The sequence below is a fragment of the Nonomuraea sp. NPDC001636 genome, assembly GCF_040298265.1.
In the GTDB taxonomy this organism is placed as follows: domain Bacteria; phylum Actinomycetota; class Actinomycetes; order Streptosporangiales; family Streptosporangiaceae; genus Nonomuraea.
In genome coordinates this window covers 1-112,402 of sequence record NZ_JBEOZT010000015.1, presented here as the reverse complement: position 1 = coordinate 112,402, position 112,402 = coordinate 1, and the positions used below count along the sequence as shown (strand labels likewise).

General features: G+C 71.2%; 103 protein-coding genes and 1 tRNA gene (1 of these 104 cut by a window edge). 44 read left to right on the top strand and 60 right to left on the bottom strand.

The features are described 5' to 3' along the window. A protein-coding gene (locus ABT158_RS26715; protein ID WP_352357812.1) for a S41 family peptidase crosses the window boundary here: on the top strand, positions 1-1,368 show its 3' end. Its footprint begins 1,779 nt before the window's first position; the window shows 1,368 of its 3,147 coding nt (coding positions 1,780-3,147); its start codon lies off the left edge, out of view; it ends in the stop codon at positions 1,366-1,368. 107 nt (positions 1,369-1,475) lie between these two features. Here ABT158_RS26715 and ABT158_RS26710 read toward each other — a convergent pair whose 3' ends face one another. Beyond that, positions 1,476-2,594 (bottom strand): MalY/PatB family protein, encoded by a 1,119-nt coding sequence (locus ABT158_RS26710; protein WP_352357810.1) that lies wholly within the window; start codon positions 2,592-2,594, stop codon positions 1,476-1,478. Positions 2,595-3,021: 427 nt separating this feature from the next. Further along, positions 3,022-3,729: a transcriptional repressor LexA gene (lexA, locus tag ABT158_RS26705; protein ID WP_352357808.1), complete on the bottom strand. Its 708-nt coding sequence runs from the start codon at positions 3,727-3,729 to the stop codon at positions 3,022-3,024. Positions 3,730-5,013: 1,284 nt separating this feature from the next. Here lexA and ABT158_RS26700 point away from each other — a divergent pair. The 4 genes from ABT158_RS26700 (at position 5,014) to ABT158_RS26685 (ending at position 9,647) form a co-directional block, all read left to right on the top strand. Beyond that, entirely contained in the window at positions 5,014-5,262 is a 249-nt protein-coding gene (locus ABT158_RS26700; protein ID WP_352357806.1) for a hypothetical protein, read from the top strand. A 241-nt stretch (positions 5,263-5,503) separates the two neighbouring features. Beyond that, a complete protein-coding gene (locus tag ABT158_RS26695; RefSeq protein WP_352357804.1) occupies positions 5,504-5,734 on the top strand; it encodes a hypothetical protein in 231 nt (76 codons plus the stop codon). Positions 5,735-6,375: 641 nt separating this feature from the next. Beyond that, a complete protein-coding gene (nrdR, locus tag ABT158_RS26690; RefSeq protein ID WP_103955744.1) occupies positions 6,376-6,831 on the top strand; it encodes a transcriptional regulator NrdR in 456 nt (151 codons plus the stop codon). After that, positions 6,828-9,647, top strand: coding sequence for a vitamin B12-dependent ribonucleotide reductase (locus ABT158_RS26685; protein WP_352325989.1), 2,820 nt, complete (start codon positions 6,828-6,830; stop codon positions 9,645-9,647). The genes nrdR and ABT158_RS26685 overlap by 4 nt, the downstream gene beginning before the upstream one ends. A gap of 113 nt (positions 9,648-9,760) precedes the next feature. On the opposite strand, the gene ABT158_RS26680 is transcribed toward ABT158_RS26685, so the two are convergent. Together ABT158_RS26680 and ABT158_RS26675 are read right to left on the bottom strand one after the other, a co-directional pair. After that, positions 9,761-10,588: a glycerophosphodiester phosphodiesterase gene (locus ABT158_RS26680; RefSeq protein ID WP_352357801.1), complete on the bottom strand. Its 828-nt coding sequence runs from the start codon at positions 10,586-10,588 to the stop codon at positions 9,761-9,763. Between the two features lie 171 nt (positions 10,589-10,759). Beyond that, entirely contained in the window at positions 10,760-13,321 is a 2,562-nt protein-coding gene (locus ABT158_RS26675; RefSeq protein WP_352357799.1) for a glycosyl hydrolase family 18 protein, read from the bottom strand. 99 nt (positions 13,322-13,420) lie between these two features. On the opposite strand from ABT158_RS26675, the gene ABT158_RS26670 reads away from it, so the two are divergent. Beyond that, positions 13,421-14,824 (top strand): MFS transporter, encoded by a 1,404-nt coding sequence (locus ABT158_RS26670; protein ID WP_352357797.1) that lies wholly within the window; start codon positions 13,421-13,423, stop codon positions 14,822-14,824. On the opposite strand, the gene ABT158_RS26665 is transcribed toward ABT158_RS26670, so the two are convergent. The 3 genes from ABT158_RS26665 to ABT158_RS26655 are packed head-to-tail and all read right to left on the bottom strand — an operon-like array spanning position 14,772 to position 16,179. Beyond that, complete coding sequence (locus ABT158_RS26665) at positions 14,772-15,257, bottom strand: pyridoxamine 5'-phosphate oxidase family protein (protein ID WP_352357795.1); 486 nt, start codon at positions 15,255-15,257, stop codon at positions 14,772-14,774. The two genes, ABT158_RS26670 and ABT158_RS26665, sit on opposite strands and share 53 nt — an antisense overlap. Before the next feature lie 29 nt (positions 15,258-15,286). Further along, the gene (locus tag ABT158_RS26660) at positions 15,287-15,685 is read right to left on the bottom strand and encodes an ester cyclase (RefSeq protein WP_352357793.1); all 399 of its coding nucleotides are present in this window, start codon (positions 15,683-15,685) and stop codon (positions 15,287-15,289) included. Positions 15,686-15,714: 29 nt separating this feature from the next. After that, positions 15,715-16,179: a hypothetical protein gene (locus tag ABT158_RS26655; RefSeq protein WP_352357791.1), complete on the bottom strand. Its 465-nt coding sequence runs from the start codon at positions 16,177-16,179 to the stop codon at positions 15,715-15,717. A 117-nt stretch (positions 16,180-16,296) separates the two neighbouring features. On the opposite strand from ABT158_RS26655, the gene ABT158_RS26650 reads away from it, so the two are divergent. Continuing rightward, positions 16,297-17,502 carry an amidohydrolase gene (locus ABT158_RS26650; protein WP_352357789.1) on the top strand — a complete coding sequence of 402 codons (1,206 nt, stop codon included), beginning with the start codon at positions 16,297-16,299 and terminating at the stop codon, positions 17,500-17,502. Positions 17,503-17,578: 76 nt separating this feature from the next. Then, the gene (locus tag ABT158_RS26645; protein ID WP_352357787.1) at positions 17,579-18,664 is read left to right on the top strand and encodes a PrsW family intramembrane metalloprotease; all 1,086 of its coding nucleotides are present in this window, start codon (positions 17,579-17,581) and stop codon (positions 18,662-18,664) included. A gap of 59 nt (positions 18,665-18,723) precedes the next feature. On the opposite strand, the gene ABT158_RS26640 is transcribed toward ABT158_RS26645, so the two are convergent. After that, positions 18,724-20,067 carry an MFS transporter gene (locus ABT158_RS26640; RefSeq protein ID WP_352357785.1) on the bottom strand — a complete coding sequence of 448 codons (1,344 nt, stop codon included), beginning with the start codon at positions 20,065-20,067 and terminating at the stop codon, positions 18,724-18,726. A 46-nt stretch (positions 20,068-20,113) separates the two neighbouring features. Here ABT158_RS26640 and ABT158_RS26635 point away from each other — a divergent pair, with 46 nt between their 5' ends. Together ABT158_RS26635 and ABT158_RS26630 are read left to right on the top strand one after the other, a co-directional pair. Further along, on the top strand, positions 20,114-20,632 hold the full coding sequence (locus tag ABT158_RS26635) for a winged helix-turn-helix transcriptional regulator (protein WP_352357783.1): 519 nt from the start codon (positions 20,114-20,116) through the stop codon (positions 20,630-20,632). A gap of 34 nt (positions 20,633-20,666) precedes the next feature. Beyond that, positions 20,667-21,287: a pyridoxamine 5'-phosphate oxidase family protein gene (locus ABT158_RS26630; RefSeq protein ID WP_352357781.1), complete on the top strand. Its 621-nt coding sequence runs from the start codon at positions 20,667-20,669 to the stop codon at positions 21,285-21,287. A gap of 86 nt (positions 21,288-21,373) precedes the next feature. Here the strand turns inward: ABT158_RS26630 and ABT158_RS26625 are convergent, their stop codons facing one another. From ABT158_RS26625 to ABT158_RS26615, 3 genes are all read right to left on the bottom strand, one after another. Next, positions 21,374-21,547, bottom strand: a complete 174-nt coding sequence (locus ABT158_RS26625; protein ID WP_352357779.1) for a hypothetical protein — start codon at positions 21,545-21,547, stop codon at positions 21,374-21,376. 310 nt (positions 21,548-21,857) lie between these two features. Next, the gene (locus ABT158_RS26620) at positions 21,858-22,304 is read right to left on the bottom strand and encodes a carboxymuconolactone decarboxylase family protein (protein ID WP_352357777.1); all 447 of its coding nucleotides are present in this window, start codon (positions 22,302-22,304) and stop codon (positions 21,858-21,860) included. 90 nt (positions 22,305-22,394) lie between these two features. Then, a complete protein-coding gene (locus ABT158_RS26615; RefSeq protein WP_352357775.1) occupies positions 22,395-22,844 on the bottom strand; it encodes a hypothetical protein in 450 nt (149 codons plus the stop codon). A gap of 79 nt (positions 22,845-22,923) precedes the next feature. On the opposite strand from ABT158_RS26615, the gene ABT158_RS26610 reads away from it, so the two are divergent. Both ABT158_RS26610 and ABT158_RS26605 read left to right on the top strand, forming a co-directional pair. Next, positions 22,924-24,030: an MFS transporter gene (locus ABT158_RS26610; RefSeq protein WP_352357773.1), complete on the top strand. Its 1,107-nt coding sequence runs from the start codon at positions 22,924-22,926 to the stop codon at positions 24,028-24,030. 79 nt (positions 24,031-24,109) lie between these two features. Continuing rightward, on the top strand, positions 24,110-24,361 hold the full coding sequence (locus tag ABT158_RS26605) for a metallothionein (protein ID WP_352326656.1): 252 nt from the start codon (positions 24,110-24,112) through the stop codon (positions 24,359-24,361). Between the two features lie 10 nt (positions 24,362-24,371). Here the strand turns inward: ABT158_RS26605 and ABT158_RS26600 are convergent, their stop codons facing one another. Beyond that, positions 24,372-25,469, bottom strand: coding sequence for a winged helix DNA-binding domain-containing protein (locus tag ABT158_RS26600; RefSeq protein WP_352357771.1), 1,098 nt, complete (start codon positions 25,467-25,469; stop codon positions 24,372-24,374). Between the two features lie 71 nt (positions 25,470-25,540). Between ABT158_RS26600 and ABT158_RS26595 the strand changes: the two genes are divergently transcribed. Next, a complete protein-coding gene (locus ABT158_RS26595; RefSeq protein WP_352357769.1) occupies positions 25,541-26,173 on the top strand; it encodes a LysE family translocator in 633 nt (210 codons plus the stop codon). Positions 26,174-26,180: 7 nt separating this feature from the next. On the opposite strand, the gene ABT158_RS26590 is transcribed toward ABT158_RS26595, so the two are convergent. The 7 genes from ABT158_RS26590 to ABT158_RS26560 all read right to left on the bottom strand — a co-directional run bounded on the left by ABT158_RS26590 (position 26,181) and on the right by ABT158_RS26560 (position 36,955). Further along, on the bottom strand, positions 26,181-27,875 hold the full coding sequence (locus ABT158_RS26590; protein WP_352357767.1) for an ABC transporter family substrate-binding protein: 1,695 nt from the start codon (positions 27,873-27,875) through the stop codon (positions 26,181-26,183). Between the two features lie 19 nt (positions 27,876-27,894). Next, positions 27,895-29,928 (bottom strand): dipeptide ABC transporter ATP-binding protein, encoded by a 2,034-nt coding sequence (locus ABT158_RS26585; RefSeq protein WP_352357765.1) that lies wholly within the window; start codon positions 29,926-29,928, stop codon positions 27,895-27,897. Further along, a complete protein-coding gene (locus ABT158_RS26580; RefSeq protein WP_352357763.1) occupies positions 29,925-30,824 on the bottom strand; it encodes an ABC transporter permease in 900 nt (299 codons plus the stop codon). Before ABT158_RS26580 ends, ABT158_RS26585 begins: the two co-directional genes overlap by 4 nt. After that, positions 30,824-31,807 carry an ABC transporter permease gene (locus tag ABT158_RS26575; protein ID WP_352357761.1) on the bottom strand — a complete coding sequence of 328 codons (984 nt, stop codon included), beginning with the start codon at positions 31,805-31,807 and terminating at the stop codon, positions 30,824-30,826. Before ABT158_RS26575 ends, ABT158_RS26580 begins: the two co-directional genes overlap by 1 nt. An 83-nt stretch (positions 31,808-31,890) precedes the next feature. Continuing rightward, positions 31,891-34,239: an AAA family ATPase gene (locus ABT158_RS26570; protein WP_352357759.1), complete on the bottom strand. Its 2,349-nt coding sequence runs from the start codon at positions 34,237-34,239 to the stop codon at positions 31,891-31,893. A 64-nt stretch (positions 34,240-34,303) separates the two neighbouring features. Beyond that, entirely contained in the window at positions 34,304-35,200 is an 897-nt protein-coding gene (locus tag ABT158_RS26565) for a haloalkane dehalogenase (protein WP_352357757.1), read from the bottom strand. Positions 35,201-35,215: 15 nt separating this feature from the next. Next, positions 35,216-36,955, bottom strand: coding sequence for a tetratricopeptide repeat protein (locus ABT158_RS26560; RefSeq protein ID WP_502911569.1), 1,740 nt, complete (start codon positions 36,953-36,955; stop codon positions 35,216-35,218). A 245-nt stretch (positions 36,956-37,200) separates the two neighbouring features. Here ABT158_RS26560 and ABT158_RS26555 point away from each other — a divergent pair, with 245 nt between their 5' ends. Together ABT158_RS26555 and ABT158_RS26550 are read left to right on the top strand one after the other, a co-directional pair. Next, a complete protein-coding gene (locus ABT158_RS26555; RefSeq protein ID WP_352357753.1) occupies positions 37,201-38,730 on the top strand; it encodes an MFS transporter in 1,530 nt (509 codons plus the stop codon). Positions 38,731-38,765: 35 nt separating this feature from the next. Beyond that, positions 38,766-39,509: a DoxX family protein gene (locus ABT158_RS26550; RefSeq protein WP_352357751.1), complete on the top strand. Its 744-nt coding sequence runs from the start codon at positions 38,766-38,768 to the stop codon at positions 39,507-39,509. Here ABT158_RS26550 and ABT158_RS26545 read toward each other — a convergent pair. Both ABT158_RS26545 and sthA read right to left on the bottom strand, forming a co-directional pair. Beyond that, positions 39,495-40,433: a DMT family transporter gene (locus tag ABT158_RS26545; protein WP_352357749.1), complete on the bottom strand. Its 939-nt coding sequence runs from the start codon at positions 40,431-40,433 to the stop codon at positions 39,495-39,497. The genes ABT158_RS26550 and ABT158_RS26545 overlap by 15 nt on opposite strands. 38 nt (positions 40,434-40,471) lie before the next feature. Continuing rightward, a complete protein-coding gene (gene sthA / locus ABT158_RS26540; protein ID WP_352357747.1) occupies positions 40,472-41,875 on the bottom strand; it encodes a Si-specific NAD(P)(+) transhydrogenase in 1,404 nt (467 codons plus the stop codon). A 59-nt stretch (positions 41,876-41,934) separates the two neighbouring features. Between sthA and ABT158_RS26535 the strand changes: the two genes are divergently transcribed. Further along, positions 41,935-42,750 (top strand): PhzF family phenazine biosynthesis protein, encoded by an 816-nt coding sequence (locus tag ABT158_RS26535; protein WP_352357745.1) that lies wholly within the window; start codon positions 41,935-41,937, stop codon positions 42,748-42,750. On the opposite strand, the gene ABT158_RS26530 is transcribed toward ABT158_RS26535, so the two are convergent. The 6 genes from ABT158_RS26530 to ABT158_RS26505 all read right to left on the bottom strand — a co-directional run bounded on the left by ABT158_RS26530 (position 42,728) and on the right by ABT158_RS26505 (position 47,585). After that, the gene (locus ABT158_RS26530) at positions 42,728-43,561 is read right to left on the bottom strand and encodes a 5-oxoprolinase subunit C family protein (protein WP_352357743.1); all 834 of its coding nucleotides are present in this window, start codon (positions 43,559-43,561) and stop codon (positions 42,728-42,730) included. The genes ABT158_RS26535 and ABT158_RS26530 overlap by 23 nt on opposite strands. Next, entirely contained in the window at positions 43,558-44,175 is a 618-nt protein-coding gene (locus ABT158_RS26525; protein WP_352357741.1) for a 5-oxoprolinase subunit B family protein, read from the bottom strand. Before ABT158_RS26525 ends, ABT158_RS26530 begins: the two co-directional genes overlap by 4 nt. Next, positions 44,172-44,927, bottom strand: a complete 756-nt coding sequence (locus tag ABT158_RS26520) for a LamB/YcsF family protein (protein ID WP_352357739.1) — start codon at positions 44,925-44,927, stop codon at positions 44,172-44,174. The genes ABT158_RS26525 and ABT158_RS26520 overlap by 4 nt, the downstream gene beginning before the upstream one ends. A gap of 20 nt (positions 44,928-44,947) precedes the next feature. Then, complete coding sequence (locus ABT158_RS26515; protein ID WP_352357737.1) at positions 44,948-45,718, bottom strand: thioesterase family protein; 771 nt, start codon at positions 45,716-45,718, stop codon at positions 44,948-44,950. A 10-nt stretch (positions 45,719-45,728) separates the two neighbouring features. Then, entirely contained in the window at positions 45,729-47,219 is a 1,491-nt protein-coding gene (locus ABT158_RS26510) for a hypothetical protein (RefSeq protein WP_352358036.1), read from the bottom strand. A 141-nt stretch (positions 47,220-47,360) separates the two neighbouring features. Then, positions 47,361-47,585 (bottom strand): hypothetical protein, encoded by a 225-nt coding sequence (locus ABT158_RS26505; protein WP_352357735.1) that lies wholly within the window; start codon positions 47,583-47,585, stop codon positions 47,361-47,363. Between the two features lie 141 nt (positions 47,586-47,726). Between ABT158_RS26505 and ABT158_RS26500 the strand changes: the two genes are divergently transcribed. The 3 genes from ABT158_RS26500 (at position 47,727) to ABT158_RS26490 (ending at position 52,500) form a co-directional block, all read left to right on the top strand. Then, complete coding sequence (locus ABT158_RS26500; protein WP_352329753.1) at positions 47,727-48,296, top strand: HhH-GPD-type base excision DNA repair protein; 570 nt, start codon at positions 47,727-47,729, stop codon at positions 48,294-48,296. Positions 48,297-48,502: 206 nt separating this feature from the next. After that, complete coding sequence (locus ABT158_RS26495; protein ID WP_352329755.1) at positions 48,503-50,593, top strand: SpoIIE family protein phosphatase; 2,091 nt, start codon at positions 48,503-48,505, stop codon at positions 50,591-50,593. Positions 50,594-50,835: 242 nt separating this feature from the next. Then, complete coding sequence (locus ABT158_RS26490) at positions 50,836-52,500, top strand: RNA polymerase sigma factor (protein WP_352357732.1); 1,665 nt, start codon at positions 50,836-50,838, stop codon at positions 52,498-52,500. A gap of 66 nt (positions 52,501-52,566) precedes the next feature. On the opposite strand, the gene ABT158_RS26485 is transcribed toward ABT158_RS26490, so the two are convergent. Next, positions 52,567-53,313: a YaaA family protein gene (locus ABT158_RS26485; RefSeq protein ID WP_352357730.1), complete on the bottom strand. Its 747-nt coding sequence runs from the start codon at positions 53,311-53,313 to the stop codon at positions 52,567-52,569. Positions 53,314-53,373: 60 nt separating this feature from the next. Here ABT158_RS26485 and ABT158_RS26480 point away from each other — a divergent pair, with 60 nt between their 5' ends. Continuing rightward, a complete protein-coding gene (locus tag ABT158_RS26480) occupies positions 53,374-54,078 on the top strand; it encodes a GNAT family N-acetyltransferase (RefSeq protein ID WP_352357728.1) in 705 nt (234 codons plus the stop codon). Between the two features lie 647 nt (positions 54,079-54,725). On the opposite strand, the gene ABT158_RS26475 is transcribed toward ABT158_RS26480, so the two are convergent. Continuing rightward, positions 54,726-54,956, bottom strand: coding sequence for a DUF7455 domain-containing protein (locus ABT158_RS26475; RefSeq protein WP_125639804.1), 231 nt, complete (start codon positions 54,954-54,956; stop codon positions 54,726-54,728). A 247-nt stretch (positions 54,957-55,203) separates the two neighbouring features. Between ABT158_RS26475 and ABT158_RS26470 the strand changes: the two genes are divergently transcribed. From ABT158_RS26470 to ABT158_RS26460, 3 genes are all read left to right on the top strand, one after another. Next, a complete protein-coding gene (locus ABT158_RS26470; RefSeq protein ID WP_352357726.1) occupies positions 55,204-57,270 on the top strand; it encodes a DNA gyrase/topoisomerase IV subunit B in 2,067 nt (688 codons plus the stop codon). Positions 57,271-58,540: 1,270 nt separating this feature from the next. Further along, positions 58,541-59,896: a cytochrome ubiquinol oxidase subunit I gene (locus ABT158_RS26465; RefSeq protein ID WP_352357724.1), complete on the top strand. Its 1,356-nt coding sequence runs from the start codon at positions 58,541-58,543 to the stop codon at positions 59,894-59,896. Positions 59,897-59,898: 2 nt separating this feature from the next. Beyond that, on the top strand, positions 59,899-60,915 hold the full coding sequence (locus tag ABT158_RS26460) for a cytochrome d ubiquinol oxidase subunit II (protein WP_352357722.1): 1,017 nt from the start codon (positions 59,899-59,901) through the stop codon (positions 60,913-60,915). Here ABT158_RS26460 and ABT158_RS26455 read toward each other — a convergent pair. After that, positions 60,896-61,390: a beta-class carbonic anhydrase gene (locus tag ABT158_RS26455; RefSeq protein WP_352357720.1), complete on the bottom strand. Its 495-nt coding sequence runs from the start codon at positions 61,388-61,390 to the stop codon at positions 60,896-60,898. The two genes, ABT158_RS26460 and ABT158_RS26455, sit on opposite strands and share 20 nt — an antisense overlap. Positions 61,391-61,529: 139 nt before the next feature. On the opposite strand from ABT158_RS26455, the gene ABT158_RS26450 reads away from it, so the two are divergent. Then, on the top strand, positions 61,530-61,850 hold the full coding sequence (locus ABT158_RS26450; RefSeq protein WP_352357718.1) for a hypothetical protein: 321 nt from the start codon (positions 61,530-61,532) through the stop codon (positions 61,848-61,850). Positions 61,851-61,889: 39 nt separating this feature from the next. On the opposite strand, the gene ABT158_RS26445 is transcribed toward ABT158_RS26450, so the two are convergent. Further along, positions 61,890-62,468 (bottom strand): thioredoxin family protein, encoded by a 579-nt coding sequence (locus ABT158_RS26445; RefSeq protein ID WP_352357716.1) that lies wholly within the window; start codon positions 62,466-62,468, stop codon positions 61,890-61,892. Positions 62,469-62,519: 51 nt separating this feature from the next. Between ABT158_RS26445 and ABT158_RS26440 the strand changes: the two genes are divergently transcribed. Continuing rightward, complete coding sequence (locus tag ABT158_RS26440; RefSeq protein ID WP_352357714.1) at positions 62,520-62,894, top strand: VOC family protein; 375 nt, start codon at positions 62,520-62,522, stop codon at positions 62,892-62,894. Between the two features lie 57 nt (positions 62,895-62,951). On the opposite strand, the gene ABT158_RS26435 is transcribed toward ABT158_RS26440, so the two are convergent. Beyond that, complete coding sequence (locus ABT158_RS26435; RefSeq protein ID WP_352357712.1) at positions 62,952-65,453, bottom strand: DNA gyrase/topoisomerase IV subunit A; 2,502 nt, start codon at positions 65,451-65,453, stop codon at positions 62,952-62,954. Between the two features lie 123 nt (positions 65,454-65,576). Here ABT158_RS26435 and ABT158_RS26430 point away from each other — a divergent pair, with 123 nt between their 5' ends. Together ABT158_RS26430 and ABT158_RS26425 are read left to right on the top strand one after the other, a co-directional pair. After that, positions 65,577-66,413 carry a TauD/TfdA dioxygenase family protein gene (locus ABT158_RS26430; RefSeq protein WP_352357710.1) on the top strand — a complete coding sequence of 279 codons (837 nt, stop codon included), beginning with the start codon at positions 65,577-65,579 and terminating at the stop codon, positions 66,411-66,413. 89 nt (positions 66,414-66,502) lie between these two features. Then, on the top strand, positions 66,503-68,590 hold the full coding sequence (locus ABT158_RS26425; RefSeq protein WP_352357708.1) for a RecQ family ATP-dependent DNA helicase: 2,088 nt from the start codon (positions 66,503-66,505) through the stop codon (positions 68,588-68,590). A gap of 51 nt (positions 68,591-68,641) precedes the next feature. Here the strand turns inward: ABT158_RS26425 and ABT158_RS26420 are convergent, their stop codons facing one another. Continuing rightward, on the bottom strand, positions 68,642-69,535 hold the full coding sequence (locus ABT158_RS26420) for a carbohydrate kinase family protein (RefSeq protein ID WP_352323632.1): 894 nt from the start codon (positions 69,533-69,535) through the stop codon (positions 68,642-68,644). Positions 69,536-69,702: 167 nt separating this feature from the next. Here ABT158_RS26420 and ABT158_RS26415 point away from each other — a divergent pair, with 167 nt between their 5' ends. The 4 genes from ABT158_RS26415 to ABT158_RS26400 all read left to right on the top strand — a co-directional run bounded on the left by ABT158_RS26415 (position 69,703) and on the right by ABT158_RS26400 (position 75,073). After that, the gene (locus ABT158_RS26415) at positions 69,703-72,372 is read left to right on the top strand and encodes a bifunctional acetate--CoA ligase family protein/GNAT family N-acetyltransferase (RefSeq protein ID WP_352357706.1); all 2,670 of its coding nucleotides are present in this window, start codon (positions 69,703-69,705) and stop codon (positions 72,370-72,372) included. A gap of 96 nt (positions 72,373-72,468) precedes the next feature. Continuing rightward, entirely contained in the window at positions 72,469-73,059 is a 591-nt protein-coding gene (locus tag ABT158_RS26410) for a DUF5998 family protein (protein ID WP_352323634.1), read from the top strand. 92 nt (positions 73,060-73,151) lie between these two features. Then, positions 73,152-74,264, top strand: coding sequence for an alkaline phosphatase family protein (locus tag ABT158_RS26405; RefSeq protein ID WP_352357703.1), 1,113 nt, complete (start codon positions 73,152-73,154; stop codon positions 74,262-74,264). Then, complete coding sequence (locus ABT158_RS26400) at positions 74,261-75,073, top strand: sulfurtransferase (protein ID WP_352357701.1); 813 nt, start codon at positions 74,261-74,263, stop codon at positions 75,071-75,073. Before ABT158_RS26405 ends, ABT158_RS26400 begins: the two co-directional genes overlap by 4 nt. 13 nt (positions 75,074-75,086) lie before the next feature. Here the strand turns inward: ABT158_RS26400 and ABT158_RS26395 are convergent, their stop codons facing one another. The 4 genes from ABT158_RS26395 to ABT158_RS26380 all read right to left on the bottom strand — a co-directional run bounded on the left by ABT158_RS26395 (position 75,087) and on the right by ABT158_RS26380 (position 79,810). Further along, the gene (locus tag ABT158_RS26395) at positions 75,087-77,639 is read right to left on the bottom strand and encodes a CHAT domain-containing protein (RefSeq protein WP_352357699.1); all 2,553 of its coding nucleotides are present in this window, start codon (positions 77,637-77,639) and stop codon (positions 75,087-75,089) included. 66 nt (positions 77,640-77,705) lie between these two features. Further along, the gene (locus tag ABT158_RS26390) at positions 77,706-78,167 is read right to left on the bottom strand and encodes a hypothetical protein (RefSeq protein ID WP_352323638.1); all 462 of its coding nucleotides are present in this window, start codon (positions 78,165-78,167) and stop codon (positions 77,706-77,708) included. After that, positions 78,164-78,724: an RNA polymerase sigma factor gene (locus ABT158_RS26385; protein ID WP_352357697.1), complete on the bottom strand. Its 561-nt coding sequence runs from the start codon at positions 78,722-78,724 to the stop codon at positions 78,164-78,166. Before ABT158_RS26385 ends, ABT158_RS26390 begins: the two co-directional genes overlap by 4 nt. 72 nt (positions 78,725-78,796) lie before the next feature. Beyond that, positions 78,797-79,810, bottom strand: a complete 1,014-nt coding sequence (locus ABT158_RS26380; RefSeq protein ID WP_352357695.1) for a S8 family peptidase — start codon at positions 79,808-79,810, stop codon at positions 78,797-78,799. Between the two features lie 175 nt (positions 79,811-79,985). Here ABT158_RS26380 and ABT158_RS26375 point away from each other — a divergent pair, with 175 nt between their 5' ends. Further along, positions 79,986-80,480: a DUF3145 domain-containing protein gene (locus ABT158_RS26375; RefSeq protein WP_352323642.1), complete on the top strand. Its 495-nt coding sequence runs from the start codon at positions 79,986-79,988 to the stop codon at positions 80,478-80,480. A 139-nt stretch (positions 80,481-80,619) separates the two neighbouring features. On the opposite strand, the gene ABT158_RS26370 is transcribed toward ABT158_RS26375, so the two are convergent. From ABT158_RS26370 to ABT158_RS26330, 9 genes are all read right to left on the bottom strand, one after another. Next, positions 80,620-82,044, bottom strand: coding sequence for an acyl-CoA carboxylase subunit beta (locus tag ABT158_RS26370; RefSeq protein ID WP_352357692.1), 1,425 nt, complete (start codon positions 82,042-82,044; stop codon positions 80,620-80,622). Continuing rightward, a complete protein-coding gene (fabF, locus tag ABT158_RS26365) occupies positions 82,044-83,276 on the bottom strand; it encodes a beta-ketoacyl-ACP synthase II (protein WP_352357690.1) in 1,233 nt (410 codons plus the stop codon). The genes ABT158_RS26370 and fabF overlap by 1 nt, the downstream gene beginning before the upstream one ends. A gap of 36 nt (positions 83,277-83,312) precedes the next feature. After that, positions 83,313-83,552: an acyl carrier protein gene (locus ABT158_RS26360; protein ID WP_125639869.1), complete on the bottom strand. Its 240-nt coding sequence runs from the start codon at positions 83,550-83,552 to the stop codon at positions 83,313-83,315. Positions 83,553-83,633: 81 nt separating this feature from the next. Further along, positions 83,634-84,587: a beta-ketoacyl-ACP synthase III gene (locus tag ABT158_RS26355; protein ID WP_352357688.1), complete on the bottom strand. Its 954-nt coding sequence runs from the start codon at positions 84,585-84,587 to the stop codon at positions 83,634-83,636. Continuing rightward, a complete protein-coding gene (locus ABT158_RS26350; protein WP_352357686.1) occupies positions 84,584-85,480 on the bottom strand; it encodes an ACP S-malonyltransferase in 897 nt (298 codons plus the stop codon). The genes ABT158_RS26355 and ABT158_RS26350 overlap by 4 nt, the downstream gene beginning before the upstream one ends. A 103-nt stretch (positions 85,481-85,583) precedes the next feature. Continuing rightward, positions 85,584-86,708, bottom strand: coding sequence for a PucR family transcriptional regulator (locus ABT158_RS26345; protein ID WP_352358034.1), 1,125 nt, complete (start codon positions 86,706-86,708; stop codon positions 85,584-85,586). Positions 86,709-86,803: 95 nt separating this feature from the next. Beyond that, complete coding sequence (locus ABT158_RS26340; RefSeq protein WP_352323647.1) at positions 86,804-87,235, bottom strand: DUF350 domain-containing protein; 432 nt, start codon at positions 87,233-87,235, stop codon at positions 86,804-86,806. A 24-nt stretch (positions 87,236-87,259) separates the two neighbouring features. Then, a complete protein-coding gene (locus ABT158_RS26335; RefSeq protein WP_352357684.1) occupies positions 87,260-88,405 on the bottom strand; it encodes a glutathionylspermidine synthase family protein in 1,146 nt (381 codons plus the stop codon). Position 88,406: 1 nt separating this feature from the next. Continuing rightward, positions 88,407-88,808 carry a hypothetical protein gene (locus tag ABT158_RS26330; RefSeq protein WP_352357682.1) on the bottom strand — a complete coding sequence of 134 codons (402 nt, stop codon included), beginning with the start codon at positions 88,806-88,808 and terminating at the stop codon, positions 88,407-88,409. Between the two features lie 90 nt (positions 88,809-88,898). On the opposite strand from ABT158_RS26330, the gene ABT158_RS26325 reads away from it, so the two are divergent. From ABT158_RS26325 to ABT158_RS26315, 3 genes are all read left to right on the top strand, one after another. Next, complete coding sequence (locus ABT158_RS26325; RefSeq protein WP_352357680.1) at positions 88,899-89,921, top strand: PHP domain-containing protein; 1,023 nt, start codon at positions 88,899-88,901, stop codon at positions 89,919-89,921. 86 nt (positions 89,922-90,007) lie between these two features. After that, positions 90,008-90,736: a helix-turn-helix transcriptional regulator gene (locus ABT158_RS26320; RefSeq protein WP_352357678.1), complete on the top strand. Its 729-nt coding sequence runs from the start codon at positions 90,008-90,010 to the stop codon at positions 90,734-90,736. Between the two features lie 73 nt (positions 90,737-90,809). Then, the gene (locus tag ABT158_RS26315) at positions 90,810-91,172 is read left to right on the top strand and encodes a VOC family protein (protein ID WP_352357676.1); all 363 of its coding nucleotides are present in this window, start codon (positions 90,810-90,812) and stop codon (positions 91,170-91,172) included. A gap of 205 nt (positions 91,173-91,377) precedes the next feature. Here the strand turns inward: ABT158_RS26315 and ABT158_RS26310 are convergent, their stop codons facing one another. The 3 genes from ABT158_RS26310 to aceE form a co-directional block, all read right to left on the bottom strand. Then, positions 91,378-92,124 carry a maleylpyruvate isomerase family mycothiol-dependent enzyme gene (locus tag ABT158_RS26310; RefSeq protein WP_352357674.1) on the bottom strand — a complete coding sequence of 249 codons (747 nt, stop codon included), beginning with the start codon at positions 92,122-92,124 and terminating at the stop codon, positions 91,378-91,380. A gap of 10 nt (positions 92,125-92,134) precedes the next feature. After that, the gene (locus ABT158_RS26305; protein ID WP_352357672.1) at positions 92,135-93,634 is read right to left on the bottom strand and encodes an alpha/beta hydrolase; all 1,500 of its coding nucleotides are present in this window, start codon (positions 93,632-93,634) and stop codon (positions 92,135-92,137) included. 185 nt (positions 93,635-93,819) lie between these two features. Further along, the gene (aceE, locus tag ABT158_RS26300; protein WP_352357670.1) at positions 93,820-96,618 is read right to left on the bottom strand and encodes a pyruvate dehydrogenase (acetyl-transferring), homodimeric type; all 2,799 of its coding nucleotides are present in this window, start codon (positions 96,616-96,618) and stop codon (positions 93,820-93,822) included. Positions 96,619-97,568: 950 nt separating this feature from the next. On the opposite strand from aceE, the gene ABT158_RS26295 reads away from it, so the two are divergent. The 7 genes from ABT158_RS26295 (at position 97,569) to ABT158_RS26265 (ending at position 100,745) form a co-directional block, all read left to right on the top strand. Beyond that, positions 97,569-97,751: a DUF1918 domain-containing protein gene (locus ABT158_RS26295; RefSeq protein WP_352358032.1), complete on the top strand. Its 183-nt coding sequence runs from the start codon at positions 97,569-97,571 to the stop codon at positions 97,749-97,751. A 9-nt stretch (positions 97,752-97,760) separates the two neighbouring features. Further along, positions 97,761-98,168 carry a secondary thiamine-phosphate synthase enzyme YjbQ gene (locus tag ABT158_RS26290; RefSeq protein WP_352321050.1) on the top strand — a complete coding sequence of 136 codons (408 nt, stop codon included), beginning with the start codon at positions 97,761-97,763 and terminating at the stop codon, positions 98,166-98,168. A gap of 118 nt (positions 98,169-98,286) precedes the next feature. Then, on the top strand, positions 98,287-98,715 hold the full coding sequence (locus ABT158_RS26285) for a DUF3052 domain-containing protein (protein ID WP_352321051.1): 429 nt from the start codon (positions 98,287-98,289) through the stop codon (positions 98,713-98,715). A gap of 39 nt (positions 98,716-98,754) precedes the next feature. Continuing rightward, positions 98,755-99,207: a peroxiredoxin gene (locus tag ABT158_RS26280; RefSeq protein WP_352357667.1), complete on the top strand. Its 453-nt coding sequence runs from the start codon at positions 98,755-98,757 to the stop codon at positions 99,205-99,207. Positions 99,208-99,221: 14 nt separating this feature from the next. Beyond that, positions 99,222-99,551: a hypothetical protein gene (locus tag ABT158_RS26275; RefSeq protein ID WP_352357665.1), complete on the top strand. Its 330-nt coding sequence runs from the start codon at positions 99,222-99,224 to the stop codon at positions 99,549-99,551. 163 nt (positions 99,552-99,714) lie between these two features. Continuing rightward, a complete protein-coding gene (locus ABT158_RS26270; RefSeq protein ID WP_352358030.1) occupies positions 99,715-100,656 on the top strand; it encodes an ROK family protein in 942 nt (313 codons plus the stop codon). 17 nt (positions 100,657-100,673) lie between these two features. Beyond that, positions 100,674-100,745 (top strand) — tRNA-Val (locus tag ABT158_RS26265). A 60-nt stretch (positions 100,746-100,805) separates the two neighbouring features. Here ABT158_RS26265 and ABT158_RS26260 read toward each other — a convergent pair. From ABT158_RS26260 to ABT158_RS26230, 7 genes are all read right to left on the bottom strand, one after another. Continuing rightward, on the bottom strand, positions 100,806-101,930 hold the full coding sequence (locus ABT158_RS26260; RefSeq protein ID WP_352357663.1) for a tyrosine-type recombinase/integrase: 1,125 nt from the start codon (positions 101,928-101,930) through the stop codon (positions 100,806-100,808). Next, complete coding sequence (locus ABT158_RS26255; protein WP_352357661.1) at positions 101,930-103,540, bottom strand: replication initiator; 1,611 nt, start codon at positions 103,538-103,540, stop codon at positions 101,930-101,932. Before ABT158_RS26255 ends, ABT158_RS26260 begins: the two co-directional genes overlap by 1 nt. Then, positions 103,537-103,692 carry a hypothetical protein gene (locus ABT158_RS26250; protein WP_352357659.1) on the bottom strand — a complete coding sequence of 52 codons (156 nt, stop codon included), beginning with the start codon at positions 103,690-103,692 and terminating at the stop codon, positions 103,537-103,539. Before ABT158_RS26250 ends, ABT158_RS26255 begins: the two co-directional genes overlap by 4 nt. Beyond that, positions 103,689-105,107, bottom strand: a complete 1,419-nt coding sequence (locus ABT158_RS26245; protein WP_352357657.1) for an FtsK/SpoIIIE domain-containing protein — start codon at positions 105,105-105,107, stop codon at positions 103,689-103,691. The genes ABT158_RS26250 and ABT158_RS26245 overlap by 4 nt, the downstream gene beginning before the upstream one ends. A gap of 84 nt (positions 105,108-105,191) precedes the next feature. Next, positions 105,192-105,515 carry a hypothetical protein gene (locus ABT158_RS26240; RefSeq protein WP_352357655.1) on the bottom strand — a complete coding sequence of 108 codons (324 nt, stop codon included), beginning with the start codon at positions 105,513-105,515 and terminating at the stop codon, positions 105,192-105,194. Then, a complete protein-coding gene (locus tag ABT158_RS26235; RefSeq protein WP_352357653.1) occupies positions 105,512-105,778 on the bottom strand; it encodes a hypothetical protein in 267 nt (88 codons plus the stop codon). The genes ABT158_RS26240 and ABT158_RS26235 overlap by 4 nt, the downstream gene beginning before the upstream one ends. Beyond that, positions 105,778-106,203 carry a plasmid replication, integration and excision activator gene (locus ABT158_RS26230; protein WP_352357651.1) on the bottom strand — a complete coding sequence of 142 codons (426 nt, stop codon included), beginning with the start codon at positions 106,201-106,203 and terminating at the stop codon, positions 105,778-105,780. The genes ABT158_RS26235 and ABT158_RS26230 overlap by 1 nt, the downstream gene beginning before the upstream one ends. Before the next feature lie 164 nt (positions 106,204-106,367). On the opposite strand from ABT158_RS26230, the gene ABT158_RS26225 reads away from it, so the two are divergent. Beyond that, positions 106,368-106,757 carry a hypothetical protein gene (locus tag ABT158_RS26225; protein ID WP_352357649.1) on the top strand — a complete coding sequence of 130 codons (390 nt, stop codon included), beginning with the start codon at positions 106,368-106,370 and terminating at the stop codon, positions 106,755-106,757. On the opposite strand, the gene ABT158_RS26220 is transcribed toward ABT158_RS26225, so the two are convergent. Further along, on the bottom strand, positions 106,754-107,446 hold the full coding sequence (locus tag ABT158_RS26220) for a GntR family transcriptional regulator (RefSeq protein WP_352357647.1): 693 nt from the start codon (positions 107,444-107,446) through the stop codon (positions 106,754-106,756). The two genes, ABT158_RS26225 and ABT158_RS26220, sit on opposite strands and share 4 nt — an antisense overlap. Before the next feature lie 288 nt (positions 107,447-107,734). Then, entirely contained in the window at positions 107,735-108,019 is a 285-nt protein-coding gene (locus ABT158_RS26215) for a hypothetical protein (protein ID WP_352357645.1), read from the bottom strand. Between the two features lie 345 nt (positions 108,020-108,364). Here ABT158_RS26215 and ABT158_RS26210 point away from each other — a divergent pair, with 345 nt between their 5' ends. After that, a complete protein-coding gene (locus ABT158_RS26210; protein ID WP_352357643.1) occupies positions 108,365-109,654 on the top strand; it encodes an NsdA family TPR-like regulatory protein in 1,290 nt (429 codons plus the stop codon). A gap of 16 nt (positions 109,655-109,670) precedes the next feature. Here the strand turns inward: ABT158_RS26210 and ABT158_RS26205 are convergent, their stop codons facing one another. Both ABT158_RS26205 and ABT158_RS26200 read right to left on the bottom strand, forming a co-directional pair. After that, positions 109,671-111,125: a hypothetical protein gene (locus ABT158_RS26205; RefSeq protein ID WP_352357641.1), complete on the bottom strand. Its 1,455-nt coding sequence runs from the start codon at positions 111,123-111,125 to the stop codon at positions 109,671-109,673. An 876-nt stretch (positions 111,126-112,001) separates the two neighbouring features. Further along, positions 112,002-112,187: a hypothetical protein gene (locus ABT158_RS26200; RefSeq protein WP_352357639.1), complete on the bottom strand. Its 186-nt coding sequence runs from the start codon at positions 112,185-112,187 to the stop codon at positions 112,002-112,004. Positions 112,188-112,402 lie beyond the last annotated feature (215 nt).

Genomic DNA, 112,402 nt, shown 5'->3' with positions numbered 1-112,402 from the left:
TACGACCTCAAGAAGCGCGCCAAGGCCGAGCTGGGCAAGGAGGTGCGGGCCTTCGAGGTCAGCGGCGACGGCACCAGGCTCGTCACCAACGGCAAGAACGGCCTGCAGACGCGGGCGGCCGCCGAGGGCGACGAGGTCGTCACGATCGACCTCGACCGCATCACCGTCCAGATCGACCCGGTCGCCGAATGGCTCCAGGGCTACCGCGAGGCCGGCCGGCTCATGCGCGACCACTTCTGGCGCGAGGACATGGGCGGCCACGACTGGCAGGCCACGCTCGACCGGTACGAGCCGCTGGTCGGCCGCCTCGGCTGCCACTCCGAGCTGATCGACCTGCTGTGGGAGGTGCAGGGCGAGCTGGGCACCTCGCACGCCTACGCCAGGGGCCACGACGGCGTCAGCGACCCGCGCCGCCGCCAGGGCCTGCTCGGCGCCGACCTGGCCAAGGACGAGGACGGGACCTGGCGGGTCGAGCGCATCCTGCCGGGCGAGACCTCCGACCACGCGGCCCGCTCGCCGCTGCTCGCGCCCGGCGTCGCGATCCGTCCCGGCGACGCGATCGTGGCGGTGGGCGGACGTCCGGTCGATCCGGTACGCGGCCCGCTCGCGCTGCTGGCCGGCACCGCCGACCAGCCCGTGGAGCTGACCGTGCGGCCCGCGTCCGGCGGCTCGACGCGCCGGGTCGTCGTCACCCCGCTCGCCGACGACAGCCAGCTGCGTTACCACGACTGGGTGGAGAGTCGGCGGGCCTTCGTCCGCGAGTCGTCCGGTGGGCGGCTCGGTTACCTGCACGTCCCGGACATGGTGGCCTCGGGATGGGCGCAGTTCCACCGCGACCTGCGTACCGAGATGGCCTTCGACGGGCTGGTCGTGGACGTGCGCGAGAACGGCGGCGGGCACCTGTCCGAGCTTGTGCTGGAGAAGTTGTCGCGCCGGGTCACCGGCTGGGCGCTGGCCCGCGGCTACGAGCCGATGCGCTACCCCGAGGACTCGCCCCGCGGGCCCATCGTGGCCGTCGCCGACGAGTTCGCCGGGTCCGACGGCGACATCGTCAGCGCCGGGATCAAGAACCGCGGCCTCGGCCCGCTGGTCGGCACCAGGACCTGGGGCGGCGTCATCGGCATCGACTCGCGCTACTCCCTGGTGGACGGGACCGTGGTGACCCAGCCGCGGTACTCGTTCTGGCTGGAGGGGCCGGGCTGGGGCGTGGAGAACTACGGCGTCGATCCCGACGTCGAGGTCGTGATCACGCCGCAGGACCGGGTTGCGGGCCGCGACCCGCAGCTGGCGAAGGCGGTCGAGCTGGCGCTCGCCGCGCTGGAGGAGCGTCCGGCCGCCACCCCGCCGGAGCTGCCGCCGCTGAGCTGACCGTCCTGAGGGGCGGCCCGTCGGCGCCGCCCCTCCGCCTGGCGGAGATCTGCGACGTGGCCGGCTCCCGCGCCCGCGGCCCAGCGGCGGCTCGGCCGTCTGCCGGCTCAGCCTGGTTGTCCCGAAGAGCGCCGGGCCCCTCCTCGGTTCAGCCTGGTGAGGATCTCCGAGAGCACCGGTTCGGTCGTCGCGAAGTTCAGCCGTACGTAGTCCGCGCCGCCCGGCCCGAACGACGCGCCGTCGTTGAGCCGCACCTGGGCCTCCCGCTCGATGACCTCGGCCAGGCCGGGCCGCCCGGTGTGCAGCCAGGCCAGGTAGGTGGCCTGGGGCATCCGGTACCCGAACCGGTCCGGCAGCCGCTCGGCGATCAGCCGGCGGTTGCGGTCGAGCAGCGCCCGGGTCCGGTCCAGCCAGGCGTCGCCGTGCCGCCAGGCCGCGACCGTGGCCTCCACTCCGAACAGGTGCGTCGCCCCGAAGAGGAACGGCGGCTGCGCCGCCAGGGCCGCGCGCACCCCGGCGTGCCCGATGTGGGCGACCGAGCAGCGGATGCCGCCCAGGTTGAACGCCTTCGTGGCCGAGGTGAGGGTGACCGTGCGCTCGGGGAGGATCGTCGCGAAGGGGATGTGCCGGTGGGGCGCGTAGGTGAGGTCGGCGTGGATCTCGTCGGCCAGCACCAGCAGGTCGTGGCGTTCGACGTGCTCGGCCAGCCCTTCCAGCTCGGCGCGGGTGAACACGCGGCCCGTCGGGTTGTGCGGGTTGACCAGCAGCAGCACCCGGCAGCCGGACAGGTCGGGCACCTCGAACCGCCACGCGTCGCCGTCCGGTTCGAGCTGGATGGGGACGAGCGGACGTTCCATGACATCGAGGGTCGTCAGGAACGGGTGGTAGGCGGGGGTGTGCAGCGCGACGCCGTCCCCTGGCCCGGTCCAGAGGTGCAGCAGCACCTGGAGGGCCTGGTTGATGTCGCTGAACGTGTGGACGTGCGAGGGGTCGGCCGTCCAGCCGTGGCGGGCGGCCATGCGCTCGGCGAACGCCTCGGCCAGGGGGCCGGCCTGCGGCTCGTCCAGCCAGGTCGGGTAGCCGAGGTCGCCGGCGGCGCGGCGGGTCAGGGCCTCGATCACCTCGGGGGCGGTGGACAGGTCCATGTCGGCGATCCAGGCGGGGATGACACCGGGGGTGGTGATTGCCCATTTGAGACCGTCATGTGTCTCTTTGAGGTCCTTCATCTCTTTGGAGGCGGGGGTCTCTTTTGGGGCATTCGTGTCGGTCACGGGCACAGTCTAGGAGTTTGCGGTGTGGCGGTTTGGGGGGACTGATGCCGGTGCCTGGAGGTGGTGGGCGTTGTGGGGCGTCCGTCGCTCTCGCGGCTTCCGGGGCTCGGATGTCCGGGGCGGGGTGGTGTGCGGAGCCGGGCGCGTTGGGTTCCGGGGCCCGAAGGAACGTCCCGGGAGAAAGGCGGGCGGCGATGCGACGCCGCCCCCCACGCGAGGCCGGGATGGAAGGGCCTCGACGTTGGAGGGCGGCGTTCGGTGCGTGCGACTTGCGAGGAATCGCCATCTGGCGCCGACGACCACAGCCCCCGTGCGAGGGAGGCCGGATCGCGAGAAACCGAACGGCGGCCGCAGCCTAGAAGGCGGCCGACCGGCGGAAGGACTAGAGGCGGCGGAGGACGGCCACCACCTTGCCCAGCACGCTGGCCTCGTCGCCGGGGATGGGCTCGTAGTTCGAGTTGTGAGGCACCAGCCACACGTGCCCGTCCTTGCGCTTGAACGTCTTGACCGTGGCCTCGCCCTCGATCATGGCGGCCACGATGTCACCGCTCTCGGCGACCGGCTGCTGGCGGACGACCACCCAGTCGCCGTCGGCGATGGCGGCCTCGATCATCGAGTCACCGGCCACCTGGAGCAGGAAGAGCGTGCCCTCGCCGACGAGCTGCTTGGGAAGGGCGAAGACGTCCTCCACGCTCTCCTCGGCCAGGATCGGGCCACCGGCGGCGATGCGGCCCACGAGCGGGACGTAGGCGGCGGTCGGCCGGCTCACCGGAGCCTCGTCGTCGGTGGCGTCGGGGTCGACCCACAGGACGGGCTCGCCGGGCAGGCGCACCTCCAGGGCGCGCGGCCGGTGCGGGTCGCGGCGCAGGTATCCCTTGCGCTGCAGGGCGGTCAACTGGTGCGACACGCTGGACGTGCTCGTCAGCTGCACGGCCTCGCCGATCTCGCGCATCGAGGGCGGGTAGCCGCGCTGCTGCACCGAATCGCGGATCACTTCGAGGATCTTGCGCTGCCTGGGCGTCAGGCCCAGGGAGTCGCGTCGGCGCACCGCGAGGTCTGTGACCCCGTTAGCGTCTTCCCGCTCGCTCATGCTCTTCCTCCTCGCCTGGCGGCGGCCCGCCTCACCGGCGAACCTCCCGGTCCGTGGTCTTGATGTCGCACACAGCGACCGTATCGCTGTTGAAGATCATCTTCAAACAATTGTTCGAGTCTTCCTCGAAATTGTCGCCAGCGTGGTGTACAACATCGTACGGGAGTTCGATCGACACCGTGTTCGATTTGCTGATCTTATTTTGGCCGTTTCCTCGGGCCAGACGGCGGGAGGTCAATCGTGCGAACGACCCCGAGCACCGACCCGACCAGCGAAGACGCCAACCGGCTCACCCTCATCGCCGACGCCACCCGGGGCGCGGGCCGAGGGGGAGTCGACCCGCATACCGGCTCCGGCCGCCACGAAAATCCGGGAAAACGACCGGCTCCCGATTCGAACACCCGGCGGCGTCGCGCCGGCGGCTCAGGGGGAGCCGTCCACGGCTCGGGCCGCCCCCGGCTGTGGCTGGTCCCCTCCCCGCGTCCCGACACAGACACGGACACGGACGCCGACCGGACGTTGCCTCAGGAGAGCGGTGGGCAGCCCCTCGCCGCCGACACGCTGACTGGCCGCCGTCCGGAAGACAAGCAGGGCGCGCCCGGCACGGACGTGACAAAGCCCCGCGCCCGCCCGCCCGAGCCCGGCACCCGGCGCCGACGGCCACCCGAAGCGAGCGGACGACGTCCGGAAGGCGAGACGGAGGCCCGAGCGGACCGCCCCTGGGAACGGCGTCGCCCAGGGGAGGGCTCGGCCCGGCCTGAGCTTCGCAGGCGGCGCTCCGGCGAGCCCACGGCCCGGCCCGAGACGCGGAGGCGACGCTCCGGCGACCCGACCGAGCAGCCCGAAGCAGAGGGGCGGCGCCGGAAGAGGGCCGAACGGTCGGGCGAGCAGGGGCGAGGCCGGGAGGAGGCCGCCGAGCAGTCGAGCAAGCAGGGGCGGCGCTCGGGACGGCTCGTGCAGGGGCTTGGCGCGCAAGGACGGCGCTCAGAGCAGTCGGCTGAGCGGCCGGACAGGCGGGGGCGACGGTCGGGACGGGCGGCGGAGCGGTTCTCGGCGCGGGGGCGGCGTTTCGGGGAGGCCATGGGCCGGGATCGGGGGCAGGTGGTGAGCGGGCCGGGGGGCTCGCGGCGCCGGGGGGCGCGGAGGAACGGGGGTTCTGGTGACGGTGAGGCTCGCGGGGGGCGGGAGATGTTGGGACGTGCTGTGGGGGCGGGAAGTGCTCCGGCCGGTGACGGTGCGGGGCTTGTGCGGGAACGTCGTACGTTGCGGCGGCGGGGGCGGGGGGTGGTGGTGATTCCTGCGGGGGCCGGCGTCAAGGCTCCGGCTCCTCCGGTGCGGCTGACCCGCAGGGGGCGGATCGTGCTGCTGGTGGTGGTGATGGTGTTGCTGTCCCTGGGCGGGTTCTGGCTCGGGACGCGGGCGGCCGGGCATGCCGCTGTGGGCGCCGCCGGGGTGCCCGGCGCTGCCGCTGTGGGTGTCGGGGCGCCTGGTCGCGCGGCCGTGAGTGCCGGGCTGCCCGGCCGGGCGGGGTAGCCGGGGGCGGAGGTCGGCTGAGGGACCACTCTTGCGGGGGTCGCGGACGCTGGGCGCAGGGGGTACGGCTGCAGGGGGCTGGCCCCAAGGGTGTCAGGGGACGGGCCCAGGCTGATGGGCCCTGATCCCAGCAAGCGGGCACAAATGGGAGCCCAAGGTAAGGGGCGCAGGCTGGCCTGGCCTCAAGAAGGCGGAAGGCGGGCAGGTGGCCTGGCCTCAAGCCAACGGGGGCGAGGAGTCCTTGACCGCGGGCGTCCCTGCGGAGGCATCCGTCCAGACCAGCGCCCAGACCTCCCTCATCGTCGCCACCACGGCCGCCGCGGCGGCCGGCTCGGCGTACAAGGGCTGCAAGCGGGGGGACGCCTTCACCTACCGCCTCCAGGGCCAGGTCAGCTACTACGCGGGAAGCAAGTACGTCGTCCAAAACGGCTGGAGCCCCACGATGCGCGCCGTCCGCCACCCCGTGGGGTGACCATCCAGGACACGGCCACCGCGTGATCATTCGGAGGTCTTCAAGGAGCTGGCTTCCATCGTTGCCGCGCGCATGGCTCAGGGACGAGGAAAGCGGAGCCGACGGGGGCCGGGGCTCCGGGGGTGGCACGCGGAAGGAAGTGGGCGACCAAGGGGGTCCGGCGAGTCGGCCAGGTCGCGGGGAGAGACGGGAAGGCGAACGAAGGGCGGGAGGTAAACGAAGGGGCCGGGTGGGGGTTCCGGAGGTTTTGTGGGGGTAGAGGAGGGGGCTTCGGGGGTGGTGGGAGGTGGGGGGAGGCTGTGGGCTCCGGTACCTTTGTGGGGCCTGTTTGGGCTGGTCGCCGTCGGGTGCGAGGGGTCCGGTCGGGTGAGGCGCGCGAGGGGCCGGCCAGGGCGACACGCCCGGGGCTCGTGTGACGCGGGGGCTGATCAGCGACTTCGGCTCCACGGTGTTGCTCAACTTGCGTTCATGGTCGCGCGCTTCTACGGTTGGACCACAACATCTAGTAGTTACACCGATGTCGGTTCACCACACCTTGTGTTTCCGTGACCGCACCATGGCGAGCCGTGGGGCGTGCGCGAGCGTACCGCGGCGAGGGTTTTACGCGTGTGGTGGGCCGGGCGGGTCGAGGAGGCGAAGCCGTGCACTGTCCGTTCTGTCGCCACCCTGACACCAGGGTCATCGACAGCCGGTCCACGGACGACGGCGCGGCCATCAGGCGCCGGCGCACCTGTCCCGAGTGCGGGCGCAGGTTCACCACGCAGGAGACCGTCCTGCTGATGGTGAGCAAGCGTAGCGGGGTGACGGAGCCGTTCTCGCGGGACAAGGTCGTCGCGGGCGTGCGGCGGGCCTGTCAGGGCAGGCCGGTCAGTGAGGACTCGCTGGCGCAGCTCGGGCAGCGGGTAGAGGAGGCCATCCGGGCCAAGGGCGCGGCCGAGCTGCCGTCGAACGAGGTGGGCCTGGCGATCCTCGGCCCGCTCCGGGAGCTCGACGAGGTGGCCTACCTGCGATTCGCATCGGTTTATCGCGGTTTCGAGAGCCTGGCGGACTTCGAGGCCGAGATCTCACAGTTGAAGGCGGAGAAGGGGGAGTCATGACGGACACGGCCAGCGGTTCAGTGGCGCGCGGGGGTAAGCGGCCGCGTAAGGGGCTGAGGATGAAGCGGATCTTCACGAAGCCCGGCGTGCACCCGTATGACGAGGTCCAGTGGGAGCGCCGTGACGTCGTGATGACGAACTGGCGCGACGGCTCGATCAACTTCGAGCAGCGGGGTGTCGAGTTCCCCGAGTTCTGGTCGGTGAACGCGGCCAACATCGTGACGACCAAGTACTTCCGCGGCGCCGTCGGCACGCCGCAGCGCGAGTGGAGCCTGAAGCAGCTCGTCGACCGGGTGGTCGGCGTCTACACCCGCACGGGCGTCGAGCACGGCTACTTCGCCAGCGACGAGGACGCCGAGATCTTCGACCACGAGCTCAAGCACGCGCTGGTCCACCAGGTCTTCGCGTTCAACTCGCCGGTCTGGTTCAACGTGGGCACCGCCTCGCCGCAGCAGGTCAGCGCCTGTTTCATCCTCTCCGTGGACGACCAGATGGAGTCGATCCTGGAGTGGTACAAGGAAGAGGGCGTGATCTTCAAGGGCGGTTCGGGGTCGGGCGTCAACCTGTCCCGCATCCGTTCGTCCAAGGAACTGCTCTCCAGCGGCGGCACGGCCAGCGGGCCGGTCAGCTTCATGCGCGGCGCGGACGCCTCCGCGGGCACGATCAAGTCGGGCGGCGCGACGCGCCGGGCGGCCAAGATGGTCGTGCTCGACGTCGACCACCCCGACATCGAGGAGTTCATCGAGACCAAGGCGCGCGAGGAGGACAAGGTCCGCGCCCTGCGTGACGCCGGTTTCGACATGGACCTGGGCGGCAAGGACATCGTCTCCGTCCAGTACCAGAACGCCAACAACTCGGTGCGCGTCTCCGACGAGTTCATGCGCGCGGTGGAGAAGGGCGACCAGTTCGGCCTGCGTGCCCGCCTGACCGGCGAGGTCATCGAGAAGGTCGACGCCAAGGACCTGTTCCGCAAGATGGCCAAGGCCGCCTGGGAGTGCGCCGACCCGGGCGTGCAGTACGACGACACGATCAACGACTGGCACACCACGCCGGAGACCGGCCGGATCACCGCCAGCAACCCGTGCTCGGAGTACGTGCACCTGGACAACTCCTCGTGCAACCTGGCCAGCATCAACCTGCTGAAGTTCCTGAAGGACGACAACACCTTCAACGTCGCCGACTTCGTCAAGCTGACCGAGCTGATCATCACCGCGATGGACATCTCGATCACCTTCGCCGACTTCCCGACCGAGAAGATCGGCGAGACCACGCGGGCCTACCGCCAGCTCGGCATCGGCTACGCCAACCTGGGCGCGCTGCTCATGGCCACGGGCCACGCCTACGACTCCGACGGCGGCCGCGCGGTGGCCGGGGCGATCACGTCGCTGATGACCGGTGTGTCCTACCGGCGCAGCGCCGAGCTGGCCGGGGTGGTGGGCGCGTACGACGGTTACGCCCGCAACGCCGAGCCGCACAAGCGGGTCATGCGCAAGCACGCCGCCGCCAACGACAACCTGCGCACGGTCGGCACCATGGACGCGAAGATCCACGCCGAGGCGTCGCGCCAGTGGTCGGAGTGCCTGAAGGTCGGCGAGAAGAACGGCTACCGCAACGCCCAGGCCAGCCTGCTCGCTCCCACCGGCACCATCGGCCTGATGATGGACTGCGACACCACCGGCATCGAGCCCGACCTCGCGCTGGTCAAGTTCAAGAAGCTGGTCGGCGGCGGCTCGATGCAGATCGTCAACCAGACGATCCCGCGGGCGCTCAAGCAGCTCGGCTACCAGCAGGAGCAGATCGAGGCCATCGTCGAGTACATCGGCGAGCACAGCCACGTCGTCGACGCCCCCGGCCTGCGCAAGGAGCACTACGAGGTGTTCGACTGCGCGATGGGCGAGCGGGCCATCGCGCCGATGGGCCACGTGCGGATGATGGCGGCGACCCAGCCGTTCCTGTCCGGCGCGATCTCCAAGACGGTCAACCTGCCGGAGTCGGCCACGATCGACGACATCGAGCAGGTCTACCTGGAGGGCTGGAAGCTCGGCCTGAAGGCGCTGGCCGTCTACCGCGACAACTGCAAGGTCGGCCAGCCGCTGTCGGCCGGCAACGGCGCCAAGAAGGACGAGCCGAAGGCCGTCGAGGCCGAGCCCGAGGTCAAGGTCATCGAGGTCAACCGGCCGACCCGGCGGCGCATGCCCAACCAGCGTCCCAGCATGACCACCCGCTTCACCGTGGGCGGCGCCAAGGGCTACATGACCGCTTCGTCCTACCCTGACGACGGGCTCGGCGAGGTCTTCCTCAAGATGTCCAAGCAGGGCTCGACGCTGGCGGGCGTCATGGACGCCTTCTCGGTGGCGATCTCCATCGGCCTCCAGTACGGGGTGCCGCTGGAGACGTACATGAGCAAGTTCGTGAACATGCGGTTCGAGCCGGCGGGCATGACGGACGACCCGGACATCCGCATGGCCACGTCGGTGATGGACTACATCTTCCGCCGCCTGGCCCTCGACCACCTGCCCTACGACGAGCGGGCGGCGCTCGGCATCTTCTCGGCGGCCGAGCGCGCCGCGCAGCAGCGCGGCGAGGACCCGGCGGCGCTGCCGGAGGCGGTCGACCGGGAGGCGCTGGCCCAGTCGGCGCCCATCGAGAAGCCCAAGGACGAGCCGAAGGAGGAGCCGGTCCGGGAGCTGACGCTGGAGAGCCACCAGCGTTTCACCGCCGACGCGCCGCTCTGCATGACCTGCGGCACCAAGATGCGGCCGGCCGGCAGCTGCTACGTGTGCGAGGGCTGCGGCTCGACCAGCGGCTGCAGCTGATCCACGCTGAACTGAGATGAGGGGGCCCGCGATCGGGCCCCCTCATCGGCATTCCGGGGGTCGGGTTCCGGCCAGGCGTCCCGGGGGTCGGGTTCCGGTCGGGCGTTCCGGGGTCAGGCTTCGGTCAGCAGGTCGCGCAGGACGTCGGGTTTGTCGGTGATGATGCCGTCCACCTGGTACGTCAGCAGGCGTTGCATGACGTCGGGGCTGTCGACCGTCCAGGCGAAGACCTTCATGCCGTGCTCGTGGGCCAGCTTGACGTACGAGGGGGTGAGCGCGGCGTACGGCGGGTTGACGTGGTCGGCGAACCCGGCCAGGCCGGGCAGCGCGGCGGCGCTCGGCGTGCCGAGCAGCCCGATCGGCACGCCGGGCAGCAGCCGGTGGAAGGCGCGCATCGAGTCCCAGTCGAAGGACTGGACCACCAGCCGCCCCGGCGCGAGCCAGGAGGGCTCGGCGCGCAGCGCGCGGACGATGCGGGCCTCGATGCCCGGGTAGAGCTTCGGCTCCTTGACCTCCAGCAGCATGCCGGCGCGGGACCCGGCGGTCGCGCGCAGCGCCTCCTGCAGGGTCGGCACCCGCTCGCCGGTGTACTCCCGGTCGAACCAGGAGCCCGCGTCCAGCCTGCGGATCTGCGCGAGCGTGAGGTCGCGCACCCGCCAGGGCGCAAGGCCGGGCAGGGCGCGTTCGGCGTCGGTGGTGCGGGCGAGGGTGGTGTCGTGCATCAGGACCAGCTCGTGGTCCTTGGTCTCCTGGACGTCCAGCTCGAACAGGTCGGCCCCCTGGCGGGCGGCGAGCTGGAAGGCCGCGACGGTGTTCTCCGGCGCGTACGCCGAAGCGCCCCGATGGGCGACGTTGACCACCGTGGTCACGGCGGCGGCGGTGGGCGGGGAGGCCAGGGGGAGGAGGGCGAGGGGCAGGAACAGGGCGAGTCGCCGCAACATGGATCTCCTCGGTGGGGGAGAGACCGACAACCCCGACCATGACCAGCAAGGATGACCGTGAGTTGAGGGCAGAGTAACGCAGCGATGCCCATCCGATGAGACTTCGACACGCGGACATGTGGGAGGGCGGGCCGTCCGCGGCGGCCCGCCCTCAGGTGTTGCCGGACCGGGTTACTTCAGGCCGGCGTCCAGCGCGGTGGTGAGGACGCCCGGATCGCCGGACATCTCCCAGATCATCGCGCCCAGCAGGCCCTTGCTCTTCAGCCAGGCCGTCTTCTTGCCGATCGACCAGGCGTCGTCGAACGTCCACCACTGCCCGTTGTTGCCGGTGTAGCAGTAGGTGGCGACGGCGACCTCGTCGTGGCGGACCGTGCAGCCGGGCACCATGGCGAGCAGGTTGCTGTAGCCGCGCGTGCCCGCCTCCTCCTGGAACTGGCCGGGAGCCGCGCCGTGCGCGTCCTGCCACTCGCCGGCCTTGCCGCCGTCGGTCACCTGCTGCCAGCCGCGGCCGTAGTAGGCCAGGCCGATGGTCAGCTTGCGCGGGTTGACGCCGGCCTGGAGGTAGACGTCCACGGCCTTCTCGACGCTGAAGTCCGGGTTGTACGGGCTGTCCGCGTCGAGGTACAGGTTGCCCTGGTGGCCGGTGCGGTTCGGCTCCCAGGAGTTGTCGCTGCCCGCGCCGTGGAAGTCGTAGCCCTGGATGTTGAAGATGTCCAGCGACTTGGCGACCTCGGGCAGGTCCCAGCCGGCGGCGATCTTGGCCGGGTCGGCCGGGGTGAACGCCGTGAGCTGGTACCGCTTGCCGGTCGTCGTCGTCAGCGCGTCGAGCTGGCGGCGGAACTCGGCGATCAGCAGCGTGTTGTTGGCCTTGTCGTTCTGGCCGATGTGGTTGCCCGCGTGCCCCTCGGCGCCCGGCCACTCCCAGTCGAGGTCGATGCCGTCGAAGATGCCCGCGGCCGTGCCCGGGCCGCCCTTGCCGTTGTAGTCGGGCAGGTTGCCCTTGATGTAGGTGTCGATGCAGGAGTAGACGAACTTCTTGCGGGAGGCGTCGGTCGCCGCCACGTCGGAGAAGTACTTGGAGTACGTCCAGCCGCCGAGCGAGATCAGCACCTTGAGGTTCGGGTACTTCGCCTTGAGCTTCTTGAGCTGGTTGAAGTTGCCCTGCAGCTTCTCCCAGCCGGTGTCGGCGACCCCGTCGACCGACTGGGCGGAGCTGAACGGCCTGCCGTAGTCGGCCTCGGCGTCACCGGCGCCGTCGCCCTGGTTCGGGTCCTGCGGGTCGGACGTGGTGCCCTTGGTGACGCCCTGCAGGCAGGTCAGGTTCTTGGGGTCGATGTTGGCGAAGGCGTAGTTGATGTGGGTCAGCTTCGCCGCGGCCCCGGTCGTGTCCAGGTTGCGGACGAAGTACTGGCGGCCGTAGATGCCCCACTGGACGAAGTAGCCGACGCGGGCGTACCCGGTCTCGACGATGTCCGACGTCGTCACCTTCACCGGGGTGGAGGCGGCCGAGAGGTTGTCGTACAGGTCGCGGGCCTTGACCGTGAAGGAGTACTCGGTCGAGGGGGACAGGCCGGAGACGACGGCCGTCGTGCCCGTGACGGTCGTGGCCAGGGTCGAGCCGGTGAAGACGTCGTAGTTGGCCACGCCGGTGTTGTCGGTGGAGGCCGTCCAGGTCAGCGTGACGCTGCTGGAGGTCTTGGCCGTGCTGCGCAGTCCCGACGGCACCGACGGCGCCTGCGAGTCGTCGGCCGGGTTGCGGGTGGTCACCTTCAGCGGCGCGGAGGCGGCCGACAGGGTGCCCTTGCGGTCCTTGGCCTTGACGGTGAACGTGTACTCGGTGTTCGGCGTCAGGCCGGAGACCGTGCCGGAGGTCTCGGTGACCGAGGCGGCCAGGGCGGAGCCGTTGTAGATCTCGTACCCGACGATGGGCAGGCTGCCCTGGGTGGCGGCGTCCCAGGCGAGTGAGACGGTCTTGGTGGTCTTGACCGGCGAGCGCAGGTTCCCGGGGGCGCCGGGCGGCGCGTCGGGGGTGCCGTCGCAGTTGACGTCGTTGATCCGGCAGCTCGTCGGCTCGGCGTTGGCCGTGCTCACGGTGAAGCTCGGGCTGTAGGGCTCGGTGGTCGCGCCCGCGTTCACGGTGGTGTTGTAGTGGACGGGGGTCAGGGTGACGGTCCGCCCGCTCTGGGTGAGTGAGCCGTTCTGGGCGTTGCTCGCGGTGACGCCCGCGGGCAGCTCGAACACGATCGACCAGCCGTTCAGCGCGGTGGTGCTGTTGTTGGCGACGATGAACTTGGCCGAGGTGCCGTTGACGTCGTACGTGGCGCTGACCGGCGGCTTGGCGGGCGGGTCACCGCCGGTGCCGTCGCAGTTGGCGCCGTTGATCAGGCAGCTCGTCGGCTGGACGGCCGAGCTCAGCGTCACCTTGGGGCTGTAGGGTTCGGTGTTCTTCCCCGCCTGCACGGTGTTGATGTAGAAAGCGGGGGTGAGCGTCACCTTGGTGCCGTTCTGGCGGATGGTGGCGTTCTGGGGGTTGCTCGCGGTGACCCCGGACGGCAGCTCGAAGACGATCGACCAGCCGCTGACGGCGGTCGTGCCCGGGTTGCTCACCAGGAAGGTGCCGGTGTTCCCGGAGAGGGAGAACGTGGCGATGAGGCGGCTCGCAGCCTGTGCGGGAAGGGTGCACATGCCGATGATCACGAGGACGGCGATCAGGGGGGTGACTAATCGGCGCACGTCAAGGACCTTTCTTTAAAGAAAGTTTCCTAACAATTACGCGGATCGTAAGCCCCTCCCACCCAACTTGCAAGAGCCTGTCTGATCTAGCCTGACAAGATGCGAGGGGTGCTGCCGGTCCTGCTGTCGGCGTGGTTCATGGCCCAGTTCGACTTCTTCGTGGTCAACGTGGCCGCGCCGGCCATCGAGCACGACCTGAGCGCCGGTCCGGCCGCCCTGGAGCTGATCGTGGCCGGGTACGCCTTCACGTACGCGGCCGGCATGATCACCGGCGGCCGGCTCGGCGACCGTTACGGCTACCGGCGGCTGTTCGTCCTCGGCGTGGCCGGGTTCACCGTCGCCTCGGTGTTGTGCGGCCTCGCGCCCGGCGCCGCCTGGCTGGTCGCCGCCCGGCTGCTCCAGGGCCTGGCCGGCGCCGTCATGGTGCCCCAGGTGCTGGCCATGATCTCGGCCGTCTACCCGCCGGAGCGCCGCGGCCGCGCCCTCGGCTGGTACGGCGCCGCCGGCGGCCTCGGCTCCATCGCCGGCCAGGTGCTCGGCGGCCTGCTGCTCACCGCCGACGTGTTCGGCCTCGGCTGGCGGGTGATCTTCCTGATCAACCTGCCGGTCGGTCTGGTCGTCGTGCCGCTGGCCCGGTGGCTGCTGCCGGAGGCCGACCCGCACAAGCCCGTCGCGTTCGACCTGCCGGGCGCGGCGGGGCTGGCCGCCGGGCTGGCGCTGCTGCTGGTGCCGCTCGGCCTCGGCAACAGCCTGGGCTGGCCCGCCTGGACGTGGGCCGCCATGGCGGCGAGCGCGCCGGTGTTCGCGCTGACCTGGTGGTGGCAGCGGACGCTGGCCGCCCGGGGCGGGCAGCCGGTGCTCGACCTCGGCCTGCTCAAGGTCCACTCCTACCTGGCGGGCGTCGGGGCGATCGTCGCGTTCATGGCGTACTTCGCCTCGTTCATGTTCACGCTGACGCTGCTGCTGCAGAGCGGGCTCGGGCTCACCGCGTTCCCGGCGGGCCTGGCCTTCGCGCCGATGGGCGTGCTGTTCACCGTGACCTCGCTGCTCGGCACCCGCCTGGTCAGCCGGTACGGGCTGGTCGTCGTCATGATCGGCGGCCTGGTCACCGCCCTGGGGCTGGCGCTGCTGGTGGCCGGGGCCGGGCGCGGGCTGCCGTACGTCATGGTCGCGCTCATGCTCGTGGGCTCGGGCAACGGCCTGGTCCTGCCGCGGCTCATCGGCGCGGCGCTGGTGGAGGTCGCGCCGCACCAGGCCGGCATCGGGTCGGGCGTGCTCAGCACGGCGCAGCAGTTCGCCGGCGCGGGCGGCGTCGCGGTGATCGGGGCGGTCTACTTCGCGGTCGCCGAAGGCGGCCACCACGCGCGTGCCATGCGCTGGTCGGCCGCCATCGACCTGGCGCTGATCCTGCTGGTGGTGGCGATGGTGGCCTACAACCGGCGGCGCGCGCTCAGGAAGGCGTCGGGAGCAGGGCCCCGTAGAGCCGTCTCGCCTGGATCCTGACTACCAGCCGGCGGTCGGCGACCATCCGGTGCAGGAACGCCAGCTCGCCCGCGGCGTCACCGAAGGACGGCTGCATGGCCAGCAGTTCCAGGCCCACCTCGTCACCCGGCCGGTCGCTCACGGGGGACAGCTCGGCCTCGCCCTCGGCGACGGCGTAGGAGCCGAAGTCGTCGCTGGCGACGTAGAGCGCGCAGCGGGGGTCCTGGTGCAGGCGGCGCACCGTCAGCCGGTCCGCGACGGTCGAGATCCGCACCACCCGCCGCGGCGGGTCCCAGGTGTAGACCACCGTGGACAACTGCGGACGGCCGCCGCCGCCGTTCGTGGCGAGCGCGCCGAAGCGCTGGCCGGCGAGCAGCGCCGACAGGTCCTCCTCGGGCAGCTCCAGCGGCTGTGCGCCCATCGAGCCCATCGCCCCCATTGCCTCCTGTGACATCCTTCGACCCCCGTCGTGATGCGAATATGTCAGCCTATCCCGAGTTGCCGGGAGAACGACTGGACGTCGGAGATCACCCAGTATTCGGAGAATCGTCCGTCCGTGGCACGCAGGAGGTCGTGGCCGGAGAAGGAGACGGGGGTGCCCGGCGGGGCGCCCGCGCCGGGCAGGCCGCCCCGGTAGGCGCCGCCGAACGTCCACCGGGCGGCGACCAGGTCGCCGTCGACGGCCGGGCCCACGTCGAGCGTGACCCGGACGTCGTCGAACGGTTCGCGGCCCTGCCGGATCGCCTCGATCAGCCCGTCGGGGCCGTGCACGTCCGCGCTTGGCCAGTGGCCGACGAACTCGGGGGTCACCAGGTCGTGCGCGAGGGGGAGGTCGCCGTTCCACAGTTCGAGCAGCCAGCGCTCGTACAGTCCGGTCAGCATGGCGGCACGACTACCCGCGCGGGAGGCCCCTAGCCGCAGTTGCCCCAGCTGGTACGGCCGCCGCCGGCGATGGACCCGTCGGTCCCCTGGATCGTGCCCCAGAACTTCACGCAGGCGCCCTTGGCCCAGTACTTGACCGGACCGGCGTACTGACCGAACTTGCCGGCGTCCATGCGCACGATCGGGTCCTGCTTCTCGTCCTTGCGCGGCTTGGGCATGACGGTGAGCCTGGCGCTCATCTGCGTCTTCGAGCCGATGAAGCTGGACTTGATGGTGACCACGCAGTTCTGGCCGGTGCCGCGGTTGTACAGGAGGTAGACCGTGCCGTAGCGCTTGCCCCCCTGGGTCTTGACGGGCTTCGCGCCGCCGGAGACGAGCCCGAAGCCCGATCCGCAGACGCCCTGCGGGGTGCTCGCGGCCGTGGCGTTCGCCGGGGTCGCGAGAACGCCGCTGAGACCGATCGCCGCCGTCAGAAGGATTGCCTTTGCGGGCATGCGCACCAGTACGTCCCTTTCGATTGGCCTTGACTGAAGATCTCGACAAGCATGCCCGAAATCTGGTTATCGGTCCAGGCTTTACGGGGGAAAGCGTGGCAACGGTAGGTTGCCGTCATGACTCTCGCCATCATCAACGGATATGTCGTGCCGGTTGACGGAGATCCCATCGAGGGCGGCACCGTCCTGGTCGGCGACGGGAAGATCCTCGCAGTGGGGCGGGACGTGACCATCCCCGACTCCGCCACCGTCGTGGACGCGGGCGGCGGCTGGGTGCTGCCCGGTTTCGTCGAGGCGCACGGCCACCTCGGCGTGTACGAGGAGGCCGAGGGCTGGGCGGGCAACGACACCAACGAGATGACCGACCCCAACGGGGCCCGGCTACGCGCCCTCGACGCCATCAACCCGGCCGACCAGGGCTTCGCCGACGCGCTGTCCGGCGGCGTCACCACCGTCGTAATCAAGCCGGGCTCCGGCAACCCGATCGGCGGACAGACGGTCGCGGTCAAGTGCTGGGGCAGGTCGGTGGACGAGATGCTGGTCAGAGAGCCGGTGAGCGTCAAGAGCGCCCTGGGGGAGAACCCCAAGCGCGTCTACGGCGACCAGAAGAAGCTGCCCTCCACCCGGCAGGGCGTGGCCGCGGTGATCCGCGACGCCCTCATGAAGGCCCAGGACTACAAGGCGAAGAAGGCCGCGGCCGAGCGCGAGGACAAGCCGTTCGACCGCGACGGCACGCTGGAGATCCTGGTCCGCGTGCTCGACGGCGAGCTGCCGTGGTGCCAGCACGCCCACCGCGCCGACGACATCGCCACCGCGCTGCGCCTGGCCGACGAGTTCGGCCACCGGCTGATCGTCAACCACGGCACCGAGGGCCACCTGCTGGCTGACACGCTGGCCGAGCGCAACGTGCCGGTCATCATCGGCCCGCTGTTCACCAGCCGGTCGAAGGTCGAGCTGCGGCAGCGCGCCCTGCGCAACCCGGGCATCCTCGCGCGGGCCGGGGTCGAGCTGGCCATCACCACCGACCACCCGGTGGTGCCCATCCACTTCCTCGTCCACCAGGCCACCCTGGCTGTCAAGGAAGGGCTCGACCGGGACACCGCGCTGCGCTCGATCACCGTCAACCCGGCCCGCATCATGGGCCTCGACGACCGGGTCGGCTCGCTGCGCCCCGGCCTCGACGGCGACGTGGTGATCTGGTCGGGCGACCCGCTCGACGTGATGAGCCGGGCGCTGAGGGTGTTCATCGCCGGGCGTGAGGTGTACTCCTACGTGGACGGGGAATCCGTCGTGGCCGATCCCTATTACCGCGAGTCACGGTGATGTAGGCGACTGTCAAGTGCGCGACGGCCGGGAACGCTCACAGTAGGTGCACTGAGTCGGAGAAAGGCGCCCCCCCATGACAGCTCCGCACCCCGCCAGGAGGCCCAGCAAGGCGCTCCTGATCGGACTGGTCGTCTCAGGCGTCCTCGCGCTGATCGTCCTCGGTCTCATGCTGCACAAAGGCGGCCCGGTCGGGTTCGGGCTGTCGGCGGTGCTCGGGCTCGCGCCGCTGCCGGTGCTGCTGGCCGCCGTGCTCTCGCTCGACCGGCTGGAGCCGGAGCCGAAGCTGCACCTCGCCTTCGCCTTCGCGTGGGGCGCGGGCCTGGCGATCGTGCTCGGCGTCGGGCTGACGCTGGCCGGACAGGCGCTGTTCCTGCGGGCCGGGTACGGCGCCCAGCTCGTCAACGACGTCGGCACCGTGTTCCTGGCCCCGGTGATCGAGGAGGCGTTGAAGGGGTCGGCGCTGCTGCTGCTCCTGCGCAGGAAGCAGGAGATCGACGGCCTGACCGACGGCATCGTCTACGCCTCCATGGCGGGGCTCGGCTTCGCCGCCGTGGAGAACATCGGCTACTACCTGATCGCGTTCGGCCAGGACGGCACCGGCGCCGCGGTCCGGCTGTTCGTGCTCAGAGGGCTGATCGACCCGCTCGGCCACCCCATCTACACCTCGATGATCGGGCTCGGCGTCGCCTACGCGCTCACCCGCCGCACGCCCGCGCGCTTCGCCGCGATCCCGCTCGGCTACCTGGGCGCGGTCGTCCTGCACGGGCTGTGGAACGGCGCCGCCTCCACCCAGTCGCTGGCCTGGCTGGGCACGGCGTACCTGGTGATCATGGTGGCGCTGGTCCTGCTCGTCGTGGTCACCGTCGTCGAACGCCGCCAGCTCGTCTCGAAGATGGGCGTCTACCTGCCCGGCTACGGCCCGACCGGCCTGGTCACGGTGGAGGACCTGAAGATGCTCAGCACGCTCAAGGCCCGCAAGGCGGCCCGCAGGTGGGCCAGGGGCGCCGGGCTCGGCCGCGCGATGAGCGACTACCAGCAGGCGGCGACCGAGCTGACCGTGCTGCATCTGCGGGCCGAACGGCAGGGCATGGACCCGGCCAGGTTCGCCATGGAACGCGACGCCCTGCTCACCTCGATGGCCCACGCCCGCCGCTGGTAGCCGGGACCGGGCTCAGGACCGGGCTCAGCGGCAGGCTCGGGCCGGGCTCAGGGCCGGGCTCAGGGGCGGGTGAGCACGGCGGCCAGGGCCGTCACCGCCGCCAGCACGATGCAGGCCGCCACCGCGACCGTCGCCCCCCGGTCCACGCCGAACGCGCCGACGACCGCGGCCACGCCGGCCGCGCCCAGGGAGGAGCCGACGTAGCGGGCGGTGTTGTTGGCGCCCGACCCCATGCTGACCCGGTGGGCCGGCACGCTCTCGATCGCCAGGTGGGTGATCGAGGAGTTGATCAGCCCGGACCCGGCGCCGCTCACCACCAGCCCGGCGATGACCAGCGGCAGGTCCAGCGAGCCGCCCACGCCCAGCAGCCCGGCGAACCCGAGCGCGGTCAGGCCGAGGCCGAGGGCCAGCCGGGCAGCGGTGCGCAGGCGTACCAGCCGGGACGCCAGCGACACCGCGAACGACGTACTCGACCAGAGGCAGAACAGCAGGCCGGTCTGCAGCGGCGTCAGCGCGTGCGCGGTCTGGAGCACGGTCGGCAGGTAGCTGAGCAGGCCCACCACCGCCGCCCCGACGACCAGCGCGCCGCCGGTGGCGACCAGGAACACCGGCCGTCCGAACAGCTCCAGGTCGAGCAGCGGCTCCGGACGCCGGCGCTCCACCGACACGAACGCCGCCACCAGCACCGCCGCCAGCGCGAACGCCCCGATCACCACCGGACGCCCCCACCCGGCGCGCCCCTCGGTGACCCCCGCGACCAGCGCGCCCACGCCCAGGCTGAGCAGCACCACGCCGGGCACGTCGAACCGGCGCGGCGCGGGGGAGCGCGACTCGGCCAGCAGCCGCGCCGAGGCCACCGCCAGGGCGAGCGCGGCGGCCGACAACACCCAGTAGACCGCCCGCCAGCTCACCGCCGTGGCCAGCACGCCGGAGGCCAGCGGGCCGACCGCGGTGCCCAGCCCGATCATGGCGCCGTACAGCCCGGTGGCCCGCACCCGCTCGGCGCCCGAGGGGAAGGCGTGGCCGACGATGCCCAGGCTGGCGGCCAGCATCGCCGCGCTCGCCCCGCCCTGCGCCAGCCTGGCCAGCACGAACACCGGCACCGACGTGCTCAGCGCGGCCGCCACCCCGGCGGCGGCCAGCACGGCCGACCCCCAGACCAGCACCCGCCTGCGCCCGTGGTCGTCGGCCAGCCCGCCGGAGACCAGCAGCAGCGCCGACAGCCCGAGCGAGATGCCGCCCAGCATCCACACCGGCCCCGTCGGCCCGGCGCCCAGGGACGCGGCCGTCTGCGGCAACGTCACCATCGGCACCGTGTAGTTCGTCAGCACCAGCAGGGGCGCCGAGGACGCCACGGCGAGCGTGCCCGGCCGTACCCGGGTCAGTTCGGTCACTGAACTCATGCGGCGCAACGTATCACGGTTCGGTGAATGAACTAACATGGGTCCCATGGCGCTCGGCAAGAACTACGAAGGCCAGGACTGCTCGCTGGCCAGGGCCCTGGAAGTGATCGGCGAACGGTGGACGCTCCTGGTCGTCCGCGACGCCATGTACGGCGTACGCCGCTACGGCGACTTCCTCGCCCACCTCGACATCCCGAGGGCGGTCCTGTCCCAGCGGCTTGGGGCGCTGGTCGAGGCCGGCGTGCTGGCCAGGAGCCGCTACCAGGACAACCCGCCCCGCGACGAGTACGTCCTGACCGCCACGGGCCGCGAGTTGTGGGTCCCCATGCTGGCCCTGGCCCAGTGGGGCGAGCGAAACCTCGGCGGCGACGGCCCGCGCCGCCTGTTCCACCACGCCACCTGCGGCGCCCGGCTCGACCCGGTGTCCCGGTGCCCGTCGTGCGGCACGGCCGTCGGGCTGGAGGAGATCGAGGTGCGCCCCGGCCCCGGCCTGACGGACAACCGCGATGATCCGGTCAGCGTGCTGCTCAGGGCACCCCACAGGATGCTTGCTCCGATCTCCTGACAAAATCGGGCGGTACCCCTCGAAAGGAGATCAGATGAGCTGGGCGGAGATCGGATCCGAGGAGGAGCTGCGGGAACTGCTGGGCGAGGTGATGCCGAGGGCCGTGACCAAGGAGCGGGTCCGGCTGCACGCGCGTGATCGCGACTGGCTGGCGGCCTCCCCGTTCTGCCTGATCGCCACGTCCGACGCCGAGGGCAACTGCGACGTCTCGCCCAAGGGCGACCCGGCCGGGTTCGTCCACGTCATCGACGACACCACGATCGCCATTCCCGACCGTCCGGGCAACCGCCGGGCCGACGGGTTCCTCAACGTGCTGCAGAACCCGCACGTGGGCCTGATCTTCCTGATCCCCGGCCGCAACGAGACCCTGCGCGTGAACGGCCGCGCCCGGCTCGTGCGCGAGGCGCCGTTCTTCGACGAGATGATCGTCAAGGGTCACCGGCCGCGGCTGGCCCTGGTGGTGGAGATCGAGCAGATCTTCTTCCACTGCGCCAAGGCGTTCATGCGCTCGCAGCTCTGGGCGCCCGACTCCTGGAACCCGTCCGTCCTGCCCTCGCACGCCACTCTGATCAAGGAGGTGCAGGTGGTCGAGGAGAGCCTGGAGCAGCTGGAGTCGTACTACGGCGCGGCCTACGCCAAGAGGCTCTACGGCTGAAGACCGGACGGCCGGCGGGGGGAGCCGGTCGTGTCGGGCCTCAGCGGTGCGGTGAATCCGTGCGGGTCCGTGCGGGTCCGTGCGGTTCAGGCGGCCGGCGTCGGTCCGCCGGGGAAGCGGATCACGTTCCGGCCGCTGTAGGCCCGCAGGTCGACCACCTTGGGGTCGGTGGCCTCGGTCCTTCTGCGGCGGACGGCCGCCCGGATGTCGCGGATCTTGTGCCTGGCGATATGCGGCGGCACCACCGCAAGCCTCTTCATGTGAGCCCCCCGTGATGTTTCTGTTACCTCTGTTATCTACCGATACAGCCGTAAGTTCGCTGTAAAGGGTAGCTAATAGGGCAACTTTCGCCCTGACGGGGTGCGCAGATCCGGTTCGGCCGCCGGATGCGGGCGCCTGATGGCCGTCGATCTCGGGACTCTGACACGTTTCACGGTCTTCCCCCTTCCGGGCCGCCGCCGGCTGACGGCGGCTCGGCGGGTGCCGCCACCCGCCTTGCGCGCCAACCTAACCGGGGCTCCCGGGGCCGCTCAACGCATTTCCACGGCCTCGCGTACGGATGCGCCCGCGTCACGTCCCCGGGACCAGGCGGGCGGTCACGCCGATCCGGTTCCAGGCGTTGATCATCGCGATGGCGACGACGAGGGCGGCGAGCTGCTTGTCGTCATAGTGCTCGGCCGCCTGCTGCCACACCTCGTCCGGCACGGCCTCGCCGCGGTCGGCCAGGCGGGTCGCCTCCTCGGTCAGCGCCAGCGCCGCCCGCTCGGCCGGGGTGAAGACCGTGGCCTCCCGCCAGGCGGCGACCGACCACAGCCGCTCGTCGCTCTCCCCGGCCTTCTTCATGTCCCCGCTGTGCATGTGCACGCAGTAGCCGCAGCCGTTGATCTGGCTGGCCCGCAGCTTGACCAGCTCGATCGTGGCCGCGGGCAGGTCGCTGCCGTGCATGTACGCCTCCACCGCCAGGAACCCCCGGTACGCCTCCGGGGCGAGTTCGGCGATGTCGATGCGCTGGGTCATGGTGTCCTCCCTGTGTCGTCACTTCCATGACACAGGACGAGGCGGCCCGGCGCGATGTGACAGCTCCGGGCCGGGAGGAGGGGATTCGTCTCAGCCCCGGCAGTTGCCCCACGAGCCGCGGCCGCCCCACGCCTCGACCCGGTTGTCCGGGGTGCGCGTCCAGCCCGCGTACTTCACGCACTTCCAGCTACCGTCGATGTGGCCGGTCTCGGCGTAGAAGCGGTAACGCTGCACGTCCTCGCTGCGGCCGCCGCCGCGGACCTCGATGGAGGCGCCGGTGACCGTACGGGTGCCGCGGAAGGCGGTCTTGATCGCCGCCACGCAGTTCTTCCCGGCGCTCTTGTTGTACATGAGGTAGACGTGCCCGAACACCTTCCCGTCGCGCGTCCTCATCGCGCGGTGGCCGTCCTGCACCCGGTGGTAGCCCGCGCCGCAGACGCGCTCGGGCGTCTCGGGGGCAGTGGCCGCGGAGGCGGCGGAGGGGGTGGCGGCGATACCGGCGGCGACCAGCCCGGCCGCGATGACCGTTCGCGTCAGCACGATTTTCCCTTCGGCGGGGACATTAAGGACGTCGTCGATCTTTACCGAGACTTGACCGCAATTCAAGGGGGTTGGTGAAATGCCGCTCATCGCGGTGTCCGCCGTCTGGGCGGTGTTCTGGGGCTCCTGGGCGGCGCTGCTGCCGGCTGTGAAGCAGGAGCTCGGCGTCTCGGCGGCGCAGCTCGGCACGGCGCTGGGCGCGGTGCCCGTCGGGGCCCTGCCCGCGATGGCGCTGACCGGCCGGCTGGCCCGCGGGCGCGAGCGCCTTGCCCTCATGGCGGCGACCGTCCTGTTCGGGCTGGCCGTGGCGGGCCTGGCCGCGGTCACCGCGTACTGGCCGCTCGTGGCCGGGCTGCTGCTGCTCGGCGCGGCCAGCGGCGCGCTCGACGTGACGCTCAACCTGGCCACGGGACGCGTCGAGCGCGAGCGCGGCCGGCGGCTCTTCCAGGCGGTGCACGCGGCCTTCCCGCTCGCGGTCATCGTGGCCGCCCCGCTCACCGGCCTGGCCCGCTCGCTCGGCATGGACGTCCGGACCGTGCTGCTGGTGGTCGCGGCGCTGGTGGCGGCGACGTCACTGTCCCTGCCCGCCCTGCCCGTGGGCCGCGGCCGGGCCGCCCCCACCGGCGACCACCGCGCGTGGCGCCAGTTGTGGGGCGTCGCGCTGCTGCTCGGGACGCTGGCCGGATGCGTGCTGGTGATCGAGAACGCGGTCGAGCAGTGGTCGGTGCTCCTGCTGGAGGAGCACCGGGCCGCCACGCCCCTCACGGCGAGCCTGGCCCCCTCGGTCTACATGGCCGCGCTCACGGCCGGCCGGCTCGCCGCGCAGACCCTGCCTCCGGTGCCCCTGCGCGCGCTGTACCTGGTCGCCGGGGTGGGCGGCGCGGCCGGGATCGGCCTGGCCGGGCTCGGTGACGGCGTGCCGCTGTCGATGGCGGGCTTCGCCCTGACCGGGCTGGCGCTCGGGCCGCTGGTGCCCGCGCTGCTCAGCCGCTCGGCCGCCGACGACCCGACCGGGACGCTGGTGTGGGGCGTCTCGATGGTCTCCTACGCCGGGTTCGTCGTCAGCCCGCTGCTGGTGGCGGGGCTGACCGGGCCGTTCGGGCTGCCCGTCGCGCTCGCCGCGCTCGGCCTGCTGGGGCTGCCGCTGCTCGTACGGTTCGTCATGATCGAGGGTGACTCGGCGTGAATATGGCGTTTTGTTGGGGAAAGCGCACCACGGTTCGGGGTATTGCCCCAGGTGATTCGGACGTGAAGAGGGGATCACCATGGCCGTCTGCGACAACTGCGGCAACGACTACGACATGGCCTTCGAGGTGCACGCGCAGGGAGCCGTGCACACCTTCGACTGCTTCCAGTGCGCGATCGAGGCCATGGCGCCGATCTGCGAGCACTGCGGCACCAAGGTCATCGGGCACGGCGTCCAGTCGGGCGAGCACTGGTACTGCTGCGCCCACTGCGCCCGCGAGGAGGGCAACAAGGGCATCGTCGACCGGGTGATGGCGAGCTCGTCCGCCTGACCGGACGGCGTCAGGCCGGCCCCAGCAGCGACCGCATGCGGCTCAGGGCGCGGTCGAGCGCGTCCTGAGGCACCGGCGCGGCCAGGCCGAGGGTGATGGCGCCGTTCTTCGCCTCCCACACGCCGGCCACCCGCCCCTCGTGCACCACGACGGGCGAGATCCAGCCCGCCTGGCGGCTGACCTTGGGCTTGAGCGGCGGCGGGACGAGCGGGGCGAGCGTCCGCGGCGCCCCCAGGATGAACTGGTCGAAGCCCGGCAGCAGGTGGACCTCCTGCGAAGGCCGGGTGGCGGCCAGGTCGTCGGCGTGCTCGGCCAGTGCGTACAGGGTCGTGCCGTCGTCGGCCCTGACCTCCACCAGCTCCGGGGCCAGCCCCTTGACCCACGCCTTGAGCACCGCCTTCCTGGCCACCCCGCCGAACAGCCACGTGTCGAACATCTCCGGCGTGGCCGGCCCGTGGGCCCCCAGGAACGCCCGCAGCACCCGCACACCCGCCTCCTCCTGGTCGGGCAGCGCCCCCGGCCAGCCCGGCAGCCACGACCGCGGCGCGGTGAAGGTCACCTTGCCCTCGCGGGGCGGCCCGTAGCACAGCTCACCCAGACGGCTCAGCGGCTTGAGCAGCGCCCCCCAGCCGGACGTCAGCGCCTCGCGGAGATGGGCGTCGCCGGTCAGCGCCAGGATCGCGTCGACCAGCTCCTCGCGGGTCAGCGGCGCTCCCTTCAGCGCCTCGGGGACGGCCTCGATGACGGCCTCGATCTCCGCGGCCGTCACGCCGTGCCCGCGCTGCCAGGAGCCCTTCTCCCAGAAGCGCAGCGTGCTCAGCGCCGCGCACAGGCCGGCCAGCTCGTCGGCGGGCACCAGGTGGAGGGTGCCGCGCATGAGCCAGGTCTTGACCAGGGCCCGATCGCTCCACAGGGCCCGGTCGATCTCACCTGGGTCGGGCCGGGCGCTCCTGACCGCCACCGCGAGCTGGGCCGAGGAGGCGACCTGCGCCTGCACCCCGCACAGCCGGCGGGCCACCGACACCGCGTCCGGCCCGTCGGTCGCCGCCACGAACTGCCTGCGCAGCCGCCAGGCGAGGATCTGCGGCCAGGTGAGCTCCATCGTCATGCGTCACTTCTACCGCCTCCCACCGACATTCCGTACATTGGGCGAAAAATGGGGATATGAGAGGATCAAGCATGCCTCTCGACGGTCATCTTCTCGCGCTCTTCGCGGTTATCACCATCGTGGCGATGATCACCCCCGGCCCCGACATGCTGTTCGTGCTGGGCTGCGGGATGCGGGGCGGCCCCCGGGCCGGGCTGCTGGCCACGGCCGGGGTGGCGACCAGCGAGGCGATCCACGTCGCCGTGGCCGCCGCGGGGCTGGCCGCGCTCTTCGCGGCCGTGCCGGTCGCCTTCACCGTCGTACGGATCGCCGGCGCCGCGTACCTGATCCACCTGGGCGTGCGGATGTTGCGGGACCGCAAGGGCGGGGTGAGCGACATGCCCGAGCCGGGCACCGGGATGTCCGGCCGCCGCGCCTACCTGAGCGGCCTGCTGACGAACCTGCTCAACCCCAAGATGGTCACCTTCACCGTCGCCTTCCTCCCGCAGTTCGTCGATCCGGGGCTCGGGCGGATGTGGCTGCAGTTCGCCGTGCTCGGCGCCGTCCTGATTGCCTTCGAGTTCGTCGTGGACGGCGCGGTGGGCGTGCTGGCCGGGCGCATCGGCGGTTGGCTGCGCCGCAGCGCCGTCGCCCGCCGCCGGGTGAACACGGCGACGGGCGGCATCTTCGTCGGGCTCGGCGTGAAGCTCGCCGTGGAGCGTTGAACGCCGGTCAGCCGGTGAAGCCGATGTCCTCGTAGCGCAGGTCGTAGAAGCCGCGCGCGCCGACGTTGGCCAGCGTCTGCTTGGCCGCCACGTTCTGCGGACGCTGGTAGAGCGGCAGCACGTTGACCAGCTTCCAGATCAGCCCGTCGGCCTCGTTCGTCTGGGTGCGCGCCCCGGCCGGGTCGAGGTTCTGGGCCGCCTTGTCCATGGCCTGGTCGATCTCCGGCGAGCCGGTACGGCCGAAGTTCGCGTTCCAGGTCTTGCCGTTCGCCGAGTTCGCGTAGATCCCGTAGCTGCTCGAAATCGGGTAAGGCGTCCCGATGTAGGCGAAGGGCGTGATGTCGAAGTTGCCGGGGATGACGTACTTGGTGAAGAAGTCGTCGCTCGGCACCGCCTTGATGGTGAGCTTCACCCCGATCTGGGCCAGCATGTTCTGGGCCAGCTCACCCTCCGACTTGCTGAGCTGCACCCCGGACGGCACCACGAACCGCAGGTCGAGCGGCTGCCCGTTCTTCTGCCTGACGGCCCCGTTCAGCTTCCAGCCGGCCGCGTCGAGCAGTTGCTTGGCGCGTTCGGGGTTGTAGACGCCGAGATTTCCGGCGTTGTCCAGGTAGCCCTCCTGCGTGTTCATGAAGAAGTGGTTGTTCAGCAGCGCGATCGGCCAGTCGAGCCCCTGCAGGTCGGACTGCGCGATGGCCTGCCGGTTGATGCCGAGCTGGATGGCCTGGCGCACGTTCACGTCCTTGAGCGGCTCGCTCGACCCGTTGAAGGTGAAGTGCCGGAAGTCGGGCCCGGCGGCCTGGCGCACCTGGGCGCCCTGCGTGGCCCTGGCCCGCGCGTAGTCGGGCGCCGACGGCCCGACGTCGATGAGGTCGAGTTCCCCGTTGCTGAACGCGCCGATCAGTGAGTCCTGCTCCGAGGCCCGGTAGATGATCTGGTCGAGCTTGGCCCGGTTGCCCCACCAGGCGTCGTCGCGGACGATCGTGATCGTCTTGGCCGTCTGGTCGAAGCCCTTGAACTTGAACGGCCCGGCGGTCACCGGGATCTTGTTCAGCCACGCGGTGTTGAAGGCCTGCGGGGTCCGGTTCGTGGCGGCCGGCAGCAGCGGCCCGAACAGCGACTGCCAGTCGCCGAACGGCTTGGCGAAGGTGACCTTCACCTCGTAGTCGTCCTTGCCCCGCTCGACCTTCTCGATGTCCTGGTAGCCGGTGGCCGAGACGATGTGGAACTCGGGGTTGCGGCCGTTGAGCGCCTGCCACTGGGCCTGGTAGTCGGCCCAGGTGATCGGCTGCCCGTCGGACCACTTGGCCTTGGGGTTGAGCGTGTAGGTGACGACCTGCTTCGGGCTCTGGTCGGTGACCTTGGCGTCGAGCACGTAGTCGGGATCGACGGCGATCTCCGCCTTCTCGTCGGAGACGAACGGCGAGGGCAGCAACGCGTTGCTGATCACGGCCGCCATCGCCAGGTTGCCGTCGACGTGGTTCCGGTTCCACTGGGTGGGGAACTCGTTGATGCCCCAGCGCAGCGTGCCGCCGTCCTTGACCTTCTCGCGCGGCTGCGGGTTGATGTCGAAGGCCTTGATGGTCTTGTGCGCGCCTTCCGTGCCGCTCGCCGAGCCGCCCCCCGAGCCGCCGCCGCCACAGCTCACCAGCGACAGCGAGCCGGCCACGGCGACGGCCACGACAAGACGTGAAGCTTTCATCGAGCGCATTCCTCCTGATCTAGACGACGTCGAGCCTCTCGGCGTAATGGCAGGCCGCGCCCTGGTCGTCGCCCACCGGCAGCACCTCGGGCTCGACGTCCACGCAGAGCGCGCGCTCGTCGTGGCTGAGCACCGAGCGGAACTTCGGGCAGCGGGTGCGGAAGCGGCAGCCGGTCGGAGGGTGGGCCGGGCTGGGCAGGTCGCCTTCGAGCAGGATGCGCTCGCGTACGCGCTCGCGCGCCGGGTCGGGCAGCGGGATCGCCGACAGCAGAGCCTGCGTGTACGGATGCGCCGGAGCCCCGTAGACCGCGTCGACCTGCCCGATCTCGGCGATCCTGCCCAGGTACATGACCGCCACCCGGTCGGCGATGTACCGCACCACCGCCAGGTCGTGCGCGACGAACAGGTACGACAGCCCGAGCCTGGACCGCAGCGAGCCGAGCAGGTTGATGATCCCGGCCTGGATCGACACGTCGAGCGCGGAGACCGGCTCGTCCAGCACCAGCAGCCTGGGCTCCAGCGCCAGCGCCCGGGCGATGCCGATGCGCTGCCGCTGGCCGCCGGAGAAGTCCTGGGGGTAGCGGGCGGCGTGCGCCGGGTCGAGGCCCACCAGGGCGAGCAGTTCGCCCACCCGCCGGCCCGGCCGGCGTTCGCCGTGGGTGCGCAGCGGCTCGGCCAGGATGTCGTAGACCGTCATGCGCGGGTCGAGCGAGGCCATCGGGTCCTGGAAGACGACCTGCATGTCCCGCCGGATCGCGGTGCGCCCGGCGCCGTCCAGCCGGGCGGTGTCGCGGCCGAGCACGACCACCCGCCCCTCCTGCGGCGGGACCAGCTCCAGGATCTGGGTGAGCGTGGTGGTCTTGCCGCTGCCCGACTCGCCGACCAGGCCCAGCGTCTCGCCGCGGCGGATGTCGAAGCTGACGCCCGCCACCGCGTGCACCGTGCCGACCCTGCGCTTGAACAGCGCCCCCTTGAGCAGCGGGTAGTCCTTGACCAGGCCGTCGACCTCCAGCACCGGCTGCTCGGCGCGGACCGCGGGGGCCACGGGCTCGCCGGCCGCCGCGTGGCGGCCGGGGCCCTGCGGACGGACGATCTCCCAGCGGATGCACGCCGCCCGGTGGCCGGTCGCCACCTCGAACAGCGGCGGCTCGGCCGCGTCGCACTCGTGGATCTTCAGCGGGCAGCGCGGCGCGAACGGGCACCCCGGCGGCAGCGCGGCGGGGGAGGGCGGGTTCCCCGCGATCGGCAGCAGCGGCTGACGGCCGCCGCGGTCGACCCGCGGGATCGAGGCCAGCAGCCCCGCCGTGTACGGCATGCGCATCCGGTAGTAGATGTCGTCGACGTCGCCCACCTCGACCGGGCGCCCGGCGTACATGACCAGGACCCGGTCGGCGAAGCCGGCCACCACGCCGAGGTCGTGCGTGATCATGACGATCGCCGCGCCGGTCTTGCGCTGGGCCTTCTTCAGCACCTCCAGCACCTGCGCCTGGATGGTCACGTCGAGCGCGGTGGTGGGCTCGTCACAGATGATCACGTCGGGGTCGTTGGCGATGGCCATCGCGATCATCACGCGCTGCCGCATGCCGCCGGAGAACTCGTGCGGGAAGGCGAGCGCCCGCTCGCTCGGCGACGGGATGCCGACCAGCTCCAGCAGCTCGACGGCCTTGACCGCGGCGTTCTCCTTGCTCACCCGCTGGTGGACGCGGACGGCCTCGGCGATCTGGTCGCCCACCCGGTAGACGGGCGTGAGCGCCGACAGAGGGTCCTGGAACACCATCGACACGGTCTTGCCGCGGAAGCGGGTCAGCTCCCGCTCGGAGGCGCCGATCAGCTCCTTGCCGTGCAGCCGCACCGACCCGGTGACCCGGGCGCTCGGCGGCAGCAGGCCCATGACCGCGGCCGAGGTGACCGACTTGCCCGACCCGGACTCGCCCACGATGCCCAGCACCTCGCCCGGACTCACCGAGTAGGTGACCCCGCGCACCGCGCGCACGTCGCCGAAGGACACGTGCAGGTCGCTGACCTCCAGGACGGGGTTCGCCGCCGGCCTCATCGCCGCGCCGCCGGGTCGAAGGCGTCGCGCAGCGCGTCGCCGATGAGGTTGACCGCCAGCACGGTGACCACCAGCAGCCCGGCCACGAACCAGAACGTCCAGGGCGCGTAGACCGCCGTGCGCGAGCCGTCGGCGATCAGCGTGCCGAAGGACACGTCGGGCGGCTGGATGCCGAACCCGAAGTACGACAGCGAGGTCTCGGTCAGGATGGCCGCGCTGACGTTGAGCGTGGCGTCGACGATGAGCAGCGAGGACAGGTTGGGGATCACGTGCCGGAAGATGATCCGCACCGGCGGCACCCCCATGAATCGGGCGGCCTGGATGTACTCGCGCTCCTTCAGCGAGATCGTCATCCCCCGGACGATCTTCGACGTCACCATCCACAGGAACAGCGACAGCATGACCACGAACAGCACCCACTGCCCGGCCCCGAACAGCGGCGACATGATCGCCAGGATGAGGAACGCGGGCAGCACGAGCAGCAGGTCGGTCACCCAGCTCAGCGCCCGGTCGGTCCAGCCCAGGAAGTAGCCGGAGAAGGCGCCCACCACGGCCGCCACCGCCGTGGACACCAGCGCCGCCAGCAGGCCCACGATCAGCGACTTCTGCATGCCGCGCAGCGTCACCGCGTAGACGTCGGCGCCGGTCTGGAGCGTTCCGAACCAGTGGCGGGGCGAGGGCGGCTGCAAGAACGCCGTGAAGTCCTTGTCGGTGTAGGACCACGGGCTGAACAGCGGCCCGGCGAACGCCAGCAGGAACATCAGCGCCAGCACCGCGAACCCGATCAGCCCCTGCGGCGAGCGGAAGAACCGCCCGGCCACCACCCGCAGCCGCGACGGCGCCCGCCCCAGGTCGGCGGTCAGCTCCTCCGCCAGCTCCTCGTCGGAGAGCGTCATCACGCCCGCACCCTGGGGTCGAGCGCGGCGTGCAGCAGGTCGGAGGCGAGCGCGGCGCACAACACCGCCACCGCGGCCAGGAAGGAGATCGCCGCCACGGTGTTGACGTCGTTGGTGAAGATCGAGTTGATCAGCTGCTCGCCCAGCCCGTGCCAGCCGAAGATCTTCTCGGTGAAGGTGGCCCCGGTCAGCAGGGTGCCGAACGTGAAGGCGAAGTAGGTGGCCACCGGGATCAGCGCGGTGCGCAGCGCGTGCCGGGTCAGCGCCCGGCCCCTGCTCAGCCCCTTGGCCCTGGCCGTGCGGACGAAGTCGGCGCCGAGCACGTCGAGCATCATGTTGCGCTGGTAGCGGCTGAAGACCGCGACCAGGCCGACGGACAGCGAGATCGTCGGCAGGATCAGGTGTTGCAGCCGGTCGAGCACGTAGCCCCAGAAGCCGGTCTGCAGGCCGGCGCTGTACTCGCCGCTGACCAGCAGCACCTGGCGGCCGAAGAGGTTGTCGTTGGCCCAGGCGCCGGCCAGGATCAGCATGTTGGCCAGCACCACGACCGGCACCGCGAGCACGACGAACGACAGGCCCGTCGAGAGCCGGTCGAACCAGCCGTACTGCCGCACCGCCGCGTACGCGCCCACCAGCACCCCCAGCAGGCTCCCGCACAGCAGCCCCAGGATGACCAGCCGGAACGTGACCCCCATCCGCCGCCGGAGGTCCTCGTTCACGGGCGAGCCGGTGACGGTCTTGCCGAAGTCGCCGTGCAGCACGCCCGCGGCCCAGGTGGCGTAGCGCTGGAGCAGGGGGGTCTTGTCGTTGAGGTTGAGCGCGGTGAGCTGGGCGTCGACGACGGCGGGCGGCGGTTTCGGGGTGCGGTCGGCGTAGTTGGAACGCGGGTCGAGCGCCCCGGCGGCCAGCAGGTACGCCAGGCTCGCGGCCACGCCGACCAGCACCACGTAGTTGAGCAGCCTGCGGGCCAGGAACCCCGCCATCGTCCCCCTCCCGGATGCGCACGATAGGTAGTCATACTGCTACAGGCAGCAGCATCGTGGCGCGGGGAAATGCCAAAGAGGGGTTAACGTCCGGAAAGTTCGTCCACGGCGGTGCGGACGTCGTCGCTGGTGATCGTCGTGAGGTCGGCGGCGCTGGCCGACCCGCCGCCCGACGCGTGGGCGGCCAGGCGCACGTCGCGGCGCATCGCAGCCCGTTCGAACAACGAGCGGGCGAAGCGGCCGTTGCCCAGGCCGTCGATCAGGCGTTCCTCGCACACCCAGGCGAACACCTCGTCGAGGTCGCGCAGGGCCTGCTCGTCGAAGGTGTCGCCGGCCTTGCCGGCCAGCAGCACGGCGATCTGCGACAGCTCGCGCGGCGAGTAGCTGGGGAAGGCCACGCGCTGGTTGAACCGGCTGGCCAGGCCCGGGTTGGTGGCCAGGAAGGCGTCCATCTCGCGCGAGTAGCCGGCCAGCACGATGACCAGCCGGTCGCGGTCGTCCTCGGCCCGTTTGAGCAGCGTCTGGACGGCCTCGGAGCCGAAGGCGTCGCCGCCCGCGTAGCCGGGGTTGACCAGGCTGTAGGCCTCGTCGATGAACAGCACGCCGCCGAGCGCCCGGTCGACCAGCTCGTTGGTCTTGATCGCGGTCGCGCCGAGGTGCTGGCCGACCAGGTCGGCCCGGTGGGCCTCGACGACGTCGGGCCTGGCCAGCAGGCCGAGCGCGGCGAAGACGCGGCCGAGCACCCGCGCGACGGTGGTCTTGCCGGTGCCGGGCGGCCCGGCGAAGACGAAGTGCCGCATCTGGGGCGGCGTGGGCAGCCCGCGCTCCTGCCGCATGCGGGCCACCTGGAGCTGGGCGGCGATGGCGTGCACCTGCCGCTTGACCGGCTCAAGACCGGCCATCGCGTCGAGGTCGGCCAGCGCCTCCTCCAGCGTGGGCGTGGCCACGTAGCCGCGGAAGCGGGCGGTCAGCTCCTCGAACGCCTTGGTCACGTCGGGCGTGGTGGTGGTCACCAGGTCGTGGGTGGTCGGGGTGCCGCCGGCGCCCACCACGCGCACGTCTCTGGCCTGCGCGGCGGCCTCGACCAGGCTGCGCACGAAGCGGGCGTTGCCCAGCTCGTCGACCAGGCCGCGCCGCTGGACGTCTTCGTAGAGGCCGAGCAGGGCGCGCCCGGCGTCGGGGGCCATCGTGTCGCCCCTGCGCCGCTGGAGCACCTCGGTGATCTCGGCCAGCTCGGGGGCGGAGTAGCTGGGGAAGCGCACCCGGGTGGCGAACCTGCTGGCCAGGCCCGGGTTGCTGGACAGGAACGAGGCCATCTCCTGCTCGTAGCCGGCCAGGATGATGATCAGGCGCTCGCGGTCGTCCTCGGCCCGTTTGAGCAGGGTCTGGACGGCTTCGGCGCCGAACCTGTCGGGCTGGCCGTCGGAGGAGTTGACCAGGCTGTAGGCCTCGTCGACGAACAGCACGCCGCCGAGCGCCCGGTCGACCAGCTCGTTGGTCTTGATCGCGGTCGCGCCGAGGAACTCGCCCACCAGGTCGGCCCGCTGCGCCTCGACCACGTAGGGGGTCTCCAGCAGGCCGAACGCGTAGAAGATCTTGGCCAGCGCGCGGGCCACGCTGGTCTTGCCGGTGCCCGGCGGGCCGACGAAGACGAAGTGCCTGGTCGGGCGTTCGGCGGTGTAGCCGGCCTCGGCCCGCAGCCGGGTGGCCTCGATGGAGGCGGCGATCGAGCGGACCTGCTCCTTGACCGGCGCCAGCCCGATCATGCCCTCCAGCTCGGCCAGCGCCTCCTCGACGGAGATCTGCGGCGGCGCGCCCGCCTTGTCGGCCTGCGGCTCCGGCCGGCCCTCGCGGGCGCGCACGCGCACCTGCTGCTCCTCGGCGGACAGCTCGGCCTTGGCCCGCCGCGCCTGGAGGAACCGGTGGACCAGCACGACGACGGCCGCCAGGCAGGCGCCCCAGAGCGCGACGGCGGCCGACACGAAGGAGAGCCCGAAGGCCAGCACCCCGGCCGGCACGAGCGCGGCCAGCGTGGTGACCCACGGCGTGACCCAGCGGATGAGGTGGGCGGCGGCGGCCACGGGCAGGGCGAGGGCGACCATCGCGTGCAGCGCCATGGAGCCCGGGGGGAAGCGCCAGGAGAACAGCGGCAGCGCCAGCACGACCCAGCCGGCCACGACCAGCGCGGTCGCGGCGGCCCGCGGGAAGCGCATGGTCAGCGCCACGAAGGCGAGCGCCATCAGGACGAGGGGGAACGTCTTCAGCAGATCCCAGCCGAGCGCCGCGCCCACGCCCATGACGACGATGAGCAGCACGGCGTAGAGCACCCGTCGCACGGCGGGGGGAATCTGGAAATAACGCAGTCTCACCTGCTCGAACAGATCCCGCGCCGCGGCCCGCCCCGCGGCCTGGGCCCTGTCGGACTCACGCATCACGCCTCCCCGGTCCGCCCCCGGTTATACCGCACCCGACCGACGATTGGGCGGGCCTGACACGCTAGGTGGAGGTCACGAAAAGGGCGATCCGCCGTCCGAGTTCGGTGCCGGCGTCCTCCTGGAGGAAGTGGCCGGCGCCGGCGATCACCGGATGGGACAGCCCGGCCGTGCCCGCGACGGCCTTGAGCATGATGGGCGCCATGCCGCCGGTGATGGGGTCGCCGTCGGAGAAGGCCACCAGGAACGGGCGGTCGAGCGTGGTGAGGATCTGCCAGGCAGCGCGGTTGGCGGGCGCGGCGGGGTCGTCGGGCGTGATCGGGACGAGCCCGGGCAGGGCGCGCGGGCCCGCTTTGTACGACTCGTCCGGGAACGGCGCGTCGTAGGCCGCCCGCACCTCGTCGCTGAGACGCGTCCGGCAGCCCGCCTGGACCAGCCGGGCGATGTCCAGCGTGGGGGCACCGGCGACGGTCTCCCTGAAGCGGTGCCAGACGTCGGGCATGGGAATGTCACCCGAGGGCAACCCCGTGTTGGCGGCCACGATCCTGGCCACGCGCTCGGGGTGCTCGGCGGCGATCCGCAGCCCGATCAGGCCGCCCCAGTCCTGGCCGACGACGGTGACGCGGTCCAGGGCCAGCGCGTCGAACAGCAGCGCGCGGGTCCACTCGACGTGCCTGGCGTAGGTGTGGTCGGCGGGGTCCACGGGTTTGTCCGAGCGGCCGAAGCCGATCAGGTCGGGGGCGATCGCGCGCAGCCCGGCCGCGGCCAGCTCGCGCATGACGTGGCGGTAGAGGAAGGACCAGCTCGGCTCGCCGTGCAGCAGGACGACCGGCTCGCCGTCCGTGGGGCCGGCCTCGACGTAGGCCATGCGCAGGCCGTCCGGCAGGTCGGCGTGGCGGGGCTCGTAGGGGAAGTCGGGCAGGTTCGCGAAACGCTCTTCGGGGGTGCGCAGGGTCCGCATAGAACAAAACTCTATTCACCGTCGCTGGTGCCTGCCGGGGAACTCGCCGACGAGCACCTGCTTGGGGGTGACGCGCAGCACGTCAGGACCGGCCACGGCGATGCCGCGCACCTCCACCCAGAACCGCCGCTGCAACGGGTCGGCCGCGAACACCGCGACGCGCGGGTCGGCCGCCACGCCCTCCCACGCCTCGGGCCCGGCGATCAGCCGCAGCTCGCCGGAGGAGGTGACGGACCCGGCCGCGCCCACGACCCGGGGGCCCGTGGGATCGCCGTAGGACAGGACGAGGCTCCTGGCGTAGGAGAACGCCTGGCGCGCCTCCGGCGTCAGGGCCACCGAGGGCGCGCCGCCCATGGGCAGGTCGCACATGACGAGGGAGGCCCGCCAGGGCCCCGGCGCGCCGCGCCACCACGCGCGCAGGGCCCGTGCCGCGAACACCGTCATCGCCGCGCCGAGCGCGCACACTCCCGCCCGCCAGCCCCAGGCCGAGCCCAGCGCGCCGCCGGCGGCGCAGCCGAGGGCGGCGAGCGCCACCAGACCGCCCGCGGCCAGCAGCCAGCCGTCGCCCCCGCGGCGGGCCCGCAGCCAGGCCCGCACCATCGGGAACGGCACCGCCACCGCCGCCACCGCGGCCCGCGGCTCGACCGCCAGCGCCCCGCCGACCAGCGGCACCAGCACCGACCAGGTCCTGATGAGCACGATCCACAACGTCACGCCGGTGTTCCTGGCCGCCGTGCGCTCGCCCGGGACGCGGGCCAGCTCGGCCAGCGCGGGCATCGGCCGCCCCCGCCACGACTCGGCCAGCACCCGGACGACCGTCAGCGCCGGCCACATCAGCACCACGATCCCGGCCAGCCCCGCCCAGACCGGATCCCGCCAGGACGGCGCCGCATGCACCGCGCCCAGCAGCAGCCACCCCGCGAACGCCGGCACCGACAACCCGGCCGACACCACGGCCGCGCCCAGCCAGGGATCGCGCCCGGCCATGGCCGGCACGTACGCCCAGACCCCCACCCGCCGCGCCTGCCGGACCGTCAGCGGCACCAGCGCGGCCAGCGCGGCGAACCCGCACCACCGGGCCCACCCCGCCGAGTCGAGGGCCAGCGCGGCCGCCGTGACGGCGATCGTGGCCACGGCCAGCAGCAGCCGGGCCTGGCGCGCCCACACCTCCAGCGCCCGCCTGGCCCGTCCCGTCTGGCGCGGGTCGACCGGCCAGGCGGGATCGTGGTGCGGGCGCGGACGGTCCCAGCGCAGCAGGCACAGCGCCAGGTTCACGCGGGCCTGCGGATGGGCCGGAGCCGTGGCGAGCGCGGCGCGGTAGGCCCGTCCGGCCCGCGGATGGTCGCCGCGCAGCAGCGCCAGGTCGCCGAGCAGGACCTCGGGGTCGGCCTCCTCGGGGGCGAACCGCGCGGCCAGCACGGCGTCGGCGACCGCCGCGGGCCAGCGGCCGGGGATGCGGCGGGAGATCGCGGCCAGGCGCAGGCGGGCGGACCAGGAGCCGGGCGCGAGCTCCACCGCGCGTTCGGCCGGGGGGAGGGCGTCGGCGTCGCGGCCCTGGCGTTCGTGGGCCAGGCTGATGAGGCGGCAGGCCCATTCGTCGCCGGGGTCGAGGTCGGCCGCCCGGCGCGCGGCCTCCAGCGCCGATTCGGGACGGCCCGCGTTCAGCCTGGTCAGGGCCTCGGTGCACCACTCGCGTGAGGACTTATCGGAAATATCATCGTTACCGGCACTTCCAGCGTTCCCCACGGCTCCCATGATCGGGTGACGGATGGAGGTTGGGTAGATCCGGACATATGGCTGTATCTCACTAGAGAGGTGGGGGGCCTCGCGGATCGGCCCATACCGCTATGCCGAGCGCCTGGCATGGCCTAAGCTGCCACGCAAGCCGGAGTGGAGAGCCGCGGCAGGAGAGGGCGCGAGACCGCCCCCGTGAGTTCCCCCGCTTTCGACCGTTCTGCACGTGCAGGCCCTGGTGACCGGATCGGCCTGCAAGGAGGCCCATGACCGTCACCCAGGCCGCACCCCTCGTACGGCGTGCCGATCGCCCCCGACGGGACAACCGCTGGGCCGTCCTCGTGCTGCTCTGCCTGAGCCTGCTCCTGATCACGGTCGACGCCACCGTCCTGCACATCGCGGTGCCCGCGCTCACGGCCGCGCTCGAACCGTCCTCGGTCGAGCTGCTGTGGATCATCGACAGCTACTCGCTCGTCGTCGCGCCGCTGCTCATCGTCTTCGGCACGCTCGGCGACCGCTACGGCCGCAAGCGGCTGGTCCTGGGCGGTTTCGTGCTGTTCGGCGTGGCCTCGGCGGGAGCGGCGTTCGCGCCCACGCCGCTGACCCTGATCCTGGCCAGGGCGCTGCTCGGCGTCGGCGGCGCCATGATCATGCCGGCCACGCTCTCGCTCATCCGCCAGGTGTTCACCGACCGGCGCGAGCGGGCCGTCGCGCTCGGCGTCTGGAGCGCGGTCGCCGCGGCCGGGGCGGCGGTGGGGCCGCTGATCGGCGGCGTGCTGGTCGGCCTCTGGTGGGGCGCGGTCTTCCTGATCAACGTGCCGATCCTGCTGGCGCTGCTGCCCCTGGCCGTCCGGCTGCTGCCGGAGTCGCCGCTGCGCAGGGAACGTCCTTGGGACGCGACGAGCGCCGTGTTGTCGGTGCTCGGCCTGCTCGCCCTGGCCTTCGGGCTGAAGGAGGCCGGGTCGGGGACCCTGCTGCCGTTCTGGGCCTCGGTGCTGGTCTTCCTCGGTGGCGCGGGGCTGCTGGTCGCGTTCGTCCGCCGCCAGTCCCGGCTGCCGGCGCCGCTGCTGGAGCTGGCCCTGTTCCGGCGGCGCGAGTTCACCACCGGCGTGGCCGGCGTGCTGCTGGGTGTGTTCGCGCTGGTCGGGCTCCAGCTCATGCTGGCCCAGTACCTGCAGCTCGTGCTGGGCGACAGCCCGGTGCGCGCGGCGGTCAGGATGTTGCCGCTGGTGCTGTCGGCCGTCACCGGCGGGCTCGCGGCGGCCCACATCCTGCCCAGGATCGGCATGCGGGCCACGATGAGCGGCGGGCTCGGGCTCGTCGCGCTGGCCCTGACGCCCACGCTGGGCTGGGGCGTCGAGGGCCATCCGGTGATGCTGGCGGTCTGCTTCGTGGGCATCGGGTTCGGCGTGCAGGTGGCGTTGCTGGCCGCCTCCGACACGATCATGTCCTCGGTGCCCGAGTCCCGGGCGGGCGGGGCCGCGGCCATCGAGGAGACCGCGTACGAGCTGGGCGCGGGCCTCGGCGTCGCCGTGCTGGGCACGATCACCACGCTCGCCTACGCGCCCGCCCTGCCCGCCGTGCCCGGCGTGTCGGCGGGCGGCATGGACCAGGCCAGGCAGTCGCTGGCCGGCGCCGCCCACGTCGCCCGCGAGATCGGCGGCAGCACCGGCGACGCGCTGCTCGGCGCCGCACGCTGGGCCTTCGTCGGCGCCCTGCACACGACCGTGGTCGTCAGCGTCGTCCTGCTCGGCCTGACCGCCGTCGCGGTGGCCATGCTGCTCAGCCGGGATTGAGGTGTGCCATGGCCCGGACAGGGCAGACAAATATCGTGAAACAGGCCCTGCGTGATGTCGCCGCCTTAGTCGCCCGCGTCGGCGTGGGCGGCATCTTCTTCGCCAACGGCTGGACCAAGCTGGAGGACGGGCTCACCGCCACCGGCGCGAAGTTCCTCCAGCAGGGCGCGCCCGCGCCCGGCGCGTGGGCCACGGTCACCATGCTCACCGAGCTGATCGGCGGGGCGCTGCTGATCGCCGGGCTGGGGGTCGCCGTCACCGGGCTGATCCTGTTCGCCGAGGCGCTGGGCGTCTTCCTGGTGGCCCCGCCGCTCAACCCCATCAGCATGAACGAGCTGATCCTGCTCGGGGCGGCCGCCATCCTGCTCGCCGTCGTGGGCGCCGGACGGCTGTCGGTCGACCACATGGTGGTGATCCGCAGGAGGGAGACGGAGGCGGCCAACGAGTTCGCCGCCGACGCCGAGGCCGACCGGGTCATCGCCTCGCTGCGCGACGCCGACGCGCCCGCCCGCCAGTCGAAGCCGGCCGAGGACGCCGCCCCGCCCGCCCGCCGGTCGTCGAGACCGGCCGAGGACGCCGATCCCGAGGAGACCGGTCGGCAGCCCGGGGACGCGCCCTCGCCCATGACGGACACTATGCCGCACCCCCGGCCCCGCACCCGGCCCGCAGGCCCGCCGGCCGCCGAGGAGCCCGCGCCGGCCCCCGTGCCCGGCGACACGCTGGTGGCCGGGCGCAAGAAGCCCGCGCCCCGCGGACGCCGTCCCTCAGCGGACGGCTGAGCGCGCGGGCACGCGCAGCGCGCCCTGGGTGAGCGCGATGGCCAGCAGGATGACCAGCGCGCCCACCGGCTGGTTCCAGGTGATCGTCTCGTCGAGCAGCAGCACGCCGGAGGCCACCGCGAACACCGGCAGCAGGTACGTCACCGTCGAGGTCGTCGTCACGCCCGCCAGGGATTGGACCCGGTACAGCAGCAGGTAGGCCACGCCCGTGCCGAGGCCGCCGAGGCCCAGCAGGCTCCACCAGACCTCGGCGGGCGCCGCGGTGTCCACCAGCGGCACGCCCGCCACCAGCGTGATCACCGCGAGCTGGACCGCGCCGGTCACGAGCTGCCCCGCGGCCAGCACCATCGGCGGCTCGGACCGCCGCCCGGTGATGAAGCGCCCCATGTACGCCCCGCCGACCCCGTAGCACAGCGCCGCACCGAAGCAGGCCAGGCTGCCGCCGAGCTGCCCGCCCGCCATGGGCTGCCACACCCCGAGCACCACCATGACGCCGGCGAACCCGAGCCCGAGCCCGGCCGCCCGCGCGGCGGTCGCCCGCTCGGCGCGCAGCACCAGCGTGAAGGCCAGGGTGCACAGCGGCGTGGTGGCGTTCCAGATCGCGGCGACGACGGAGGAGACGTACTGCTCGCCGTAGGCGAACAGGGTGAAGGGCAGCGTGGTGAGCACGACGGAGGCGATCTGGAAGTGCCCCCACAGCCGCGGATCGCGGGGGAGCGGCCGTCTGGTCACCGCGAGCGCGACCAGCAGGGTGACCGCGCCGACCGCCATGCGGCCGAACGACACCTGCAGCGGGTGCAGCGCCCCCACGGCGATCTTGATGAAGAAGAAACTGTTGCCCCAGATGGCGGCCAGCAGCAGGAACGCGGGCAGCCACCTCCCCGTGGCCTCGCTGCGCACGTACGCCTCCCGTAGATGAACCATCGAGGAGCGTAGCGGTCAGAACCGACAATTGGGAGAAGTCACAGGTCGGCGGTGAGCCGGGCCACCACCCGCATCTTGTTCATCGCGTCCAGCGCCGCCACCTTGTACGACTCCGCCAGCGTCGGATAGTTGAACACCGCGTTGACCAGGTAGTCGACGGTCCCGCCGCAGCCCATCACGGTCTGGCCGATGTGCACCAGCTCGGTGGCCCCCGTGCCGAACACGTGCACGCCGAGCAGCCGCCGGTCCTCCGAGGAGACCAGCAGCTTGAGCATCCCGTACGAGTCGCCGATGATCTGCCCCCTGGCCAGCTCCCGGTAGCGCGAGATGCCCACCTCGAACGGGATCCGGTCGCGGGTCAGCTCGTCCTCCGATCTCCCGACGAAGCTGATCTCGGGGATCGTGTAGATGCCGATGGGCGGCAGCTCCCGCAGCTCCGCCACGGGTTCGCCGCAGGCGTGCTGGGCGGCCACCCGGCCCTGCTCCATCGAGGTGGCGGCCAGCGCCGGGAAGCCGATCACGTCGCCGACCGCGTAGATGTGCGGCACGGCCGTGGCGTAGTGCTCGTCCACCCGGATCCGGCCGCGGTCGTCGGCGGTCAGCCCGGCGGCCTCCAGGTTCAGCTCGGCCGTCCTGCCCTGGCGGCCGGCCGAGTACATGACGCAGTCGGCGGGGATGCGCTTGCCGCTCTCCAGCAGGGTCAGCGCGCCACGCGGGCGGCGTTCGACGGCGGCGACGTGCTCGCCGAAGCGGAAGGTCACCGCCAGGTCGCGCAGGTGGTACTTGAGCGCCTCGACGATCTCCAGGTCGCAGAACTCCAGCATGCGCTCGCGCCGTTCGACCACGGTCACCTTGGTGCCGAGGGCGGCGAACATGGAGGCGTACTCGATGCCGATGACCCCGGCGCCGACCACGACCATGGTCTCGGGCACCCGGTCCAGGTGCAGGATCGCGTCGGAGTCGATGACCGTGCGCTCGTCGAACTGCACGCTGTCCGGGCGGGCGGGGGAGGTGCCGGTGGCGATCACGATCCGGTCGGCGGTGACCTTGCGCTCCTCGTCGCCGCTGATCCCGATGGTGTGCGGGTCGAGGAAACGTCCGGTGCCGGGCAGGACCGTGACGTGGTTGCGGCCGAGCTGGCTGCGGATCACCTGGATCTCGCGGCCGATCACGTGCTGGGTGCGCATCCCGAGGTCGGCGACCGTGATCTCGTCCTTGACGCGGTAGCTGGCGCCGTACAGCTCGCGCTGGTTGAGTCCGGTGAGGTAGAGGACCGCCTCGCGCAGCGTCTTGGACGGGATCGTGCCGGTGTTGATGCAGACGCCGCCGATCATGTTCCGTTTCTCGACCATGGCGACGCGCCGGCCCAGCTTCGCCGCCGCGATGGCGGCCTTCTGCCCGCCGGGACCGGAGCCGAGCACCAGCACGTCGTAGTCCGCCACAACGCCCAGTGTGAGCGCGCGGGGTTACCGGCGGAAGACCCGTCGGCCAGACTGCGCGTATGCAACGTGCATTCCGTCAGGTCGACGTGTTCACCTCCGTCCCTTATCGCGGCAACCCGCTCGCGGTCGTGCTCGACGGCCAAGGGCTGGACACCGAGGAGATGCGGCGCTTCGCCGCCTGGACGAACCTGTCCGAGACGACGTTCGTGCTGCCCCCGACCGTGCCCGGGGCCGACTACCGGGTCCGGATCTTCACCGGGGGCGGCGAGCTGCCCTTCGCCGGGCATCCCACGCTCGGCACCTGCCACGCCTGGCTGGAGAGCGGCGGCCGGCCGCGCGACGCGGCGGAGATCGTCCAGGAGTGCGACGCCGGGCTGATCCGGGTGCGCAGGACCGCGGACGGGCTCGCCTTCGCCGCGCCCGAGCTGCTGCGGTCGGGGCCGGTCGAGGAGGAGTTGGCCGAGCGGCTGGCCGAGACCCTGCGCATCGGACGCGAGCGCATGCTGGCCGTCGAATGGGCCGACAACGGGCCCGGCTGGGTGGTCGTGCTGCTCGCCGCCGCCGAGGAGGTGCTGGAGCTGCGGCCGGGCGCGATCGAGCACATGGTCGGCGTGGCGGGGCCCTGCCCGGAGGGCTCGCCGTACGCCTACGAGGTGCGCGTCTTCGCGCCCGACGTCGAGGATCCGGTGACCGGCAGCCTGCACGCGTCCCTGGCGCAGTTCCTGCTGCGCACGGGGCGGGCGAAGGCGCCGTACACGGCGGGGCAGGGGACCGTGCTCGGCCGCGCCGGGCGCGTGCGGATCACCGCCGACGAGCGGGACGTGTGGGTCGGCGGGTCGGTCGTCACCTGCGTCAGCGGCCAGGTCGCGTTGTGAAGCGCACCTCGTCGCCGGGCCGCAGCTGCGCCGCGACCGGCAGGTCGGCCTGCCGCACCACCGCGATCACCGGGTAGCCGCCCGTGGGCGGGTGGTCGGCGAGGAACACGATCGGCTGCCCGCTCGGCGGCACCTGGACCGCGCCGGTGACCATGCCCTCGCTCGGCAGCTCGCCCTTCCTGGCCCGCGTCAGCCCGGGGCCGCGCAGCCGCACCCCGACGCGGTTGCTGTCCTGGCTCACCTCGTACGGCCCCCCGCACAGCGCCTCCAGCGCCCCCGGGACGAACCAGTCGTCCCGCGGCCCGGCGAGCACCCGCAGCACGGCGGGCGCGGGCCCCGGCGGCGGCGCCAGGTCCACCGAGATCTCCCCGGCGGCGGACCCGCCCACCGGCAGCAGCGTCCCGGCCCGCAACGGCTCGGGGCCGAGCCCCGACAGCGAGTCGGTGGACCGGCTGCCCAGCACCGGCTCGACCGCGATGCCGCCGCGCACCGCCACGTACGTGCGCAGCCCCCACTCCGGCGCCCCCAGCCGCAGCTCGCCCCCCGGCGGCACCCAGAACGGCACCCCCATCCGCGCCTCCGCCGGCGCGCCGGTCAGCGCCGCCCACGCGCCCTCGTGGAACCGCAGCCGCGCCAGCCCGAACGTCACCTCGACGCCCGCCGCGTCCTCGCGGTTGCCCACCAGCCGGTTGGCCAGCCGCAGGCTCGGCGCGTCGGCCGCCCCCGAGCGCGGGACCCCCAGATGGGCCAGGCCGGGCCGCCCCAGATCCTGGACGGTCGCGTAAGGGCCGGGCGCGATCACCTCGATCATGCGCGCTCGAACCGCACGCGCATCCCCGGCCGGAACAACGACGGCGGCTCGGCCGTCACGTCCCACACCCGCGTCGTCGTGCGCCCCAGCAGCCGCCACCCGCCGGGCGAGGCCGTCGGGTAGACCGCCGAGTACGGCCCCGCGACCGCCACCGAGCCGGCCGGCACCGACGTGCGCGGCGTGTCCAGCCGGGGCAGCTCCAGCACCGGGTCGAGCCCGGTCAGGTAGGCGAACCCGGGGGCGAACCCCAGCCACCCAACCACCAGCTCCCGCCCGGTGTGCCGGGCGACCACCTCCTCGGCCGAGATCCCGGCCAGCGCCGCGACGGAATCGAGATCGGCCCCGTCATAGACGACGGGAATCGTCACCACCGGCCCGGCGGGCGCGTCCGCCCCGGCCGCCGCCGCGCGCGCCCATCCCGTCATGGCCGCCAGCCTGGCGCGCAACCGCTCCCGGTCGGCGCCCGGCGCCACCACCAGCACGGTCTCCGGCCCCGGCACGACCTCCACGACCCCCTCGGGCCGCTCGGCCCGCAGAGCCGCGTCGAGCCGGTGGGAGGCCGCCAGCGACCCGGTCTCGACGAGCAGCGCGTGCTCTCCCGCCGGACGGATCACGCGAACGCCTGCAGGACCACTCCGGCCGCCAGCAGGTCGTTGCGCACGGCACGGGCCAGCCCGACGGCGTCAGGGGTGTCTCCGTGGACGCACAGCGACCGGGCGGAGACGGACACCGGACTGCCGTCGACGGCCGTCACAGAGCCCTCCAGGGCCATCCGGCGGGCCCGCGCGGTCACCGCCGCCGCGTCGTGGATCACCGCGCCCGGCTCGCGCCGCGGCACCAGCGCCCCCGCCGCCGTGTACGCCCGGTCGGCGAACGCCTCGCTCACCGTCGGGACGCCCGCCGCCGCGGCCACCTCGTGCACGACCGAGACCGGCAGCGTCAGCACCGGCAGCGTCGGGTCGTAGTCGGCGACGGCCTCGATCACCGCCGCCGCCTGCACCTCGTCGCGGCAGACCCGGTTGTACAGGGCGCCGTGCGGCTTGACGTAGGAGACCCGGCCGCCCATCGCCCTGGCGATGCCGTCGACGGCCGCGAGCTGGTAGAGCACCTCGGCGCACAGCTCCTCGGGCTCGACCTCCATCTCCCTGCGGCCGAAGTGGGCCAGGTCGCGGTAGGACACCTGGGCGCCGATCGACACGCCGCGGTCGACGGCCGCGGCGCACGTGCGCCTGATCGTCACCGGGTCGCCGGCGTGGAAGCCGCAGGCGACGTTGGCGCTGGTGACGATGTCGAGCAGCGCGAGGTCGTCGCCGAGCCGCCAGATGCCGAAACCCTCACCGAGGTCGGCGTTGAGGTCGATCACCATCCCACCATCATGACGCAGCGCTACCTCGGCGCGACGAACAACGTCTGAGTCGCCGTGCCGACTTCGCCGCGCTCGTCGTACAGGGTGGTGCGGGTCAGGCCGCGGCCGGATGGACCGATCGCGGTGGCCGCGTCCATGCAGGTCCACTCGCCCACCGGGGTGCGGAACAGCGAGATCGTCAGGTCGACGTTGACGAACACGTGGGTGGCGAAGTCGAGGGCCGGGCTCACGCCGTTGCCGCTGTCGGCGAACGCGGCCAGCCGTTCGAGCGGGGTGATCTCCTCGCCCTCCACCAGCGGCACGGTCAGCCTGCCCCACACCGTGGCCGGGCCGGGCAGCATCGGGCCGCCGCGGGCGAACCGCCAGTCGAACGCCCTGCCGTAGCCGAAACCCGACACCAGGTAGGACGCCGCGTGCTCGGGCGAGGGCGGCGGCACGGGCGCGGGCGGCCCGGCGGCCGGCGTGGCGGGCGTGTCGGCCTCGCGGATGCGCCACGCGGTGGCCCTGGCGTACTCGCGCCCGCCGGACAGCACGGCCGCCGACAGGCACTGCACCCGCTTGCCGTCGCGCACGACGTCGGTGACGACCTCCAGCTCGGCCACGGGCACCGGGGCGAACACGTCGACCGCCAGCCTGGACAGCGCCAGGCCGGGCAGCGGCGCGGTGCGGTCGAGCTCGTGGACCATCAGGGCGGTCACCGGGCCCATGTGCTGGGAACCCTGGTCCCACGGCCCCTGGGTGTGCTCGGAGGCGAGGTAGCGGCCCATGGCCAGCCGGCGGTACATCGACATGCGACGGACTCTAGATCTCGTCGGGGATGTCGGCGATGTCGTCGAGCGCGGCGGCCAGTTCGTCGGGGTCGCCGCCGATGCGCTCGGCGATCTCGATCAGCACGTGGAGCACGTCGTGGCGGTCGTGGCCGAGGTCGAGCAGGCGCTGGGCGGCCTCCCACAGCTGGGGCGGGTCGCCGTCCCACAGCCGGGTCGCGATCTCCTCGTGCCAGGCCAGGTGCTCCTGGTCGATGACGCCGCCGTGGTCGATCTCCAGTAACGTGCGCCGGTCGGCCTCGTCGGCCGGGTTGAGCCGGTCGAGGTCGATGCCGTTGTGCACGCCCTGCAGGTAGGGGAACGCGAACACCCGCCTGGCCAGCGCCGACAGGTCGCCGTCGGGCAGCAGCCGCTCCAGCAGCGGCCGGTCGAGCCCGAACGACGTCGGGTCGCGGTATGCCTCGGGGAACTTGCCCGTGGCCTCCCACACCGCGTCGAGCGTGGCCTTGAGCCCCTGCTCGGGCAGGCCGGTGCGGCGCGCGGCGAAGCGCACCCACGCCGACAGCACGTGCGGCATCGCCTCCTGCTCGGCCGCGCTCAGCATCACCTTGCGCGGCAGCCAGTCGAGCAGGAACGTCTCGCACTTGGTCGGGCTGACCCGCAGCGGCCGGTTGAAGTCGCGCTCGCAGCCGTAGTCGATGATGTGGTCGGCGCAGCGCGAGGCCGCCGACGGGTCGGACAGGTGCTCGGCCGCGTCGGAGGCCAGGAACTCGGCGGCCAGCATGGCCCGCCGCTCGCGGCTGTAGGGCGCCTCGATGTGCAGCGGCGCCGGACGTTTGCGGCCCGGCGGCAGCGCCTTGAGCCGGGCGCGGGCGAAGGCGTGGTAGGCGCTGTAGCTCTCGCTCACCGGCGGCGGCGTCTTGGGCTCCCTGGTGGCCTTCATGGCCGAGTCCAGGAGCGCCCTGGCCTGCTCGGGCTGGATCTCCTCGAACAGCAGCATCGGGTTGCCCGCCGCCTCGGCCCTGGCCTGCTCCAGCAGCTTGTCGACGTGCGAGGACACCCACGCGTCGCGGGCCATGCCGTTCATGTTGTGGTCGACGACCACGACCAGCGCGTGCCGGTCGCTCGGCGCCGATGCCTCGTTCCAGCGGTAGGCGAACGTGCAGATCACCGTGTCCTGGTCGCCGTAGGCGTCGCGGGAGACGTAGCAGCCGGTGGGCTTGACCGCGCCGACCTTGTCGGCCCAGCCCGGCCTGGCCACGCCCGACTCCATCATCGCCAGCGCCGCGCCCTCGGCCTTGGCGCCCTGGCGGGCGGTGCCCAGGTAGGCCAGGCACACCAGCAGCGTCAGGGAGGCCGGGGTGCCGGCCTTGGCCGCGTAGTCGACCAGGCCCTCCCCGAGGACCTGCTCCACGTCACCGCCCCTGACCCGCCTGCCCCACCAGGCCCCGATCATGTCTGAGACCATCAGCTCCGCGTCGAGAGGGCTGCGCACCGCGAGCAGCTCGCGGGCCGCCTGCACCATCTCCTGGAACACGTCGTCGGGCGGGCTGCTCTCCCGGGGATCTCGTCGGTGTCGGCGCACGCCCTCACTCTCTCGTATTCCAGGCGCAAACGGTGAAGAGAACTCGGCCTGGTGACCCCGATGTTATCGGTGGAGCCGCGATCAGCGGGGACTTCGGGGCGGCGGGGCGGAGTTCACGATGGCGAGCAGATGCTCGCGCGCGATGCGCTCCACGACCTCCGGCGTGGCCGGGACGCCGAGATGCTCGGCGCACGCGCACACGTCGGCCACGCACCGGTCGATCGTGTCCACGGGTACGGTCAGGAACTCTTCGGCCAGCCTGAGACTGACCGGCTCCCTGAGGAAGCGTGTGGCCAGAGCGAGCATAGATGTGAGATTCCTCTGGAGACCCGGGAGCAAACCCCCAGGAACGTATGCAGGGTGACTTGCGCTCCCATTTCATCTTTTCTCGGCCTTGTGTCAAGGCTCTGAGGCGCCTGTGTTCGCTTCTCGTGCCAAGCTGTTTCCATGCGCATCCAGCTCGCCCAGCGGGACGAGGCAGACGAGCTCCTCGGCCGCAGCCCGCTCGCCCTGCTCGTCGGCATGCTGCTCGACCAGCAGATTCCCATGGAATGGGCGTTCACTGGGCCGTACACCATCTCGGAGCGCCTGGGACACGACCTGACCGCCGAGGAGATCGCCGCCTGCGACCCCGAGGCGTTCGCCGCGCTCCTGGCGCAGAAGCCGGCCGTGCACCGATATCCCAAGTCGATGGCCGCCCGCGTCCAGCAGCTCGCGGCCTACCTCGTCGAACACTACGACGGGCGGCCCGAGCTCATCTGGAGCGACGCGGCCGACGGGAAAGACTTGTTGAAACGACTGCAGGCCCTTCCGGGATACGGCAAGCAGAAGGCCCAGATCTTTTTGGCATTGCTGGGCAAGCAGCTGGGGGTCCAGCCGTCAGGCTGGCGGGAGGCAGCCGGACTCTACGGCGAGGAGGGGTCATACCGTTCGGTCGCCGACGTGGTCGACACCGACAGCCTGGGCCGGGTGCGCGCCGCCAAGCAGGAGGCCAAGCGCGCGGCCAAGGGCGAGTAACCTGATCTTGCTGCGCAATGTGGAGCGACTTTGACAGGATGCGTTGACCCTTATGGCGACCGGGCGGCGGCGGGGGCTTCCGTCGGCGCATGCCCATCGCCGATGATGTACTGCAGAATCCGGTCGCCCGGAGCTGCGCTACGCCGATACACAGTTATGGAGATGTGCCGCGTGGGAGACCCTGGCACGCGACGGAGGTGCCGACCATGAGCGCCGAGACCTCCGTTCCCCGTCCCCGGGAGTCGGATGTGGACATCTCAGACTCCGCCCTGTTCAAGGGCATGCTGTCGGAGGCCGAGTTCGCCTTCGCGTTCTTCGACGGCGATGGCCGCGTCCAGCGGGTCAACGACGTGTTCAGCGACGTCGTCAGCGTGCCCGCCGAGCGCCTGGTGGGCCGCCTGCCGGTCGAGGTGCTGGCGGCCGACCTGAGCCAGATCATCACCCACGCGGTCCAGGCCGTCATCGAGAGCGACGCGCCGGTCACCGAGGGCCGCGTGCGCGTGCGGTCCGCCGAGGGCGACACCCGCCACTGGTCGCTGTCGTTCTCGCCGGTCCACGACGAGGCGGGCGAGCTGCGCGCCATCGCGCTGGTCGGCCTCGACGTGACCGAGAGCCGGCAGACCGAGGAGGCGCTGCGCCGCAGCGAGGAGCGTTACCGCTCGCTGGTGGAGGCGCAGTCCCAGCTCGTCTGGATCACCTCGCCCACGGGCGCCGTCGTCGAGGACGCGCCCCAGTGGCGCGCCATCACCGGCCAGGGGCTGGAGGAGTACCTCGCCAACGGCTGGCTGGAGGTCGTCCACCCCGAGGAGCGCCAGCAGACCGAGGAGGCCTGGCGCGAGGCGCTGCGCGGCCGCACGATGTTCGAGTGGAACTACCGGGTCCGCACCCGGGCCAGCGGCTACCGCCACTTCGAGGTGCGCGCGGTGCCGATCATCAGGCACGGCAGGGTCGTGGAGTGGGTCGGCGCCAACACCGACGTCACCCCGCAGCGCGAGGCCGAGGAGATGCGCGGCAGGCTGACCGACCAGCTCGGCGCCGCCGCCCTGCGCACCGCCCGGCTCCAGGGCGCCACGGCCCAGCTCGCCGAGGCCCTGACGGTCGAGCAGGTCGTCCAGGTCATCATCGACGTCGGCCGCACCGCCCTGGCCGCCGACCGTTCGGCCGTGGCGCTGCTCGACACCGACCGCGCCGCGCTCAAGCTGGTCAACGGCGAGGGCATCCCCGAGGTCCAGGGTTCGGGCGACGAGATCCCGCTGTCCCACTCCAACGTGATGACGATGGCCGTCAACAGCCGCCGTCCGGTCTTCGCCGAGTCGCCCGAGTCGCTGAAGGCCCAGCTGCTGGAGGCCGGCGACGACGAGGAGGCCCTGGCCGGGTTCATCAGCCAGGGCGACGAGCGCGCCTGGGTCGGCCTGCCGCTGCTTGCCGCCGGCCGGGCGCTCGGCGCGCTGCGCTTCTCGTTCACGCGCCCGCAGAAGATCTCCCAGGAGGACGGCGTCTTCCTGGAGGCGCTGGCCGGGCAGTGCGCCCTGGCCGTCGAGCGGGCCACGCTCTTCGAGCGCGAGCACCGCACGGCCGAGACGCTCCAGCGCAGCCTGCTGCCCGACCGTCTGCCCGTGGTCAAGGGCCTGGTGCTGGCCCAGCGCTTCCGTTCGGGCAGCCGCCACGTCCAGGTCGGCGGCGACTGGTACGACGCGTTCGTCCTGCAGGACGGGCGTGTCGCGGCGGTCGTCGGCGACGTCATGGGCAAGGGCGTCAAGGCCGCGGCGGGCATGGGCCGCATCCGCAACGCGATGCGGGCGCTCGCGCTCACCAACCCGCCGCCCGCCGCCGTGCTCACGGGCCTCGACCGGGTCTTCGAGGCCACGGAAGAGGAGGAGCAGGTCACCACGCTGGCCTACATGGTCGTCGAGCCGGTCACCGGCGAGGGCACGCTGGCCATGGCCGGCCACCCGCCGCCCGTCCTGGTCTCGCCCCAGGGCACGGCGATCCTGTGCGACGCCGAGCCCGGCACGCCGCTGGGCTGGCCGACCAGCCGCCGGCAGTTCCGGTTCGTGGTGCCGCCGGGACACACCGCGGTGCTCTACTCAGACGGTCTCGTGGAGAACAGGAAGCGAGGGCTTGACGCGGGCCTCGCAGAGATTTGCAGTGTTGTGACCGAAGCGCCGCCTGAGGTGGTCAGCAGTCCGCACATGTTGCTGGACTTCCTGGTTGACCGGATGTTGTCTGGATATGAACAGGATGATGACGTTACCGCGCTCGCAATTCACGTCCCGCCGGCCACGAAGAGTGACTGAATGAAACAGTCATAACGGTTGCTTTCGGGTATCAGTGCCCCGCTTACGTACGCACTACTGTCTTGGTCGGCCTAGGGTGGAGGACAACCGCCGGGAGGTGGCCGTATGGAGTGCGGGGTCGTGCCACAATGCTGTGTCAGGTCCGTCGCGCTTCGCACGGCCTCACCGATCTCCGAGAGAGGCAACAGCCCCCAGCGGGCATCTGGGTCCATTGTCGCCACGCGTTCGTTCGAGAGGTGTTCGTGTCGCCTGCAAGTTCGACTCGCTCGAAGCCACAAGAGCTGAACGAGCCCGTCATTCAGCGACTGCTCGAGCGTGGGCGCTCGCAGGGTTTCCTCGAGTCTGAGGATGTCCGTCAGGCCTTCGAGGAGGCGGACATCCCCATGTCGCACGCCGCCGCGTTCTTGCGGAACCTCAGCAAAGAGGGCGTGACCGTGGTGGTGACCGCCGCGGATTCGGCTGCGCCGAAGAAGTCTCGTGGTCCAGCAAAGCGCCGCACCGCTGCCCCCGTCAAGACCAAGACGGCAGCGGCCGCCAAAGAGCAGCAGCCCGAGACCGTGACCGCGGTCGTGGGCGCCGCTGAGGCCGAGCCGGCCGCCAAGAAGCCGGCTCCGGCCAAGAAGGCCGCTCCCGCTCCGAAGAAGGCGGCTCCGGCCGCCGCCAAGAAGGCCAAGCCAGAAGTCAGCGCTGGGCCTGCCGAGACCAAGCCGAAGTCACCCGAGGGCCTCAAGGCGTCCGACTCCGACGATGACGACGATCTCGAGCTCGACGGCGACGTGGAGCTGGAGGACCTCGAGGACATCGAGGTCGACGACATCGTGGCCGAGGACGACTCCGACTCCGAGGGCGACTCCGACTCCGACGACGACTCCGACGACGAGCCCAAGGCCGCCGACGTCGCCGCCGTCACCGTGGACAAGACCGAGGACGAGGTCCTCATCCTGTCCGACGACGACGACGACGCCCCGGTCGCCCAGGTGGCCGCCGCCGGCGCCACCGCCGACCCGGTGAAGGACTACCTCAAGCAGATCGGCAAGGTCCCCCTGCTCAACGCCGAGCAGGAGGTCGAGCTGGCCAAGCGCATCGAGGCCGGCCTGTTCGCCGAGGAGCAGCTCGGCGGCGGCGAGACCGAGAGCCTGCCGGTCGACGTCCGGGCCGAGCTCGAATGGATCGCCGAAGACGGCCGCCGGGCCAAGAACCACCTGCTGGAGGCCAACCTCCGGCTCGTGGTCTCGCTGGCCAAGCGCTACACCGGGCGCGGCATGCTGTTCCTCGACCTGATCCAGGAGGGCAACCTCGGTCTGATCAGGGCCGTGGAGAAGTTCGACTACACCAAGGGCTACAAGTTCTCCACCTACGCCACGTGGTGGATCCGGCAGGCGATCACGCGTGCCATGGCCGACCAGGCGCGGACCATCCGCATCCCGGTCCACATGGTCGAAGTGATCAACAAGCTGGCCCGGGTCCAGCGGCAGATGCTGCAGGACCTCGGCCGCGAGCCCACGCCGGAAGAGCTGGCCCGCGAGCTGGACATGACGCCCGAGAAGGTCGTCGAGGTCCAGAAGTACGGCCGCGAGCCCATCTCCCTCCACACCCCGCTGGGTGAGGAGGGCGACAGCGAGTTCGGTGACCTCATCGAGGACTCCGAGGCCATCGTGCCGGCCGACGCCGTCAGCTTCACGCTGCTGCAGGAGCAGCTGCACTCCGTTCTCGACACGCTGTCGGAGCGCGAGGCGGGCGTCGTGTCGATGCGGTTCGGCCTCACCGACGGGCAGCCGAAGACGCTCGACGAGATCGGCAAGGTTTACGGGGTCACCCGTGAGCGCATCCGCCAGATCGAGTCGAAGACCATGTCCAAGCTGCGCCACCCGTCCCGGTCCCAGGTCCTGCGCGACTACCTGGACTAGGAGCCACCTCGTCGATCGCCCCGTCCGGAACCCTCCGGGCGGGGCGATCGCCGTTTTCCGGGCGCGTCAGGCCGCATCGGTGACGTGCACGTCGAGCAGCCAGGGGCGGTTCGCCCTGGCGGGCTCGGCCAGGTCGACCGTCCAGCCCAGGTTGCCGAGGATCTTGGCCAGCTCGCCGGGCGTGCCGGGGGCCTCCTCCTGCTGGAGCAGGACGCGGGCGATCTCGCCCCGGGTGGCCTTGGCCATGTGGCTGACGACCTTGCCGTCGCGGAAGACGCGTACCGACACCGACCGGTCGCCGGGCTGCCACGCCCCCGCGTACGTGGCCGAGCGCAGGTCCACCACCAGCCCCGGCATCCGGTCCAGCTCCTTGGCCAGGTGCGTGCGCCAGTAGGCGGCCAGGCCGCCCAGCGGCGGCAGGCTGACGCCCATCGACAGGCGGTACGGGGGCACCCGGTCGGAGATGCGCAACACGCCCCACAGGCCAGAGAAGATCAGCACGGACTCCTCCGCCCTGGCCCTGGCGGCGTCGTCCAGGGTGTTCAGGCCGAGGTTGTCGTACAGGACGCCGGTGTAGAGGTCGGCGGCGGGAAGGGTGGGCGCGGTCTTCACCACCGTGTTCTTGGCCGCCTCGCCCGCCAGACCGGGCGTCAGCCCGAGCACCTGCGCGGCGTCGCGACGCTTGGAGGCCCGGATGAGCGCGGACACGACCCGCTTGCGGGCACGGTCGAGCTTGGGGAAGGACAGCTCGCCGAGCGGCGGACCGCTCCCCTCGGCGGCCTTTCCCTCGGACGGCGGCAGCAGAATCAGCACAACCCCACACCCTAACGGGCCGGTCAGAGGGTGTTCGCGCTGGTCGGCTAGGCTGCGCGGATGAACGTCGACCTGCTGGTGCACCAGGCGTGGCCGGCCTACGAGCAGCGTGTCCACGACGGCTGGGTGCTGCGTTCCGCCGGCGGCGTGACCAAACGGGCGAACTCGGTGCTCGCCCTGAACGCCCCCGCCGACCTGGACGCGGCGATCGGCGCCGCCGAGGCGTTCTACGGCGAGCGGGGACAGAGCTGCGCCTTCTCCGTCGGCCCCGGCACCTGGGCCGGCCTGGACGCCGAGCTGGCCCGCAGAGGGTACGAGCTGGTCGATCCGACGGTCATCATGGCCGGATCGCCGTCGGCCGAGCCGCGCGGCCCGGTGCGGATCGAGGACCATCCGTGGCCGGAATGGCTGGACACCTGGTGGTCTGTCGACGGCCGGTACGGCGCCGGCCTGCAGGAGGCCGCCCGCATCTGCACCGGCGTGCCCGCCTGGTACGGGGCCGTCGAGGAGGACGGCGTGCCGGTCGCGGTCGGCCGGGTCGTGCCGCAGGGGGACACGGCGGGGATCTTCTGCATGGCGACGTTGCCCCGGGCCAGGCGGCGCGGGCTGGCCCGTACAGTGCTGCGCGCTCTGACCAGGCATGCCGGGGCGAAAAGCGCGTACCTGGTCACCACCGAGCCCAACCACGGGGCTCAGGCTTTGTACCGCAGCGAGGGTTTCCAGACCATCGGCCGATACCACTACCGCGTCCGAACCTTGACCTAATCCGTACGACCAGCCCGGCCCAAAGGCGTGCGCGCGGCCTGAACTGCGCCGCATGCGGAGACTCCGGCATCCGTACGGCCCTCTGACCACCGTGCGGAGAGCCTGGTGTACGGCGGGCACTCCCTGAACCCCTCGTGCATGCGTCCTGAGCCCGCGTGCACGCCGCCCTGGACCGCCGGGTGTGTGCAACTCAGTCACGGGCTGTGCGCGGCCGGTGCCAAGGCGTGCGCGCGGCCCTTTGGCCGCCGTGCGGAGGGCCATGTGTATGGCGGGCACGGCCTGGACCATCGCCTGCCCGCGCCCTGGACCCCTGTGCAGCGCCCTGGACCATCCGCCTGCGTGAGACCTGGCCACTGCCTGCGCGCAGCCCAGGATCATCGTGCGTGCGGCCTGAGCCTACGTGTGCCGCGGACGACCGCGTGGGCGCAGCTCCGTCACCGCGTGCGCGGCCTGGACCACTACGTGCGTGCGATCTGAACCACCGCTTGCGGGCGCTCTGGACCTACGCCTGCGCGGCCCGGCCGCCGCCTGCATGCTCCTGAACAGCCGCCTAGGCAGGCTGAACGCAGAACGGCGATCCCGGCGTGGTGTGCCGGGATCGCCGAACTGGTCGTGCAATATGTGGTTATGTGATCACAACGAACGCGTCAGCGGTCGTCGTTGGGGTTCATTGATGGGGTTTCGCTGAGGCGAGCCGACTCGTCCAGGATGTCGGCGCCCTTTTCGCGCAGCGCTGCGACGTGCTGACGCCCATGGTGGGCGCAGAACAGCAGCTCCCCACCAACAGGCAGGGTCGCGCGAATGTAGGCCTGGGCGCCGCAGCGGTCGCAGCGGTCGAGGGCCGTCAGCGGCTTAACGGGGGCGAGAGCTCCAGTCACGTATCGCCTTTCGGGTCACCCCCGCCGAAGCGAGGATCTGGCGTCAGTCACTTGAGACAACATCTAACCGGACGTGGACGTTCCCAACCTCCGCCTCGCTACGCCCAGAGCAGAATGTGTCCGAAAGTAATGGTGATCAGCCGGTTGGTAACGGCAAACGTGTCGCCATGGCAAGCTTGTACGCGCGCCTGAGGGAAGAACGGTAGGCTACGCACACGTGTTCGATGCTTAGACCAGGGGAGCAAGAGTGACGGTAGTGGAGGCGGGTTACACAGCTCGTCACCTGTCGGTGCTTGAGGGCCTCGAGGCCGTACGCAAGCGGCCGGGCATGTACATCGGGTCCACCGACAGCCGCGGGCTCATGCACTGCCTCTGGGAGATCGTGGACAACGGGGTCGACGAGGCCCTGGCCGGCCACTGCGACCGCATCGAGGTCGAGCTCTACGCCGACGGCTCCATCGAGGTGCGGGACAACGGCCGCGGCATCCCCGTTGACATCCATCCCAAGACCGGCCTGGCCGGCGTCGAGCTCGTCTACACCAAGCTTCATGCCGGCGGAAAGTTCGGCAGCGGCTCCTACGGCGCCTCCGGCGGCCTCCATGGCGTGGGCGCCTCCGTGGTCAACGCCCTGTCCTCCCGGCTCGACGTCGAGGTCGACCTCGACGGGCGGGTCCACGAGATCAGCTTCAGGCGCGGCGTGCCCGGCGTCTTCGACGGCGACGGGCCCACGGCCAAGTTCAAGAAGAAGTCCGGGCTGCGGATCGGCGGCAGCCTGCCCAAGAACGTCACGGGCACCCGTGTGCGGTTCTGGGCCGACAAGCAGATCTTCCTGCCCGACGCCGAGGTCTCGCTCGACGAGATCCACGTGCGCCTGCGGCAGACCGCGTTCCTGGTGCCCGGCCTGACCCTGGCGGTCTTCGACAGCAGGGGCGAGGAGCGTACCGGCGAGGAGTTCCGCTTCGACGGCGGCATCTCCGAGTTCACCGAGTTCCTGGCCCGCGACGAGCCCGTCTGCGAGGTGCTGCGGCTGCAGGGCGTGGGCCACTTCCACGAGACCGTGCCGGTCCTCGACGACCAGGGCCACATGACGCCCACCGAGGTGCAGCGCGAGCTCACCGTCGACGTGGCGGTCCGGTGGGGCAAGGGTTACGAGTCGACCGTGCGCTCGTTCGTCAACGTGATCGCCACGCCCAAGGGCGGCACGCACCTGACCGGTTTCGAGCGCGGCCTGGTCCGCACGATCAACGAGCTGCTGCGCGAGACCCGCCTGCTGAAGAGCGGCGACGACCCGGTCAACAAGGAGGACATCTCCGAGGGGCTGACCGGCGTGGTCACCGTCCGGGTGCCCGAGCCGCAGTTCGAGGGGCAGACCAAGGAGGTGCTCGGCACCTCCGCGGCCACCCGCATCGTCTCCCACGTGGTCTCGCGCGAGCTCAAGGAGCTGTTCGCCAACCCGCCGCGCGGCTTCAAGCAGCCGCTGCGGGCCGTGCTGGAGAAGATCGTCGCCGCCGCCAAGGCCCGCATCGCGGCCCGCGAGCACCGCGACAACCAGCGTCGCAAGAGCGCCCTGGAGAACTCCGCGCTGCCCGCCAAGCTGGTCGACTGCCGCAGCGACGCCGTCGACCGCAGCGAGCTGTTCATCGTCGAGGGCGACTCCGCGCTCGGCACGGCCAAGCTGGCCCGCGACTCCGAGTTCCAGGCGCTGCTGCCGATCCGCGGCAAGATCCTCAACGTGCAGAAGGCGTCCGTGAGCGACATGCTCAAGAACGCCGAGTGCGCCGCCATCATCCAGGTGGTGGGGGCCGGGTCGGGGCGTTCGTTCGACATCGAGGCGGCCCGCTACGGCAAGGTCATCCTCATGGCCGACGCCGACGTCGACGGCGCGCACATCCGCTGCCTGCTGCTCACCCTGTTCCACCGCTACATGCGGCCGATGGTGGAGGCCGGCCGGGTGTTCGCGGCCGTGCCGCCGCTGCACCGCATCGAGCTCACCAACCCCGGGCGCGGCAAGGAGAAGTACATCTACTGCTACTCCGACGCCGAGCTGCAGAAGGTCCTGCGCGACCTGGAGCGGCGGGGCAAGCGCTGGAAGGACCCGGTGCAGCGGTACAAGGGCCTGGGGGAGATGGACGCCGACCAGCTCGCCGAGACCACGATGGACCCGCGGCACCGGGTGCTGCGCCGGGTGCGCATCGAGGACGCCGAGGGGGCCGAGGCCATCTTCAGCCTGCTCATGGGGAGCGACGTGGCGCCGCGACGGGAGTTCATCGTCAGCAGCGCGGCCGAGGTCGACCGCGACCACATCGACGCCTGAGCCTGGAGACGTCCACCCGGGGTCACATTTCTGGCCCCGGGTTTCGACGACACCGGCTCAGGAAGTTCCCTGAATTTCAGGGGCCTCGCGCCTATGCCCGCGGCGCTACCGTGCATCAACCTCGCTGACAGGACACCACGGGCCCGCGACGCGATGCCGGGCTTCCACAATGCCCTTCCATGTGTCCCGACCGTAAGACGGGCCCCGTGTCATCAGGCTGAGCTCTGCCGTGATGTCGGCGTCATCGGGCCAGGGCGACGCCGGGCACATCGCCCGCATTCGGCCGGGCATCGGGTTCAGGGCGGGCATTCAGGGCCTCGGAACGGCCCCGGCATCAAGAGGTTCTGGCTTGAAGAGGTGCGGCGTTGGCGGCGGATGGCGCGCGGGCTGGCTTGTGGAGACCTTCATGGGAGGTCGGCCCAGTCGGTCGATGCGCGGGCGCTACACGTTCGGTAGGGCGAGGGGCTGCTTGGCAACCCCGGCGACTCGATCTCTAAGGATTGTGCCTCGGTCGGAAAGGACCCGTCGGTCCCGCCGCCAGACGGCCCGCCCTGGCGGCACGCCGGTCGCAGCGCGTTCAGGGGCGCTTGTGGTGATGCGCTCTCTGTCGCACGTGGTCGTTCTCGGGTAACTCGGGCTCGCACGCCATCGACGGTTCGGCCGCCTGGGATGGGTTTCCTTTGCGGCGCAGCGCGCCTGGTTCTGGGGCTACTGCGCCGCTGCCGAGATGCGCAGCGGGTGTGGGCCGCTCGGGCCCGTTCATGGTCTACGTCGAGGACGTCAACCGGCGTGTCGGGTTGGCCGTCACCCGCCACCTGCGCCGCTCGGGTGTGCTCATGGTTCTGGTTGCGTCGTGCTTGGGGCATCGTGGGCCTTGCAACAGCTTTGTTGTCCGGCGATGCGCCGGACCGGCACTGGTGGCCTCAAGGCTCTCAGGGCCTCAGGTAAGGCTTCTGAGGTCAACGGCTGGGGTCAGGGCGCTCCTGGGGCGTTCTGGAGGCTCCTGGGGCTTCTTGGTGGCGTTAATGGGTGCGCTGGCGGGCCTCCTACCGGTCCTGGGGCCTTGGGGGCGGGTGGGGTTCACCGTCTTGGGGCACGCTGCTTCATGCTTCCGCTCGCCTTGCGGACGGTAAGCGCCAGTTACGTAGTGTCATCCGCGGGTCAGCGGGGTACGGGCGGGACGCAGCCGTTTCGCGGATTACCTCCTGGGACGAGCCCTGCCAGATCCCCCACGAAGTTCACGGCCCGACGGGCAGGGAGAGGAATGGCGATGGGGGTGACCGCGGCGGCGGCGGTGGACCTGGGGGCGGCGCGCATGCAGATGGCGTTGTCCCTCGGCTGGCACATCATCATCGCCTGCCTGGGCGTCGGCATGCCCGCCATCACCCTCCTGGCCGAGTGGCGGGGGCATCGCACCGGCGACAACAACTACCGGCTGCTGGCGCGACGCTGGGCCAGGGCGCTCGGGGTGCTGTTCGCGGTCGGCGCGGTCTCGGGGACGATCCTGTCGTTCGAGATGGGCCTCCTGTGGCCGGGCATGATGGGCGTGTACGGCGAGGTCATCGGCCTGCCGTTCTCGCTGGAGGGCATCGCGTTCTTCGTCGAGGCCATCTTCCTCGGCATCTACCTGTACGCCTGGGACCGGCTGCGGCCCGTCCCGCACCTGCTGACCGGGATCCCGATCGTGCTGGCGGGGGTGGCCAGCGCGTTCTTCGTGGTCGCCGCCAACGCCTGGATGCAGCAGCCCACCGGGTACGAGGTCGCGGGCGGCCGGATCGTGGCCGTCGATCCGTGGGCGGCGATGTTCAACCGGGCCACGCCGCCCCAGACGGTGCACATGATCCTGGCGGCGTTCATGGTGGCGGGGTTCCTGATGGCCGGCGTGTACGCGGCCGCCATGCTGCGCGGCCGGCGCGACCGCTACCACCGGCTCGGCCTGCTGCTGCCGCTCACGGTCGCGGCGGCCGTCACGCCCGTGCAGATCGGCGTCGGCGACTGGGCCGCGCACTTCGTGGCCGAGTACCAGCCGGTCAAGCTGGCCGCCATGGAGGGCGTGTTCCGCACGGGCCGGGGCGTGCCGCTGCACCTGGGCGGGATCGCGGTGGACGGCGAGCTGAAGTACGCCCTGGAGATCCCCTACGGCCTGTCCCTGCTGGCCCACTGGAACCCGCACGCCGAGATCGCCGGCCTGGAGCAGGTGCCGCTCGCCGACCGGCCGCCGGTCAACATGGTGCACTGGGCGTTCCAGATCATGGTGCTGGTGGGCTTCGGGCTGCTGCTGCTCGGGGCCTGCCTCGCGCTGTCCTGGAAACGGCGGCGTGACCTACCGGAGTCCCCGTGGTTCCTGCGCGCCGCCGCGCTGTCGGGCGTGGCCGCCGTGCTGGCGCTGGAGAGCGGCTGGGTGGTCACCGAGGTCGGACGCCAGCCGTGGATCGTGTTCCGGGTGATGCGCACGGCGGAGGCGGTCAACCCCGCGCCGGGCCTGGTGTACGGGTTCGCGCTGGTCACGGCGGTCTACGTGGTCCTGACCGTGGCCACCGTGTACGTGATGCGCCGTCTGTCCCGCGACGTGCCGGTGCCGCTGGCGCCGCAGGAGCCCGACGTCACCGGCTACAAGGTCGTGTGACGATGCCGCTGCCGCAGATCATGCTGGCCGTCCTGTGGATCGGGCTGACGGCGTACGTCCTGTTCGGGGGCGCCGACTTCGGCGGCGGCGTCTGGGACCTGCTGGCGGGCGGCGCCGAGCGCGGCCGGCGGCGGCGGGAGCTGGTGGAGCACTCCATCGGCCCGGTCTGGGAGGCCAACCACGTCTGGTTGATCTTCGTGATCGTGCTGGCCTGGACCGGTGTGCCGTCGGTGTTCGCCTCGGTCGCCTCCACCCTCTACATCCCGCTCACGCTGGTGGCGCTGGGCGTGATCGGGCGCGGCGCGGCGTTCGCGTTCCGCAAGGTCTCCTCGCGGCTCTGGCAGCGGCGGCTGTTCGGCGCCACCTTCGCCTTCTCGTCGGTGGTGACCCCGTTCTTCCTCGGCGCCGCGGCGGGCGGCATCGCCTCCGGCCGGGTGCCGCCCGGCGTCGCCAAGGGCGACCTGGTCGGGAGCTGGGTCAACCCGACGTCGATGGCGGTCGGCGCGCTGGGCGTCGGCACGGCCGCGTACCTGGCCGCCGTCTACCTGACCCGCGACGCCCGGCGCGGCGGCCAGGAGGACCTGGCCGAGCAGTTCCGGCGGCGGGCGCTGGGCTGCGGGGCGGTGGTCGGCGTGCTGGCGGCGGTGAGCCTGCTCGTGCTGCGCGCCGACGCGCCCGCCCTGTTCGCCGAGCTGACCACCGGCCGCGCCCTGCCGCTGCTGGCGCTGTCGGTGCTGGCCGGGCTGGCCTCGCTGGTGCTGCTGTGGCGGCGGTCCTATCTGGCGGTACGCCTCAGCGCCGCGCTGGCCGTGACCGGGCTGCTGTGGGGCTGGGGCGTGGGGCAGTACCCCGTGCTGCTCCCCGGCCTCACCCTCGACCAGGCCGCGGCCACCGACGCGGTGCTGGCGGCCAGCCTGGGCTCGCTGGCCGTCGGCGCGGTGCTGCTGGTCCCGTCGTTGTGGTGGTTGTACGCCACCTTCCAGCGCGAGCGCGGCGAGGTCAGTCGCCGACCGGCGTGAGCAGGCCCGTGCGCACGTCGTAGATCGCGCCCGTCACCGGCATGCCGGCGGGCAGGAACGGGGTCGTGCGGATGCGGGTGAGGTCGTGGCGCAGCGCCTCGCCCTGGTCGGGGACGGTGTGGAACTCCAGGCTGCGCGTGTCCACCCCGCGGGCGCTGGTCAGCTCGTGCACGTCGGCGTCCGTCACCTTGGTCATCCCGCAGTCGGTGTGCGGCATGACCAGGACGCGCTCGACGCCCAGCAGGTAAACGGCGAGGACCAGTGTGCGCAGCACGTCGTCGGTGACCCGCGCGCCGGCGTTGCGCAGGATCTTGGCGTCGCCGGGCTGCAGGCCCAGCAGGCCCAGCGGGTCGATGCGGGAGTCCATGCAGGTCACCACGGCAAGCCCGCGGGCTGCCCGGCCGGTGAGCCCGGAGTCGCCGAAGTCCTTGGCGTACTTCGCGTTGGCGGCATAGAGGTCGTCGAACGCAGTCATGCCTCAGATCTTCCCTTACGTCCCGAAGATGATGCTTTCCGGGGTGGCGACTGGCGCGAGTTCCCGAAGGTCCCACGAAAATCACTCACCTTGAGTGATGATGTCGTCACCATCTGTACGTCGTCGAAGAAGGTCAGTCGTGAGTAGGTCCGAATCGCTCGCCGCGTATCTCCGCGCTCAGGCCCGGCGCCGCCTCGACCGTGTGGAGTCCAACGACGACGGGCGCAACGCCAGATGCGCGCTGGCCCTGCTCGACACCGCCGCGTACGCCGCCGGCCTGCCCGAGGACGACCCGATCATCCTCATGCTCGACCAGGCGGGCTGCTACGGGCCGCTCGGCTGCGAGGAGTTCGACCCGGGTGAGGCCGGCGTCCGGCTGATCCGGTCGTGGACCGGTGGCGAGCCTCACGAGCTCCTGCTCGCCCTGCCCGCCGCCATCGAGGCCGCCGCCTCCGCCTGAGCGTGTTCAGGCCCTGTTCAGACCGTGTTCAGCCCCTGTTCAGACCGTGTTCAGGGCCGTGGGTTCGTTCCCCGGCCGCCACTTGATGCCGCAGCCGATCGAGGCGCGCTGCTCGGCCGGGACGGGATCGCCCGCCAGCAGCGCGTCGACCGCCGCCCGCAGCGAGGAGCCGGTCACCGGGACCGAGTTGCCCGGACGAGACCCGTCGAACTCCCCCCGGTAGACGAGCCGCAGGTCGCCGTCGTAGAGGAAGAAGTCGGGCGTGCAGGCCGCGCGGTAGGCCTTGGCGACGTCCTGGGTGTCGTCCAGCAGGTACGGGAACGGGAACCCCGCGCGCCGGGCCTGTTCGGCGAGGTGTGTGGGATCATCGTCGGGGTAGGTCACGCTGTCGTTGCTGCAGATGCCCACCACCGACAGCCTGGAGCCGTAGCCCGCGGCCAGTGTGCCGAGGCCCGTCTCGATGTGCCGTACGTAGGGGCAGTGGTTGGACAGGAAGACCACGAGCGTGGCGGGGGAGCCCTTGAGGTCCGCGAGCGAGACGCTGCCGCCGTCGATGGCGGTGAGGTCGAAGGCGGGCGCGGGGGTGCCCAGGGGAACCATGAACGAATTGGCAGCCATGACCTTCATTCTCGTCGGCCGGGACGCCGGCGAAACAAGCCCAGGAGGTGAATGATGGCCGGCATCGCGGAGTTCCGCACGACGGTCCTCGACTGCCCGGAGCCGCGGGCGCTCGCCGAGTTCTACGCGCGCCTGCTCGGCTGGCCCGTCACGTACGAGGACGACAGCTGGGTGGTCGTCGAGGACGGCGGCTCGCCCAAGCGCCTGGCCTTCCAGCGCGTGCCCGGCCACCGGCCGCCGACCTGGCCGGAGGGCGATCGGCCGCAGCAGCTCCACATCGACGTCACCGTCACCGACCTGGACAAGGCCGAGCGGCAGGTGCTGGAGATCGGCGCGACCAAGCACGAGCGGCAGCCGAGCGAGGATGACAGCTTCCGGGTGTTCCTCGACCCCGCCGGCCACACGTTCTGTCTCTGCCGCGACTGACCGGGCGCCCGCCCCCCGCCGGCGGGGCGGGCCACCCGTACGCCCGTAAGCCGGGGATCACACCAACAACGCCCCCGGCCGCGCCGGCGTGTCGGCCTGCGGCCCGGCGGCGAGGGCGCCGCCGACGGCGCCGATGGTGTGGGTCAGCCGCACGCCGGAGCCGTCGCGGCGGCCGATCTCCTCCGGCAGCGGCACCGGCTTGCCCACCGCCGAGACGGCCTTGGCGGGCGCGGGGCCGGCCCAGGCGAGCAGCAGCTCGTCCTCGCCCTTCAGGAACCGCTGGGCCCGCACGCCACCGGTGGCCCGGCCCTTGGCCGGGAACTCGGCGTAGTCGGAGACCTTGCCGCCCCCGACCTGCGTGCCCGGCAGCGCTGTCGAGGACCCGGCCACGGTGACCACCTGCGCCGGACGCGAGGGGTCGACCACGCCGAACCAGATCACCCGGGCGCCGTCGTCGAGCCGGATGCCGGCCATGCCGCCGGCCGGACGCCCCTGGGGACGCACCAGCGAGGCCGGGTAACGCAGGAGCTGGGCGTCGGAGGAGATGAAGACCAGGTCGTGGTCCTCGGAGTCGAGCTCGGCGGCGCCCACCACGGTGTCGCCGTCCTTGAGGGTGATCACTTCGAAGTCGTCGCGGTTGGCCGGGTAGTCGGGCACCACCCGCTTGACCACGCCCTGGGCCGTGCCGAGCGCCAGCCCGGGGCTGTCGGGGTCGAGCGAGCCGAGGCCCACGACCTTCTCGTCGGGCTGCAGCGAGACGAACTCGGAGACCGGATGGCCGCCCGACAGCGTCGGCGGGTTGGCCGAGGGCGGCAGCGTCGGCAGGTCGACGACCTGGACCCGGATCAACCGGCCCAACGACGTCACCACGCCCACCTCGCCGCGTACGGACGTGCGGGCCACCGACACCAGCACGTCGTGCGCCGAACGGTCGCCCTCACCCGCCAGCGGAGCCGCGTCGGAGGTGCGGGCCAGCAGCCCCGTGGAGGACAGCAGCGCCCAGCACGGGTCGTCGGCCACCTGGAGCGAGGCCACCGGCGTGCGGGCCACGCCCGGCGCCTCCAGCAGCACGGTACGGCGCGGCGTGGCGTACTTCTTGGCCACCTCGGCCAGCTCGCCCGAGACCACCTGCCGCAGCTTCGCCTCGGAGGACAGGATCTCGGTCAGCGCCGCGATCTCCTCGCTCAGCGTCTGCTTCTCCTGGTCGAGCTCCAGCTTGTCGAACCTGGTCAGCCGGCGCAGCGGCGTGTCGAGGATGTAGGCGGCCTGGATGTCGGTCAGGTCGAAGACCTCCATCAACCGGGCGCGGGCCTGCGCCGAGTCGTCGGAGGAACGGATGACCTGGATGACCTCGTCGATGTTGAGCAGCGCGATGATCAGGCCGTCGACCAGGTGCAGGCGCTCCTCGCGCTTGCGCCGGCGGTACTCCGACCTGCGCCGCACGACCTCCAGCCGGTGGTCGACGTAGACCTGCAGCAGCTCGCGCAGGCCGAGCGTGCGCGGCTCGCCGTCGACCAGGGCGACGTTGTTGATGCCGAAGGTCTCCTCCATCGGCGTGAGCCGGTAGAGCTCCTCCAGGACGGCCTCGGGGATGAAGCCGTTCTTGATCTCGATGACCAGGCGCAGGCCCTTGTGCCGGTCGGTGAGGTCCTTCAGGTCGGCGATGCCCTGGAGCTTCTTGCTGGTCACCAGCTCCTTGATCTTGGTGACCACGCGCTCGGGGCCGACGTTGTAGGGCAGCTCGGTGACGATGATGCCCTTGCGCCGCGGCGTGATCTGCTCGACCGCGCACCTGGCCCGCATGCGGAACGTGCCGCGCCCGGTCTCGTAGGCGTCGCGCACGCCCTGCAGCCCGATGATCGAGCCGCCGGTCGGCAGGTCGGGGCCGGGCACGAACTTCATCAGTTCGTCGAGCGTGGCGTCGGGCTTCTTGATCAGGTGGCGGGCGGCGGCCACGACCTCGGCGAGGTTGTGCGGCGCCATGTTGGTCGCCATGCCGACCGCGATGCCGGTGGTGCCGTTGACCAGCAGGTTGGGGAACGCCGACGGCATGACCGTGGGCTCGGTCTCCTGGCCGTCGTAGTTGGGCTTGAAGTTGACGGTGTCCTCGTCGAGCGACTCCACCATGAGCATCGCCGCCGGGGCCAGCCTGGCCTCGGTGTACCGCATGGCGGCCGGCAGGTCGTCGGGGGAGCCGAAGTTGCCGTGGCCGTCGACCAGCGGCAGGCGCATCGAGAACGGCTGCGCCAGGCGCACGAGGGCGTCGTAGATGGCGCTGTCGCCATGGGGGTGGAGCTTGCCCATGACGTCGCCGACGACGCGCGAGGACTTGACGTGGCCGCGGTCGGGACGCAGGCCCATCTCGCTCATGGAGTAGAGGATGCGCCGCTGCACCGGTTTGAGGCCGTCGCGAGCGTCGGGCAGAGCCCGCTGGTAGATCACCGAGTACGCGTACTCGAGATAGCTCTTGCGCATCTCGGAGGAGACGTCGATGTCGACGATCCGCTCCTCGAAGTCCTCAGGCGGGGGTGCAGTCGTACGTCGGGCCATGTCGAACATTGTGCCGAAGAGACTCGGGTGCCCGCGACTCGTCGGCGCGCCGCCCCGGTCTTGACCAAGCAATTGCTTGGGTCTTAACGTCGGAGGCGAGGACCCCGTCCACCCGCCTCCGGAGGCTTCGCCATGATCGAGTTCCATCCCGTGACCAAGCACATCGGCGCCGAGGTCACCGGGGTCGATCTGCGCAAACCCCTCTCCCCGGAAGACGTCGCGACCCTGCGCGAGGGGTGGCTGCGGCACCTGGTGCTGTTCTTCCGCGACCAGCACATCGACGACGAACAGCATCTGCAGTTCGCACTCAACTTCGGCACGATCAATCATCCGGCGTTCAAGAAGGACTCCGGCAGCCCGATCCACATCCTCGACCAGACCTCCCCGAAGGGCGAGGGCGGGGACGAATGGCACAGCGACAACACCTTCGAGCCCACGCCGCCGATGGGCTCGCTGCTGCGCTGCATGCAACTGCCGAGCGTGGGCGGCGACACCTGCTGGGCCAACACGTACCTGGCCTACGAGACGCTGTCGCCGTCGATCCAGCGGCTGTGCGACGAGCTGACCGCCGTGCACGACATCACGATGTCGATGAAGAAGGCGATCTCCAAGGGGCACCCGTTCGACCTGGCCGAGATCCAGGCCAAATGGCCGCCGGTGGAGCGCCCGGTGGTCCGCGTGCACGCCGAGACCGGGCGCAAGGCCCTGTTCGTCAACCGCGCCTCCACCACCCGGCTGGTGGGCCTGAGCGACCGGGAGAACGAGGCCCTGCTGCCGCTGCTCATCGACCACATCCGCTCGCCCGAGTACCAGTGCAGGCTGAACTGGCGTCCCGGCACGCTGGCCTTCTGGGACAACCGCCCCACCCAGCACTACGCGGTCGCCGACTACACCGAACGCCGCCGCATGCACCGCGTCACGATCAACGCCTTCCCCGAGCACGCGGACCGGGAGCGCCTCACAGCTTGAGCGAGATGGCCTGGCGTTCGTCCCGCCGCCTGGTCCGCACGACGCGCGGTGGGCCGGTTCCGTCGGTGGAAGCTGGTAATAAGGGGGGCATGATTGAAGCCCCCGACGCGGCGATGCTGCGCGAAGAGGCCGAGGAGCGGCTGCGGGCCCTGGCCGGCGACCACGCCCGGCTGCGAGACGACCAGTGGTCCGCCATCGAGGCGCTCGTGCTCGACCGGCGCAGGGTGCTCGTCGTGCAGCGCACCGGCTGGGGCAAGTCCGCCGTCTACTTCGTGGCCACCGCCCTGCTGCGCGAGCTCGGCGAGGGCCCCACGGTCATCGTCTCGCCGCTGCTGGCCCTCATGCGCAACCAGATCGCCGCCGCCGAGCGCGCCGGCATCAGGGCCGTCACCATCAACTCCGCCAACCCCGAGGCGTGGGAGGAGATCTACGGCCAGGTCGCCGAGGGCATGGTCGACGTGCTGCTGGTCAGCCCCGAACGGCTCAACAACCCCGACTTCCGCGACAACGTGCTGCCCGAGCTGGCCGAGAGCGCCGGGCTCGTGGTCGTCGACGAGGCCCACTGCATCTCCGACTGGGGCCACGACTTCCGGCCCGACTACCGCCGGCTCGCCACGCTGTTCGACGAGCTGCCGCCCGGCATCCCGGTGCTGGCCACCACCGCCACGGCCAACGCCCGCGTCACCCGCGACGTCGCCGAGCAGATGGGCGAGGGCACGTTCGTGCTGCGCGGCCCGCTGGAGCGCGAGAGCCTCCACCTGAGCGTCGTCAAGCTGCCCTCGGCCGAGCAGCGCCTGGCCTGGCTGGCCCAGACCCTGCGCGAGCTGCCGGGCTCCGGCATCGTCTATACGCTCACCGTCGCCGCCGCCCACGAGATCGCCGGCTACCTGCGCGAGCAGGGCCACGAGGTGGCCGCCTACTCCGGCCAGACCGACCCGGCCGAGCGGCTGGCCGCGGAGGAGGCGCTGCTCAACAACAAGATCAAGGCGCTGGTCGCCACGAGCGCGCTCGGCATGGGGTTCGACAAGCCCGACCTGGGCTTCGTCGTGCACGTCGGCGCGCCGCAGTCGCCCGTCGCCTACTACCAGCAGGTCGGCCGGGCCGGGCGCGGCGTCGAGCGGGCCGAGGTCATCCTGCTGCCCGGCACGGAAGACCGCGAGATCTGGGCCTACTTCACCTCCCTGGCCTTCCCGCCCGAGCCCGTCGTGCGCGCCACGCTCCAGGCGCTCGAACAGGGCGGCGTGATGTCCACCCAGGCCCTGGAGACCGCGGTCGACCTGAGCCGCAGCCGCCTGGAGATGATGCTCAAGGTCCTCGACGTCGACGGAGCCGTGCGCCGGGTCAAGGGCGGCTGGGAGTCCACCGGCGAGCCCTGGGCCTACGACGCCGAGCGCTACGCCCGCATCGCCGCCGAGCGCAAGGCCGAGCAGGATGCCATGCTGCGCTACCTGACCACCGAGGAGTGCCGCGAGCAGTACCTGCGCAGGCACCTCGACGACGACACCGCCACGCCCTGCGGCCGCTGCGACAACTGCACCGGCCGCCACCGCTCGCCGGAGATCGCCGCCCAGGCCGTCGAAACCGCCCGCGAACGCCTGAGCAGGCCCGGCGTCGAGATCGAGGCGCGCAGGCAGTGGCCCACCGGCCTGGCCGACCTGTCCGGCAGGATCAAGCCTGAGCTCGGCGCCGAGCCGGGCCGCGCGCTCGGCCGGCTGACCGACATCGGCTGGGGCAACCGGCTGCGCGAGCTGCTCGCCGGGGCCGACGGGCCGATGGCCGACGACATGTTCAAGGCCGTCGTCCAGGTGTTGTCGGCGTGGGACTGGCAGCAGCGGCCGGTGGCCGTGGTCAACGTGCCGTCGGCCACGCGCCCGCAGCTCGTGCGCGGCTTCGCCGAACGGCTGGCGCAGGTGGGCCGGCTGACCTACCTGGGCGAGCTGGGCTACCGGGCGGGGTCGCCTGGCCGGCAGTTCAACAGCGCCAAGCGCGTCCAGGCGATCAGGGGCACGCTGGCGATGCCGAAGGACCTCGGCGCCGCGATCGCCCAGTGCGGCGGCCCGGTGCTGCTGATCGACGACCGCGTGGACACGGGCTGGACGATGACCTTGGCGGCGGCCCTGATCCGGCACGCGGGCGCGCCGGCGGTGCTGCCGCTCGCGCTGGCCACCACGTCCTGACGGGTGGAAGGAAGCCCGGCCGGGGCAGGGGAGGCCCGGCCGGGGAGCGGGTCAGAACGGCGGGCGCGCGCCCAGGTGCATGATGGCCTTGGCGGCGAGCCGGCAGCCGGCGGCCAGCGACTCGGCCGGCGGCTTGCCGGCCAGCCACGGCGGCAGGAACCCGGCCGAGAACGCGTCACCCGCGCCCGTGCCGTCGACGATCTTGTCGACCGGCTCGGCGGCCACCCGGACCGGGTCGGGGCGGCCGTTGCTGAACCACAGCGCGCCCTCGGCGTTCATCTTGATGACGACCTGCGGGAACCACGCGGTGAGCACCTTGGCCGCGGCCTCGGCGTCGTCGCGGCCGGTCAGCACCTTGGCCTGGTCGATGTTGGCGAACAGCAGCTTCGCGCCGTTGGTCCATTCGAGGAACGGCTCGGCGCCCGTGCGCTCCAGCGGCGCCGAGGAGGCGCAGTCGACCGAGATCGACATGCCCGTGCGGCGGGCCATGTCGAGCGCCGCGAGACCGGCGTCGCGCGAGCCCTCGTTGACCAGCGTGTAGCCCGACAGGTGCAGGTGGGCGCCCGAGGCGAACAGGTCGCGCGGCAAATCTTCGGGCGACAGGGCGGCGTTGGCGCCCGGGTCGGAGAGCATCGTGCGCTCGCCCTTGTGCGTGACGAGCACCACGCAGGTGCCGGTGGGCCGCTCGGGGTCCATGACGAGCCGGGCGTCGACGCCGTAGCCCATCAGCTCCATGTCGCGGTTGCGGCCGGTGATGTCGGCGCCCCGGCGGCCGATGAAGGCCACCTCCGCGCCCTCGACGGCGAGCCACGAGGCGATGTTGGCGCCGGAGCCGCCGCCGTGCATCGTCACGATCGCGGGCGTGTCACTCGCCCTGGCGAGCGCGTAACGGGCGCGCGCGACCGCGTCGGTCATGAGATCGCCCACCACGACGACCCGCGTCATGATGCCACCACCTTGCTGCCTTCAGAACGACCCTGGCCACGGCAAAACTAACAGCTTCCGGGCTGTTCGTGGGGCTGACCCCGGACACCGGGCAGCAGTCGATGCACAAGCGTTGCCCAACAGGCCCGCCGGTCTTGGCATGTGGGATGCGGGTTTACGCTCGTGGCGTGGAGGCACAGTATCCGGCCCACTGGGAGGCCGACGTCGTCCTGGCCGACGGAGGCACCGCGCACGTGCGCCCCATCAGGCCCGCCGACGCCGACCGTCTGCGTGCTTTCTACTCCCGTCTGTCGGCCGAGTCGATCTATTTCCGGTTCTTCGGCCCCCGGCCCCGGCTGTCCGACCGCGACGTCGAGCGCTTCACCAACGTCGACTACGTCAATCGCGTGGCCCTCATCGCCACCATCGGCGCCGAGATGGTCGCGGTCATCCGCTACGACCGCACCGAGCCGGGCGAGGCCGAGGTCGCCTTCCTGGTCGAGGACGCCCACCAGGGCAGGGGCGTGGCCTCCGTGCTGCTGGAGCACCTGGCGGCCACGGCCCGCGAGCGCGGCATCGAGCGGTTCGTCGCCGACGTGCTGCCCGCCAACATGAAGATGATGGGCGTCCTGCGGCAGGCCGGCTACACCGCGCAGAGCCAGTTCGCCGACGGCGTCGTCCGCATGACCCTCGACCTGACCCCGACCGAGACCTCGGCCGAGGTGACGACCTCGCGCGAGCACCGGGCCGAGTCGCGGTCGATCGCGCGCCTGCTGGCCCCCGGCTCGGTCGCGGTCATCGGCGCCTCGCGCGAGCCCGGCGGCGTCGGCCAGACCGTCCTGCGCAACCTGCTGGCGGCCGACTTCACCGGCCCGGTCTACCCCGTCCACCGGCAGGTGCGGGCCGTCGCGGGCGTGCGGGCCTACCCCAGCGTGACCGAGATCGACGGCGAGGTCGACCTGGCGGTCGTGGCCGTGCCCGCCGAGGGCGTCCTCGACGTGGTCAAGGAGTGCGCGGAGAAGGGCGTCCACGGGCTGGTCGTGGTCTCCTCCGGGTTCGGCGAGACCGGCGCGTCCGGCCGCGCCCGGCAGGACGAGCTGGCCCGCATCGCCCGCTCCTACGGCCTGCGCGTGGTCGGCCCCAACTGCCTGGGCATCGCCAACACCGACCCGGCCGTCAAGCTCAACGCCACGCTGGCCGCCACCGTGCCGGGCCGCGGCAGGGTGGGCTTCTTCAGCCAGTCGGGCGCGCTCGGCACCGCGCTGCTCCAGCGCGTGGCCCAGCGCGGCATGGGCATCTCGTCGTTCGTCTCGGCCGGCAACCGCGCCGACGTCTCGGGCAACGACCTCCTGCAGTACTGGGAGGAGGACGCCGCGACCGAGGTCATCCTGCTCTACCTGGAGTCGCTGGGAAACCCGCGCAAGTTCACCCGGCTGGCCAGGCGCATCGCGCGCAACAAGCCGATCGTGGTGGTCAAGAGCGGCGGCACCCCGGCCGGCCACTCGGCCGAGGAGCTCGGGCTGCCCGACTCCGCGATCAGCTCCCTGTTCGCCCAGGCCGGCCTGATCAGGGTCGACGACCTCATCCAGCTCTTCGACGTGGGCCAGCTGCTGGCCTACCAGCCGCTGCCCGCCGGGCCCAGGGTCGCGCTCGTGACCAACTCCGACGCCCTCGGCCTGCTGGCCGCCGACTCCTGCCTTTCGGCCGGCCTCGAACCGCGCCCGCCGGTCAACCTGGGCGCCGCGGCCGGGCCGGCCGAGTTCGGCGCGGCGCTGGCCGGCGAGCTGGCCGCCGACGAGGTCGACGCGGCCGTCGTGATCTACATGCCGCCGATCCCCGGCGAGTCGGACGAGGTGGCGGCCGAGCTGCTGCGCGTCTCGCAGGGCTCCGCCAAGCCGGTGCTGGCCACGTTCCGCGGGCATCTCGGCATGCACCCGTCGCTGCGCGTGCCCAGTGGCTCCGGCGGCACGCCCGCGCGGGGCTCCATCCCGTCGTACGCGGCTCCGGAGGAGGCGGTCAGGGCCCTGGCCCACGTGGTCCGGTACGCCACCTGGCGGGCGCATCCGGCGGTGCCGCCGCCCGAGCTCGACGGCCTCGACACCGCCCGCGCCCGCGAGCTGGTGCTGGCCGCGCTGTCCGGCGCCCCGGCCCCGGCGGGGGAGGAGCCGGGCGGGTTCGCCGAGCCCGGCCCGCCGGTCGAGATCGACGCCACCGAGCTGCTGTCGTCCTACGGGCTGACCGTCTGGCCCGCCGAGGTCGTCGGCTCGCCGGAGGAGGCCGTGGCCGCCGCCGAACGGCTCGGCTGGCCCGTGGTGCTCAAGGTGGCCGACCCGGGGGCCTCGCGCCGCGCGGGCACCGTACGCCTGGGGCTCACCGGCCCCGAGATGGTGCGCCACGCCTACGCCGAGTTCGCCGACCAGCTCGGCGAGCGGGTCGAGCTGGCCGTGCAGCGCATGGCGCCGCAGCCGGCCGTGCCCACCGTCGTGGGGGTCGTCGAGGATCGCGCATTCGGGCCGGTGGTCTCGTTCGGGCTCGGCGAGGTGACCGCCCGGCTGCTGCTCGACCAGGGCTTCCGGCTGGCCCCGCTGACCGGCGAGGACGCCGCCGCCCTGGTGCGTTCCGTACGCGCGGCCCCGCTGCTGTTCGGCGAGTACGGCTACCCGCCCGTCGCCGTCCCCGCCCTGGAGGAGCTGCTCGTCCGCGTGGGCCGCCTGGCCAACGACCTGCCGCAGGTGGCCCGGCTCGACCTCGACCAGGTGCTGGTGGGCGAGTCGGAGGTGCTGATCCTGGGCGCCCGCGCCACCCTGCGCACCCCGGCCGGACCACGCCTGGACGGCGGCCCGAGAAGGCTCTCCTGACCGCGCACACAATGTCGTTCATGTCTAGACAAAGACGTTCATAGAGCGTTATGTCTGGCGGGTGAGTGCACTGCGCGGCCCTGGCAGGATGGAGGCATGAGGGAAACCCGAGTCTCAGCCGCGGGCCTGCGTGAAGCGATCGAGCGCAGCGGCTACTACCCCGACCTCGTCACCGATGCGGTCGAATCCGCGCTGGGCAAGGAGGCCGTGACCGCGTTCGTGGTCCACCACGAGGCCACCTTCGATCCCGCGATGGAGGTCCGCAGGCACGTCACCGTCCTGGTGCTGTCCACGACGAGGCTGCTGGTCTGCCACACCGACGAGCACCCGGCGGTCGAGGGCGTCTCGGCCTCCCACGCGTCCACCACCACCGAGGCGGTCCGGCTGAGCCGCGTGCAGTCGGTGGCCGTCACCCGCGTGGTGCCCGACCCGGCCTCCTACGTGCCGGGCGTCCCGCCCACGGAGGTCACCCTCACCATCGGCTGGGGCGCGATCTCCCACGTCGACCTGGAGCCGGCCACCTGCGGCGACGAGAACTGCGACGCCGACCACGGCTACACCGGCGCGATCACCGCCGACGACCTGTCGCTGCGGGTCAGCGAGGCGGCCGACGGCCCCGAGGCGGTCACCCACGTGCTGGCCTTCGCCAAGGCCCTGTCCGAGGCCACCGCCCGAGCCGCCGCCTGACCACGACGGCCCGCCGTTCGGCGCCTCGCCCGGCCGTCCCAGGTGACCGTCAGGGCCGCCGCCCGACCACCCCCGGCCACTAGGATGTGGGGATGCTGCCGGACTACGGCGCCGGGTCGCTGGCGGACCTCCCCGGTTCGCTGCTGGCCGCCCTCGGCCTGACCGAGCCCAACCCGCTCGCCCTCGACCCCGCGGCGCGCGTCTGCCTGCTCCTGGTCGACGGCCTGGGGGCCGAGCTGCTCCGCGCCCACCCCGAGACCGCCCCCTTCCTGTCCGCCCTGCCCGCCCGCACCCTCACCGCCGGTTTCCCCGCCACCACCGTCACCAGCCTGTGCTCGCTCGGCACCGGCCTGACCCCGGGCGAGCACGGCATGGTCGGCCTGACGCTGGCCGTCCCCGGCACCGGCCACCTGTTCAACTGCCTGCGCTGGACCCTCCCCGGCGGCCGGACGATGGACCCCGACGAGTGGCAGCCCGCCCCCACCGTCTACCAGCGAGCCGCGGCCCAGGGCGTCGACGCCGTCTACGTCGCCCCCGCCGAGTTCGAGGGCTCCGGCCTGACCAGGGCCGTCTACCGCGGCGTGCGCTACGTGCCCGCCGACGGCGTCGACGACATCGTCGCCCGCGTCGGCGAGGTGCTGCGCGCCGCGCCCCGCGCCCACGTCACCGCCTACTACGGCAAGCTCGACGCCGTCGGACACATGTCCGGATGGGGTGGCGCGGAGTGGCTGGGCGAGCTGGCCGTCGTCGACGGCCTAGCCCGGCGGCTGGCCGAGTCGCTGCCGCCCGGTTCGGCCCTCTACGTCACCGCCGACCACGGCATGGTCAACGCCACCGAGAAGCTCGACGCCGAGCGCGTGCCCGCGCTGACCGAGGGCGTGGCGCTGCTCGGCGGCGAGGCGCGGGCCAGGCACGTCTACGCCGAGCCCGGAGCCGCCGGGCACGTCCTGGAGGCGTGGCGCGCGACCCTCGGCGACCGCGCCTGGGTAGTGTCCAGGCAGGAGGCGGTCGAGTCCGGCTGGTTCGGGCCCCGGGTGCGCGAGGCGTGGCTGGGCCGCATCGGCGACGTCGTGGCCGTGCCCCGCGCCGGTCTGGCCATCACCGCCCCCACCCGTCATCCGATCGAGGCGCTGTTCACCGGCTACCACGGCTCGCTGACCGCCGCCGAGCTCAACGTCCCGCTGCTGGAGGTATCCACCCGATGAGTGCGCTGATCACGCCCGCCGAGCTCGCCGCGCTGCCCGACGTCTCCTTGCTCGACGTGCGCTGGCGGCTCGGCGGCCCGCCCGGCGTGCAGCTCTACCGTGAGGGGCACCTCGCCGGCGCCGTCTTCTGCGACGTCGACGCCGACCTCGCCGCGCCCCCCGGCCCCGCCGGCCGCCACCCGCTGCCCGGCGCCGAGGAGTTCCAGCGGGCCATGCGCGCGCTCGGCGTGTCCGACGGGCGCCCGGTCGTGGTCTACGACGACGCCGGCTCCACGACCGCCGCCCGCGCCTGGTGGGCCCTGCGCTACTTCGGCCACCGGTCCGTACGCGTGCTCGACGGCGGCCTGGCGGCCTGGGCCGAGGCCGGCCTGCCGATCACGAAGGACGAGCCCGAGGTCGCGCCGGGCGACTTCACCGCCAGGCCCGGCGGCATGCCGACGCTGACCGCCGACGATGCCGCCGCGGTGGCCGCCGAGGGCGTGCTGCTCGACGCCCGCGCCGCCGAGCGTTACCGGGGCGAGGTCGAGCCCGTCGATCCGGTGGCCGGGCACGTGCCCGGCGCGGTGAGCGCGCCCACGACCGGCAACGTCGACCAGGGCGGCAGGTTCCTCGCCCCGGCCGTCCTGCGCGACCGCTTCGCCGGGCTGGGCGTGCGCGAGGGCGTCCCGGTGGGCGCCTACTGCGGGTCGGGGGTCACCGCCGCCCACGAGGTGCTGGCCCTGGAGCTGGCCGGCGTGCCCGCGGCCCTCTACGTCGGCTCGTGGTCGAACTGGGTCGCCGACCCCGCCCGCCCGGTGGCCACCGGCTGACGCCGGAACGCGGTCAGCCGGCCGGACGGACCGGCCGGTCGCCCGCCCCGAAACAGACGAACCCCAGCAGGCCGGTCTTGGCCGACGCGCAGGCCAGAGCCGCGTCCGGCGCCTGCCCGGCGGCCAGCAGCTCGTGGAAGGCGCCCATCATGGCCATCGCGGCCTCGTCACCGATGGGCACCATCCCCGCCACCACGCACGAGCTCCCGCGCGCCAGGAACGTGCCCGGCAGCCCCAGCGGCGCCCCCTCCGCCGGGGTGCGGGCCATGCCCGAGTTGCACGCCGACAACACGACCAGCTCCGGCGCGCGGTGCAGGCCCAGCAGGTCGTAGGCCATGAGCTGCCCGTCGCCGAGGGTGATGCCGGACAGCAGCGGGCTGCGGGCGTGGAAGGCGCCGTGCGCGGCCAGATGGAGGACGTCGGCCTCGCCGAGCGCCGTCAGCACGTCGTCCCGGCGGCCGGGCACCGCCCGCGCGCCCGGATGGCAGGCCAGCACGCGGGCCACCTCCTCCTCCGCGTGGGCCAGCTCGGGCCCGGCCGCCGCCACCACGACCGGCGCGCCCTCCCGCACGCGGGCCCGCCGCCGCGCGCCCACCCACGCCGCCGCGCTCGCCGCCACGCTCACGGGACGCTCACGCAGCCCCGGCAGCGCGCCCCAGGGCAGGGTGTGCAACGGCCCCACCGGCACCACCACCAGCGGCCGGTCACCCAGCTCGGCCACGAGCGGCCCCAGCAGCAGCCGCTCCAGCTCCGCGCCGGCGCCGGTCAGCTCGGTGAGCGCCTGCGCGGGACCGGCCACGTCGAGTCCCGCACCCCACTGACGCAGGGCGTGGCGCAGCCGCATGATCGCCTCACGCGCCTGCCGCACGCCGCCCAGCCGCCGCAGGACCAGCCGGTCGGCGGTGATCAGCACCACCAGCAGCGTCTCCTCCTCGGCCACGAACTCCACCAGCGCCGCGCCGTCGAGCGCCGCCCGGACCCGGTCGATCTCCACCAGGCCGCACGCGTGTTCCGGCGCCGCGACCGCACGCCACCGCTCGGCCCACTCGAACACCTCGCCCGCGCACCCGTCGCGCACCGCCAGGCCCAGCCCGAAGGCGGCCAGCCGCTCACCGGACCGGGCCGCGTGCGCCCGCAGCGCCGGATCCTCGAACGTCTCCACCTGCCCGCTCACCTCGGCCAGCCCGTCGCGCACCGCCCGCAGCGCCCCCGTGACGTCCTCCCGCAGCGCCGCCTCCAGGGCCAAGGCGTGCTGGCGGACGGTCGCCGGGATCTGCGCGAGCTGCGTGGTCTGCGGCTCGGGGGCCAGCGAGGTCAGGCGGGTGCCGGCCGGCATCCAGCGCTCGGCGCGCTCGGCGTGCCGGGTGAGCCTGCGCAACTGGGCCGAGGCCACCGGATGGTCGTCGACGGCGAGCGCCGCCTCGGCCGCGCTCAGCCGCAGCGCCGCGGCGGCGGCCACGTGTGAGGAGACGTCCTCCAGCTCGTCGGCGCACCTGATCAGATCGGTGACCAGCTCGGACGTGACCGGCCCGATCGCCAGCCGGGCCCGCAGGACGACCTCGCCGGCCAGCGGCAGCCACGACAGCCGCTCCTGCTCGGCCAGCTCGCGCGCCGCCTGCTCGGCCACCTGCCGGGCCCGGTGGGGGTCGCCGGTGAGCAGCTCGACCTGGGCCAGCTTCAGCCGCGCCTCGGCCAGCGCCACCTGCGCGCCGGAGGACTCCAGGTCGGGCACGGCCAGGCTCAGCATCGCCCTGGCCTCGCCGGGCAGGTGCGCCGCCAGCAGCGCGCCGGCGAAGTCGGCCCGCATCGTGGCCAGCCGCTCGGGGAAGCCGAACAGGGTGTCCTCGGCCTCGCGGTAGTGCTCGAACGCGTCCGCGATGTCCCCCCGCCGCACGGCCAGGAACGGCAGGTTGGCGGCCGACAGCCGGGCCAGGTGGCGCAGGCCGGCGTACTGGGCGATCTGCAGGCAGGCCTCGATGTCGCGCATGGCGGCGTCCCAGTCGCCGCGGTAGGCGTGGATCAGGCCGCGGTTGAGCAGGCCGCCGGCCAGGAAGCGCCGGTCGTCGACCGTGCCGGGCGCGGCCACCAGGGCTCGCAGCGACCGGTCGCAGGCGGCGATGGCCTCCTGGTGGCGGCCCAGGTGGGCCAGGGCGACCGCGCGCTGCGTGTCGAGCTTGGCGCGGTCGAGGGGCGACAGGTAGGCCCAGGCCAGGGCGGCCACGCGCAGGGCCTGGAGCGGGTGCCCGCGCTCGGTGCGCACGGTGACCAGCGACAGCCGTGCCTGGGCCCGGCGCTCGGCCGGGACGCCCGGGGTGGCGATGGCCTGCCGCAGGCAATGTTCGGCGCTGAGGAGGTCGCCCAGCTCGCGGGCGGCCAGCGCCATGGCGCGCAGCGCGATCGCCTCGGCCTCGGGCGCCTCGGCGCGGCGGGCGGCGGCCAGGACGGTGCGGCCGGCGTAAAGGGCTTGCTCGGGATCGACGTGCGCGCGCAGCACGGCGGCCTCGGCCGCCTCGACGAGCGGACCGTGGTCGGCTGCTGATCCGGGTGGGGGAGAAGTGACGCTCATGGCGGGCTGACCGGCGGGGAGGAGGGGTGGGGACGTACGGCGCGGACGAGTGCGCAGGCGGCGGCGTCACGGCCGGATGCGCACCCACCTGGTCTGGACGGGGGCATGACCGGGACGGTGGCACACGATGCTCAGCCACCCGGGCGGCAGCCCGGTGGCGGCGAACCGGCCGTCCTGGGCGACCTGCCGGGTGAGGGTCAGGTGGGGGGTGCGCACGTCGATGGCGGCACCCTCCCCGGGATCGGGAAAGATCTGCCCGGCGACGTCGATCAGCCCGTCGCCCACGGTCACCTCCAGGTCGAAGGTGAGACCGTCGGTGACGAACCGCACCAGATGGGAGCCGTCGTCGCGGTCGGGCGCACCGGACCGCGCCGCCCGGCCGCCGCCGTGGTCGGCGGGGTTGGCGGTCACTGCCTGGGGAACGCGCAGCCCGTAGATGTCACGCGCGGCGGCCGACACGTGCCCGGGCATCGGATCCATGCCGGCGGCCAGCCGGAGCGCCGCCAGGAAGTACTCGTCGTTGATCATTGCGCTGTCTCCTGTAGTGAGAGCAGAGTGCGCAGTTTCTCCAGGCAGCGGGCCCTGGTCGGCCCCACGCTGCCCACGGGCAACCCGAGCCGCATCGCCATCTGCTGGTTTCCCAGATCGGTCGCGACCAGCTGCAGCAGAGTGCGGCAGGGTTCCTGCAGGGCGGAGACCGACTTCCACAGCAGCCGCCGGCCGTCGGCCTCCAGCACGGCGGAGGCGGGGTCGGGCTCCTCGACGGCCCCGAAGGTGGGCCTGCCCTCCGGATCGGCGACCAGCAGGCCCGACGGCTCCTTCCGGAGCAGGAGGAGCGCCTCACGGCGGGTGGTGGTCATCAGCCAGCCGCCCACCCGCGAGGGGTCGCGGATGTCGTGCATATGCTGGAGCAGCCGCAGCCAGGCGCCCTGGACCGCGTCGGCGGCGTCGGCCTCGCCCAGCCCGCACGAGCGGGCCAGCGCCCACATGCGCGGGCCGAACCGGGACTCCATCTCGTCCCAGGCGGATCGGTCGCCGTCGGCCGCGTCGCGGAGCAGCTCCGCCGGATCGCGCAAGTCGCTCATGCGGCCTCCTTTCGTCCCGAACGGGGAGGTCATCCTGCCTCACCGTGATTGGCCGAGGACTGAGTGTAAACTCTACAGACTCGTGGGTACGAGAACTCCCAGATCGGGAATTTGCCGGGACTGCCGGGGGTCGAGCAGTCGTTCGACCGCTTCCTTGGCCGGTTCGCGCCGGGCGGCGTCGGCCACGGCCCCCGACACCAGCGCGGTGGCGAACGACGTGCCGCTCCAGGCTGCGTAGCCGCCGAACTCGCCGACGTCCAGGAAACTGCTGGTCAGCCAGTCGCCGCGGGCGCAGGCGTCGACCCAGGTGCCGTACCCGGAGAAGGGCGCGCGGCGCTCCTGGGCGGCGTCGAGGGCCGCCACGCCCACCGCGCACGGCAGGGCGGCGGGCCAGAACGGCCGGTCGGAGGCGGTGTTGCCGGCGCAGGCCACCGTCACCGTGTCCTTCAGCGCGCCGATGGCGTCGGCCAGCAGGGGCGGCGGCCGGTCGTCGAAGGAGTGGCAGCCGAAGGAGAGGTTGAGCACCTGGGGCGGGTCCTCGCGCATGCGGTGGAGGGTGCGCACCACGGTGGCCTCGTCGCCCAGGCCGTCGCCGTCGAGCACCCGGCGGACCCGCAGCCTGGCGCCCGGCGCCCGGCGGGCCAGCAGGCCGGCGACGAACGTGCCGTGCCCGGCCTGCGCCCCCTGGGCCGCGTCGGCGCTCTCCGGGCCGAGTCTGGCGTACCAGTCGCTGCCCGACCACCACGGGTGCTTGGCCACGCCGGTGTCGAGCAGGGCCACGACCACGTCCGAACGCGACCTTGCCGGCCTGAAGGAGACGGGCGGCGTGGGGAACGGCCGGGACGCCGGTCCGCCGAAGAACAGCGGCTGGCCGGTGAGCACGTGGTTGGGTGAGGCCCGAAAGCCCCGGTCACGAAGCTCGGCGGTGATCTCGCACGGGTCCACCCCGGCCGACAGATGCAGGACGGTGACCCCGTCGGCCTCGGAGACCGCCTGCGTCCAGCGTGCGGCGGCCGACACCGCGCCCCGGTCGACCAGCACCTGACCTGGCCGGATGAACGCCTCGCCGACAGATTGCATGTCCATGAGCCGGTTGTTTCCCCGCCCGCCACAACTGTCACGTGACACGCCCGCACCAACTTGGTATGGCCCCCCTCTGGTGTCCGATGGCGACCGACGGTAGTCTTCCCCTAGTCACTTGTGATCATCCCGGGGCGAGGCCGTTGGGGAAGGCGCACCTCGTACCGAAACGGGAGGTCCGGTGTCTGCTCGTGGCGTGCTTTACGTCCACTCGGCTCAGCCCGCGCTGTGCCCTCACATCGAATGGGCAGTCGCGGGTGTCCTCGGCGTGCCCGTTGATCTGACGTGGACTCCGCAACCAGCCGCGCCGAACGTCGTGCGCGCGCAGGCGGAGTGGGAGGGCCGCGCCGGCATCGCGGCGGCCATCGCCTCCTCCCTCATGGGCTGGCAGCGCCTGAGATTCGAGATCACCGAGGATCCCTCGCCCGGCGTCGACGGCTCCAGACACGCCTACACGCCGACGCTCGGCGCCTTCACGGCGGTCATCGGCGCGGCCGGGGACATCATGATCCCCGAAGATCGGCTGCGTGCCGCCATGATGATGGCCGCCCAGGGCCGTTGCGTGCTGGAGGACGAGCTCGACAAGCTGCTCGGCCGGCCGTGGGACGAAGAGCTGGAGCCGTTCCGGTACGCCGGCGACGGCGCTCCTGTCCGCTGGCTGCACGCCGCCGTCTGACCCGTCCCGCCTCCCGCCGAGCGCCTGCCGGGGGCGGCCCGCGGCAAGCACGTCATGCCCTGGAGCCGTCCGGCTTCCCGAACAACGGAAAGGCCCCGCACCGGGTCTCGGTGCGGGGCCTTTCGCGTGGAACTGGTCTTTACAGCGGGATGTTGCCGTGGGCGCCCCTGGCCGGGGTGGCCTGGGCGAGCACCTTGGCGATGGCGCCGCGCGTCTCGGCGGGCTTGATCACCTCGTCGATGACGCCCAGCTCCTGGGCGCGAGCCAAGCCGCCGGCGAGCTGCTCGTGCTCCTCGGCGAGCCGCTGCTCCAGCGCCGGCCGCTCCTCCTCGGGCGCGGCGGCGAGCTCGCGCCGCTTGAGCACGCGCACCGCCGCGACCGCCCCCATGACCGCCACCTGGGTGGTCGGCCAGGCGAACACCTTGGTGGCGCCCAGCGCCCGCGAGTTCATCGCGATGTACGCCCCGCCGTACGCCTTGCGCGTGACCACGGTGACCCGGGGCACGGACGCCTCGGCGAAGGCGTGCAGCAGCTTGGCGCCGCGCCGGACGACGCCGTCGTGCTCCTGGCCGACGCCCGGCAGGTAACCCGGTACGTCCACGAGGACAACCAACGGCACTCCGAAGGCGTCACACATACGTACGAAGCGAGCGGCTTTCTCGGCGGACGTGGCGTCGAGGCAGCCGCCCAGCCGCAACGGGTTGTTGGCGACGACACCGACCGTCCGGCCGCCGAGACGGCCCAAAGACGTGACGACGTTGGGCGCCCATTTGGCGTGCAGTTCGACGCCGGCCTCGTCGAGCAGGCCGTTGACCAGCGGCTTGACGTCGTAGGCCCGGCGCGCGGACTCCGGCAGCAGCGAGGAGAAGTCGACCTCCTCGACCGCGCCGGGCCGCACCCGGCCCTGGTGGCCGAGCAGCGTGGCGAGCCGGCGCGCCTGGAGGTAGGCCTCGGCCTCGGTCTTGGTGACGACGTGCACGACGCCGCTGCGCCTGCTGTGCGGCTCGGGGCCGCCCAGCGCCTCGCTGTCGACGTCCTCGCCGGTGACGCTGCGCACGACGTCGGGGCCGGTCACGAAGATGCGGCCGGTGTCGGCCAGGATCACCAGGTCGGTGAGCGCGGGGCCGTAGGCGGCGCCGCCGGCCGCCGGGCCGACGACCACCGAGATCTGCGGCACGACGCCCGACGCCTTGGTCATGGCCGCGAACACCCGGCCGACGGCGTGCAGCGACTCGACGCCCTCGGCGAGCCGGGCGCCGCCGGAGTGCCAGATGCCGATGACCGGCACCCGCTCGCGGACGGCCACGTCGTAGGCGTGCACGATGTGCTCGCAGCCCTCGCTGCCCATCGCGCCGCCCTGGAAGCGCGCGTCGCTGCAGAAGGCGGCGACGGGCACGCCCTCGATCCTGCCCATGGCGGCCAGGACGCCGCTGTTGTCCTGCGGGGTGATGAGCCGCAGCGAGCCCTCGTCGAGCAGCGCTGCCAGGCGGACGACTGGATCGCGGGGGTCGGCGGGCTCCTGGCCGGAGCCCTCACCCACCACCCGGCTGTCCAGTACGGTCATCAAGCCCCCTTGAAGACGACGGTCACGTTGTGCCCGCCGAATCCGAAGGAGTTGTTGACCGCGGCGATGTCGCCCTGCGGCAGCGAGCGGTTCGCGCCGTGGACGATGTCGACCTCGATGCCGTCGTCGAGGTCGGCGAGGTTGATGGTGGCCGGGACGATCCGCTCCTGCAGCGCCTTGATCGTGAAGACGGACTCGATGCCGCCGGCGCCGCCGAGCAGGTGACCGGTCATGGACTTGGTCGAGGTGACCAGCGGGTGGGTGCCGATGGCCTTGGCCACGGCCTGCACCTCGCCGACGTCGCCCGCCGGGGTGGAGGTGGCGTGCGCGTTGACGTGCTTGACGTCGAGGCCGGTGATCTCGGCGTCGGTCAGCGCCTGCGTCATCGCCATGATGATGCCGCGGCCCTCGGGCTCGGGCTGGGTGATGTGGTGGGCGTCGGCCGAGTAGCCGACGCCGGCGGCGTAGGCGTAGATGCGCGCGCCGCGCGCCTTGGCGTGCTCCTCGGACTCCAGCACCACGATGCCGGCGCCCTCGCCGAGCACGAACCCGTCACGGTCGCGGTCCCACGGCCGGGAGGCGCCCTGCGGGTCGTCGTTGCGGGTGGACATCGCCCGCGCGGCGGCGAAGGCGGCGATGTTGAGGCCGTGGATGGCGGCCTCGGTGCCGCCGGCGACCACCACGTCGGCGCGGCCGAGCCGGATCATGTCCATGGCGTAGCCGATCGCCTCGGCGCCGGAGGCGCAGGCGGAGACGGTGGCGTGCACGCCCGCCTGGGCGCCCAGATCGATGCCGATCCAGGCGGCCGGGCCGTTGGGCATGAGCATCGGCACGGTGAAGGGCGACAGCCGGTTCCAGCCGCGCTCCTTCCACGTGTCGTAGGCGGTCAGGGTGGTGCTGATGCCGCCGATGCCGCTGGAGACCACGACGCCCAGCCGCTCGGGGGCCACCTCGGGGGCGCCGGCGTCCTGCCAGGCCTCCCTGGCGGCGACCAGGGCGAACTGCTCGCTGCGGTCGAGACGGCGGGACTCGGGGCGGGGCAGCACCTCGGTGGGGTCGACCGCCGCCGTCCCCGCGAACCGCACGGGGACGGAGTCGATCCACTCCGTGGTGAGGGTCTCCACACCCGACTGACCGGCGAGGAGCGCCGTCCAGGTCGAGGTGACGTCTCCACCGACGGGCGTCGTCGCGCCAAGCCCGGTGACGACGACACGTACCCGGTTCGCACTCACGTTTTCGCGCTCCTTACTGGTCAGAACTGCTGGGTGTCAGGCCTGGATGAAGTTGAGGACGTCCTTGACCGTCTTCAGGTTCTTCAGCTGGTCGTCGGGGATCTCGACGCCGAACTCGTCCTGAGCGGCCACGGCGATCTCGACCATGGACAGGGAGTCGATGTCGAGGTCGTCGACGAAGCTCTTCTCGGGGGTCACCTCGCCGGCCGGAATGCCGGTGATCTCGTTGATGATCTTGCCGAGGCCCGCGAGGATCTCCTGCTCGGTGGCAGCCATGTCGCTACTTCTCCTTCATTTTCTGGTTTCTGTACGGCTTCCGCCGTACGAGCTGAGGTACGGCGGGAGCCGTACCGGATCCTACGGAATCTCGATCACTTGGCCCGCATAGGTCAGACCGGCGCCGAAGCCGAGGATGAGCGCGAGGTCGCCTGAGCGGACCTCGCCGCGCTCCAGCATCCGCGAGAGCGCGAGCGGGATGGAGGCCGCCGACGTGTTGCCCGCGGTGACGATGTCGCGGCCGATGACGGCCTTGTCGGCACCGAGCTTGCGCGCGATGGCCTCGATGATGCGCAGGTTGGCCTGGTGGGGGACGAACGCCGCCAGCTCCGAGGGGTCGACCCCGGCGCGGGCACACGCCTCCAGGGCCACCGGGTGCAGCGCGGTGGCCCAGCGGAAGACCGTCTGGCCCTCCTGGGCGAGGAACTTCGTGCGGTCGGCGATGGAGATGGCCTCGGACTTGTCGCCGGCGCTGCCCCAGACGACCGGGCCGATGCCGGGCGTGTCGGTCGGGCCGACCACCGCGGCGCCGGCGCCGTCGGCGAAGATCACGGCCGTGGACCGGTCGGTCCAGTCGACCCACTGCGACAGCTTCTCCGAGCCGACGACCAGCACGTTCCTGGCCGCGCCGCCGCGGACGGCGGCGCTGGCGGTGGCCAGCGCGTAGCAGAAGCCGGCGCAGGCGGCGTTGACGTCGAAGGCGCCAGGGGACTTGATGCCCAGCCGGTGGGCCACGACCGCCGCGGCGTTGGGGATCTGGGTCTCCAGCGTGCAGGTGGCCACGATCACCAGGTCGACCTCGTCGGGGGTCAGGCCGCTGGCGGCCAGCGCCTTGCCGCCGGCCTGGACCGCCATGTCCTCGACGGACTCGGTGGCCGAGGCGACCCGGCGCTCCTTGATCCCGACGCGGGACTGGATCCACTCGTCGTTGGTGTCCATGGTCTTGGCCAGGTCGTCGTTGGTGACGACGTTGTCCGGCTGGTAATGGCCCAAGGCCAGAATCCGGGCGCCGGGGGCGATGTCGGGGATCCTCACTTGATCAGCTCCCTGGCCGCGTCGAGGTCGTCGGGTGTCTTCAGCGCCACGGTCTCGACGCCGCGCAGGCCGCGCTTGGCGAGCCCCGTCAGCGTGCCGCCGGGCAGCAGCTCGATCATCTTGGTCACGCCCAGCTCGGCCATCGTCGCCATGCACAGGTCCCAGCGGACGGGGCTGCTGATCTGCGAGATGAGCCGCTGGACGAACTCGGCGCCGCCGGCGACGGGCCGGCCGTCGGCGTTGGACAGCAGCGTGACCTGCGGGTCGGCGGGCACGACGTTCCAGGCCGCCTCGCGCAGGGCGTCGACGGCGGGGGCCATGTGACCGGTGTGGAAGGCGCCGGCCACCTTGAGCGGGATGAGCCTGGCACGGGCGGGCGCGTCGTCCTTGAAGGCGGCGAGCTGCTCCAGCGTGCCGCCCGCCACGATCTGGCCCGCGCCGTTGATGTTGGCCGGGGTCAGCCCGTGACGCTCGATCGCGGCCAGCACGTCGGCCTCCACGCCGCCGAGCACGGCGGTCATGCCGGTCTCGGTGACGGCGGCGGCCTTGGCCATGGCCTGGGCGCGCTCGCGGACCAGGCCGAGGGCCTGCTCGGCGGTGAGCACCCCGGCCAGCGCGGCCGCGGCGAACTCGCCGACGCTGTGGCCGGCCAGCACGTCGGGGGAGGCCCCCAGCGCCTCGGCGGCGGCCAGCGCGGCGGCCACCAGCAGCGGCTGGGCCACGGCGGTGTCGCGGATCTCGTCGGCGTCGGCGGTGGTGCCGTAGGCCACCAGGTCGATCCCGGCGACCTCCGACCAGGCGCCGAGTCTGTCGGCCAGACCGGGCAGCTCTAGCCAGGGGGTCAGGAAGCCTGGGGTTTGGGCGCCTTGGCCCGGAGCGACGAGTACAAGCACAAAAACCACCATGCCCTGTAGAACTTCGACACGCGGATGGAGATCCGTACGAACTTTGTCCCGGGTGCTTTGTAGGAACCCTACAGTGAAGATTTCGGGAATGTTACGTTAGGGCCCGCCATGCCGCGGCGCCTTCGGAAAGCCGGCCCAGGATGAGACCGACCTGCAGCGTGAAGGCCGACCTGCCCTCGGTGGGCTGGTAGCCCGTGAGCTCGGTGATCTTCTTCAGACGGTAGCGGACCGTGTTCGGGTGCACGAACAGCAGCCGGGCCGTCGCCTCCAGGGAGGTGCCCTGTTCGAGGTAGGTGGCCAGCGTATCGAGCAGGGGTGTGCCGGCCAACGGCAGGTAGACGTTCTCGATGAGCTGCTCCCTGGCGTCGGCGTCGCCGTCGAGGGCGCGTTCGGCCAGCAGGTCCTCGGCGTGCACCGGCCTGGGGGCGTCCGGCCAGCCCGCGGACGCCTTCAGCCCGGCCAGCGCGGCCCGCGCCGACCGCGCGGCGGCGTGCAGGTCGGGCACCTCGGGACCGATGACGATCGGGCCCACGCCGAAGCGCGCCACCACCTGCCGGGCCGCGTCGTGGACGCTGTCGGCGCCGCCCACGATCACGATCAGCCGGTCGGCCTGGACGCCGGCCAGCAGGTCCATGCCGATGCGGCGGCCTTTGTCGCGCAGGCCGTCGATGACCGCGCGCGGGTCGTCGTCGGGGGCGTGCCCGGCGATCACGACGACGGGGGAGGAGGTCCAGCCGAGGGCGGCGGCCCAGGAGTGGAGGCCGTCGTCGACCTCGCCGCGCACCAGCGCGTCGACGATCAGCGCCTCCAGCCTGGCGTCCCAGGAGCCGCGGGCCTCGGCCTCGCGGGCGTAGACGTGCGCGGCGGCGAAGGCCACGTCGCGGGTGTAGCGCAGCATGGCCTGCTGGAGCTGGTCCTCGCCGCCCGGCGCGGCCAGCTCGTCGGTCTGGGCCTCGACCACCTCGACCACGATCCTGACGATGTCGACCGTCTGCTGGAGCGAGATCGAGCGCTTGAGCTCGCGCGGGGCCGTGCCGAAGAACTCGATGCTGGGCGTCGGCCGGTTCTCGCCGGCGTGCTGGAACCACTCCACGAACGCGGCGATGCCGGCCTGGGCCACCAGGCCCACCCACGAGCGGTCCTCGGCGCTGAGCGCCCGGAACCAGGGGAGCTGGTCGTCCATGCGGGCCATCGCCGCCGTGCCGAGCGCGCCCATGGCGCGCTCGAGCCTTCGCGTGGTGTCCTCCCGGGTCCGGTCTGTCACGCCTCCTAGAGTGCCAGGTCGGCTCCGATGACCGGAACGGTGGTGTTTCAGATGACCGCAACCGCCGTGATCAGGCCGATCGCCACGTGGGTGACCGCCAGCAGGCGCGCGCCGGGCTGCAGCTCCGGCTCCTTCACCAGCTCGCGTACGGAGATCCCGACGACCTTGTCGAACACCAGCATCGCCACCGTCTGCACCACGATGCCGACCAGCCCGAACACGGCCGTGCCCGCGAGCCCCTCGGCCAGCCGGCCGCCGGAGGACCAGATGGACGCGGCCACGATGAGCCCGATCGCCGCCAGCGCGGACGTGGTGAGCAGCGTCGCGTTCGCGTTGCGCTGGGTGCGGATGATCTCGCTCAGCTTGCCGGGCGTGGCCCAGTCGATCACGTAGAAGCCGACGATCAGCAGGATCACGCCGACGGCCGCGTACGCGGCGATCGCGCCGGCGCCGCGGGCCAGGACTTCGAGAAGGGTCACGTCATTTCCAATCACGGGGGTGCTTCAGTTCGCGATGCGATGAGGGACGAAGGAGGAGGTGTCGTCGGTGATCAGGCCGGTGGTCTCCCTGATGCCGAGCCCGGCGGCCTCGTCGGCGACCACCCAGGCGCCGAGCACCGGCCGCTGGCCCTCGAACGCGGGCAGGGCCTCGAACCCCTGGAAGACGTAGCCTTCCCGGCCGTAACGGCCCGGGGTCTCCTGGGTGCCCTCGGGGGTGACGATGCGCATCGAGGCGCCCTCCCTGCCCAGCAGCGGCTTGGCGATGTAGGAGGTCAGCTCGCGCGGCCCGTCGAGGTAGGCGGGCAGCAGGTTGGGATGGCCGGGGTAGAGCTCCCACAACACGGCGAGCAGCGCCTTGTTCGACAGCAGCGTCTTCCACAGCGGCTCGATCCAGGTGGAGTGGCGCACCGCGTGCCGGCCGAAGTCGTCGGCGAGCATCCACTCCCAGGGGTAGAGCTTGAACGCCGAGCGGATCATCTCGTCCCCGGCGTCGACGAAACGGCGGTTGAGCTCGTCCCAGCCGATGTCCTCCATGGCGACGGCGACCGTCCGCCGGCCCGCCTGCTCGGCGGTCTCCTGCAGGTAGGCGACCGTCATGGCCTCCTCGCCCGTCTCGTCGGCGTTGGTGAAGGCGAAGTGCGTGGGGCCGGGCGGCAGCGGCAGCTCGCGCCAGCGCTCGATGAGCCGTTCGTGCAAGGAGTTCCACTGGTCGTCGCCGGGGTGGACGTCCTGCAGCCAGAACCACTGGATCACCGACGACTCCACCAGCGACGTCGGCGTGTCGGCGTTGTACTCCAGCAGCCGGGCCGGGCCGGTGCCGTCGTAGCGCAGGTCGAAGCGGCCGTACAGGTGGGGGTCGCGGCGCTCCCAGGAGCGGGCCACGGCGTCCCTGGCCCACTCGGGGACGGCGAAGTCGGCGTAGCGGCCGGTGGAGACGACGTGCTCGACGGCCCGCAGGCACATGCCGTGCAGCTCCTCGACCTGCTCCTCCAGCGACTCCACCTCCTCCAGGGACAGGACGTAGTGCACCGACTCGTCCCAGTAGGGCCTGCTCAGGCCCTCGGGGTGGGCCATCCGGTGGTAGGCCAGGCCCTGGCTCTCGATCGTCTTCTCCCAGCCGGGACGGGCGATGCCATGCTCGCGGCGCACGTCAGCTCCCGCCGCCCCAGCTGTTGCCGAAGCCGCCGCGCTGGATCGACTTGCCGTTGCGGCTGGAGATGTTCACGTCGGACGGCCGGTACGTGGTGCCGCCCTGCATGCGGTTGCCGACCCGGTGGCCGCCGTAGTACCACATGTACGCGCCGCGCGAACCGGCGTAGTAGTGGGACCCGCCGCCGCTGCCGCCGTCGTCGTCGCAGTAGTCGTCGTCGACGACCTCGTACGTGCCGTCCTCCAGCTGCACCACGCAGTCGGCGGTGACGTCGTCGTCGTCCTGGGTCGCCGCGCAGTAGCCCACCAGCATCACCGACAGGACCCCGAGAATGGTCAGTGGGACGGCCTTGGACGACTTGCGTGGGGGTGGGGGAGCCGGCATGCGCGGCGGTTGTGCCATGTGGTTCCTGCTTTCCTGGGCGAATCAGCCTATCGGTGCGCTTCGCCCCTGTTCAATGCCGGTGGTCGTCCGCTCGGGTATGAAGGACTCATGGAACCGGCCCAGGCCCTGCGCGAGATCGCCTTCCTGCTCGAACGCGCAGGTGAGCCCACCTATCGGGTCCGCGCGTTCCGCCGCGCGGCCGCGGTCGTGGACGACCTGCCGGAAGGCGAGCTCACGCGGCTGGCCGGAGCCGGCGGGCTGGGCGACCTCCCCGGCATCGGCAAGGTCACCGCCCTCGTGATCAACGAAGCGCTCGACGGTCAGGTTCCGACGTATTTGCGTAGGTTGCGGGCCACCGAGGGCGTCGAGCTCGACGCCGAGACCGCGGCCCTGCGCGAGGCGCTGAAGGGCGACCTGCACAGCCACTCCGACTGGTCCGACGGCGGCTCGCCGATCGAGGAGATGGCCGAGGCCGCCAGGGCGCTCGGGCACGAGTACTGGGCGCTGACCGACCACTCGCCGCGCCTGACCGTGGCCAAAGGACTGTCGGCCGAGCGGCTGGAGCGGCAGCTCGACGTGGTGGCCGGGCTCAACGAGCGGCTGGCGCCGTTCCGGATCCTGACCGGCATCGAGGTCGACATCCACCTCGACGGCTCGCTCGACCAGGACCCGGCGCTGCTCGAACGGCTCGACGTGGTCGTGGCCAGCGTCCACTCCAAGCTGCGCATGGACCGCGAGGAGATGACCCGCCGCATGGTCACCGCCGTCGCGAACCCCCTGGTCGACGTCCTCGGCCACTGCACGGGGCGGGTCGTGCGGGCGGGCGGCGAGCGCGGGGTCAAGCGGCCGGAGTCGGAGTTCGACGCCGAGCTGGTCTTCGAGGCGTGCCGGCGGTTCGGGGTCGCCGTGGAGATCAACTCCAGGCCCGACCGGCTCGACCCGCCCAAGCGGCTCATGCGGCTGGCGTACGAGACGGGGTGCGTGTTCTCGATCGACTCCGACGCGCACGCCCCCGGGCAGCTCGACTGGCAGCGCTTCGGCTGCGAGCGGGCCGCCCGGTGCGGGATCGAGGCCGCGCGGATCGTCAACACCTGGCCTCTCGACCGGCTGCTGGAGTGGACGGCGGGGTGAGCCCTGGGTGGCGGCGGAGCCAGGTCGTTGTCGCGGGGGCCGCGCGGGGCCGGTGATTGTCGGTGGCGGCGCGTAGCGTTCCGGCTGTGAACCGTACCGACCGGCTCTATGCGCTCGTCGAGGACCTGCGCGCCATCGCGCCACGCTGCCGCTCCGCCCGCGAGCTCGCCGAGAGGTTCGAGGTCAGCGTGCGCACCATCGAGCGCGACATCACCGCGTTGCAGGGGTCCGGGGTGCCGATCTACGCCGAGCCCGGTCGCAGGGGCGGCTACGCCCTCGACAAGAAGATGTCGCTGCCCCCGCTCAACTTCACCCCGGCCGAGGCGGTGGCCATCGCGGTGGCCCTCAGCCAGGCCGGCGACCAGCCGTTCGGCCGCCAGGCCCGCAGCGCGTTACGCAAGGTGGTCTCGGCCATGCCGGGGCCAGAGGGCGATCTGGCCAGGGAGCTGGCGCGGCGGGTGCAGCTCGTCAGCGAGCCGCCCGAGCCCGGCTCGCCGAGCCGGCCGCTCGGCGCCGAGGGCATCTCCAGGGCCATCGAGGAGGCGCTGCTGCGGCGGCGCGTGCTCAGGCTCGACTACGCCGACGCCAAGGGCGCGCTCACCTCGCGCGACGTCGAGCCGGGGGTGTTCCTGGGCGGGCGCGGCGGTTTCTGGTACCTCGTGGCGTGGTGCCGGTTGCGGGAGGACGTCCGGGTCTTCCGGCTCGACCGCATCGCGGCGGCCGTCGTCACCGTCGAGCGCTGCCCCGAGCGGCCGCTCGAAGGGTTCGCCCCCGACGTGCCGGAGATGGTGGTCCGCGGAACCATGCTCGATTAATCATGCGAAAACACCGACATAGGGTTGTCGCCGTAGCGATACATCGTTGTCTTGTTCGAAAGACGAGGAGACGATGATGGACAACACGGTGACCTGGTTCGAGATCGCCACCGACGACCCCGAAGGCGCCGAACGTTTCTACGGCGGGCTGTTCGGCTGGTCGTTCAGCCGCGACGACGACGGCCCGCTCGACTACCGCATGATCGGCTACCCGGGCGGCGAGCGGTCCGGCGGCGGGCTGTTCAACAACAAGGGCGACTTCCCCGCCCACGCGGTGTTCCACGTGCAGGTCGCCGACGTCGAGGCCGCGTGCGCCAAGAGCGAGGCGCTCGGCGGCAAGGTCGAGATGAAGGTGATCGACGACGGCGCCGGCACCGACTTCGCCTATCTGCGTGACGTCTCGGGGAGCCTGTTCGGAGTCTTCCACCGCAGGTGAGCCCTTCGGCGGCGGACGCCGCCGGAGCTCGCGGGACGTCGCCGCGATCGCGCCCCCGGGGAAGCACCTTCCCCGCCGAACCGGGGCCGCGCGACGCGGGCCGTCCCGCCTGAGAGCGGTTCACCCGCCCTGGACACGCCGCCGATCGCCGAGCGGCGGCGCGTCCAGGGCCCCTTCCCCCGGCAGGGGGCTCACGTCAGAAGCGTCAGAAGGCGGCGGCCGCCAGCCAGCGGGTCAGCAGGTCGTGGTCGCCGAAGACGGCCGGCGACCGCGGGGGCCGCCGACCGTAGAGCACCAGGAGCAGCTCGCTCGCCGGGCCGCGCACAGCGGCGTCGCCCTTGGTGTGGCCGCGTTCGCAGCCGACCGCCCCGCCGGCGCCCTGCGTGATGGTCCACTCGCCGTCGACGTCGCTCGCGTGGAGGTGGATCGTGGCCCCTTCCGCGCCGAGCCCGGCCAGCGATCTGGTCACCCAGGTCGCGTACGGCAGGTTGTGCAGGAACTCCTCGATGCCGTCCACGGCGGTCGCCGCCGGGATCTCCGGGTCGAGGCCGAGTGCGAGCTCGGCGTCGGCCCGATGGATCACCAGCTCGAAGAGCATCCTGGGCGCCCACCATCCGGCCCGCCGGTCCGGGCCCCACGTCCACACCGCGAGGTCCGGGTCGGTGGTGCGCAGCACGTCCAGGAGGGCGGCGGCGCCCTCCATGAGCCAGGCGGCGTCGCCGTGCGCGCCCTCGGCCAGGCCGCTGGGCACCTCGCGCGACCAGACGCGCTCCTGGACCCGGTTGCGCAGCACGTGCGCCGCCCAGCGATGGGTCTGGCCGACATGCGTGACGAGATCGCCGATCGTCCATCCCGGGCACGTCGGCACCGGGACGGACAGATCGCTCGCCAGCGCCGCCAGCCGCGCGGCTTCGCCCTCGATCCGGGCGATGAAGGTGTCGTTGTCGGTCACCCGTCACACACTAGGCCGCCGGACAGGTCGCCCCCTTGGCGGGCAGCTTGCCCTCCACCAGGTACGCGTCCACCAGCCCCTGCACGCACTTGCTGCCCGACAGGTACGCCCCGTGCCCCTCGCCCTCGTACGTCACCAGCCGCGCGGTCCTGAGCTGGGCCGTCAGCCGCGGCGCCCACTGGTACGGCGTGGCGGGGTCGCCCTTGCCGCCCACGACCAGGATCGGCGCCGACCCGGTGGCGTTGACGTGCCGCGCCTGGTTGCTGCCCTGAGCCGGCCACACCCGGCACAGCCCGCCCGAGCCCTCGCTGCCGAACAGCGGCGAGATCCGCAGCGCCGCCGCCTCGGTGCGCCGCAGCTCGGCCTCGCTGGGCCGCTCGGCGGTGTCCACGCAGGTGATGGCCGGGAAACTGGTCATCTGCGTGGAGTAGGTGCCGTCCTCCGAGCGTCCGGTGTAGGAGTCGGCCAGGTACATCAGCGCCTCGCCGTGGCCCTTGAGCGCCTCGCCGAGCGCCTTCTCCAGGAACGGCCAGGTCAGCTCGGAGTACAGGGCGGCGGCCACGCCGGTGGAGGCCAGGCCCTGGGTGAGCTGCCGGCCGTCCACCTTCAGCGGCTTGGTGGTGAGCTGGTTCATCAGGTTCTCGACGTTGGCGTTCGCGGCGGTCACGTCCTTGCCGACCTCGCAGCCGCCCTTGACGCAGCTGCGCAGGAAGCTCTCGTACGCCTGCTGGAAGCCGCGGGTCTGGGTCAGCGTGCGCTGCTCGAAGGTGACCGTCGGGTCGAGCGGCGCGTCGAGCAGCATCCGGCCCACGTTCTTGGGGAACTGGGTGGCGTAGACGGCGCCGAGCTGGGTGCCGTACGACATGCCGACGTAGTTGAGCTTGGGGTCGCCGACGGCGGCGCGGATGCGGTCCATGTCACGGGCGGCGTTGACGGTGCCGACGTAGGGCAGGACCTTGCCGGAGTGCTGCTGGCAGAGCTGGGCGAACTCCTTGTTGGCGTCCTGGCTCTCCTGACGGGTCTGCGCGTTGGTGGGCAGCGTGTCCAGGGAGACGAACCGGTCCATCTGCGCGCTGTCGCCGCAGCGCACGCCCGCGCTGCGCTCGACGCCGCGCGGGTCGAAGCTGACCAGGTCGTAGTGGGCGCGCAGGGTGGTGAGCACCTTGGCGGCCTGGTCGAGGGTGTCCACGCCGGAGGCGCCCGGCCCGCCGAAGTTGAACACCATCGAGCCGAGCCGCTTCTTCGGATCGGTGGCCGACAGCTTGATGAGCGCCAGCTCCAGCTTGTCGCCGTCGGGGCGGGAGTAGTCGAGGGGCACCGCCAGCTTCCCGCAGCGCACCGAGGCGTCCTGTTGCGCCGGTGGCTCGCCGTCCGGGCGCTTGATGTCGGTGCACGGCCCCCACGCGATCTTGTCGGTGTCGGCGGCGGGCCCGTCGGTGGCGGGCTCTGCGGGTGCACTCGCGCAGCCCGCGGCCGTTACGAGCAGGGCGGCGGCTAGGACGCGTCGCATACGAACATTCCCCTTCGTGTCTTCGGGGGAAGTAGTGCCCACGATACGGGACCTCGCGTCGAACCTGGGTGAGGCGGCACGTACCCCTCCTGGACGTGCCGCCTCATCCGTCAAACGGAGCGGAGGCCCGGACATGACGGCGCTCCCGCGAGAAACAGTTCGCGGGAGCGCGCCTTCCGGATGACTCAGACGCCCATCGACTGGGTGTCGTTGCTCTCCGCGCCGCCGGCTTCGGTGACGCCGTTCTTCAGGTGGTAGCGGGCGATGGCCTCGCGCAGCACCTCGCCGTCGAGCTCGCCCCGCTTGACCAGCCGGGTGAGCACGGCCAGCGTGATCGAGGCGGCGTCCACGTGGAAGTGGCGACGCAGCGCCGAGCGGGTGTCGGACAGGCCGAACCCGTCGGTGCCCAGCGAGGACCAGTCACCCGGCACCCACTGCGCGATCTGGTCCTGGACCGCCTTCATGTAGTCGCTGACGCCCACGAACGGGCCGCCGGCCTGCGAGAGCGCCTGCGTCACGTACGGGACGCGCTGCTCGGCGTCGGGGTTGAGCAGGTTGTGCTCCTCGCACGCCAGCGCGTCACGCCGCAGCTCCGACCACGACGTCGCCGACCACACGTCGGCGGACACGCCCCACTCCTCGGCCAGCAGGCGCTGGGCCTCCATGGCCCACGGACCCGCCACGCCCGAGGCCAGGATGTTGGCCTTCGGCCCCTGCGTCTGCGGGCCCTCGGCGAACTTGTACAGGCCCTTGAGCAGGCCCTCGACGTCGAGGTCGGCCGGCTGCGCGGGCTGCAGGTAGGGCTCGTTGTAGACGGTCATGTAGTAGAAGACGTCTTCGGGCTGCTCGCCGTACATGCGGCGCAGGCCGTCCTTGACGATGTGGGCGACCTCGAAGGCCCACGACGGGTCGTAGGAGACCGCGGCCGGGTTCGTCGAGGCGATGAGCGGCGTGTGGCCGTCCTCGTGCTGCAGGCCCTCGCCGTTGAGCGTGGTGCGGCCGGCGGTGGCGCCGAGCAGGAAGCCGCGGCCCATCTGGTCGCCCATCTGCCACATCTGGTCGCCGGTGCGCTGCCACCCGAACATCGAGTAGAAGATGTAGACCGGGATCATGTGCTCGCCGTGCGTGGCGTAGGAGGTGCCGGCCGCGATGGTCGAGGCCATCGAGCCCGACTCGCTGATGCCCTCGTGCAGGATCTGCCCCTGCACGGCCTCCTTGTACGACAGCAGCAGCTCCCTGTCGACCGCCTCGTACGTCTGCCCGTGGGGCGAGTAGATCTTGGCCGTCGGGAACATGGCGTCGAGACCGAACGTGCGGGCCTCGTCGGGGATGATCGGCACGAACCGGTGGCCGATCTCCTTGTCGCGCATGAGGTCCTTCAGCAGGCGCACGAACGCCATGGTGGTGGCGACCTGCTGCTTGCCCGAGCCCTTGCGGAACTGGCTGTAGACGTCGTCGCCGGGCAGCTTGACCGGCTTGGCGCGCACGACCCGCTTGGGCAGCACACCGCCGAGCGCCGCACGGCGCTCCTTCATGTACTGGATCTCGGGGTCGTTCTCGCCCGGGTGGAAGTACGGGGGCAGCTCGCCCTCCAGGGCCGAGTCCGGGATCGGCAGGTAGAGCCGGTCGCGGAACTCCTTCAGCTCGGCCTTGGTGAGCTTCTTCATCTGGTGGGTGGCGTTGCGCGCCTCGAAGTCCTTGCCCAGCGTCCAGCCCTTGATGGTCTGGGCGAGGATCACCGTCGGCTGGCCGACGTGCTCGCGGGCCGCCTTGAACGCCGCGTAGACCTTGCGGTAGTCGTGGCCGCCGCGCGACAGCTTGCGGATGTCGTCGTCGGACAGGTGCTCGACCATCTTGCGCAGGCGCGGGTCGCCGCCGAAGAAGTGGTCGCGGATGTAGCCGCCGGTCTCGACCGAGTACGTCTGGAACTGGCCGTCGGGCGTGGTGTTCATCTGGTTGACCAGCACGCCGTCGACGTCGGCCGCGAGCAGCGGGTCCCAGTCGCGGCCCCACACGACCTTGATCACGTTCCAGCCGGCGCCGCGGAAGTACGACTCCAGCTCCTGGATGATCTTTCCGTTGCCGCGTACCGGGCCGTCGAGCCGCTGCAGGTTGCAGTTGATGACGAACGTGAGGTTGTCCAGCTCCTCGCGGGCGGCCAGGCCGATCGCGCCGAGCGACTCGGGCTCGTCCATCTCGCCGTCGCCGAGGAAGGCCCACACGTGGCTGCGCGAGGTGTCCTTGAGCTCGCGGTTGAGCAGGTAGCGGTTGAACCGCGCCTGGTAGATCGCGCCGATCGGGCCGAGGCCCATGGAGACCGTCGGGAACTCCCAGAAGTCGGGCATGAGCCGCGGGTGCGGGTAGGAGGGCAGGCCGCGGAAGCCGTGCGACAGCTCCTGCCGGAACGCGTCGAGCTGGGCCTCGTTGAGGCGGCCCTCCAGGAAGGCGCGGGCGTAGATGCCGGGCGCGGCGTGGCCCTGGAAGAACACCTGGTCGCCCGACTCGCCGTGGTCCTTGCCGCGGAAGAAGTGGTTGAAGCCCACCTCGTAGAGCGAGGCCGCCGAGGCGTAGGTGGCGATGTGGCCGCCCACGTTCGTACGGGCGTTGGCCCGCGACACCATGACCGCGGCGTTCCACCGGATGTAGGCACGGATGCGCCGCTCGACGTGCTCGTCGCCCGGGAACCAGGGCTCGCGCTCCGGCGGGATCGTGTTGATGTAGTCGGTGCTGCGCAGGCCCGGCACGCCGACCTGGTGCTCGCGGGCCCGTTCCAGCATGCGGAGCATGAGGTAGCGGGCTCTGGTGCGGCCTTCGGTCTTGACGACATTGTCGAGAGACTCGAGCCACTCGTTGGTCTCACTGGGGTCGACATCAGGCAGCTGGCTGGGTAGGCCGTCGCTGATGATCGAGAATCGCTGGCGTCCGGAAGCCACTGGGTCTCGCCTTCCGAGAATGACTGAAGTCTGGTCTGGGTCGCCTTCCATCCTGGTCGCTAGTCGTAGAAAACGCATCTCTACTGACGGGTAACCAGAGCGTCCCTGCTGGCAGGGCCATGTTGGTGGCCTAGACCACCGATGGTAGGACGAATCGCCACCAAAGGTTACATCGGTGGAGCAATTTAACAAGACTAGAAAACGGACGAAATTTCCCCCCAATCCTAGGGGGCTGGCCCGGTGGGTCGGCCTCCGCCCTCAACCCTCCCCCGAACCGGGCGGTCCTCACCCGGACGGTCTTCACCCGGACGAGGGCGGCCGCGCCGCGCCGCGCCGCGCGAGTCTAGCCACCGTCTTCGTGGTGGGGTCCCGCGGGGCTGCGTCCGCCGGGAGGGCCGGGGCGCACACCTCTTCTCCTTACTTCTGTACGCGCTGCTTCTGTACGCGCATCGGAACCGCTTCGCGGGGGCCTTCGCGGCGGTCTCGGACGGGCCTCGGGGACGTGCGGCCTGTCTCGCGTGCGACCGTGTCCCGGGTGTGTCCTGCCGGAGAGCCCGCCGGAGAGCCCGGAGGGGTGGCCGCCTGGAGAACTCGGGAGCAAGGCGACCCGCCGCCGCACCCTCGCGTCGTCGCGAAGCCGGGCCATCGGCCGTCTCTCCTTGTCTCTCTTGGCGCGCCGGCTCGCTGCCGCGCGTCCAGCCGCCGCCTCCGCGCGAGTGCACAAACGGCCCTCGGCCGGGCCGCTGCCGAAATGAGGCCATATCGGAACCATCAGGCGACAGAGCCGGACGCAGCCCCGCCGTCCTGGCCCTGACCAGCCGCAACGCGGTGGTGATCAGGTGATCCGATGACCACGCTCCGGCTGTGGCGGCCGAAACGCCGCGCCCGTGCCGCGTAACGTTTCGGTCAGCATTTTCGGCCTCAATGAAGACGGGGCAAAAAATCGCCATCCTTGGGCTCCGCTCTTTTCCTGGGCCGTCCGCCGTACCAATGTGGAAGGTATGAATGCGACGGCAGGAGACCGGCTCCTGATGCACGGCAACACCGTCGGCGAAAGGGAGCGGAGCGGCGTCATCACCGAGGTCCACGGCACGGACGGCGGGCCTCCGTACATGGTGCGGTTCGACGACGGCCACACCGGGCTGGTCTTTCCCGGCCCTGATGCGGTCGTTGTGCCTCAGTAGGATTTCCCTGTGAGATCAGAAATCATCTCCGTGGCCACGGGTTCACGCGAGACCGTGCACGACATCACCGCTGAATGCGCTGAATTCGTGCGCGCGCAGGGAGAAGACGGCCTGTTGCACGTTTTCGTGCCGCACGCGACCGCGGGCGTGGCGCTGCTGGAGCTCGGCTCCGGCAGCGACGACGACCTGCTCGCCGCGCTGCGTGATCTGCTCCCGGCCGACGACCGCTGGCGTCATGCCCACGGTTCGCGCGGTCACGGCAGGTCACACGTCATGCCCGCGCTGATCCCGCCGTACGCCACGATCCCCGTGCTGGGCGGGAGGATGGCGTTGGGCACATGGCAGTCCGTCGCGCTGGTCGACCTCAATGTCGACAACACGCAACGCCAGGTTCGCCTGTCGTTTTTGTCAGATTGATTCTGGCCGACTACGGCCGTACCCGTGGCGACCGTTGACGACTGAGGGTCACAGCGTGTGGACTGTGCCGAAGCGATAAACCGCATAGAGCGGGGCCACTCAAGCAGGAGGGATAAACGTGAGCGCGACCGCGGGTCAGGCGCAGGGCGAGCGCGGCCTGGCCGAACGACTCGGCCTCAAGCCGGGTCAGGTGGTGCAGGAGATCGGTTGGGACGAGGACGTCGACGACGAGCTTCGCGACTCCATCGAGGACCTGACCGGCAACGAGCTACTGGACGAGGAGAGTGACGACGTCGTCGACGTGGTGCTGCTGTGGTGGCGCGACGGCGACGGGGACCTCTTCGACGCCCTCAGCGACGCCATGCGAGCACTCGCCGAAGCCGGCCAGATCTGGCTGCTGACTCCCAAGGCCGGGCGCGATGGCCACGTGGAGCCGAGCGACATCGGGGAGGATGCCGCTACCGCGGGTCTCTCGCAGACCAGCAGCATCTCAGCCGCACCCGACTGGTCCGGGACCAGGCTCGTCGCGCCGAAGGGCCGACGTTAGGAAACTCCGAGGCCGGCCGATACGGCAGGATGGTGGGCTGTGAACGCACATCCTGCCGAGGTCGGCGCACTGGCTCCGGATTTCGAGCTGCAGGACCAGCACGGCGCCCCGGTGAAACTGTCCATGTTCCGGGGCGAGAAGGTCGTGCTGGTCTTCTATCCGCTTGCCTTCAGCGGGATCTGCGAGGGCGAGCTCACCGCGCTGCGCGACCAGCCTCTCGACGCGCGGGTGCTCGCCGTGTCGGTCGACTCCGTGTTCGCCTTGCGTGCCTGGTCCGATCGGGAAGGTTACGGATTCGCCCTACTCTCCGATTTCTGGCCACATGGACAGGTCGCCCAGGCGTACGGTGTGTTCGATGAGGCGAAGGGGCTCGCACGTCGGGGGACCTTCGTCATCGACGGCGAGGGCGTGATCCGGTGGTCGGTGATCAGTCCGATCTCCTCGGCACGTGACGTCGCCGACTACGTTAAGGCACTCGCCGACATTTCCTGACCTCGGAGGGAACGATGCCCTGCTACCGATGCGGGGCCCGGCAGACCGACCCGGTCCGTGGCGCCAGCCCGTGGCAGCGCGGGGTGCGCAACGAGTCCCAGGTGCTGATCTGCCCGGACTGTCAACGGCTGCACGACCTCGATCTCGACTCCTGCGCCACCTGCGGGTCCACCGCGCTCATCTGCCGACTGGGGGAGATCGAGTGCCGCGGCTGCGGGGCCGTCCGGCAGGCCCGGGCGCCGAAGGGGTTCGAGGAGCGGGGGGCGTACGTGGGGTCGGGGGCTCCGCCGGGGCTGTCGGCGGAGGTCGAGGCGGCGCTGAACCGGGTGCTGGGCAGGGCCTGACCGCTTGAGCTCGGGGCCCGGGCGTCGTGTGGTTGATCGCCAGTTCAGGGCCCTGGTGTCGCCGGCCTGGATCGCGGCGCGGCGCCCTCCTTCCCGCTGAGAGATTCTCAAGCGCCTTTTCAGACATTTGCTGACCTGCGCTATCGTCTCCTTCGTGTCCGCTATGAGTTCGTTCGTCGTCGCGCTCGACGTCGGTGGCACGTCCATGAAGGGCGGCCTGGTCAGCGAGTCCGGTGAGGTGTTGCTGAGCGAGCGGCGCCACACTCCTCGCGCGGAGGGCCCTGAGGCGGTCGTGTCCGCCATTTCAGACTTCATCAGCCACCTGGCCTCCTCCGGCGACGGCGAACCCGCAGGCGTCGGTCTGGCCGTCCCGGGGCTGGTGTCCGAGAACGCGGCCCTCTATGCGGCGAACCTGGGCTGGCGTGACGTCCCCGCCTCGAACTTCACCACCCTGGACATCCCTGTCATGCTGGGCCACGACGTCCGCACGGGCGGCCTGGCCGAGAGCATCCTCGGCGCCGGAAAAGGCGTCTCCGACTTCCTCTTCCTCCCCATCGGCACCGGTATCGCCGGAGCCTCGATCATCAACGGCGACCCGTACGGCGGCTCCTCCGGCTGGGCCGGCGAGATCGGCCACACCCCCGTCTTCCCCGACGGCGAACAGTGCGCGTGCGGCCAGTTCGGCTGCCTGGAGACGTACGCCTCGGCGGCCTCGGTCGGCCGCCGCTACAGCCAGCGCGCGGGCGTGGAGGGCGTACGCGCCGAGCAGGTGGTCGCCTCCGACGACCCCATCGCCATCGAGGTGTGGGACGAGGCCGTGGAGGCCCTGTCGCTCGCCCTGGCGACGTACACGCTGCTGCTGGACCCCTCGGTGATCGTCCTCGGCGGCGGCCTGGCCGAGGCCGGTCCGGCCCTCTTCGATCCCGTACGTACCCGCCTGGTCAAGCGCCTGGCCTTCCGCGACGCGCCTCCGCTCGTCCCGGCCGCGCTGGGCGTCGACGCCGGCATGCTGGGCGCGGCCCTGCTGGGCTGGCGAGCCGCCGGCCGCCCCGAACTGGGCCCCGGCTGGACGGTGAATGTGCGATCGGCCCCTCTGGTGTCGTAAGGTTAGTGCCGATCAGGGGGCGGTTAGCTCAGCGGTAGAGCACTCGCCTTACAAGCGAGGGGTCACTGGTTCGAACCCAGTACCGCCCACCTCGTAGAACAGCCCCGTTTCCCATCGCGGAAACGGGGCTTCGTGCCATTAACGTGCCATTAGCCAGTGCGAGGACCCTTCTCGATCTTCGCGTTCATGGCATCGGCGATCTTGCGGTCTGCCTCCGCCGTGCTGTGCTGGTAGATCAGTGCGGCCCGGACCGAGTCGTGTCCCATGCGCTGCATAAGATCTTTGAGGCTCGCGCCGGAGCTGGCGGCGATCGTGTTCCCGGTGTGCCGAAGATCGTGGAAGTGCAGGCCAGGGAAACCGATCTTCTTGGTGTTCGCGTCCCACTTGGCGGCGCGGCGGAAGTTGCTGCGTCGAAGGATGCCGCCGCGCGCCCCCGTGAAGATCAGCGCATTGGTTTCCGAAGCCGTGAACTCGTCCAGATGTTCGCGGAGCGTGGGAATGATCGCTTCCGGGATGGCAATCGTACGGACACCCGCGCGGGACTTGGGCGGCCTGACGAGGAGTTCGCCCGTGTCGAGTTCGACATGTTGTTGCCGAACGCTGACGGTCCGGGCGTTCAGGTCCAGGTCCATCCGCCGGAGGGCCGCCACCTCACCCCAACGCAGACTGGCAAAGGTGGCGAGGAGGACCAGGGCGCGCAGGCGGCCCGGCATCAGGTCAGCCAGCTCGAACACCTTCGCCACGGTGAGGACCGGCCGCTCTTCGGGCTTCTCCTCGCCGGCACCACGGATGCGGCATGGGTTGCGCGGGATGATCTGGTCGTCCGCCGCCGTCATGAGAACGGCCCGCAGGAAGCGATACGCCTTGGCCACCTCGGACTGGCCGACACCGTTGCCGAGCAACAGGACGCGCCATTCGCGGATGGTGGCCGTGTCCACCTTGCCGATGGGTGCGCCGCCCAGGTGGGGGAAGATGTAGCGCTTGAGCAGTCCCTTGTAGATCTCGACCGTGCGGGGCCGTAGGTTCGTCCGTTCGTTGATCCACTTATCTGCGTAGTCGCCGAGCTTGACCTTGGCGCGCTTAGGGTCTGTCCATTCACCCGTGCTCAGCTTGGCCTCGATCAGCGAGAGTGCCTTGTCCGCTTCGCGTTCGCGGGCATAGGTGGTCTCTCCCATGCGGATCTCGCCGTCCGGACCGGGATAGCGGATCTGGAATCTTCCGGATGGAAGCTGACGGATGCTGCCGAAGCGCCGCTTGCCTGGCTTGTTCGCCATCAGGCCGCCCCTCTCAGGTCCGTTGCCGAAAGATCTTGTCCAGCTGCTCTGTTTTCCAGTTCGCGGAGGTGGGCTCGCCAGCGTTGGCGTTCGGCCACGGTGCGAAGGAGCCGGACGGCGAGTGGTGGCACGTTGGCGTCTCCGGCCGGGACGGGGCGCCAGACGTAGCGGTGTGGGTCAGGTGTCTCGTCGGCCTGGCCGAGGGCTTCCAGGACCCAGGTGCGGCGGTCCTGCTTGTGTTCAGCGAGGGTCTTGTTGCTCCACTTGCGGGAGACCAGGACGCGGCGTCCGGCGTAGCCGAGGTGTTCGGGCTTGTGGGCCTTGCTGCGGCATCGGCCGGGGAGCATGCCGGGTTTGGCGTTCTTGGGTTGGATGCCGTAGCGGAGCCAGTTCGGGCAGGTGGGCGAGCAGGGTTCGTAGCGGAGGGCGTCCAGCATGCGGGTGGCGTGCTGTTGCTGGGCTTGGCCGCCGTCGAGGGCGTCGTCGATGGACTTGGTGAGGTACTTGGACAGGTAGCGGATGCATTGGTCGGCGTCCGGGGTGCCGGCGAGCACGCCTTGGACGTCTACTTGGTCGCCGAAGCGGATGACGTGGAGGGGTTCGGCGTCCTCGTCGAGTGCGTCGAGGGCTTCGTCCCAGGTGGGCAGGACCTCGCCGGTAGTTGGGTCGAGGTAGCCGGTGTCATCGTTCCAGGCCGGTAGGTGGTCGCCGTCGAAGATGACTTCGTCAGCTTGGGGCCACCAGACCTGGTGGTAGGTGGCGGCGGCGATTTGCTTGATCTCGGCCCGTGGGAGCGTTCCACGGATGGCCATGTGCAGGTGCGGGGCGAGGCGCTTCTGAGGCTCCACGGAGGCGAAGTACTGGACGTCGTAGCCAGCGACGCGGCGCAGATTCTGGACGAAGCGGTCGATCAGCTTGGAGAAGTGCAGGGCGTCTCGTGCGGCGCGGCGGTAGTCGTAGGTGTCGGGGTCGATGGGTGCGCCGTCGCGGACCTTGCCGTACGAGGGCAAGGTGAGCGTGACGAACAGGGACGGGCGGTAGGTCTTGCCGTCGGGGGCTTGGAAGGTGCGTCCGAGGGTGGTGTTGGTCATCTTGCGCTTGGGCAGGTCGGGCGCGTCCTGGCGGCGTCTGGTGGAGCGGAAGCGCTTGGTGGTCGTACGGCCGAGGATGTTGCCGCGCATGCCTGCGGCGTTGGTCTCCTCGTCGAGGCCGGTGATGATCGCGTCGAGTTCGGTGGTGTCGTGGCCGGCCTTTTCGGCGGCGTCGCGCTGGGCTTGGTAGTCGGCGCGGAACTCCACCAGCCAGCGCTGTTCCTCGTTGGGTTCGTCGGGTGTGATGGCGGGTTCGGTGTCCAGGTGCCAGCCTTCGCGGCATTGGGCCTTGCGGAGCTGCTTGTTGCGCTTGGCGCAGGGCGGGCACTTGCTGTCGAGGGTTGCGCCGCACGGTACGTCGATGATCTCGGTCTTGCCGGTGACGGTGTCGAGGCGCTTGAGCGGGATGGGGTGGATGCAGACGCCGTGTTGCTTGGCGACTTCTACCAGTACGTCGCGGGCCATCGGCATGGCCTGGCGGATGGCTCGGGGAAGTGCGCGGTCGTGCGCATGGGTCATGCGGTCCTCCCTTCGTCGGGGTCGATGACGATGAACGCGGTCTGGCCGCACTCGGTGCACTCGACCAGGGCGCGGACCGGGTCGAGGCGGAGAACGTTCAGGGTGAGGCAGGTGGCGCAGCGAAGGCCGTCGAGCAGATGAGAGAGCGTCATGCGGCCTGCCGGTAGTAGGCGACCATGTCGCGGATGTCGGCGTCGGAGACATAGGCGGCGCGGACTCGGATCGGTTCGGGTGAGGTCTCCAGCCGCATGTACGCCACACCTGCGCCCAGCTCGGGAATCGGTGAGATGTGGTCGGCGAGTGCGCCCCGGTCGCGTGCCCCGTCGCCGAGGACCATGTCCACCTGTTCGGACTCGTCCAGGCGGAGAGCGATCTTGTCGGGGAACAGGTTGCGGATGTTCATGACTTCCTTGCGTGGGTCTTGGAGTGCGGCCATGACGCCGACGCCGACCGAGCGGCCTTGGGTCGCCAGGGTGGCCAGGGCGGCAGAGATGCGTTGCCGCAGGTGTTTGTCGGGCTGGTAGGCGGTCAGGAACGCCACCTCGTCGACGAGCACCAGGACGAACGGGTCCTCGATGGTCGGGACGTGGGAGCGCTGGAGACCGGCGAAGCGGGAGGCGCGTTTCTGCATGACGCTGACGGCCTCGTCCAGCAGGTCGGCGCAGTCGGATGGGTCGGCGGCGTAGCGGCCTTGGAAGAGCTCTTGGCCGTAGGACAGTTCCATCAGTTTGGGGTCGAGTGCCCAGACTTCGGCCAGGCCCGCGCGCATGGCCGGGAGCAGGCCGCGGATGGTGTCCCACAGGAAGGAGCCCTTGCCGGCCCCGGTCGCTCCGGCGATCAGGATGTGGGTTCCGTGGACCTTGAGTCGGAGCGGTCGGCCGTCCTCTTGCTTGCCGATCTCGACCGGGCCGACGGATGGTTCGTCCGGGATGGGAAGGGCGGGCATGGGGGCGGTCAGTGGATCGCTGCGCGGGAACGTCAGCAACAGTCGGCCGCCCTTGATGAGCGCGAACCGACAGGAAGGCGATCCAAACCCGTGGGCGAGGTTGTCGAGGCGGTCGGACCAGTCCTTGGCCGCCTGACCGGCGAGCATCCGGACGGTGACGCGGTCGGCCCAGCCGTCGCACTGGACCTTCATCAGGCGGGGCATGTAGACGTGACCGTTGACGCGTCTGGCCAGGCCGGAGACGTCCATGACCGATTGCCAGTGTCGGCGGTAGACCGACATCAGCCGCCACCAGGCCAGCAGGCGGAAGCCGACGAGGCGGGAGAAGGAGTCGGGTTCGGTGAAGGCCCATGCGAGCAGGGACAGGACGGCGAAGCCGAGCATGGATGCGGTGGCGGGCCAGCCATACCAGTACCAGACGAGCCCCAGAGTGACCGGCACAGCGACGGCGACCGGATGCCGCCACGTCGTACGGACGAGGGCCGACAGCAAGCGCCAGCCATAGACGAGGAAGGTGACGACGGCGGGTGTCTTGAGTACGGCCGGGCGGAAGACGACGGCCGTGTCGGGCGTGGTGGAGACGAGGTTGCGCGCCTCGTCGCCAGGCAGCCGCTTGAACATAAGCTTGGAACCTCTCGTGATGTGGAGTCAGGGGAGAACCGAGGGGCCGCCGGAAGTTGCCGCTTCCAGCGGCCCCGCCTCATGTCAGGTCGCCGGGCCGGTGGTGTCCTCGGTGGCGTCCTTGTCGGCCTGTTCGGCATGCAACTGCTCGCAATCGGCCAGGTAGCGAGCAGCGGCATGGAAAATCTCGCGGGCAGTGGCCAGGTCGGCGTCGGTGACCGGACCGGCCCCGGTTGTGGAGATGTGCACGTTCGCCTCGTGGGAGTAGAGCTCCAGGTACGGGCGCGGGCCGCTGAGGAGGAGACCGGCGCGGACCTTGAGGCCGGGCGTGTGGAAGGAGACGCCGACGTGCGGAGCGCGCTCCGGTTCCAGGGACAGGGTGACGTAGGTGTAGGGGCGGAGACTCATGCCGCCACCCCTCGTCCGTCAGGGAGGCCGTAGAAGCTGCGCTCCAGTGAGCGGGCGAAGCGGTTGGCCTCGTGGGCGAGCTGGCGGGCGAACTCCAGGTCCTCCACCGTGACGGGCCCGTTCGTGGTGACCAGGACGGAGGTGGCGCCGAAGTCGAGCGCCAGGACGGGCTCACGGCGGGCGAACGGGTGGTTCATGGTGCGGGCGGCGTGCCCGGTGGTCAGCCGGATCACGCTGTTGCGCGGGGTACGGCGTCGGGTCATCAGGCGGCGTCTTTTCCGGCCGAAGCCTTGTTCTGGGCGGGCTGGGCAGTCTGGCGGGGCGCGTACATCTCGCGAACCTTGATCGAGTACGCCAGACGGCCGGCGGCATTGACGTACGGCGTGACGGACATGCCGTCGAACTCGACCGGCGTGAACGGCAGCCCCGGCATCGGCTGCGGGGGCACCGGCTGGACCGGCGCGAGGATCTTGACCGCGACCGTCTTCTGGGCGGGCTTGAGGGTCGGGTCACCGTCCATGACCGCGACCTGCCAGACCAGCTCTTGGGTCTGCTTGTCGCGGGCCTGCACGAACCGGCCGTTGGACGAGGCGTCGAAGTCCTTGACGGGCTCGACCTCGCCGACGATGTAGCAGCCGTGCGGGAAGACCATGGTGTAGCTGACGGGGATGGGGCCTTGCAGAGCCATGACGGCTTTCCTCTCTTGACTGACAGGCACTTAACCTATCAAGTTGATGCTCCGAGATTACGCAGCTCAAACTTGCTAGGTCAAGTGCCTAAGAGAATGTTCGGTGCGGAATCGTGAACCAGCCGTGCTGCTTCCCGGGCAATCCGGGACGAATACTTTCGATCATGGAGCCGGAACACAGCAAATCGAGAGGCAGCCTGGCGCTCACCCTGCTTGGCCTCGTCTGGTTCTTCGGCACGCTAGTCCTGGGATACATGAGCCTCTACTACGGGATGGCCTTCATGGGGCCGTCGAGAGACGGCGATCTGGCCCAGGTGCTGATCTATGTGGCGCTCGGGCTGGGAGGCGGGGCACCCGTCGTGGGACTGATCGCCGCCAGGGTGCTGAACAACAAGGGCGGCACCTGGTTCTACGGGCTTGTCGTGCTCGCCATGGTGCTCTTCGTCATCTTCGCCGCGTATCAGTACAAGAGTCGCAGCAACCATATTTATAAGGAAGATCCGCCGGTCTGCACGGCACCCCCGGAAAGGGCACAGGGAGTGCCCGGATGCTAGGAGACGGGGTAGGCGTCCTCTAGTTCATGCCTGTCCGCCGGGAGCAGGACCTCCACGACCATCATGGGCCGGCCGGAGGCGTCGCGGACGGCGCCGAAGACGGCCAGGAGTGGTCGGTTCTTCGGCATCGCGAGTTGCTTGGCCTCGTCGGCCGAGGGCATGCGAGCGGTGATCTGCTCCACGATGTGATCGAAGCGGACGCCCTTGCGAGCCTGGAGGTGTTCCCGGAAGCCCTGCCTGAGGGGTTCCCCGCTGGTGAGATCTGTTCCTTCGGAGAGCTCCAACGGCAGCCAGAGTGACACCAGCTCGGTTGGCTCGCCATCACGCGTGATCAGACGCCGCCGTACGAACGTCTTGCTCTTAGGCTGGAGGTCGAGCAGGGCGCTGATCCGATTGGGGGCGGTCACCGCGCCCACTTCGACGACCTCGCCCGTGGCATCGGTCTCCGGCTTGGTCAGGTAGGCCTGCCCTGGCCGCTTCTGCTCGACGGAGGCCATCGCCGGTCGGCCGCGTACGAAGCGGCCCTTGCCCTGCTGGGACTCGATCCATCCCTGCTCTCGCAGCACACGGAGGGCGGCGACCACGGTAGGACGGGAGACGCCGAACTCTTGGATGAGCTGGTTCTCGCTCGGCAGGAGCGTGCCTGGCGGGTACTCGCCCGACTCGATGCGCCTTTGGAGAGTCTGCACAAGCTGCGCATACTTAGGCGGCACGGACTCTAGCGACATCATGACCGTCCAACAGCCGACAGGTTGTTTTACCAAGTTTGAGCGTAACCGGCTTGCCTCCGGCTGTCCACGTGGTTCGCCGAAGCCGGAGCCGTACATGGGGAACCGGCAGGCAGCGCAGTGACCGGGCTGGGAAGGGTGCCGCGGGGGACGCCACTGCTACTGCCTGCCGGGGAAGGCACGGCGAGACCAGACGGTGACCCTCACCCCCCTTCGGAAAGGATCACCCCTGCCTCGCCGTGCCCGTCATCACCTGGCGACGTACTCGGCCAGGACGTTCGCCGCGCCCTCCGGGTCGCTGGTCGGATGCCGCTTCTCGGCGTTCTGCCAGGAGTAGCAGGCGCCGCCGTACCCGACGAACACCCACACCGGCAACCCTTCCACCGGCCTGTGCACCAAAAGCACGCTGTTGTTGTCACGCAGCTCGGCATTCACACCGAGGCCGGTAAGCCGGTCACGCAGCCGGACGAGCATGATGCCCTCGTCATGGCTCTGTGCCAAGCCCGCGTTCACCGCCTGAATGATCGAATTCATTTCACGCTCCCTTCGGCCCGGCCGCTTCCGAGGCAGTCGAGACACTCCTGCTCCCCACTCAAGGTCTGATCTCCGTCGTCGTCGCCGATGAGGAGCGCACGGCGTGAGTCACGCAGCTTGATCCCGCGTCCCCGGCAGGCGGGGCAGCACGACGTCTTGCTTGTCTCGTCTGGCCGGGTCACCGTCGCCATCTCCTCGTTCATCCGGCGTTCCCTGTGGCGGGAGGCCGCGTGACGTACCGTGGTTGCTTGATGACAAGTCCACCGTCAACCGCGTTTCTGCAGGACCCCTGAACGGCCCCCTTGTTTCCCCTTTCGAGCCCCCAGCCGGGAGGAAGACCCGCAGATGCCCGAGTACATCCCGAACGTGCGACTTCGCGCCTGGCGCAATGAAAAGCACTTGTCCCGCGTCCAGATGGCCGAGCAGATCAATGCCACTCCCGTCGGTATCGCCGAACGACTGACCTGCGACGAGGAACGCGTCCGACGCTGGGAGGCCGGCGAAGTCCGATGGCCCCGCACGCCGTACCGGCTCGCACTGACGCAACTGACCGGCCTGGAACCGGAGGCACTTGGGTTCATCCAGGGCAGGCAGAACGACAGCCGCCTCATCGAAGCTCGCGTCATCCCAGCCGACGCGCTACAAGCCGAAGCCGATCTCTACGGGACGATGGAACTCGCCCAACAACTCCAGGCGTCCGACGTCGGAACCGGCACCCTGGAAGCCCTCGCCGAGGCCGTCGATCTCTTGTGTCGCGCCTATCCCGTGGTGCCCGCAGGCACGCTCAGGGATCGCACCCAGAAGCGCCTGGCACAGATCAACCGCCTGCTCGCCGGACGCCTCACCCTTGATCAGCATCGCGAACTGCTTGTGATCACCGGATGGCTCACCGCCCTGCTGGGCTGCGTCCACTACGACCTGGGGGAGAGGGAAGAGGCCGAGACCGCCCGACGCGCCGCGTTCGAGATGGGCCGCCAAGTCGGACACGGCGAACTCATGGGCTGGGCACACGAGATGTCAGCCTGGTTCGCCCTCGTCGAAGGCCGCTACGAAGACGTCGTCACCTCCGCCCGCATGGGCCAAGCCGTAGCCGGCACCAGCAGCGCAATGGTCCAACTCACCTTGCAAGAGGCACGCGGCCTGGCCCGAATCGGAGACCGCCGCGAAGCCGACCGCGCCCTGACACGCGGAGCCGAAGTCCTCAGCAGCCTCCCCATGCCCGACCACCCAGACCACCACTTTGTCTTCGACCACGCCAAGTGGGTCTTCTACGCCGCCACCTGCTACACCTGGCTCGCCGACGACGACCGCGCCGAAGAACACGCCCGCGAAACCATCCAGATGCACACCCGTCCGGACGGTACTTTCAACGCTCCCATGCGAGTCGCAGACGCACACATAGACCTCGGTATCGTCCACGCCCGCCGAGGCGAACTCGACGCAGCGGTCGATGAGGGTATGGCCGCGTTCGACATTGACCGCCGATCCCTAACGGACCTTGTGAACCGCGCCGGAGACCTCGACCGCATACTACGACAGCGCTACCGACGCGAAGCGCTTGCCGAAGAGTTCCACGAGCGCTTTGTAACGGCTCGCCGTGCCCTCACTAACCGACGTCCGGATTTCCTGGATTAAGGAACCAAGCTAAAGGTTAGCGACCTTGGCTCTCCTGAATTACCTCCATTGCTAGAAATCTAATCAACTGTACATCCGGACCTAATGAGTCGGATTCTCGGCTCTCGGGCATCAGCACCGTAGACTCGCCATGTTTCGGTTCGTCTTTCGCATGCACGATCCTATTGCGTATCTTATAAACTCGTTCTGCTACTTGATCCAACAAGTCCACGTTCCGGTCGTTAGCACTCAAAGCCCTTACCCCGCGAATGGGCCCCTTGCTTGAAAAGTGATTACCCCAGATGCTGTCCTCGAGAAACTCTTTGACCAGATCCTTTCTGACGGCTTCGTGTAGCAGGGTTCTCAAATTTTTTGATTCAAGCTTGCCTAGGCGTAGTTCCATGATGTTGATGAGCTTCATAATGGAAGCATCCTTCCTCTCGTCGAACTTGCGATCAAAGAGTTCGGTGCGAACATCTCGAATGGCGGCACGGCGAATCATGATGAAAAGAAAATGCTCAAGAATCTGGTAGTAGGTAAGAAATGCCAGAGTGGGATTTCTGGAAGCCTGGGTAGCGAAGTTGAACAACTTTGCCACTTCTGAATCTATAGACACTATAGGAAATCTCGTGCTATCAATATTTGACCGGGATGCCCGTCTCCTCGTGCGAATAAGGTCTTCTTGGGTGCGCCAGCGAATCGCGTTGAAGACGATCCCGTTTCGGGTATTAAGCTCATAAAGGAAGGAGTGTAAAATCTCTTCGCTTTCCTCTAGTAGTTCCTCTCTCGATAGGCGGGGATCGAGGTAAAGCTTCAAGGACTGCTTGGGGCGCTCCTGTGCTCTGATAATCATCAATGCGATAAGTGGGCTGCAATTCGATAGTTCTATGCAGGCGCTATCGTCTCGTCGCGATAGATGTACTCGTGCAGCTTCGCGGATGTCGCGGTTCTCTTCGGGGCGAGATCTGCGAATAATATATCCGTCTGAAAGTACAGGAACCCAGGAGTCGTCCAATGAGTGAGCGCATTGAGGGATAGAATTTTTTATTATGCGAGTTAGGCGCATGTTGGAGCCGGGAATCCCGACTCCTTGCTCCAATCCGATCTCGACTATCCCATTCGAGGGTGAGATGTAGCCGATATATTGGGGATGCTCAAAGTGATCCCAGTCGAGTTGCTCGTTAAGCATCGGAAAGGAGATCGGGGGGACGGCGAGTTCGGTGCGCACGAAGCTTCTCGATCCATTTGGAGCGATCTCAAGTCCATCGTCCGTGAACGCGAATCGATCGTATCCCTTTGCCAGAAGCTTAGTGCGCAGAGATTCCTCTTCTTCTGTGAGTTCTGCCTCTGGAGCGTCAACCATCTCGCCCTCTCCCAGTCGCCAGTAGGACCCGTTATCGTGTTCATTGTCGTTGAAGGTAAGGGCACAGGCGTGATGAGTTGCCGAATCGTTCCCATAGAGATCAAGCGGCGGCGTGGCGCGCCGCCGCACCGTCGGCCCTACGCCCGCCCGCCGTCCGGGCGTGCGGCCTGGGGGCCGGTCCCGGACGGCGCGGGACTGCGGGCCGGCCGCCGTACGCCCGCCCCATCGCACGGACCGAACCCTCCGTTTGGGGTTGCCGCGCCGCCGCACAGATGCAGCCCTACGATCGCCATGGCATGGTTGGTCGCCGTTCTTGGCCAGGGGCGATCGAAGGTCCAGGGCTTCGTTCCTCAGCCCTGGCCCACTGCGCAAGGTGGCTGATCATCGGGCTTGGTTCTGGCGCGGTTGGTGCTCCCCAGGTGAGCGCCACAGGCACCACAGGCCAGCGTGTGCGTGCGTACGCGTGCGTGCCATACCCGTGCCATTCAGTGATCCGAGAGTGATGGGAAAGCGCTGCTTGGTCGGCACCGACGCAGGCCAGAGAGGCATGATCACCGTGCCATTAGCGTGCCATTAGCTGTGACCGGACGGCTTCCGGTAGGTGGGGAGGCGCGTTGATCTCCTCCTGGTCAGGACTACCGCTGAGCCGATCTTGGCTCCTTACAAGCGAGGGGTCACTGGTTCGAACCCAGTACCGCCCACCAGCGAAGAGAGCCCCGTTTCCGATCATGGAAACGGGGCTTCGTGCCATTAACCGCTGCGAGGGCTTTTCTCGATCTTCGCGTTCATGGCGTCGGCGATCTTGCGGTCGGCATGGGCTCGCGACTCGGGCAGTGCGGGCCAAGAGTGTGCGGGTCATATCCGCAAGGCTCATCGGCGGAACGAGAACGGCAAATGCCCTGGCTGTGGGCTGAACCTGGCGGAGACGACCGACCCGGCACATGGTGGCAGGCGGAGAGCCGCCGGGGCTGCTGTTCCGCGTCTACCTGTATGTCCGGTCGGTGCTCAGACAGAGTGCCAGATGACCTGGACGACGATGGCCAGCGCCGACGCTGTCGCGCTCAGGAGCATCGCGACGATTGGCAGGGTTCGATTGGTGGCTGTCCCGACGCGAGCCTTGCCCATGCCGAACCCCGACATGAAGATGGCCACGTACGACACCCAGAACCCGACGCGGGCCAACATGGTCACGTCGAGCAGGAGGGCGAGGATGCCGAGGCATAGGCCGACGACACCTGCCCAGTTGCGCGTTGCCGGGGCTGGCAGAGGCGGCTGATGAGGGTGCTGTCCGTACGGCTGTGATGGCTGTTGTGAGGGGCCACGGTGATTCCAGACAGCCATGTTATGAGCGCAGCCTATGCGGCCGTTTGGGTTGAAAGGGCCTCGTTGAGAACCTCCAGGGGCGG

Bases quoted from the DNA above. Each gene is read 5' to 3' on its own strand.
- ABT158_RS26710 (WP_352357810.1), bottom strand. From the start codon at position 2,594: ATGAAGGACCTCAAAGAGACACATGACGGTCTCAAATGGGCAATCACC.
- lexA (WP_352357808.1), bottom strand. From the start codon at position 3,729: ATGAGCGAGCGGGAAGACGCTAACGGGGTCACAGACCTCGCGGTGCGC.
- ABT158_RS26685 (WP_352325989.1), top strand. From the start codon at position 6,828: ATGACGGACACGGCCAGCGGTTCAGTGGCGCGCGGGGGTAAGCGGCCG.
- ABT158_RS26680 (WP_352357801.1), bottom strand. From the start codon at position 10,588: ATGTTGCGGCGACTCGCCCTGTTCCTGCCCCTCGCCCTCCTCCCCCTG.
- ABT158_RS26670 (WP_352357797.1), top strand. From the start codon at position 13,421: ATGCGAGGGGTGCTGCCGGTCCTGCTGTCGGCGTGGTTCATGGCCCAG.
- ABT158_RS26665 (WP_352357795.1), bottom strand. From the start codon at position 15,257: ATGTCACAGGAGGCAATGGGGGCGATGGGCTCGATGGGCGCACAGCCG.
- ABT158_RS26660 (WP_352357793.1), bottom strand. From the start codon at position 15,685: ATGCTGACCGGACTGTACGAGCGCTGGCTGCTCGAACTGTGGAACGGC.
- ABT158_RS26655 (WP_352357791.1), bottom strand. From the start codon at position 16,179: ATGCCCGCAAAGGCAATCCTTCTGACGGCGGCGATCGGTCTCAGCGGC.
- ABT158_RS26650 (WP_352357789.1), top strand. From the start codon at position 16,297: ATGACTCTCGCCATCATCAACGGATATGTCGTGCCGGTTGACGGAGAT.
- ABT158_RS26645 (WP_352357787.1), top strand. From the start codon at position 17,579: ATGACAGCTCCGCACCCCGCCAGGAGGCCCAGCAAGGCGCTCCTGATC.
- ABT158_RS26640 (WP_352357785.1), bottom strand. From the start codon at position 20,067: ATGAGTTCAGTGACCGAACTGACCCGGGTACGGCCGGGCACGCTCGCC.
- ABT158_RS26635 (WP_352357783.1), top strand. From the start codon at position 20,114: ATGGCGCTCGGCAAGAACTACGAAGGCCAGGACTGCTCGCTGGCCAGG.
- ABT158_RS26630 (WP_352357781.1), top strand. From the start codon at position 20,667: ATGAGCTGGGCGGAGATCGGATCCGAGGAGGAGCTGCGGGAACTGCTG.
- ABT158_RS26625 (WP_352357779.1), bottom strand. From the start codon at position 21,547: ATGAAGAGGCTTGCGGTGGTGCCGCCGCATATCGCCAGGCACAAGATC.
- ABT158_RS26620 (WP_352357777.1), bottom strand. From the start codon at position 22,304: ATGACCCAGCGCATCGACATCGCCGAACTCGCCCCGGAGGCGTACCGG.
- ABT158_RS26610 (WP_352357773.1), top strand. From the start codon at position 22,924: ATGCCGCTCATCGCGGTGTCCGCCGTCTGGGCGGTGTTCTGGGGCTCC.
- ABT158_RS26605 (WP_352326656.1), top strand. From the start codon at position 24,110: ATGGCCGTCTGCGACAACTGCGGCAACGACTACGACATGGCCTTCGAG.
- ABT158_RS26600 (WP_352357771.1), bottom strand. From the start codon at position 25,469: ATGACGATGGAGCTCACCTGGCCGCAGATCCTCGCCTGGCGGCTGCGC.
- ABT158_RS26595 (WP_352357769.1), top strand. From the start codon at position 25,541: ATGCCTCTCGACGGTCATCTTCTCGCGCTCTTCGCGGTTATCACCATC.
- ABT158_RS26590 (WP_352357767.1), bottom strand. From the start codon at position 27,875: ATGAAAGCTTCACGTCTTGTCGTGGCCGTCGCCGTGGCCGGCTCGCTG.
- ABT158_RS26585 (WP_352357765.1), bottom strand. From the start codon at position 29,928: ATGAGGCCGGCGGCGAACCCCGTCCTGGAGGTCAGCGACCTGCACGTG.
- ABT158_RS26580 (WP_352357763.1), bottom strand. From the start codon at position 30,824: ATGACGCTCTCCGACGAGGAGCTGGCGGAGGAGCTGACCGCCGACCTG.
- ABT158_RS26575 (WP_352357761.1), bottom strand. From the start codon at position 31,807: ATGGCGGGGTTCCTGGCCCGCAGGCTGCTCAACTACGTGGTGCTGGTC.
- ABT158_RS26570 (WP_352357759.1), bottom strand. From the start codon at position 34,239: ATGCGTGAGTCCGACAGGGCCCAGGCCGCGGGGCGGGCCGCGGCGCGG.
- ABT158_RS26565 (WP_352357757.1), bottom strand. From the start codon at position 35,200: ATGCGGACCCTGCGCACCCCCGAAGAGCGTTTCGCGAACCTGCCCGAC.
- ABT158_RS26560 (WP_502911569.1), bottom strand. From the start codon at position 36,955: ATGGGAGCCGTGGGGAACGCTGGAAGTGCCGGTAACGATGATATTTCC.
- ABT158_RS26555 (WP_352357753.1), top strand. From the start codon at position 37,201: ATGACCGTCACCCAGGCCGCACCCCTCGTACGGCGTGCCGATCGCCCC.
- ABT158_RS26545 (WP_352357749.1), bottom strand. From the start codon at position 40,433: ATGGTTCATCTACGGGAGGCGTACGTGCGCAGCGAGGCCACGGGGAGG.
- ABT158_RS26535 (WP_352357745.1), top strand. From the start codon at position 41,935: ATGCAACGTGCATTCCGTCAGGTCGACGTGTTCACCTCCGTCCCTTAT.
- ABT158_RS26530 (WP_352357743.1), bottom strand. From the start codon at position 43,561: ATGATCGAGGTGATCGCGCCCGGCCCTTACGCGACCGTCCAGGATCTG.
- ABT158_RS26520 (WP_352357739.1), bottom strand. From the start codon at position 44,927: ATGGTGATCGACCTCAACGCCGACCTCGGTGAGGGTTTCGGCATCTGG.
- ABT158_RS26515 (WP_352357737.1), bottom strand. From the start codon at position 45,718: ATGTCGATGTACCGCCGGCTGGCCATGGGCCGCTACCTCGCCTCCGAG.
- ABT158_RS26510 (WP_352358036.1), bottom strand. From the start codon at position 47,219: ATGGTGCAGGCGGCCCGCGAGCTGCTCGCGGTGCGCAGCCCTCTCGAC.
- ABT158_RS26505 (WP_352357735.1), bottom strand. From the start codon at position 47,585: ATGCTCGCTCTGGCCACACGCTTCCTCAGGGAGCCGGTCAGTCTCAGG.
- ABT158_RS26500 (WP_352329753.1), top strand. From the start codon at position 47,727: ATGCGCATCCAGCTCGCCCAGCGGGACGAGGCAGACGAGCTCCTCGGC.
- ABT158_RS26495 (WP_352329755.1), top strand. From the start codon at position 48,503: ATGAGCGCCGAGACCTCCGTTCCCCGTCCCCGGGAGTCGGATGTGGAC.
- ABT158_RS26480 (WP_352357728.1), top strand. From the start codon at position 53,374: ATGAACGTCGACCTGCTGGTGCACCAGGCGTGGCCGGCCTACGAGCAG.
- ABT158_RS26465 (WP_352357724.1), top strand. From the start codon at position 58,541: ATGGGGGTGACCGCGGCGGCGGCGGTGGACCTGGGGGCGGCGCGCATG.
- ABT158_RS26460 (WP_352357722.1), top strand. From the start codon at position 59,899: ATGCCGCTGCCGCAGATCATGCTGGCCGTCCTGTGGATCGGGCTGACG.
- ABT158_RS26455 (WP_352357720.1), bottom strand. From the start codon at position 61,390: ATGACTGCGTTCGACGACCTCTATGCCGCCAACGCGAAGTACGCCAAG.
- ABT158_RS26445 (WP_352357716.1), bottom strand. From the start codon at position 62,468: ATGGCTGCCAATTCGTTCATGGTTCCCCTGGGCACCCCCGCGCCCGCC.
- ABT158_RS26440 (WP_352357714.1), top strand. From the start codon at position 62,520: ATGATGGCCGGCATCGCGGAGTTCCGCACGACGGTCCTCGACTGCCCG.
- ABT158_RS26435 (WP_352357712.1), bottom strand. From the start codon at position 65,453: ATGTTCGACATGGCCCGACGTACGACTGCACCCCCGCCTGAGGACTTC.
- ABT158_RS26430 (WP_352357710.1), top strand. From the start codon at position 65,577: ATGATCGAGTTCCATCCCGTGACCAAGCACATCGGCGCCGAGGTCACC.
- ABT158_RS26425 (WP_352357708.1), top strand. From the start codon at position 66,503: ATGATTGAAGCCCCCGACGCGGCGATGCTGCGCGAAGAGGCCGAGGAG.
- ABT158_RS26420 (WP_352323632.1), bottom strand. From the start codon at position 69,535: ATGACGCGGGTCGTCGTGGTGGGCGATCTCATGACCGACGCGGTCGCG.
- ABT158_RS26410 (WP_352323634.1), top strand. From the start codon at position 72,469: ATGAGGGAAACCCGAGTCTCAGCCGCGGGCCTGCGTGAAGCGATCGAG.
- ABT158_RS26405 (WP_352357703.1), top strand. From the start codon at position 73,152: ATGCTGCCGGACTACGGCGCCGGGTCGCTGGCGGACCTCCCCGGTTCG.
- ABT158_RS26400 (WP_352357701.1), top strand. From the start codon at position 74,261: ATGAGTGCGCTGATCACGCCCGCCGAGCTCGCCGCGCTGCCCGACGTC.
- ABT158_RS26395 (WP_352357699.1), bottom strand. From the start codon at position 77,639: ATGAGCGTCACTTCTCCCCCACCCGGATCAGCAGCCGACCACGGTCCG.
- ABT158_RS26390 (WP_352323638.1), bottom strand. From the start codon at position 78,167: ATGATCAACGACGAGTACTTCCTGGCGGCGCTCCGGCTGGCCGCCGGC.
- ABT158_RS26385 (WP_352357697.1), bottom strand. From the start codon at position 78,724: ATGAGCGACTTGCGCGATCCGGCGGAGCTGCTCCGCGACGCGGCCGAC.
- ABT158_RS26380 (WP_352357695.1), bottom strand. From the start codon at position 79,810: ATGGACATGCAATCTGTCGGCGAGGCGTTCATCCGGCCAGGTCAGGTG.
- ABT158_RS26370 (WP_352357692.1), bottom strand. From the start codon at position 82,044: ATGACCGTACTGGACAGCCGGGTGGTGGGTGAGGGCTCCGGCCAGGAG.
- ABT158_RS26360 (WP_125639869.1), bottom strand. From the start codon at position 83,552: ATGGCTGCCACCGAGCAGGAGATCCTCGCGGGCCTCGGCAAGATCATC.
- ABT158_RS26345 (WP_352358034.1), bottom strand. From the start codon at position 86,708: ATGGGCGCGCTCGGCACGGCGGCGATGGCCCGCATGGACGACCAGCTC.
- ABT158_RS26330 (WP_352357682.1), bottom strand. From the start codon at position 88,808: ATGGCACAACCGCCGCGCATGCCGGCTCCCCCACCCCCACGCAAGTCG.
- ABT158_RS26325 (WP_352357680.1), top strand. From the start codon at position 88,899: ATGGAACCGGCCCAGGCCCTGCGCGAGATCGCCTTCCTGCTCGAACGC.
- ABT158_RS26315 (WP_352357676.1), top strand. From the start codon at position 90,810: ATGATGGACAACACGGTGACCTGGTTCGAGATCGCCACCGACGACCCC.
- ABT158_RS26305 (WP_352357672.1), bottom strand. From the start codon at position 93,634: ATGCGACGCGTCCTAGCCGCCGCCCTGCTCGTAACGGCCGCGGGCTGC.
- aceE (WP_352357670.1), bottom strand. From the start codon at position 96,618: ATGGAAGGCGACCCAGACCAGACTTCAGTCATTCTCGGAAGGCGAGAC.
- ABT158_RS26295 (WP_352358032.1), top strand. From the start codon at position 97,569: ATGAATGCGACGGCAGGAGACCGGCTCCTGATGCACGGCAACACCGTC.
- ABT158_RS26275 (WP_352357665.1), top strand. From the start codon at position 99,222: ATGCCCTGCTACCGATGCGGGGCCCGGCAGACCGACCCGGTCCGTGGC.
- ABT158_RS26270 (WP_352358030.1), top strand. From the start codon at position 99,715: ATGAGTTCGTTCGTCGTCGCGCTCGACGTCGGTGGCACGTCCATGAAG.
- ABT158_RS26260 (WP_352357663.1), bottom strand. From the start codon at position 101,930: ATGGCGAACAAGCCAGGCAAGCGGCGCTTCGGCAGCATCCGTCAGCTT.
- ABT158_RS26255 (WP_352357661.1), bottom strand. From the start codon at position 103,540: ATGACCCATGCGCACGACCGCGCACTTCCCCGAGCCATCCGCCAGGCC.
- ABT158_RS26250 (WP_352357659.1), bottom strand. From the start codon at position 103,692: ATGACGCTCTCTCATCTGCTCGACGGCCTTCGCTGCGCCACCTGCCTC.
- ABT158_RS26245 (WP_352357657.1), bottom strand. From the start codon at position 105,107: ATGTTCAAGCGGCTGCCTGGCGACGAGGCGCGCAACCTCGTCTCCACC.
- ABT158_RS26240 (WP_352357655.1), bottom strand. From the start codon at position 105,515: ATGAGTCTCCGCCCCTACACCTACGTCACCCTGTCCCTGGAACCGGAG.
- ABT158_RS26235 (WP_352357653.1), bottom strand. From the start codon at position 105,778: ATGACCCGACGCCGTACCCCGCGCAACAGCGTGATCCGGCTGACCACC.
- ABT158_RS26230 (WP_352357651.1), bottom strand. From the start codon at position 106,203: ATGGCTCTGCAAGGCCCCATCCCCGTCAGCTACACCATGGTCTTCCCG.
- ABT158_RS26225 (WP_352357649.1), top strand. From the start codon at position 106,368: ATGGAGCCGGAACACAGCAAATCGAGAGGCAGCCTGGCGCTCACCCTG.
- ABT158_RS26215 (WP_352357645.1), bottom strand. From the start codon at position 108,019: ATGAATTCGATCATTCAGGCGGTGAACGCGGGCTTGGCACAGAGCCAT.
- ABT158_RS26210 (WP_352357643.1), top strand. From the start codon at position 108,365: ATGCCCGAGTACATCCCGAACGTGCGACTTCGCGCCTGGCGCAATGAA.